General features: G+C 51.2%; 94 protein-coding genes. 52 read left to right on the top strand and 42 right to left on the bottom strand.

Features of this window, described 5'->3' with window-relative positions; translation table 11 throughout:
• The first annotated feature begins 272 nt into the window (after positions 1 to 272).
• The 3 genes from lysO to hcr all read left to right on the top strand — a co-directional run bounded on the left by lysO (position 273) and on the right by hcr (position 3,948).
• Positions 273 to 1,172 carry an L-lysine exporter LysO gene (gene lysO, locus FC814_RS08885; protein ID WP_000491129.1) on the top strand — a complete coding sequence of 300 codons (900 nt, stop codon included), beginning with the start codon at positions 273 to 275 and terminating at the stop codon, positions 1,170 to 1,172.
• A gap of 143 nt (positions 1,173 to 1,315) precedes the next feature.
• Complete coding sequence (gene hcp, locus FC814_RS08880; RefSeq protein ID WP_000458798.1) at positions 1,316 to 2,968, top strand: hydroxylamine reductase; 1,653 nt, start codon at positions 1,316 to 1,318, stop codon at positions 2,966 to 2,968.
• A gap of 11 nt (positions 2,969 to 2,979) precedes the next feature.
• The gene (gene hcr / locus FC814_RS08875) at positions 2,980 to 3,948 is read left to right on the top strand and encodes an NADH oxidoreductase (protein WP_137325833.1); all 969 of its coding nucleotides are present in this window, start codon (positions 2,980 to 2,982) and stop codon (positions 3,946 to 3,948) included.
• Between the two features lie 42 nt (positions 3,949 to 3,990).
• Here hcr and FC814_RS08870 read toward each other — a convergent pair whose 3' ends face one another.
• Entirely contained in the window at positions 3,991 to 4,425 is a 435-nt protein-coding gene (locus tag FC814_RS08870; protein WP_000258529.1) for a DoxX family protein, read from the bottom strand.
• Positions 4,426 to 4,576: 151 nt separating this feature from the next.
• Here FC814_RS08870 and poxB point away from each other — a divergent pair, with 151 nt between their 5' ends.
• The 4 genes from poxB (at position 4,577) to FC814_RS08850 (ending at position 9,888) form a co-directional block, all read left to right on the top strand.
• On the top strand, positions 4,577 to 6,295 hold the full coding sequence (poxB, locus tag FC814_RS08865; protein WP_137325832.1) for a ubiquinone-dependent pyruvate dehydrogenase: 1,719 nt from the start codon (positions 4,577 to 4,579) through the stop codon (positions 6,293 to 6,295).
• A gap of 37 nt (positions 6,296 to 6,332) precedes the next feature.
• The gene (gene ltaE / locus FC814_RS08860) at positions 6,333 to 7,334 is read left to right on the top strand and encodes a low-specificity L-threonine aldolase (protein ID WP_137325831.1); all 1,002 of its coding nucleotides are present in this window, start codon (positions 6,333 to 6,335) and stop codon (positions 7,332 to 7,334) included.
• A gap of 10 nt (positions 7,335 to 7,344) precedes the next feature.
• Complete coding sequence (locus tag FC814_RS08855) at positions 7,345 to 8,775, top strand: SDR family oxidoreductase (RefSeq protein WP_137325830.1); 1,431 nt, start codon at positions 7,345 to 7,347, stop codon at positions 8,773 to 8,775.
• A gap of 99 nt (positions 8,776 to 8,874) precedes the next feature.
• Entirely contained in the window at positions 8,875 to 9,888 is a 1,014-nt protein-coding gene (locus FC814_RS08850; RefSeq protein ID WP_024165209.1) for an NAD(P)-dependent oxidoreductase, read from the top strand.
• Here the strand turns inward: FC814_RS08850 and amiD are convergent.
• Positions 9,885 to 10,715 carry an N-acetylmuramoyl-L-alanine amidase AmiD gene (gene amiD / locus FC814_RS08845; RefSeq protein ID WP_001258030.1) on the bottom strand — a complete coding sequence of 277 codons (831 nt, stop codon included), beginning with the start codon at positions 10,713 to 10,715 and terminating at the stop codon, positions 9,885 to 9,887. The genes FC814_RS08850 and amiD overlap by 4 nt on opposite strands.
• Positions 10,712 to 11,035 carry a heavy metal-binding domain-containing protein gene (locus tag FC814_RS08840; protein WP_001160737.1) on the bottom strand — a complete coding sequence of 108 codons (324 nt, stop codon included), beginning with the start codon at positions 11,033 to 11,035 and terminating at the stop codon, positions 10,712 to 10,714. Before FC814_RS08840 ends, amiD begins: the two co-directional genes overlap by 4 nt.
• A gap of 125 nt (positions 11,036 to 11,160) precedes the next feature.
• Between FC814_RS08840 and FC814_RS08835 the strand changes: the two genes are divergently transcribed.
• The 6 genes from FC814_RS08835 to artJ all read left to right on the top strand — a co-directional run bounded on the left by FC814_RS08835 (position 11,161) and on the right by artJ (position 15,770).
• Positions 11,161 to 11,676 (top strand): lipoprotein, encoded by a 516-nt coding sequence (locus FC814_RS08835; RefSeq protein WP_137325829.1) that lies wholly within the window; start codon positions 11,161 to 11,163, stop codon positions 11,674 to 11,676.
• Positions 11,677 to 11,893: 217 nt separating this feature from the next.
• Positions 11,894 to 12,622, top strand: coding sequence for an arginine ABC transporter ATP-binding protein ArtP (gene artP / locus FC814_RS08830; RefSeq protein ID WP_000027204.1), 729 nt, complete (start codon positions 11,894 to 11,896; stop codon positions 12,620 to 12,622).
• 18 nt (positions 12,623 to 12,640) lie between these two features.
• On the top strand, positions 12,641 to 13,372 hold the full coding sequence (artI, locus tag FC814_RS08825; RefSeq protein ID WP_000756564.1) for an arginine ABC transporter substrate-binding protein ArtI: 732 nt from the start codon (positions 12,641 to 12,643) through the stop codon (positions 13,370 to 13,372).
• 6 nt (positions 13,373 to 13,378) lie between these two features.
• Positions 13,379 to 14,095 (top strand): arginine ABC transporter permease ArtQ, encoded by a 717-nt coding sequence (gene artQ / locus FC814_RS08820; protein WP_137325828.1) that lies wholly within the window; start codon positions 13,379 to 13,381, stop codon positions 14,093 to 14,095.
• The gene (gene artM / locus FC814_RS08815; RefSeq protein ID WP_000895401.1) at positions 14,095 to 14,763 is read left to right on the top strand and encodes an arginine ABC transporter permease ArtM; all 669 of its coding nucleotides are present in this window, start codon (positions 14,095 to 14,097) and stop codon (positions 14,761 to 14,763) included. The genes artQ and artM overlap by 1 nt, the downstream gene beginning before the upstream one ends.
• Before the next feature lie 275 nt (positions 14,764 to 15,038).
• Positions 15,039 to 15,770 (top strand): arginine ABC transporter substrate-binding protein ArtJ, encoded by a 732-nt coding sequence (gene artJ / locus FC814_RS08810; protein ID WP_137325827.1) that lies wholly within the window; start codon positions 15,039 to 15,041, stop codon positions 15,768 to 15,770.
• A 171-nt stretch (positions 15,771 to 15,941) separates the two neighbouring features.
• Here the strand turns inward: artJ and rlmC are convergent, their stop codons facing one another.
• The 10 genes from rlmC to FC814_RS08760 all read right to left on the bottom strand — a co-directional run bounded on the left by rlmC (position 15,942) and on the right by FC814_RS08760 (position 24,665).
• On the bottom strand, positions 15,942 to 17,069 hold the full coding sequence (gene rlmC, locus FC814_RS08805; protein ID WP_137325826.1) for a 23S rRNA (uracil(747)-C(5))-methyltransferase RlmC: 1,128 nt from the start codon (positions 17,067 to 17,069) through the stop codon (positions 15,942 to 15,944).
• A 40-nt stretch (positions 17,070 to 17,109) separates the two neighbouring features.
• Complete coding sequence (locus tag FC814_RS08800; RefSeq protein WP_000389254.1) at positions 17,110 to 17,598, bottom strand: YbjO family protein; 489 nt, start codon at positions 17,596 to 17,598, stop codon at positions 17,110 to 17,112.
• Positions 17,599 to 17,657: 59 nt separating this feature from the next.
• Positions 17,658 to 18,503, bottom strand: a complete 846-nt coding sequence (gene potI, locus FC814_RS08795) for a putrescine ABC transporter permease PotI (protein ID WP_085460562.1) — start codon at positions 18,501 to 18,503, stop codon at positions 17,658 to 17,660.
• The gene (potH, locus tag FC814_RS08790; RefSeq protein ID WP_000105409.1) at positions 18,500 to 19,444 is read right to left on the bottom strand and encodes a putrescine ABC transporter permease PotH; all 945 of its coding nucleotides are present in this window, start codon (positions 19,442 to 19,444) and stop codon (positions 18,500 to 18,502) included. Before potH ends, potI begins: the two co-directional genes overlap by 4 nt.
• Positions 19,445 to 19,453: 9 nt before the next feature.
• On the bottom strand, positions 19,454 to 20,587 hold the full coding sequence (gene potG, locus FC814_RS08785) for a putrescine ABC transporter ATP-binding subunit PotG (RefSeq protein ID WP_137325825.1): 1,134 nt from the start codon (positions 20,585 to 20,587) through the stop codon (positions 19,454 to 19,456).
• A 94-nt stretch (positions 20,588 to 20,681) separates the two neighbouring features.
• The gene (potF, locus tag FC814_RS08780; protein ID WP_085460561.1) at positions 20,682 to 21,794 is read right to left on the bottom strand and encodes a spermidine/putrescine ABC transporter substrate-binding protein PotF; all 1,113 of its coding nucleotides are present in this window, start codon (positions 21,792 to 21,794) and stop codon (positions 20,682 to 20,684) included.
• A gap of 350 nt (positions 21,795 to 22,144) precedes the next feature.
• On the bottom strand, positions 22,145 to 22,621 hold the full coding sequence (locus FC814_RS08775) for a YbjN domain-containing protein (protein ID WP_000203025.1): 477 nt from the start codon (positions 22,619 to 22,621) through the stop codon (positions 22,145 to 22,147).
• An 87-nt stretch (positions 22,622 to 22,708) separates the two neighbouring features.
• A complete protein-coding gene (gene rimK, locus FC814_RS08770; RefSeq protein WP_085460560.1) occupies positions 22,709 to 23,611 on the bottom strand; it encodes a 30S ribosomal protein S6--L-glutamate ligase in 903 nt (300 codons plus the stop codon).
• Positions 23,612 to 23,671: 60 nt separating this feature from the next.
• Positions 23,672 to 24,394 carry a nitroreductase NfsA gene (gene nfsA, locus FC814_RS08765; protein WP_021550513.1) on the bottom strand — a complete coding sequence of 241 codons (723 nt, stop codon included), beginning with the start codon at positions 24,392 to 24,394 and terminating at the stop codon, positions 23,672 to 23,674.
• Entirely contained in the window at positions 24,378 to 24,665 is a 288-nt protein-coding gene (locus FC814_RS08760) for a YbjC family protein (RefSeq protein ID WP_001201565.1), read from the bottom strand. Before FC814_RS08760 ends, nfsA begins: the two co-directional genes overlap by 17 nt.
• 159 nt (positions 24,666 to 24,824) lie before the next feature.
• On the opposite strand from FC814_RS08760, the gene grxA reads away from it, so the two are divergent.
• Positions 24,825 to 25,082 carry a glutaredoxin 1 gene (grxA, locus tag FC814_RS08755; RefSeq protein ID WP_001195223.1) on the top strand — a complete coding sequence of 86 codons (258 nt, stop codon included), beginning with the start codon at positions 24,825 to 24,827 and terminating at the stop codon, positions 25,080 to 25,082.
• A 31-nt stretch (positions 25,083 to 25,113) separates the two neighbouring features.
• On the opposite strand, the gene FC814_RS08750 is transcribed toward grxA, so the two are convergent.
• A complete protein-coding gene (locus tag FC814_RS08750) occupies positions 25,114 to 25,491 on the bottom strand; it encodes an inner membrane protein YbjM (RefSeq protein WP_000681103.1) in 378 nt (125 codons plus the stop codon).
• A gap of 268 nt (positions 25,492 to 25,759) precedes the next feature.
• On the opposite strand from FC814_RS08750, the gene FC814_RS08745 reads away from it, so the two are divergent.
• On the top strand, positions 25,760 to 27,445 hold the full coding sequence (locus tag FC814_RS08745) for an aspartate:alanine antiporter (RefSeq protein WP_001024863.1): 1,686 nt from the start codon (positions 25,760 to 25,762) through the stop codon (positions 27,443 to 27,445).
• A gap of 135 nt (positions 27,446 to 27,580) precedes the next feature.
• Here the strand turns inward: FC814_RS08745 and rcdA are convergent, their stop codons facing one another.
• Complete coding sequence (rcdA, locus tag FC814_RS08735; protein WP_001250444.1) at positions 27,581 to 28,156, bottom strand: DNA-binding transcriptional regulator RcdA; 576 nt, start codon at positions 28,154 to 28,156, stop codon at positions 27,581 to 27,583.
• 83 nt (positions 28,157 to 28,239) lie between these two features.
• Here rcdA and FC814_RS08730 point away from each other — a divergent pair, with 83 nt between their 5' ends.
• The 3 genes from FC814_RS08730 (at position 28,240) to ybjH (ending at position 30,632) form a co-directional block, all read left to right on the top strand.
• Positions 28,240 to 29,448 (top strand): MFS transporter, encoded by a 1,209-nt coding sequence (locus tag FC814_RS08730; protein ID WP_000217871.1) that lies wholly within the window; start codon positions 28,240 to 28,242, stop codon positions 29,446 to 29,448.
• Positions 29,448 to 30,263, top strand: coding sequence for a 5-amino-6-(5-phospho-D-ribitylamino)uracil phosphatase (gene ybjI / locus FC814_RS08725; RefSeq protein ID WP_137325824.1), 816 nt, complete (start codon positions 29,448 to 29,450; stop codon positions 30,261 to 30,263). Before FC814_RS08730 ends, ybjI begins: the two co-directional genes overlap by 1 nt.
• 84 nt (positions 30,264 to 30,347) lie before the next feature.
• A complete protein-coding gene (ybjH, locus tag FC814_RS08720) occupies positions 30,348 to 30,632 on the top strand; it encodes a protein YbjH (protein ID WP_077629224.1) in 285 nt (94 codons plus the stop codon).
• A gap of 40 nt (positions 30,633 to 30,672) precedes the next feature.
• Here the strand turns inward: ybjH and mdfA are convergent, their stop codons facing one another.
• Positions 30,673 to 31,905: a multidrug efflux MFS transporter MdfA gene (mdfA, locus tag FC814_RS08715; protein WP_010347523.1), complete on the bottom strand. Its 1,233-nt coding sequence runs from the start codon at positions 31,903 to 31,905 to the stop codon at positions 30,673 to 30,675.
• Positions 31,906 to 32,188: 283 nt separating this feature from the next.
• On the opposite strand from mdfA, the gene ybjG reads away from it, so the two are divergent.
• Together ybjG and deoR are read left to right on the top strand one after the other, a co-directional pair.
• Entirely contained in the window at positions 32,189 to 32,785 is a 597-nt protein-coding gene (gene ybjG, locus FC814_RS08710) for an undecaprenyl-diphosphate phosphatase (RefSeq protein ID WP_000892324.1), read from the top strand.
• A 57-nt stretch (positions 32,786 to 32,842) separates the two neighbouring features.
• On the top strand, positions 32,843 to 33,601 hold the full coding sequence (deoR, locus tag FC814_RS08705) for a DNA-binding transcriptional repressor DeoR (protein ID WP_000450137.1): 759 nt from the start codon (positions 32,843 to 32,845) through the stop codon (positions 33,599 to 33,601).
• 47 nt (positions 33,602 to 33,648) lie between these two features.
• Here deoR and dacC read toward each other — a convergent pair whose 3' ends face one another.
• On the bottom strand, positions 33,649 to 34,851 hold the full coding sequence (gene dacC / locus FC814_RS08700) for a serine-type D-Ala-D-Ala carboxypeptidase (RefSeq protein ID WP_024212562.1): 1,203 nt from the start codon (positions 34,849 to 34,851) through the stop codon (positions 33,649 to 33,651).
• A 246-nt stretch (positions 34,852 to 35,097) separates the two neighbouring features.
• Between dacC and gstB the strand changes: the two genes are divergently transcribed.
• A complete protein-coding gene (gstB, locus tag FC814_RS08695; protein WP_010347520.1) occupies positions 35,098 to 35,724 on the top strand; it encodes a glutathione S-transferase GstB in 627 nt (208 codons plus the stop codon).
• Here the strand turns inward: gstB and yliI are convergent.
• The 3 genes from yliI to FC814_RS08680 all read right to left on the bottom strand — a co-directional run bounded on the left by yliI (position 35,721) and on the right by FC814_RS08680 (position 39,489).
• Positions 35,721 to 36,836: an aldose sugar dehydrogenase YliI gene (yliI, locus tag FC814_RS08690; protein ID WP_137325823.1), complete on the bottom strand. Its 1,116-nt coding sequence runs from the start codon at positions 36,834 to 36,836 to the stop codon at positions 35,721 to 35,723. The two genes, gstB and yliI, sit on opposite strands and share 4 nt — an antisense overlap.
• Positions 36,837 to 36,946: 110 nt before the next feature.
• Positions 36,947 to 37,330, bottom strand: a complete 384-nt coding sequence (gene bssR / locus FC814_RS08685; RefSeq protein ID WP_000497144.1) for a biofilm formation regulator BssR — start codon at positions 37,328 to 37,330, stop codon at positions 36,947 to 36,949.
• A 104-nt stretch (positions 37,331 to 37,434) separates the two neighbouring features.
• Positions 37,435 to 39,489, bottom strand: a complete 2,055-nt coding sequence (locus tag FC814_RS08680; protein ID WP_137325822.1) for a beta-galactosidase — start codon at positions 39,487 to 39,489, stop codon at positions 37,435 to 37,437.
• A gap of 233 nt (positions 39,490 to 39,722) precedes the next feature.
• On the opposite strand from FC814_RS08680, the gene FC814_RS08675 reads away from it, so the two are divergent.
• The 3 genes from FC814_RS08675 (at position 39,723) to rimO (ending at position 43,748) form a co-directional block, all read left to right on the top strand.
• Positions 39,723 to 40,805 carry a LacI family DNA-binding transcriptional regulator gene (locus FC814_RS08675; RefSeq protein ID WP_137325821.1) on the top strand — a complete coding sequence of 361 codons (1,083 nt, stop codon included), beginning with the start codon at positions 39,723 to 39,725 and terminating at the stop codon, positions 40,803 to 40,805.
• 254 nt (positions 40,806 to 41,059) lie between these two features.
• On the top strand, positions 41,060 to 42,295 hold the full coding sequence (locus tag FC814_RS08670) for an oligosaccharide MFS transporter (RefSeq protein WP_000926281.1): 1,236 nt from the start codon (positions 41,060 to 41,062) through the stop codon (positions 42,293 to 42,295).
• A gap of 127 nt (positions 42,296 to 42,422) precedes the next feature.
• On the top strand, positions 42,423 to 43,748 hold the full coding sequence (rimO, locus tag FC814_RS08665) for a 30S ribosomal protein S12 methylthiotransferase RimO (RefSeq protein ID WP_032225035.1): 1,326 nt from the start codon (positions 42,423 to 42,425) through the stop codon (positions 43,746 to 43,748).
• A gap of 49 nt (positions 43,749 to 43,797) precedes the next feature.
• Here the strand turns inward: rimO and FC814_RS08660 are convergent, their stop codons facing one another.
• The 7 genes from FC814_RS08660 to iaaA all read right to left on the bottom strand — a co-directional run bounded on the left by FC814_RS08660 (position 43,798) and on the right by iaaA (position 53,893).
• A complete protein-coding gene (locus tag FC814_RS08660) occupies positions 43,798 to 45,123 on the bottom strand; it encodes a GGDEF domain-containing protein (RefSeq protein WP_137325820.1) in 1,326 nt (441 codons plus the stop codon).
• Between the two features lie 7 nt (positions 45,124 to 45,130).
• The gene (locus FC814_RS08655) at positions 45,131 to 47,479 is read right to left on the bottom strand and encodes an EAL domain-containing protein (RefSeq protein WP_137325819.1); all 2,349 of its coding nucleotides are present in this window, start codon (positions 47,477 to 47,479) and stop codon (positions 45,131 to 45,133) included.
• Between the two features lie 177 nt (positions 47,480 to 47,656).
• Entirely contained in the window at positions 47,657 to 48,568 is a 912-nt protein-coding gene (gsiD, locus tag FC814_RS08650) for a glutathione ABC transporter permease GsiD (RefSeq protein ID WP_001236036.1), read from the bottom strand.
• 2 nt (positions 48,569 to 48,570) lie between these two features.
• Entirely contained in the window at positions 48,571 to 49,491 is a 921-nt protein-coding gene (gene gsiC / locus FC814_RS08645; RefSeq protein ID WP_000936043.1) for a glutathione ABC transporter permease GsiC, read from the bottom strand.
• Positions 49,492 to 49,508: 17 nt separating this feature from the next.
• On the bottom strand, positions 49,509 to 51,047 hold the full coding sequence (gsiB, locus tag FC814_RS08640) for a glutathione ABC transporter substrate-binding protein GsiB (RefSeq protein WP_137325818.1): 1,539 nt from the start codon (positions 51,045 to 51,047) through the stop codon (positions 49,509 to 49,511).
• Between the two features lie 19 nt (positions 51,048 to 51,066).
• Positions 51,067 to 52,941 carry a glutathione ABC transporter ATP-binding protein GsiA gene (gsiA, locus tag FC814_RS08635; RefSeq protein ID WP_137325835.1) on the bottom strand — a complete coding sequence of 625 codons (1,875 nt, stop codon included), beginning with the start codon at positions 52,939 to 52,941 and terminating at the stop codon, positions 51,067 to 51,069.
• Positions 52,928 to 53,893 carry a beta-aspartyl-peptidase gene (iaaA, locus tag FC814_RS08630; RefSeq protein ID WP_137325817.1) on the bottom strand — a complete coding sequence of 322 codons (966 nt, stop codon included), beginning with the start codon at positions 53,891 to 53,893 and terminating at the stop codon, positions 52,928 to 52,930. Before iaaA ends, gsiA begins: the two co-directional genes overlap by 14 nt.
• 201 nt (positions 53,894 to 54,094) lie before the next feature.
• Here iaaA and moeA point away from each other — a divergent pair, with 201 nt between their 5' ends.
• Both moeA and moeB read left to right on the top strand, forming a co-directional pair.
• Positions 54,095 to 55,330, top strand: coding sequence for a molybdopterin molybdotransferase MoeA (moeA, locus tag FC814_RS08625; protein WP_137325816.1), 1,236 nt, complete (start codon positions 54,095 to 54,097; stop codon positions 55,328 to 55,330).
• Positions 55,330 to 56,079 carry a molybdopterin-synthase adenylyltransferase MoeB gene (gene moeB, locus FC814_RS08620; protein ID WP_137325815.1) on the top strand — a complete coding sequence of 250 codons (750 nt, stop codon included), beginning with the start codon at positions 55,330 to 55,332 and terminating at the stop codon, positions 56,077 to 56,079. The genes moeA and moeB overlap by 1 nt, the downstream gene beginning before the upstream one ends.
• Before the next feature lie 189 nt (positions 56,080 to 56,268).
• Here moeB and fsa read toward each other — a convergent pair whose 3' ends face one another.
• On the bottom strand, positions 56,269 to 56,931 hold the full coding sequence (gene fsa / locus FC814_RS08615) for a fructose-6-phosphate aldolase (protein ID WP_137325814.1): 663 nt from the start codon (positions 56,929 to 56,931) through the stop codon (positions 56,269 to 56,271).
• A 130-nt stretch (positions 56,932 to 57,061) separates the two neighbouring features.
• Between fsa and FC814_RS08610 the strand changes: the two genes are divergently transcribed.
• The 4 genes from FC814_RS08610 (at position 57,062) to FC814_RS08595 (ending at position 62,766) form a co-directional block, all read left to right on the top strand.
• A complete protein-coding gene (locus tag FC814_RS08610) occupies positions 57,062 to 57,961 on the top strand; it encodes a glycyl-radical enzyme activating protein (protein WP_000576968.1) in 900 nt (299 codons plus the stop codon).
• Positions 57,962 to 57,966: 5 nt separating this feature from the next.
• Positions 57,967 to 60,399, top strand: a complete 2,433-nt coding sequence (locus tag FC814_RS08605; protein WP_137325813.1) for a glycyl radical protein — start codon at positions 57,967 to 57,969, stop codon at positions 60,397 to 60,399.
• Between the two features lie 140 nt (positions 60,400 to 60,539).
• Positions 60,540 to 61,355, top strand: a complete 816-nt coding sequence (gene ybiV / locus FC814_RS08600; RefSeq protein WP_137325812.1) for a sugar-phosphatase YbiV — start codon at positions 60,540 to 60,542, stop codon at positions 61,353 to 61,355.
• Positions 61,356 to 61,506: 151 nt separating this feature from the next.
• The gene (locus tag FC814_RS08595; RefSeq protein WP_137325811.1) at positions 61,507 to 62,766 is read left to right on the top strand and encodes a DUF1479 domain-containing protein; all 1,260 of its coding nucleotides are present in this window, start codon (positions 61,507 to 61,509) and stop codon (positions 62,764 to 62,766) included.
• Between the two features lie 228 nt (positions 62,767 to 62,994).
• Here FC814_RS08595 and FC814_RS08590 read toward each other — a convergent pair whose 3' ends face one another.
• Positions 62,995 to 64,587, bottom strand: coding sequence for an ABC-F family ATPase (locus FC814_RS08590; RefSeq protein WP_032225022.1), 1,593 nt, complete (start codon positions 64,585 to 64,587; stop codon positions 62,995 to 62,997).
• A gap of 218 nt (positions 64,588 to 64,805) precedes the next feature.
• Between FC814_RS08590 and ldtB the strand changes: the two genes are divergently transcribed.
• Entirely contained in the window at positions 64,806 to 65,726 is a 921-nt protein-coding gene (gene ldtB, locus FC814_RS08585; RefSeq protein WP_001056379.1) for a L,D-transpeptidase, read from the top strand.
• Between the two features lie 232 nt (positions 65,727 to 65,958).
• Here the strand turns inward: ldtB and FC814_RS08580 are convergent, their stop codons facing one another.
• Positions 65,959 to 67,077 (bottom strand): anion transporter, encoded by a 1,119-nt coding sequence (locus FC814_RS08580; protein ID WP_000056471.1) that lies wholly within the window; start codon positions 67,075 to 67,077, stop codon positions 65,959 to 65,961.
• Complete coding sequence (gene mntR / locus FC814_RS08575) at positions 67,074 to 67,541, bottom strand: manganese-binding transcriptional regulator MntR (RefSeq protein ID WP_000091012.1); 468 nt, start codon at positions 67,539 to 67,541, stop codon at positions 67,074 to 67,076. Before mntR ends, FC814_RS08580 begins: the two co-directional genes overlap by 4 nt.
• Positions 67,542 to 67,726: 185 nt before the next feature.
• On the opposite strand from mntR, the gene mntS reads away from it, so the two are divergent.
• Entirely contained in the window at positions 67,727 to 67,855 is a 129-nt protein-coding gene (mntS, locus tag FC814_RS08570) for a manganase accumulation protein MntS (RefSeq protein ID WP_001001762.1), read from the top strand.
• Positions 67,856 to 68,126: 271 nt separating this feature from the next.
• Positions 68,127 to 69,710: a phosphoethanolamine transferase gene (opgE, locus tag FC814_RS08565; protein WP_001054642.1), complete on the top strand. Its 1,584-nt coding sequence runs from the start codon at positions 68,127 to 68,129 to the stop codon at positions 69,708 to 69,710.
• 49 nt (positions 69,711 to 69,759) lie between these two features.
• Here opgE and ompX read toward each other — a convergent pair whose 3' ends face one another.
• The gene (ompX, locus tag FC814_RS08560; RefSeq protein ID WP_024212356.1) at positions 69,760 to 70,275 is read right to left on the bottom strand and encodes an outer membrane protein OmpX; all 516 of its coding nucleotides are present in this window, start codon (positions 70,273 to 70,275) and stop codon (positions 69,760 to 69,762) included.
• A gap of 52 nt (positions 70,276 to 70,327) precedes the next feature.
• Entirely contained in the window at positions 70,328 to 70,393 is a 66-nt protein-coding gene (locus tag FC814_RS08555) for a hypothetical protein (protein ID WP_137325834.1), read from the bottom strand.
• Between the two features lie 234 nt (positions 70,394 to 70,627).
• Between FC814_RS08555 and rhtA the strand changes: the two genes are divergently transcribed.
• From rhtA to ybiO, 6 genes are all read left to right on the top strand, one after another.
• Positions 70,628 to 71,515, top strand: coding sequence for a threonine/homoserine exporter RhtA (gene rhtA / locus FC814_RS08550; RefSeq protein WP_024212357.1), 888 nt, complete (start codon positions 70,628 to 70,630; stop codon positions 71,513 to 71,515).
• Between the two features lie 298 nt (positions 71,516 to 71,813).
• Entirely contained in the window at positions 71,814 to 72,317 is a 504-nt protein-coding gene (dps, locus tag FC814_RS08545; protein WP_000100800.1) for a DNA starvation/stationary phase protection protein Dps, read from the top strand.
• A gap of 404 nt (positions 72,318 to 72,721) precedes the next feature.
• Positions 72,722 to 73,468 carry a glutamine ABC transporter substrate-binding protein GlnH gene (glnH, locus tag FC814_RS08540; RefSeq protein WP_137325810.1) on the top strand — a complete coding sequence of 249 codons (747 nt, stop codon included), beginning with the start codon at positions 72,722 to 72,724 and terminating at the stop codon, positions 73,466 to 73,468.
• Between the two features lie 126 nt (positions 73,469 to 73,594).
• Positions 73,595 to 74,254 carry a glutamine ABC transporter permease GlnP gene (gene glnP, locus FC814_RS08535; RefSeq protein ID WP_001159053.1) on the top strand — a complete coding sequence of 220 codons (660 nt, stop codon included), beginning with the start codon at positions 73,595 to 73,597 and terminating at the stop codon, positions 74,252 to 74,254.
• Positions 74,251 to 74,973 (top strand): glutamine ABC transporter ATP-binding protein GlnQ, encoded by a 723-nt coding sequence (gene glnQ, locus FC814_RS08530; RefSeq protein ID WP_089615986.1) that lies wholly within the window; start codon positions 74,251 to 74,253, stop codon positions 74,971 to 74,973. The genes glnP and glnQ overlap by 4 nt, the downstream gene beginning before the upstream one ends.
• 116 nt (positions 74,974 to 75,089) lie before the next feature.
• Entirely contained in the window at positions 75,090 to 77,315 is a 2,226-nt protein-coding gene (gene ybiO / locus FC814_RS08525) for a mechanosensitive channel protein (protein WP_001267280.1), read from the top strand.
• Here the strand turns inward: ybiO and rlmF are convergent.
• Positions 77,312 to 78,238 (bottom strand): 23S rRNA (adenine(1618)-N(6))-methyltransferase RlmF, encoded by a 927-nt coding sequence (rlmF, locus tag FC814_RS08520; RefSeq protein ID WP_170967944.1) that lies wholly within the window; start codon positions 78,236 to 78,238, stop codon positions 77,312 to 77,314. The two genes, ybiO and rlmF, sit on opposite strands and share 4 nt — an antisense overlap.
• A gap of 275 nt (positions 78,239 to 78,513) precedes the next feature.
• Between rlmF and mcbA the strand changes: the two genes are divergently transcribed.
• From mcbA to ybiJ, 5 genes are all read left to right on the top strand, one after another.
• Positions 78,514 to 78,774 (top strand): DUF1471 family periplasmic protein McbA, encoded by a 261-nt coding sequence (gene mcbA, locus FC814_RS08515; RefSeq protein WP_010347475.1) that lies wholly within the window; start codon positions 78,514 to 78,516, stop codon positions 78,772 to 78,774.
• A 264-nt stretch (positions 78,775 to 79,038) separates the two neighbouring features.
• Positions 79,039 to 81,321, top strand: coding sequence for a catecholate siderophore receptor Fiu (locus tag FC814_RS08510; protein ID WP_137325808.1), 2,283 nt, complete (start codon positions 79,039 to 79,041; stop codon positions 81,319 to 81,321).
• Positions 81,322 to 81,534: 213 nt separating this feature from the next.
• Entirely contained in the window at positions 81,535 to 82,212 is a 678-nt protein-coding gene (ybiX, locus tag FC814_RS08505) for a PKHD-type hydroxylase YbiX (RefSeq protein ID WP_137325807.1), read from the top strand.
• 73 nt (positions 82,213 to 82,285) lie between these two features.
• Positions 82,286 to 82,552 carry a C4-type zinc finger protein YbiI gene (ybiI, locus tag FC814_RS08500; protein ID WP_000146362.1) on the top strand — a complete coding sequence of 89 codons (267 nt, stop codon included), beginning with the start codon at positions 82,286 to 82,288 and terminating at the stop codon, positions 82,550 to 82,552.
• 264 nt (positions 82,553 to 82,816) lie between these two features.
• Positions 82,817 to 83,077 (top strand): DUF1471 family protein YbiJ, encoded by a 261-nt coding sequence (gene ybiJ / locus FC814_RS08495; protein ID WP_000849301.1) that lies wholly within the window; start codon positions 82,817 to 82,819, stop codon positions 83,075 to 83,077.
• 13 nt (positions 83,078 to 83,090) lie between these two features.
• Here the strand turns inward: ybiJ and ybiE are convergent, their stop codons facing one another.
• The 5 genes from ybiE to rhlE form a co-directional block, all read right to left on the bottom strand.
• Complete coding sequence (gene ybiE / locus FC814_RS23090; protein WP_211180490.1) at positions 83,091 to 83,150, bottom strand: protein YbiE; 60 nt, start codon at positions 83,148 to 83,150, stop codon at positions 83,091 to 83,093.
• A gap of 65 nt (positions 83,151 to 83,215) precedes the next feature.
• Positions 83,216 to 84,301 (bottom strand): malate/lactate/ureidoglycolate dehydrogenase, encoded by a 1,086-nt coding sequence (locus tag FC814_RS08490; protein ID WP_000443549.1) that lies wholly within the window; start codon positions 84,299 to 84,301, stop codon positions 83,216 to 83,218.
• 140 nt (positions 84,302 to 84,441) lie between these two features.
• On the bottom strand, positions 84,442 to 85,404 hold the full coding sequence (ybiB, locus tag FC814_RS08485) for a DNA-binding protein YbiB (protein ID WP_137325806.1): 963 nt from the start codon (positions 85,402 to 85,404) through the stop codon (positions 84,442 to 84,444).
• A gap of 27 nt (positions 85,405 to 85,431) precedes the next feature.
• Entirely contained in the window at positions 85,432 to 87,582 is a 2,151-nt protein-coding gene (gene dinG / locus FC814_RS08480) for an ATP-dependent DNA helicase DinG (protein WP_137325805.1), read from the bottom strand.
• A gap of 325 nt (positions 87,583 to 87,907) precedes the next feature.
• Positions 87,908 to 89,272 (bottom strand): ATP-dependent RNA helicase RhlE, encoded by a 1,365-nt coding sequence (gene rhlE / locus FC814_RS08475; protein ID WP_137325804.1) that lies wholly within the window; start codon positions 89,270 to 89,272, stop codon positions 87,908 to 87,910.
• A gap of 228 nt (positions 89,273 to 89,500) precedes the next feature.
• Here rhlE and cecR point away from each other — a divergent pair, with 228 nt between their 5' ends.
• From cecR to FC814_RS08450, 5 genes are read left to right on the top strand one after another with little or no spacing between them, the layout of a single operon-like run.
• Positions 89,501 to 90,172, top strand: coding sequence for a DNA-binding transcriptional regulator CecR (gene cecR, locus FC814_RS08470; protein ID WP_105290361.1), 672 nt, complete (start codon positions 89,501 to 89,503; stop codon positions 90,170 to 90,172).
• Positions 90,173 to 90,174: 2 nt separating this feature from the next.
• Positions 90,175 to 91,170 (top strand): secretion protein HlyD, encoded by a 996-nt coding sequence (hlyD, locus tag FC814_RS08465; RefSeq protein WP_024165208.1) that lies wholly within the window; start codon positions 90,175 to 90,177, stop codon positions 91,168 to 91,170.
• The gene (locus FC814_RS08460; protein ID WP_137325803.1) at positions 91,163 to 92,899 is read left to right on the top strand and encodes an ATP-binding cassette domain-containing protein; all 1,737 of its coding nucleotides are present in this window, start codon (positions 91,163 to 91,165) and stop codon (positions 92,897 to 92,899) included. The genes hlyD and FC814_RS08460 overlap by 8 nt, the downstream gene beginning before the upstream one ends.
• A complete protein-coding gene (locus FC814_RS08455) occupies positions 92,892 to 94,025 on the top strand; it encodes an ABC transporter permease (protein ID WP_137325802.1) in 1,134 nt (377 codons plus the stop codon). The genes FC814_RS08460 and FC814_RS08455 overlap by 8 nt, the downstream gene beginning before the upstream one ends.
• Positions 94,026 to 94,035: 10 nt before the next feature.
• Positions 94,036 to 95,142 (top strand): ABC transporter permease, encoded by a 1,107-nt coding sequence (locus tag FC814_RS08450; RefSeq protein WP_000469029.1) that lies wholly within the window; start codon positions 94,036 to 94,038, stop codon positions 95,140 to 95,142.
• Here FC814_RS08450 and FC814_RS08445 read toward each other — a convergent pair.
• A complete protein-coding gene (locus tag FC814_RS08445; RefSeq protein ID WP_000871987.1) occupies positions 95,104 to 95,514 on the bottom strand; it encodes a YbhQ family protein in 411 nt (136 codons plus the stop codon). The genes FC814_RS08450 and FC814_RS08445 overlap by 39 nt on opposite strands.
• Before the next feature lie 132 nt (positions 95,515 to 95,646).
• On the opposite strand from FC814_RS08445, the gene FC814_RS08440 reads away from it, so the two are divergent.
• The 3 genes from FC814_RS08440 to FC814_RS08430 are packed head-to-tail and all read left to right on the top strand — an operon-like array spanning position 95,647 to position 98,602.
• Positions 95,647 to 96,408: an endonuclease/exonuclease/phosphatase family protein gene (locus FC814_RS08440; protein ID WP_001113359.1), complete on the top strand. Its 762-nt coding sequence runs from the start codon at positions 95,647 to 95,649 to the stop codon at positions 96,406 to 96,408.
• Positions 96,405 to 97,646, top strand: a complete 1,242-nt coding sequence (gene clsB / locus FC814_RS08435; RefSeq protein WP_137325801.1) for a cardiolipin synthase ClsB — start codon at positions 96,405 to 96,407, stop codon at positions 97,644 to 97,646. The genes FC814_RS08440 and clsB overlap by 4 nt, the downstream gene beginning before the upstream one ends.
• Complete coding sequence (locus tag FC814_RS08430; RefSeq protein WP_137325800.1) at positions 97,646 to 98,602, top strand: YbhN family protein; 957 nt, start codon at positions 97,646 to 97,648, stop codon at positions 98,600 to 98,602. The genes clsB and FC814_RS08430 overlap by 1 nt, the downstream gene beginning before the upstream one ends.
• A 219-nt stretch (positions 98,603 to 98,821) precedes the next feature.
• Here the strand turns inward: FC814_RS08430 and FC814_RS08425 are convergent, their stop codons facing one another.
• Positions 98,822 to 99,823, bottom strand: a complete 1,002-nt coding sequence (locus FC814_RS08425) for a phosphoethanolamine transferase (RefSeq protein WP_301546361.1) — start codon at positions 99,821 to 99,823, stop codon at positions 98,822 to 98,824.
• Positions 99,824 to 99,852: 29 nt separating this feature from the next.
• Positions 99,853 to 99,912: IS1 family transposase (locus tag FC814_RS23460; RefSeq protein ID WP_071528444.1), on the bottom strand; the 60-nt coding region annotated here is incomplete at its 5' end.

Raw genomic sequence — 99,912 nt, 5'->3', positions numbered from 1 at the left:
GCGATTTTGTTCGCCAGAGCCCGGGGGTGCAGGGGGCGGCGGCGACTGGCCGCCCCCTGCGCGCTCCTTGCACCAGTGGCTTTATATGGCATTGCACATGAAAGGAGTGCAACAATGTTAAGCTCTCAAATAGAATGACGAGATCTTTAAGCTCAACGCAGTCCCCTTCTTGTGCATAACATTTCCTTTTAATTGCAACTTTACTCGTCCTTCCGCTTTCAGTAGTGTGTCATCGCGCATTTCGACTTCTTCTTTGCAAGGACTGAGTTTTCATGTTTTCTGGGCTGTTAATCATTCTGGTTCCCCTGATTGTGGGTTACCTCATTCCGCTTCGCCAAAAAGCTGCATTAAAAGTTATTAATCAGCTATTAAGCTGGATGGTTTACCTTATTCTCTTTTTTATGGGTATCAGTCTGGCGTTTCTCGATAACCTCGCCAGTAACCTGTTGGCGATTCTGCATTATTCTGCCGTCAGTATTACCGTTATTTTACTGTGTAATATTGCCGCCCTTATGTGGCTGGAGCGCGGTCTGCCGTGGCGCAACCACCATCAGCAAGAAAAACTTCCGTCACGTATTGCGATGGCGCTGGAGTCGCTAAAACTGTGCGGCGTAGTCGTAATTGGTTTTGCCATTGGCCTTAGCGGATTAGGTTTCTTACAACACGCCACTGAAGCCAGCGAATACACCTTAATTCTGTTACTTTTTCTCGTCGGTATTCAGCTACGCAATAATGGCATGACCTTAAAGCAGATTGTCCTTAATCGCCGGGGAATGATTGTCGCTGTAGTGGTGGTTGCCAGTTCTTTAATTGGTGGCTTAATTAACGCCTTTATTCTTGATCTCCCCATCAATACCGCGCTGGCAATGGCCTCCGGTTTCGGCTGGTATTCTCTTTCCGGTATTTTGTTGACCGAATCTTTTGGGCCGGTAATCGGAAGCGCGGCGTTTTTTAATGATCTGGCTCGTGAGCTAATCGCCATTATGTTAATCCCCGGTCTTATCCGTCGCAGTCGCTCAACGGCACTGGGTTTGTGCGGTGCCACATCAATGGATTTCACCCTGCCCGTGCTTCAGCGGACAGGCGGGCTGGAGATGGTTCCAGCGGCGATTGTTCACGGTTTTATTCTTAGTCTGTTAGTGCCAATTCTGATCGCCCTTTTCTCTGCGTAATACCTCTCTGGCGGTAGATCCCTGCCGCCAAAATTGCGCTAAATCAATCTCCCTTAAAGTTGCATGAAAAACCCCTTTTATCCCGTCTTGAAGAGTCTTAACCTTAAACATGCATATTAAATATAACTTTAAAAGGTGTGATCATGTTTTGTGTGCAATGTGAACAAACTATCCGTACTCCGGCAGGAAACGGCTGCTCATACGCGCAGGGGATGTGTGGTAAAACGGCGGAAACCTCTGACCTTCAGGATTTACTCATCGCGGCGCTGCAAGGGCTTTCGGCCTGGGCGGTAAAAGCGCGTGAATACGGCATCATCAACCACGATGTAGACAGCTTTGCGCCACGCGCATTTTTCTCAACCCTGACCAACGTTAACTTCGATTCTCCGCGTATTGTCGGCTACGCTCGTGAAGCGATTGCCCTGCGCGAGGCGCTGAAAGCACAATGCCTGGCTGTAGATGCCAACGCCCACGTCGATAATCCGATGGCGGACTTACAACTGGCGAGCGACGATCTCGGCGAACTGCAACGTCAGGCAGCAGAATTTACTCCGAACAAAGATAAAGCGGCGATTGGCGAAAACATTCTCGGCCTGCGTCTGCTCTGCCTGTATGGCCTGAAAGGTGCGGCGGCCTATATGGAACACGCACACGTTCTCGGTCAATACGACAACGATATTTACGCCCAGTACCATAAAATCATGGCATGGCTGGGAACCTGGCCTTCCGATATGAACGCACTTCTCGAATGTTCAATGGAAATCGGTCAGATGAACTTCAAAGTGATGAGCATTCTGGATGCAGGCGAAACCGGTAAATATGGTCACCCGACGCCAACTCAGGTCAACGTGAAAGCGACGGCGGGTAAATGCATCCTGATTTCCGGTCACGATCTCAAAGATCTCTACAACCTGCTGGAACAGACCGAAGGCACGGGCGTTAACGTCTACACCCACGGCGAAATGCTGCCAGCGCATGGCTATCCGGAACTGCGTAAATTCAAACATCTGGTCGGTAACTACGGCAGCGGCTGGCAGAATCAACAAGTTGAGTTCGCTCGCTTCCCTGGTCCCATCGTGATGACCTCTAACTGCATCATCGACCCAACCGTGGGCGCTTATGACGATCGTATCTGGACCCGCAGTATTGTTGGCTGGCCGGGCGTGCGTCATCTGGATGGCGAAGATTTCTCTGCGGTTATCGCCCAGGCGCAACAAATGGCGGGCTTCCCGTACAGCGAAATTCCGCACCTGATCACTGTGGGCTTTGGTCGCCAGACGCTGCTTGGCGCGGCGGATACGCTGATTGATCTGGTCAGCCGCGAAAAACTGCGTCATATCTTCCTGCTTGGCGGCTGTGACGGCGCACGCGGCGAACGTCACTACTTCACCGATTTCGCCACCAGCGTGCCGGATGACTGCCTGATCCTGACCCTCGCCTGTGGTAAATATCGCTTTAACAAACTTGAGTTTGGCGATATCGAAGGTCTGCCGCGTCTGGTGGATGCCGGTCAGTGTAACGATGCATACTCGGCGATTATTCTGGCGGTAACGCTGGCAGAAAAACTGGGATGCGGTGTCAACGATCTGCCGTTGTCGCTGGTGCTCTCCTGGTTTGAACAGAAAGCGATTGTCATTCTGCTGACACTGCTTTCTCTGGGCGTGAAAAATATCGTCACCGGCCCGACTGCACCTGGCTTCCTGACCCCAGACCTGCTGGCGGTGCTGAATGAGAAATTCGGCCTGCGTTCTATCACCACTGTTGAAGAAGACATGAAGCAACTGTTGAGCGCGTAAGGAGTTTGTCGATGACGATGCCAACGAATCAATGCCCGTGGCGGATGCAGGTTCATCACATTAAGCAAGAAACGCCGGATGTGTGGACGATTTCCCTGATTTGCCACGATTACTATCCGTATCGCGCCGGGCAATATGCGCTGGTCAGCGTGCGAAACTCAGCCGAAACGCTGCGTGCTTATACCATCTCCTCCACACCTGGTGTGAGTGAATACATCACCCTGACCGTGCGGCGGATTGATGACGGTGTCGGTTCCCAGTGGCTGACCCGCGAAGTGAAACGCGGTGACTATCTCTGGCTTTCGGACGCGATGGGGGAATTTACCTGCGACGATAAATCTGAAGATAAATTCCTGTTACTGGCGGCCGGCTGCGGCGTCACGCCGATTATGTCGATGCGTCGCTGGCTGGCAAAAAATCGTCCGCTGGCAGATGTACAGGTGATCTACAACGTGCGTACGCCGCAGGACGTCATTTTCGCCGATGAGTGGCGTAATTATCCGGTGACGCTGGTGGCAGAAAATAACGTCAGTGAGGGCTTTATCGCTGGGCGTCTCACTCGCGAACTGTTGGCAAGCGTTCCTGACCTGGCTTCGCGTACTGTGATGACCTGTGGCCCGGCGCCGTATATGGATTGGGTGGAACAGGAAGTGAAGACGCTTGGCGTGACACGTTTCTTTAAAGAGAAATTCTTTACGCCAGTGGCGGAAGCGGCGACCAGCGGTCTGAAATTCACCAAACTGCAACCGGCGCAAGAATTTTACGCACCGGTTGGCACCACGCTGCTGGAGGCGCTGGAAAGCAACAAAGTTCCGGTTGTCGCCGCCTGCCGTGCGGGTGTTTGCGGCTGCTGTAAGACAAAAGTGGTTTCCGGTGAATATACGGTGAGCAGCACCATGACGCTGACCGACGCCGAAATCGCTGAAGGTTACGTACTGGCGTGTTCATGTCATCCGCAGGGGGATATGGTGCTCGCCTAAAGTTTAATGCCCGGCAAACTTAGCCGGGCATTTTTTAAGGAATTATCGCCAGGCAGAATTACCCGCCACGGCATAACGTCCGGCACCAAGAAAAGCGACGGCGAGAGCTGCAATAAAGAAATAAACCAGGCTTTCAATCGCCCAGGCTCCGGTTTTATCAAGCATCCCTGTTTTTCCCATTCCCACCATCAACCACGCCACGACCATTGTCAGGGCGATAACCAATGCGGCAGGTCGCGTCAAAATACCGAATATAATCAATATCGGCGCAACCACTTCCCCAATCAGTACGCCGTAGGCAATAAAGCCAGGAAAACCTTTTGCAACCAGCATTCCACTAATACCGTCAATTCCGGCAAATAACTTATGTATCCCGTGGAAAAGCATCAATCCTCCCACCGCCAGGCGTAACAATAATTTGCCAAAATCCTCATGCGTCAGCATCCGGTTCACTGCATTTAACATTGGTGTAACCATCTGAATTAACTCCTTTTATCGTAAAAATGCCATTCGCATCAGCCTTGGCGATTCCCGGATTAAAAGCAACAGAAATATCAGTATTCAGCCAGCGCAACAGGCAGCATCTACTAAACTTGTTACCGTTATCACATTCAGGAGACGGAGAACCATGAAACAAACGGTTGCAGCTTATATCGCCAAAACACTCGAATCGGCAGGCGTGAAACGCATCTGGGGAGTCACGGGTGACTCTCTGAACGGTCTTAGCGACAGTCTTAATCGCATGGGCACTATCGAGTGGATGCCTACTCGCCATGAAGAAGTCGCGGCCTTTGCCGCTGGCGCTGAAGCCCAGCTTTCGGGAGAACTGGCGGTCTGTGCCGGATCGTGCGGCCCCGGCAACCTTCACTTAATCAACGGCCTGTTCGATTGTCATCGTAATCACGTTCCGGTACTGGCGATTGCCGCCCACATCCCTTCCAGCGAAATTGGCAGCGGCTATTTCCAGGAGACCCACCCGCAAGAGTTATTCCGCGAATGTAGTCACTATTGCGAGCTGGTTTCCAGCCCGGAGCAGATCCCACAAGTGCTGGCGATTGCCATGCGCAAAGCGGTGCTTAACCGTGGCGTTTCCGTTGTCGTTTTACCGGGCGACGTGGCGTTAAAACCTGCGCCAGAAGGGGCGACCTCGCACTGGTATCATGCGCCACAGCCGGTAGTCACACCGGAAGAAGAAGAGTTACGCAAACTGGCGCAACTGCTGCGTTACTCCAGCAATATCGCCCTGATGTGCGGCAGCGGCTGTGCGGGGGCGCATAAAGAGTTAGTCGAGTTTGCCGGAAAAATTAAAGCGCCAATCGTCCATGCCCTGCGCGGTAAAGAACATGTCGAATACGACAATCCGTATGATGTCGGAATGACGGGATTAATCGGCTTCTCATCAGGTTTTCATACCATGATGAACGCCGACACGTTAGTGCTGCTCGGCACCCAGTTCCCCTACCGCGCGTTCTACCCGACCGATGCCAAAATTATTCAGATTGATATCAACCCAGCGAGCATTGGCGCACACAGCAAGGTGGATATGGCACTGGTCGGCGATATCAAATCGACTCTGCGTGCATTGCTGCCGCTGGTGGAAGAAAAAACCGATCGCAAGTTCCTCGATAAGGCGCTGGAAGATTACCGCGATGCCCGAAAAGGGCTGGACGATTTAGCTAAACCGAGCGAGAAAGCCATTCACCCGCAATATCTGGCCCAGCAAATCAGTCATTTTGCCGCCGATGACGCCATCTTTACCTGTGACGTAGGTACGCCAACAGTATGGGCAGCGCGTTATCTGAAAATGAACGGCAAGCGTCGCCTGTTAGGTTCGTTTAACCACGGTTCAATGGCTAATGCCATGCCACAGGCGCTGGGTGCTCAGGCGACGGAGCCGGAACGTCAGGTGGTCGCCATGTGCGGCGATGGCGGTTTTAGCATGTTGATGGGCGATTTCCTGTCAGTAGTGCAGATGAAACTGCCGGTGAAAATTATCGTCTTTAACAACAGCGTGCTGGGCTTTGTGGCGATGGAGATGAAAGCCGGAGGCTACCTGACTGACGGCACCGAACTGCACGACACCAACTTTGCCCGCATTGCCGAAGCGTGCGGTATTACGGGTATCCGCGTAGAAAAAGCCTCTGAAATCGATGAAGCTCTGCAACGCGCCTTCTCCATCGACGGCCCGGTGCTGGTGGATGTGGTGGTTGCCAAAGAAGAATTAGCCATTCCGCCGCAAATCAAACTTGAACAGGCCAAAGGATTTAGCCTGTATATGCTGCGGGCGATCATCAGCGGACGCGGTGATGAAGTGATCGAACTGGCGAAAACAAACTGGCTAAGGTAAAAAGGGTGGCATTTCCCGTCATAAATAAGGACATGCCATGATTGATTTACGCAGTGATACCGTAACCCGACCGAGCCGCGCCATGCTCGAAGCGATGATGGCCGCCCCGGTAGGGGACGACGTTTACGGAGACGACCCTACCGTTAATGCTTTGCAGGACTACGCCGCAGAGCTTTCCGGTAAAGAAGCCGCCATCTTTCTGCCGACCGGCACCCAGGCTAACCTGGTCGCTCTGCTCAGTCACTGCGAACGTGGCGAAGAGTATATTGTCGGTCAGGCCGCGCATAATTATCTGTTTGAAGCTGGTGGCGCTGCGGTGCTGGGCAGTATTCAGCCGCAACCTATCGACGCAGACGCCAACGGCACGCTGCCACTGGATAAAGTGGCGATGAAAATCAAACCTGACGATATCCACTTCGCCCGCACCAAATTACTCAGTCTGGAAAACACCCACAACGGCAAAGTGCTGCCGCGTGAATACCTGAAAGAAGCATGGGAATTTACCCGCGAGCGCAATCTGGCGCTGCACGTTGACGGCGCGCGCATCTTTAATGCCGTAGTAGCTTACGGCTGCGAACTAAAAGAGATCACGCAATATTGTGACTCGTTCACCATTTGTCTGTCGAAAGGTCTTGGTACGCCAGTCGGTTCGTTACTGGTCGGCAATCGTGATTATATTAAACGCGCCATCCGCTGGCGGAAAATGACCGGCGGCGGGATGCGCCAGTCCGGCATTCTGGCTGCCGCCGGGATGTATGCGCTGAAAAACAACGTTGCACGGTTGCAGGAAGACCACGACAACGCCGCCTGGATGGCGGAGCAGTTGCGTGAAGCAGGCGCGGATGTGATGCGTCAGGACACTAATATGCTGTTTGTCCGCGTCGGGGAAGAAAAAGCTGCCGCGTTAGGTGAATACATGAAAGCGCGAAACGTACTGATCAACGCCTCGCCGATTGTCCGCCTGGTGACGCATCTTGACGTCTCACGCGAACAACTGGCGGAAGTCGCCTCCCACTGGCGCGCTTTCCTGACGCGTTAAGGAGAGAGACGTGCCGCAACGCATTTTAGTTCTCGGTGCCAGTGGCTACATTGGTCAGCATCTGGTGCGCACACTCAGCCAGCAGGGGCATCAGATCCTGGCGGCGGCACGTCACGTCGACAGACTTTCGAAGCTGCAACTGGCTAATGTCAGTTGCCATAAAGTCGATCTTAGCTGGCCGGATAACCTACCGGCACTATTGCAGGATATCGATACCGTCTATTTTCTGGTGCACAGCATGGGCGAAGGCGGCGATTTTATCGCGCAGGAGCGCCAGGTGGCTCTCAACGTCCGCGATGCGCTGCGCAAAGTGCCGGTTAAGCAATTAATCTTCCTCAGTTCACTGCAAGCCCCGCCACATGAGCAGTCAGACCATCTGCGCGCCCGTCAGGCTACGGCGGACATTCTTCGTGAAGCGGGTGTCCCGGTGACCGAATTGCGTGCCGGAATTATCGTTGGCGCAGGTTCAGCGGCGTTCGAAGTCATGCGCGATATGGTATACAACCTGCCGGTGCTAACCCCGCCGCGCTGGGTTCGTTCACGCACCACGCCCATCGCGCTGGAAAACCTGCTGCACTATCTGGTGGCGCTGTTAAACCATCCGGCCAGCGAACACCGCATCTTCGAAGCTGCCGGACCAGAGGTGCTCAGTTATCAACAACAATTTGAACATTTTATGACCGTAAGCGGTAAGCGCCGCTGGTTGATCCCCATCCCCTTTCCCACCCGCTGGATTTCGGTATGGTTTCTCAATGTGATTACTTCCGTACCGCCCACCACCGCCAAAGCGTTGATTCAGGGGCTGAAACACGATCTGTTAGCAGATGACACCGCGTTACGTGCGCTCATTCCACAACCGCTGATCGCTTTCGATGATGCGGTACGTAGCACGTTGAAAGAGGAAGAAAAACTGGTCAACTCCAGCGACTGGGGATACGACGCTCAGGCCTTTGCCCGCTGGCGACCAGAATACGGTTATTTCGCCAAACAGGCGGGGTTTACCGTTAAAACTTCCGCCAGCCTTCAGGCTTTATGGCAGGTGGTGAATCAAATCGGCGGTAAAGAGCGTTATTTCTTTGGCAATATTTTGTGGCAGACCCGGGCGCTAATGGATCGCGCGATAGGTCACAAACTGGCGAAAGGTCGCCCCGCACGGGAATATCTGCAAACAGGCGATGCGGTGGATAGCTGGAAAGTGATTATCGTCGAACCGGAAAAACAACTTACCCTGTTATTTGGCATGAAAGCGCCGGGGCTGGGAAGACTGTGTTTTACACTGGAAGATAAAGGCGACTATCGCACTATTGATGTACGCGCCTTCTGGCATCCTCACGGTATGCCAGGGTTGTTTTACTGGCTACTGATGATCCCAGCGCATCTGTTTATTTTTCGCGGCATGGCAAAACGAATCGCCAGACTTGCAGAACAAAGCACAGATTAATCGAAAAAAACCTGCGTTATTCTTTCACGTTTCCCATTGCATCAAGGAGGAAATCACGGAAGAATGCGCTCGTCGTTTTATCAACAACAGTGGAATGATATGAAGGTACTGGTTACCGGCGCCACCAGCGGTTTAGGTCGAAACGCGGTTGAGTTTTTATGCCGGAAAGGCATCAGTGTGAGAGCAACCGGTCGCAACGAAGCGATGGGCAAATTGCTGGAAAAAATAGGTGCAGAGTTTGTCCATGCGGATCTGACTGAGCTGGTCTCATCGCAGGCGAAGGTGATGCTCGCGGGCATTGATACACTGTGGCACTGTTCCAGCTTTACCTCGCCGTGGGGAACGCAGCAGGCTTTCGATCTGGCAAACGTTCGTGCCACTCGCCGCCTGGGCGAATGGGCTGTCGCCTGGGGTGTACGTAACTTTATTCATATCTCTTCACCCTCCCTGTACTTCGATTATCACCACCATCGCGATATCAAAGAAGATTTTCGCCCTCACCGCTTCGCCAACGAATTTGCCCGCAGCAAAGCCGCCAGCGAAGAGGTGATCAATATGCTTTCGCAGACCAACCCACAGACGCGCTTTACTATTCTGCGCCCACAAAGTCTGTTCGGCCCGCACGATAAAGTTTTTATTCCCCGTCTGGCGCATATGATGCACCACTACGGCAGCATCCTGTTACCCCACGGCGGCAGCGCGCTGGTCGATATGACCTACTATGAAAATGCCGTGCACGCTATGTGGCTGGCGAGTCAGGAAGCGTGCGATAAGTTGCCTTCCGGGCGTGTGTACAACATCACCAACGGCGAACATCGCACACTGCGCAGCATCGTGCAGAAGCTGATCGACGAATTGAATATTGACTGTCGTATTCGTTCCGTCCCCTACCCGATGCTGGATATGATTGCCCGCAGTATGGAGCGTTTAGGACGCAAGTCAGCAAAAGAGCCGCCGCTGACCCATTACGGCGTCTCCAAGTTGAATTTTGACTTTACGCTGGATATTACGCGTGCGCAGGAAGAGTTAGGTTATCAGCCGATCATCACGCTAAATGAAGGTATTGAGCAAACTGCCGCCTGGCTGCGCGACCACGGAAAACTGCCGCGCTAATCCTGACCGTATTTCTCCAGCAACGCTTCGACAATCGCCTGAGTTTCTGCATCCGCTTCGCCGTTATATAACGTCGGGCGGAAATGCATCTGAAACGCCATAATCACTCGCTGCTGTTCGCGCGGCGTCATTTCAGGTTTTACGTCATAGCCGTAGCGTGCCAAAAGCTCAAGCAACGATGCGGTTTCTACCGGCGTGTGGGGCGCGCGCCCGGCCAGATAAAAGCTAACGCGCGATGCATCCGGCCAGGCACCAATCCCCTGCTGCGCCAGTTGCTGCCACGGGAACAGTGGACCAGGATCGTCTTTGCGCTGTGGGGCAATATCCGCATGTGCCACTACGTTTTCTGGTTTAATGTGATAGCGGGCGATAATATCTTTCGCCAGTGGAATGAGCGCCTGAATTTGCGCTGGTTCAAACGGCGTAAAATATTTCACCCCCGCTGATTTCTGCCAGCCCCGATTTTCCAGCTCAATGCCAATAGAGGTATCGTTAATCCGCGTCGCCCCGCGCCAGGCGCTAATCCCCGCGTGCCAGGCCAGTTCTTGTTCCGGCACCAGTTGCCAGATACGCGGTTTGCCGTTGAAACGCGGCGGCACGGCTGGCACCAGGTAGTGCGAGCTGACTTTTTTATCGGTCAGCGTCGCCAGCGACGTGTCGAAATCATCCGCCGTGTAGTGGATCACCAGCACTTTAATGCGCGGATACGCCGCCTGCGCCTGGCGTCGGGTATCGAGTTGGTATCCCTCTTTCTCGACAATGCCTTTTTCGCCTGCGCACCCTGCCAGTAACAGGATCGCCGCAACCAGCCAGAAAACGCTTCTCATCGACGTGTTTTCACCGCCGTTCCGCTGACGCTGACCATCAGCATACTGCCGTTTTGCCCGACAGTTTCGTAGTCGATATCAATGCCAACCACTGCGTCCGCTCCCAGCGCCCGTGCCTGGGAGCCTAATTCTTCAAACGCAATCTCCCGGGCTTTGCGCAGTTCCTTTTCGTAAGCCCCTGAACGACCGCCGACGATATCGCGGATACCGGCAAAGAAATCACGAAAAATATTGGCGCCTAAAATCGCTTCGCCCGTCACCACACCGCAATATTCAACGATGGTCTGACCTTCAAGTGTTGGGGTTGTGGAAAATTGCATGATCGATCTCCTTGTTTGCTAAGCCTTCGATCTCAAAAGCATTATCGGACTGATACGCTATTATTGAAAGGATATCATTATTATCGTAGAACGCTTTCAAGGTGTTCGCTTATAAGGAAATCATTATGCGCTACAGCAAATTGACCATGCTTATCCCTTGCGCACTGTTACTCAGTGCTTGCACCACCGTCACGCCAGCCTATAAAGACAACGGCTCCCGCACAGGTTCTTGCGTCCAGGGCGGCCCTGACAGCGTGGCTCAGCAATTCTATGACTACCGTATTCAGCATCGCAGTAACGACATTACCGCTCTGCGTCCGTACTTGAGTGACAAACTGGCGACACTGCTCAGTGATGCCAGCCGCGATAACAACCAACGCGAATTGTTAAGCAGCGATCCCTTCTCCAGTCGTACCACCTTGCCAGACAGCGCACGCGTCGCCAGTGCTTCTACCATCCCGAATCGCGATGCACGTAATATTCCGCTGCGCGTGGATCTGAAACAAGGCGACCAGAGCTGGCAGGATGAGGTGCTGATGATTCAGGAAGGCCAGTGTTGGGTCATCGACGATGTGCGCTATTTAGGTGGCAGCGTTCACGCCAAAGCGGGGACATTACGCCAGTCCATTGAGAATCGTTAATCCCTTGATTAGATTATAACCCCCATAAATTGTCCGGCATTCTGAGAGGAATGCCGACATTTATGCTCGCCGAACAACGCCCCCGTTATTTTGTGCTATGTTTATTGAATAATGCGCTTTGCTTTTAACTTTTAAAGCAGAAATATTGCATAATTATTCTGTCAAAGGTACTATCTTCGACCTCAATAGCTATCAGACTGCCAGTATACGAGTGTCAATGAGTATTCAATTAAACGGCATTAATTGCTTCTACGGCGCACATCAGGCGCTGTTCGATATCACGCTGGATTGCCCGCAGGGCGAAACGCTGGTGTTACTTGGCCCCAGCGGCGCGGGGAAAAGCTCGCTGCTGCGTGTACTCAATCTGCTTGAGATGCCGCGCTCCGGTACGCTCAACATTGCAGGCAACCATTTCGATTTCACCAAAACACCGTCAGACAAAGCGATTCGCGACCTGCGTCGCAACGTCGGCATGGTGTTTCAGCAATACAATCTGTGGCCGCATCTCACCGTACAGCAAAACCTGATCGAAGCGCCATGCCGCGTACTCGGCTTGAGTAAAGATCAGGCGCTGGCTCGTGCAGAAAAACTGCTGGAGCGTCTGCGTCTCAAACCTTATAGCGATCGTTACCCGCTGCACCTTTCTGGTGGTCAGCAACAACGTGTTGCTATTGCCCGTGCGCTGATGATGGAGCCGCAGGTACTGCTGTTTGATGAACCGACTGCCGCGCTGGATCCGGAAATTACGGCACAAATCGTCAGCATCATTCGTGAGCTGGCGGAGACCAATATTACCCAGGTGATCGTCACCCACGAAGTTGAAGTGGCGCGTAAAACCGCCAGCCGTGTGGTGTATATGGAAAACGGTCACATCGTTGAACAAGGCGACGCGCGCTGCTTTACCGAGCCGCAAACCGAAGCATTTAAAAACTATCTCTCTCACTAAAGATTCGGGATAACGACAATGAAAAAAGTTCTGATTGCCGCGTTAATTGCAGGTTTTAGTCTTTCCGCCACAGCTGCCGAAACCATTCGTTTTGCTACCGAAGCCTCCTATCCTCCGTTTGAATCTATAGACGCGAATAACCAGATCGTCGGTTTTGACGTCGACCTCGCACAGGCGCTGTGTAAAGAGATTGATGCAACCTGTACTTTCTCCAACCAGGCATTTGACAGCCTGATCCCGAGTCTGAAATTCCGCCGTGTGGACGCCGTTATGGCGGGTATGGATATCACTCCAGAGCGTGAAAAACAGGTGCTGTTCACCACTCCGTACTATGACAACTCCGCCCTGTTTGTGGGTCAGCAAGGTAAATACACCAGCGTTGATCAGCTGAAAGGCAAGAAAGTCGGTGTGCAGAACGGGACGACACACCAGAAATTCATTATGGATAAGCATCCGGAAATCACCACAGTTCCGTATGACAGCTACCAGAACGCAAAACTGGATCTGCAAAACGGGCGTATCGACGGTGTATTCGGTGACACCGCAGTAGTAACCGAATGGCTGAAAGATAACCCGAAACTGGCGGCAGTGGGCGACAAAGTGACCGATAAAGATTACTTCGGTACTGGCCTCGGCATCGCAGTACGTCAGGGCAACACTGAACTGCAGCAGAAATTTAATACTGCGCTGGAAAAAGTGAAGAAAGATGGCACTTACGAAACCATCTACAACAAATGGTTCCAGAAGTAATTCCTGATGAATGAATTTTTTCCTTTAGTAAGCGCCGCCGGGATGACCGTCGGCCTTGCCGTTTGTGCATTGATTGTCGGACTGGCGCTGGCGATGTTCTTTGCAGTATGGGAGTCAGCAAAATGGCGCCCTGTTGCGTGGGCAGGTTCGGCGCTGGTGACGATTCTGCGCGGCCTGCCAGAAATTCTGGTGGTGCTGTTTATCTATTTTGGCTCCTCGCAGTTACTGCTGACGCTTGCGGATGGCTTCACCATCAATCTTGGGATTGTAGAGATCCCGGTGCAGATGCAGATTGAAAACTTCGATGTCAGTCCGTTCCTTTGCGGTGTTATCGCTCTGTCACTGCTGTATGCCGCTTATGCTTCGCAAACTCTGCGTGGCGCACTGAAAGCGGTGCCGGTGGGTCAGTGGGAATCGGGTCAGGCGCTGGGGCTGTCGAAATCGGCTATCTTTTTCCGTCTGGTGATGCCGCAGATGTGGCGTCATGCGCTGCCTGGTCTCGGCAACCAGTGGCTGGTACTGCTGAAAGATACCGCGCTGGTCAGTTTGATTAGTGTGAATGATTTAATGCTGCAAACCAAAAGCATCGCCACCCGTACCCAGGAACCGTTCACCTGGTACATTGTGGCGGCGGCGATTTACCTGGTGATTACCCTGTTGAGCCAGTACATTCTCAAACGCATTGACCTGCGCGCGACACGTTTTGAGCGGAGACCTGGCTGATGCTTGAGTATTTACCCGAACTGATGAAAGGGCTGCATACCAGCCTGACCCTGACGGTTGCCTCGCTGATTGTGGCGCTGATTCTGGCGTTGATTTTTACCATCATCCTGACGCTAAAAACGCCGGTGCTGGTGTGGCTGGTGCGTGGTTATATCACGCTGTTTACCGGTACACCGCTGCTGGTGCAAATCTTCCTGATTTACTACGGACCAGGTCAGTTCCCGACGTTGCAGGAGTATCCGGCGCTGTGGCATTTGCTGTCGGAACCGTGGCTGTGTGCGCTAATTGCATTGTCGCTGAACAGTGCGGCGTATACCACGCAGCTGTTTTACGGGGCGATTCGCGCGATCCCGGAAGGTCAATGGCAGTCCTGTAGCGCGCTGGGAATGAGCAAAAAAGATACGCTGGCGATCCTTCTGCCGTATGCCTTTAAACGCTCGCTCTCGTCTTATTCCAACGAAGTGGTGCTGGTGTTCAAAAGTACCTCTCTGGCATACACCATTACGCTGATGGAAGTGATGGGCTACAGCCAGTTGTTGTACGGACGCACCTACGATGTAATGGTGTTCGGTGCGGCAGGGATTATTTACCTGGTCGTTAACGGCCTGCTGACGCTGATGATGCGCCTGATTGAGCGTAAAGCACTGGCATTCGAACGGCGGAATTAATGTGACTGCGTACACATTCGCCGGGGGGTTTTGTAGGTCTGCGAAGACGCGCCAGCGTCGCATCAGACACCTGCACGGTGCCTGTGCCGGATGCGGCGTACATAGTGCATAAATCCTTATAATGAAGACGGACAACCCACTAAGTTGTCCGTCTTTTTTTATCTCTCGCAAACTATTTAATCATATTTATTGCATACAAATTCATTTGATGGCATTGTAAATCCATGCCGCAGACACGGCTAATAATCATAAGATTGACAGACGGGAGTTCCATCATGAAAAAGCTAGTTCTTGCCGCATTACTTGCATCCTGTGCATTCGGCGCTTCTGCCGTAGAGAAAATCAATTTCGGCGTCTCTGCCACTTATCCGCCATTCGAATCGATGGATGCAAATAACCAGATCGTCGGCTTTGATATCGATCTGGCAAAGGCGTTATGCAAACAAATGCAGGCAGAATGTACTTTTACTAATCACGCTTTCGACAGCCTGATCCCGTCACTGAAATTCAGAAAATATGACGCAGTGATTTCCGGGATGGACATCACACCGGAACGTAGCAAACAGGTCGCCTTTACCACCCCCTATTACGAAAACTCAGCCGTTGTGATTGCCAAAAAAGATACCTATAAGACTTTTGCCGACCTGAAAGGTAAACGTATTGGTATGGAAAACGGCACTACCCACCAAAAATATATTCAGGATCAGCATCCGGAAGTGAAAACCGTCTCTTATGACAGTTATCAGAATGCATTTATCGACCTGAAAAATGGTCGTATTGATGGGGTATTTGGTGATACAGCGGTAGTTAATGAGTGGCTGAAAACCAATCCGCAACTGGGCGTTGCGACTGAGAAAGTAACCGATCCGCAGTACTTCGGCACCGGTCTGGGCATCGCTGTACGTCCGGATAACAAAGCTCTGCTGGAGAAACTGAATAACGCACTGGCAGCCGTTAAAGCAGACGGTACATATCAGAAAATCAGCGATCAGTGGTTTCCGCAGTAATTGAGACTGAGACGAAAGTAAGATGCCTGATGCGCTACGCTTATCAGGCCAACATCGACTCTGCAATGTATTGATTTAGCACGATTTGTAGGCCGGATAAGGCGTTCACGCCGCATCCGGCATGAACAAAGCGCACCAGGTCTGCGATCTGAAGCCGCAGATGCGGCTTTTTTATTGCTTCACCAGCAGCGTCAGCACTTCATAATGTGCGGTGTGGGGGAACATATCGAAAAGCTGTACCCGCTCAATGCGATATCCTGGCAGTTCGCGGATATCTTTCGCCATCGTTTGGGCGTTACAGCTTGAGTAGATAATAAAATGCGGTGCCATCGTCGAAAGATAATCACACAGCGGTTTACCAATGCCGCGACGCGGTGGATTAACCAGCACCAGCTCCGGCACTTCGCCCTGAGCGGTGGCAAACTGAGTGGAGTCCAGCGCCTGAAATTGCAGACGCGTTAGACCCAGTTCAGCAGCAGATTGTTTCGCACAGGCTATCGCTTCTGGCGCAATTTCAATCCCCGTTAGCTGCATTTCTGGCGTTGCGCAATGCAAACCAAAACCACCAACGCCGCAGAACAGATCCCACATATGATTTACCGGCAATTGCCGCACCCAGTCACGCGCGGTGGCGTACAGCTGGCTGGCGACCGCCGGATTAGTCTGGAAGAAACTTTGCGGGCGGATCCACAGCGGCACGTCATTAAAACGCTCTGCCAGCGCCTGCTGTTCGGTCAGGTAGATCTCCGTCTCCCCTTCCATTATCGCCATATGCACTGGCTGAATATTGACGGTAATGACTTTTAGCTGCGGCAGTTGCGCCTGTAACCACGGCAGCGCCTTACGCAGTTGCGCCAGCTTGGTTTCAGAGCGCAGTACAAAGCGCAGCATCATACCGCCATCCATCTGGCTTTCAGTCAGCAGAATATATTTCAGTTCGCCACGCTTGCGCGCCACGTTGTAGGGCGTCAGCCCCGCACGGGCGATAAACGGTTTTAGCGCCGCAAAAACAGGCGCAAATGAGGCAGGGTAAAGCGGACAGTCGCAAAGATCTTCTGGCGTACCGTCGCGGTGTAGCATTCCGAGCAGTGGTTTTTCAACGCTACCACTCACCACCATTTTGGCTTTATTGCGAAACCCTTGTTCCGGGCCAGACACCGGCGCGCACCATTCCGTGACCGGAAAATCGGCCAACAGATTTTTAAGATCGGTGGTTTTAGCGGAGAGTTGCTCTGGAATCGGCTGCGTTATCCACTGACAGGAGCGGCAGCGACCCGCGTCGTAAAGTGCGCACTGCATACATTGACCTTCACATCATCAGGGGCGAGGATTATACACATTATTGCAACTGGAAGAACCGCCGACTGGTGGCGGGAACAAACAGCAGCAATAAGATGAGCATGTCCGGCAGCTTTTGTAACATCAGGCTATGGAAGATTTCGCGTTTCGATTCACCAGGAATGCTGAACAGCTCAGGGTAACCATAACCGAGCGAAGCTGCCCACAGATAACTGGCGGCCGTGATTTGCGTCAGCAGATACAGCCAGCGCGCCAGGCGACGCCCTTTCACCAGCGAAAACGCACACCAGATTTCAATAAAAACCAGCGCAAGGCTGCTTAGAAAGACCAGCGTTAAACTCCAGGTTTGTACGCTGCGATGTATGAACTCGCCGATACCGCGCACGCCCAGCGTATTGAAAATCATCAGCACGTCGAGGCCACGGATCATAATAATGGCGAGCGCCGCCACCTGCACCAGTGCAGGCACATTCAGGCGAGCATGTGATGAAGATGTTTTCTTAAAAAATCCCAACGTTTCGTCTTCCATGAAAACAATGCCGCGACATGCGCGGCATTATGTAGCCAGGTTGGCAAATTTTAGTGTCTTCAGCCACGTCTTGCACGCTGGATATCGCGTATCCGCTGCTTTTCTGCGCGCGCCATTAAATACCAGGCGATAAATCCGACAATTCCTACCGCGCCGAGAATCAATGTTGCCAGGGCGTTGATTTCCGGATTCACCCCCATCCGCACGCTGGAGAAGACCAGCATCGGTAAGGTGGTGGCTCCCGGCCCGGAAACAAAGCTGGCGATCACCAGATCATCAAGCGACAGAGTAAAAGCCAGTAACCAGCCAGAAATGATCGCCGGCATGATCATCGGTAGTGTAATGACGAAAAACACCTTCAGCGGCGTCGCGCCGAGATCCATCGCCGCTTCTTCAATGGAGCGATCCAGTTCCCGCAGACGCGAAGAAATAACAACTGCCACATAAGCCGTACAGAAAGTGACGTGCGCCAGCCAGATAGTTAACATACCGCGATCGGCAGGCCAGCCGATGGCATGAGCAAGAGCAACGAACAATAACAACAGCGACAGGCCAGTGATCACATCCGGCATGACTAGCGGCGCGGTGATCATAAAGGCAAAGCCATTTGATCCACGAAACCGCCCAAAGCGTACCAGCACAACCGCCGCGATAGTCCCAAGAATTGCCGCCGCCGTCGCCGCACAGGCGGCAATCGTCAGACTTAAGCCGACCGCACTCATCATCGCATCATCACGCAATAACTCGCCGTACCAGCGCGTTGACCAACCGGCCCACACCGTCACCAGCTTCGAACTGTTAAATGAATAGATGACCAGCATCAGCATCGGCGCATAGAGAAAGGTGAAGCCCAGCAACAAAATCACCATTCGCCAGGGCGAACGAACGACCGGTAAATTATTCATCCGTGTTCCCCTACGCTTTTTTGCTGATATTTGTGGAACCACATAATTGGCACAATCAGCAGCAATAACATAACGATTGCCACCGCTGAGGCCACCGGCCAGTCACGGTTATTGAAAAACTCCTGCCACAGAACGCGCCCGATCATGATGCTGTCCGGGCCGCCGAGCAGTTCCGGGATAACAAACTCACCCACCGCCGGAATGAAAACCAGCATCGATCCGGCGATAATCCCACCTTTGGTAAGCGGCACAATCACCGTAAAGAAAGTCTTCAGCGGACGCGCGCCGAGATCAAGCGCAGCTTCCACCAGCGAATAATCAATGCGAGTTAACGCGGTGTAGATAGGCAACACCATAAACGGCACATAGGCGTAAACAATGCCGATATAAACGGCCAGATTGGTATGCAGAATGGTCAGCGGCTGATCGATAACCCCCAGCCACAGCAGGAAGTTATTCAGCACGCCATTATTTTTTAGTATCCCCATCCAGGCGTAAACGCGGATCAAAAATGAGGTCCACGAAGGCAGGATCACCAGCAGCAATAGGATATTGCGGGTCGACGGTTTACTGTGCGCCACTGCCCACGCCAGCGGATAGCCGAGCAATAAGCAACAAACGGTCGAAATCGCCGCCACCTGTAACGACTGGAGATAAGCATCGAAATAGAGCGGATCGTCAGTCAGTTGCAGGAAATTGCCGAGATTGAGGGTGACAGACAGTTGCCCGTCAGCCCACGCCATCAGTTCGGTATAAGGCGGAATGGCGCGCGCCATCTCAGCCAGGCTTATTTTAAAGACGATAAGAAATGGCAGCAGAAACAACAAAATCAACCAGATATACGGCAGCGCAATCACCAGTTTGCGCCCGTGCTTCATTTGCCACTGTGTAAGCCACTGCTTTAATCCGCCCGGCTGGGCAGCAGGTTCAAGTGTACTCATCTTTGCTCCTTAAACCGTCAGCACCACACAACTGTCTGATTCCCAGCACAAACGAACTTCATCGCCCCAGGTCGGTAACCCTTTGCGAAAACGATGGGCGTTTTGTAACTGGGCGCTGATCATCTGCCCGCTTTTCAGGCGAACATGATAAACAGACAAATCACCGAGATAGGCAATATGTGTCACCTCTCCCACTGCAAAATTGCAGCCATCAGCAGGCGGTTCGTCACAGAGCATGATTTTTTCCGGGCGCAGCGCCACATGTACTGGCACGTTATCGACCACCGAGGCATCCGCGTCGACTTTCAGCGGATGCACCAGCCTTGGCGAATAAAGCAACAGGCCATCTTCCTGGCGTTCCTTTAGCAGCCCTTCGAAAACATTGACCGACCCAATGAACTCGGCGCTATATCGTGTCGTCGGGTGCTCATAAATTTCCTCCGGCTCGCCAATCTGAACAAATTTACCGCGATTCATAATCGCGATGCGCCCCGCCATGGTCATCGCCTCTTCCTGATCGTGCGTTACCATCACACAGGTCACGCCGACACGCTCCAGAATATCCACCACTTCAAGCTGCATCCGGTCGCGCAGTTTTTTATCCAGCGCGCCCATCGGTTCATCGAGCAGTAATAGTTTCGGGCGTTTGGCGAGGCTTCGGGCCAGCGCCACTCGCTGACGTTGGCCACCGGAAAGCTGATGCGGTTTGCGTTTGGCAAACTCCTGCATATGCACCAGCCCCAGCATTTCATTGACCCGACTGGCAATTTCCGCTTTTGGTAACTTGTCTTGTTTCAGACCAAAGGCAATGTTTTGCTCCACGGTCATATGGGGGAATAGCGCGTAGGACTGGAACATCATGTTGATGGGGCGCAGATAAGGCGGAACCTGTGACAAATCGACGCCATCAAGCATAATCTGCCCGGCAGAAGGTTGTTCGAAACCTGCCAACATACGCAGCAGTGTGGACTTGCCACAGCCGGATGCGCCCAGCAGTGCAAAGATTTCGCCTTTATAAATGGTCAGACTGACATCATCGACCGCGTGTTGACCATCGTAAGATTTGGTCAAATTGCGGATTTCTAATAGTGGTGTCAGCGACTTACGACTTTTCGCCTGCGGGCGAGGGATAGCGTCATTCACGGCTGCTCTCCGGCATTTAATGTGTGCAAGCGCACCAGGATGGTGCGAATTGCCGGCGGGAGTGGTGCGCCCGTCCGGCATCTACGGCAGCGGATTATTTTCCGCTCTTCACTTTGGTCCACGCGCGGGTGCGCACACGATCGATTTTCGGATCCTGCACTTGCAGGGTGAACATTTTGGCGCGAACGTCCGCTGGAGGATAAATCCCTGGATTATCACGCACTTCCGCACTCACCAGCGGCGTAGCTGCTTTATTGGCGTTGGCATAGAACACATGGTCGGAGATATGCGCTACTACATCCGGGCGCAACAAATAATTCAGGAACTGATACGCTTCGTCTTTATTTTTGGCATCGGCAGGCATGGCAAAGACGTCAAAGAATGCCATCGCCCCTTCTTTCGGAATCGAGAAAGAGACATTCACGCCATTCTTCGCCTCCTTCGCGCGGTTGGAGGCCTGCCAGACATCGCCCGCCCAGCCAATCGCCACGCAGATGTCGCCATTAGCCAGGTCGTTAATATATTGAGATGAATGGAAATAACGAATATTCGGGCGTAGTTTCAATAGCAGGTCAGTCGCTGGTCCGGTGTAATCATCCGCTTTGGTGCTGTTCGGATCTTTACCAAGATAATTCAACACAGTGGCAAAAACTTCTTCCGGCGCATCGAGGAAAGAGACACCACAGCTTTTCAGTTTTTCCAGATTTTCAGGTTTGAGGATCAAGTCCCAGCTATCGACCGGCGCATTTTCGCCCAGCACCGCTTTGACTTTATCGACGTTATACCCAATCCCGGTAGTCGCCCACATATACGGCATAGCAAATTTATTATCCGGGTCGTGTTTTGCCACCAGCTTAAGTAATTCTGGATCGAGATTCTTCCACTCCGGCAATTTGCTTTTATCCAGCGGCTGGAACACACCCGCAGTCAACTGGCGTTCAAGAAAGCTGGCTGACGGCACGACCAGGTCAAAACCGGTACTCCCCGCCATTAATTTGCCTTCCAGCACTTCGTTGGAATCAAAAACATCGTAGACGACTTTAATACCGGTCTCTTTTTCAAAATTTGCCACCGTATCCGGGGCGATATAATCAGACCAGTTATAAATGTGGAGTGTTTTTTGTTCAGTCGCGAGCGTGCCGACAGAGACGGCCATCAGAGCACCCGCAATCAGACCCGATAGCCATTTTTTATTTAAGGCGGTCATATCTCTTTCCTTCTGAAAGTTCGTTAACAAACGAACAAAAGTTGTCACACTGAAAGATATGCAATAAACGTGCATATTTTTTATCGGCGCGGTGCAAGAAAAGAGAACTCTCTCCCGGCCAGCATTGCTCGCTATATAAAAGCCTCGCAAGAATAACTTTAGCCAGGGTTTGAAACTATAGCTGTAATTAAAAAACGGTATTTAACAAATTTTTATGCGCATTTGCTCTATGTGATAAAGCAAATCTGGCACAATAGAAGTGAAATAATCTTTAATGAAAGGTTAAAATCAGCAGGAAATATTACGACGCGCAGTCACTGCGGCAGCGACTGCGTGCTCGAAGAAAGTTATCAGTGAAGGAAATAGTTTTCGGTAACGTTGTTTTGCCCTTCATCGTCAGTCGGCAACAGCAGCTGATGGGCATTAGCTTCGAGGATGACCATTGAAATCTGCTCTTCGCTCTGGCGTACAAACCATGCAAACTGTTCATAGGTTACGCCCTGCATAACAGATAAAGACTGGCAAACCACCAGCTTTGGCAGATTATCATCCTGCATATCGAGAAATGCTTTCACGGTCAGTGAGCTGGCATTGATAGCTGATAAATCCGCCGCCAGCGGCAATACGGCTGAAGGCCTGACTTCCGCCATGGCAGAAAACAGGATTGTGTTATCAATCAGGTCGATTTTGGCATCAAAGACACCGTCGAAATTCTGCATATGGGGCAGATGCAAAGCCTGACAGTTATCACATTCAAAAAAACTCATCCCCAGGTCATCGAGCCATTGACGCAACGTATCCAGACCAGGAACGACCAGCGATGTCATAATTTTGTACAACCTCTTCCGATAAAAAGACTGGCACAGCTTACGCAAAAAGCGCAGGCAAAACCATGATCAGTAATGTGATTGCGACTAACCACCCGTTTTCAGGCAATATTCTGCCGTGGCGTGGCGTTCGATCCAGCGGATCATTTTACCCGCAATGTCGATACCGGTGGTTTTTTCTATTCCTTCCAGCCCCGGCGACGCATTCACCTCCATCACCAACGGTCCGCGATTGGCACGCAGAATATCCACACCGGCAACATCCAGCGCCATCGTTCGCGCGGCTTTGATGGCGATCTCACGCTCTTTCGGCGTGATACTGGCGATGCTTGCCGCGCCGCCACGATGCAAATTGGAGCGAAAATCGCCCTCTTTCGCCCGCCGTTCAATCGCCGCGACAACTTCATCACCGACGACCAGACAGCGGATATCGCACCCTTGCGCCTCTTTGATATATTCCTGCACCAGAATATGGGCGTTCAGGCCGCGAAAAGCATCAATCACGCTTTCTGCCGCCTGGCGCGTTTCCGCCAGCACCACACCAATTCCCTGCGTGCCTTCGACCAGCTTAACTACCAGCGGCGCACCACCGACCATATCGATTAAGTCGCTGGTATCATCCGGCGAATGCGCAATCCCCGTGACAGGCAGGTCAATGCCCTGACGCGCCAGCAGTTGCATGGAACGCAATTTGTCACGCGCCCGGGCAATCGCGACCGATTCATTCAGCGGATAACTGCCCAGCATTTCGAACTGGCGTAGCGCCGCCGTCCCATAAAAGGTTATAGCAGTGCCAATACGTGGGATCACTGCATCAAAATGGGGTAACTTACGGCCTTTGTAGTGAATGGAAGACGCCGCAGGATTTATGTCCATGTAGCAAGAAAGCGGATCGAGAATTTCAACCAGGTGACCACGCTGTATGGCGGCTTCACGCAACCGCTTACACGAATAGAGCGTTCCATCCCGGGACAATATGGCAATTTTCACCCTGCACCTCTCTGTCAGACCTGGTCAAAAGCCCGCGTATAATACATCGCCGTAACGGTTTTAGCGCGTCGCCCAACCTTGTTTATGCAAATAATCGAGAATAAAAGGACGGCTTTCTTTGATAATCGTCCGGCGAATATGATCGCTCCAGGTATCCCGGCGATTATTGCTGCCACGGGTAAGATAATATTCCGCCAGTTGCTCGTCATACTGCGCCAGTGCGTCTTTATCCAGCGGTTGATAGCTGTTTTCATGCACCAAAATGGAGGCCGGTAAACGCGGCTTGAGATCCGGGTTATCCGCAGGCCAGCCGAGACACAGGCCAAACAGCGGCAGAACATGCTTTGGTAATTTCAGCAGCTCCGTCACCGCTTCAATGTTATTGCGCAAGCCGCCAATATATACACCGCCCAACCCCAACGATTCCGCTGCGGTTAAGGCATTTTGCGCCATCATCGCCGTATCAACAACACCGAGCAACAACTGTTCTGCCAGGCCGAGTTGAGCATCCGGGCAGATCTGCAAATGACGGTTAAAGTCGGCGCAAAACACCCAAAACTCCGCCGCTTGCGCAACGTGTTTTTGCCCACCGGTCAGCGGCACCAGGGCTTCACGCAATGCGGGGTCGGTAATGCGAATAATGCTACTACACTGCAAAAAGCTGGAACTGGAGGTCGCACGGGCGCTGTTGATAATCGCCTCACGCTGTTCAGCGGAGATAGGTTCATCAGTGAAATGGCGAATGGAGCGGTGACCACAAATAAGTTCAATGGTTGGCGTCATTATCTTTTTCTCTTTCTGAACGTGAAGATTCCAGTGGATGATTCATCAGTTGCGGGGCCAGCCGTTTTGCCACCTGAAGAATAACCACCACCGCAGCGGGAAGCATGAGCAAAACACCGAGAAAAATCATCAGAATTTGCGCTTCTGGCGTAGAAAACGGCGCTGGAAGCGAAAAGTTGTCACTTATCGACAGCAGCGCCGCCGCCAGTAACATCATTCCAATAAATTCCAGTATCAACACGCTTTTAGGCAATTTACCGATCGCGCGCATAAACTTCCCTCTGCAAAGTGAGCTGCCAGTTTAAAACCTTTCGCCGCGTTGTGCTTAACAGTTATAGCTTTAAGCAATCAATGCAACAGGTTAAACCTACTTTCAGCGAATAAGATTTGGCATGATCATGCACACATGACAGATAAATGGAGAAAGCCAATGCAAACCGTTATTTTCGGTCGTCCGGGTTGCCCTTACTGCGTGCGTGCCAAAGATTTGGCAGAAAAGTTAAGTAATGAACACGATGATTTTCACTATCAGTATGTGGATATTCGTGCTGAAGGGATCACTAAAGAGGATCTGCAACAGAAAGCTGGCAAGCCGGTAGAAACCGTACCGCAGATTTTTGTCGATCAGCAACACATCGGTGGCTATACCGATTTTGCTGCCTGGGTGAAAGAGAATCTTGACGCCTGATTACCGGATAAGCCCTCTCTGTTTGAGGGCTTTATTGATTTTTTCTGTGTTGTGGCCTGAACAAGCTACTAATAAACAAAAAACATAACGCGCCCAGCGCACACCAGAAGACGGCACTCAACAACCACGCCAGCTCCTGCCAGAATGAGCGTGATGGTGAAAAAAACAGACGCATAATTAACATAGAACAGGGTGCTGCCAGCATTGCGCCAAACAGTGGTTTAAGGACTTCTCTACGCCGCGAAAAAAAGCTGGCTACAGCCCCAGGAAGAATGAAAAACAGTAAGCCGATTTCAGGGTGCCCGGCAGCCCGAAAAGCTCCCTTCATATGTGTCGCCAGAAAAAGGCACACCACAATAAAGAGGACAAAACAGCAAATTGCCCCCGCCCAATGTTGTTTATGTTTCACATGTTCCTCCTGACACTGCCTCTATCGAACACATTTTTCGCCGGTGTGGCGCTCAGTAAGATAAAGCCGCTTCGCATTCCATGCTAATATAGGCCAACACAATTCTTATAGCCGTTGGTATCTAATGTGATTACACTAGTAAAATATATTGTTACTTTACTATTGATTAAGTGCGCTGAATGAATCTGCGCTCTGAATTCAGGTAAAAACATTATCTTAAATTACCATTTCTTTCAACAGCTTACTCGTAAACAAGAAGTTAGTCTCCGTGAATATAAACGTCGCCGAATTGTTAAATGGGAATTACATTCTGTTATTATTCGTGGTCCTCGCGCTTGGACTATGTCTCGGAAAATTACGACTTGGTTCAATCCAACTGGGTAATTCCATTGGCGTTTTAGTCGTATCACTGTTATTAGGGCAACAACATTTCAGTATTAACACCGACGCGCTTAATCTTGGCTTTATGCTGTTTATTTTCTGCGTCGGGGTCGAAGCCGGACCCAACTTTTTTTCCATTTTTTTCCGCGATGGTAAAAATTACCTAATGTTAGCCCTGGTAATGGTCGGTAGTGCACTGCTGATCGCCTTAGGGCTGGGTAAGTTGTTTGGCTGGGACATCGGCCTGACGGCTGGTATGTTGGCTGGCTCAATGACATCAACACCGGTTTTGGTTGGTGCGGGCGATACCTTACGCCACTCTGGAATAGAAAGCAGGCAACTCTCTGCGGCACTGGATAATTTAAGCCTCGGGTATGCATTAACCTATTTGATTGGCCTGGTGAGTTTGATTGTCGGTGCGCGTTACTTGCCTAAGTTGCAGCATCAGGACTTACAGACCAGCGCCCAGCAAATCGCTCGTGAGCGAGGTCTGGACACCGACGCCAGCCGTAAAGTCTATCTGCCGGTAATTCGCGCCTACCGCGTCGGCCCGGAACTGGTCGCCTGGGCCGACGGCAAAAACTTGCGTGAACTGGGTATTTATCGACAAACAGGTTGCTACATTGAACGTATTCGTCGTAACGGGATTCTGGCAAATCCGGATGGTGACGCCGTGCTACAGATGGGCGATGAAATAGCGTTGGTAGGCTATCCCGACGCCCACGCCCGACTCGATCCCAGCTTCCGTAATGGTAAAGAAGTTTTTGATCGAGACCTTCTCGACATGCGTATCGTCACTGAAGAGGTGGTCGTCAAAAACCATAACGCTGTCGGTAAACGTCTGGCACAACTGAAGCTGACCGATCACGGTTGTTTCCTTAACCGCGTCATTCGCAGCCAGATCGAAATGCCGATCGACGATAACGTGGTGCTTAATAAAGGCGATGTATTGCAGGTGAGCGGCGATGCCCGTCGCGTGAAAACCATCGCCGATCGCATCGGCTTTATCTCGATTCACAGCCAGGTTACTGATCTACTGGCATTCTGCGCGTTCTTTGTCATCGGTCTGATGATCGGGATGATAACCTTCCAGTTCAGCACATTCAGCTTCGGCATGGGTAACGCCGCCGGATTGTTATTCGCTGGTATTATGCTGGGCTTTATGCGAGCGAACCACCCAACCTTCGGCTATATTCCCCAGGGCGCGTTAAGCATGGTGAAAGAGTTCGGTTTGATGGTATTTATGGCGGGCGTTGGTTTAAGTGCCGGCAGCGGCATCAATAACGGCCTGGGCGCGATTGGCGGTCAAATGTTGATTGCCGGGTTAATTGTCAGCCTGGTGCCTGTTGTTATTTGCTTCCTGTTTGGCGCTTACGTGCTGCGCATGAACCGCGCGCTGTTGTTCGGTGCAATGATGGGCGCGCGTACTTGTGCTCCAGCAATGGAGATCATCAGCGACACTGCGCGCAGCAACATTCCGGCATTAGGTTATGCGGGCACTTATGCAATAGCTAACGTGCTGCTGACGTTGGCAGGGACAATCATCGTAATGGTATGGCCAGGACTCGGATAAAACTGAAGTTGCCCCAAAAATGAAATTTTTTTGCACAACCGCAGAACTTTTCCTCGGGGCATCAGTCTTAATTAGTGCCACTGCTTTTCTTTGATGTCCCCATTTTGTGGAGCCCATCAACCCCGCCATTTCGGTTCAAGGTTGGTGGGTTTTTTGTTGCCTGAATTTTATCTCCTGCCCTGCCAATTGCGCCACCATCTGCAAAATATCCTCGCGCGATAGCGGCTTACGGTCAGTGACAAAATGCAGTGTCATCCCTTCAATAAATGCATCCAGCGCGCGGGCGGTTCCGGGTTCAAACCATTGTTCGAGCGTTTGCTGACTGCGCTGCATCCAGTTTTGCATCACCGTTTTTAATAGCGGTTTTCGGCTGGCCAATGCGTAGAGTTGATACATCAGTTCCATGTTATCCGGCGTTGCAACCTGCGAGCTGTAGATCATGTCAGTTATGGCCTGGCAGGCGCCTGAAGCATCACTGACATCACTAAAAAATGCCTGATATTGCTTAGACATTATCTCTGTAAAACTGCTGAACGCCTCCAGCAGCAGCTCATCAATTCCTGAAAAATAGTAGGTCATCGACCCCAACGGCACTCCGGCAAGGGTAGCGATTTTGCGGTGTGTAACGGCATGTATTCCGTAAAGTTTCACCGCCTCCAGCGTGGCCTGGATGATTTTTTCTCGCCGTTGCGGATCGTTAGCGCGACGCATGTCATTTCCTCTCTTTGCAATTGTGTACAAATGTACACAACCTTGCTAATGTTGTCTTCCCTCTTCTTTTTTTGACGTGATCTATGACCGTAAATTCTTCACGTAATGCCTTGAAACGCCGAACCTGGGCGCTGTTTATGTTCTTCTTTTTGCCAGGCCTGTTAATGGCATCCTGGGCAACCCGTACGCCTGCTATCCGCGATATTCTTTCTGTCTCGATCGCTGAAATGGGCGGTGTCCTCTTTGGCTTGTCGATCGGTTCGATGAGCGGAATTCTCTGCTCGGCGTGGTTAGTGAAACGTTTTGGGACGCGTAATGTCATCCTGGTCACGATGTCCTGCGCGTTGATCGGGATGATGATATTAAGTCTGGCGCTCTGGCTGACATCGCCCGTGCTCTTTGCCGTGGGTCTTGGCGTCTTTGGAGCCAGTTTTGGTTCTGCGGAAGTGGCGATAAACGTTGAAGGTGCCGCCGTTGAGCGAGAAATGAATAAAACGGTTTTGCCGATGATGCACGGCTTTTATAGCCTGGGCACGCTGGCAGGTGCTGGTGTCGGGATGGCGCTGACGGCCTTTGGCGTTCCGGCAACTGTGCATATTTTGTTGGCGGCACTGGTCGGCATCGCACCTATTTATATCGCCATTCAGGCAATCCCTGACGGAACAGGAAAAAATGCCGCCGATGGCACGCAGCATGGCGAAAAAGGCGTACCTTTTTATCGCGATATCCAGTTGCTATTGATTGGTGTCGTGGTGCTGGCGATGGCGTTTGCAGAAGGTTCTGCCAACGACTGGTTACCCTTATTAATGGTTGATGGTCACGGTTTTAGCCCTACTTCCGGCTCGCTGATTTATGCCGGTTTTACCCTGGGGATGACCGTTGGACGCTTCACTGGCGGTTGGTTCATAGACCGTTACAGTCGCGTTGCCGTGGTTCGGGCCAGTGCGCTAATGGGTGCGTTGGGTATTGGGCTGATTATTTTTGTCGATAGCGCCTGGGTCGCGGGGGTGTCTGTTGTCCTTTGGGGATTGGGTGCCTCGCTGGGCTTCCCGCTGACCATTTCTGCCGCCAGTGATACCGGCCCCGATGCGCCAACCCGCGTCAGCGTGGTAGCAACAACCGGTTATCTGGCTTTCCTCGTCGGGCCGCCGCTGCTGGGCTATCTCGGCGAACATTATGGATTACGTAGTGCAATGCTGGTTGTACTGGCGCTGGTTATTCTCGCGGCTATTGTCGCGAAGGCCGTCGCCAAACCCGATACCAAAACGCAAACGGCGATGGAGAATAGTTGATGAGCATTAAATTAATTGCGGTAGACATGGATGGTACTTTCTTAAGCGATCAAAAAACCTATAACCGCGAGCGGTTTATGGCTCAATATCAGCAAATGAAAGCACAAGGGATTCGCTTTGTGGTCGCCAGTGGGAATCAATATTATCAGTTGATCTCTTTCTTCCCCGAAATTGCCGATGAAATTGCCTTTGTGGCAGAAAACGGCGGTTGGGTAGTGAGCGAAGGCAAAGATGTTTTTAATGGCAAGCTGTCGAAAAATGCATTTACCACTGTAGTGGAACATTTACTGACGCGCCCGGAAGTGGAAATTATTGCCTGCGGAAAAAATAGCGCCTATACCCTCAAAAAATATGACGATGCCATGAAAACGGTGGCGGAAATGTATTATCACCGTCTGGAATATGTCGATAACTTTGACAATATCGACGATATTTTCTTCAAATTTGGGTTAAACCTCTCTGACGAACTCATTCCGCAAGTGCAAAAAGAGTTACATGATTCGATTGGCGATATTATGGTGCCGGTTCACACCGGCAACGGTAGCATCGATCTGATTATCCCCGGCGTACATAAAGCCAATGGCCTGCGGCAACTCCAGAAGTTATGGGGAATAGACGACAGTGAAGTGGTGGTCTTTGGCGATGGCGGTAACGATATCGAAATGCTGCGCCAGGCTGGCTTTAGCTTTGCGATGGAAAATGCCGGCAACGCGGTCGTAGCTGCGGCGAAATACCGCGCTGGCTCCAATAACCGTGAAGGCGTACTGGATGTGATCGATAAAGTTCTTAAGCACGAAGCGCCATTTAATCAATAAAACGGCAGCACGCCCGGCAACACAATGCCTGAATGAAGGATGCATAATTCGCGGAAATTCCCCTTCTGGATTATTTCAGGCGAAATGATGATGAAAAATTGTGTACTGCTGGGCGCGTTTCTGTTGAGTTTTACTGGTGTGGCAATGGCGCAAAGTGTCACCGTTGATGTGCCGAGCGGATACAAAGTGGTGGTAGTCCCCGATTCAGTCAGCGTTCCACAAGCGGTCAGCGTCGCGACTGTACCGCAAACTGTCTATGTGGCGCCTACTCCAGCTCCGGCTTACCGCCCACATCCGTATGTTCGTCACCTTGCCAGTGTAGGCGAAGGGATGGTTATCGAACATCAAATCGACGACCATCACCATTAATCCATGAATGCCTGATTGTGCAAAGCAACTAGGCATTTTCTTATCCGTCGTTTGAATTTCCTGTTTGTTTATCTTTTAAAAAGATAAACATCAGCAGCAACCACAAAATTCCGTTGGCAAGGTTAAAGAGATTAAACAGGCCGTTGCCCCCGTTCAGCCAGGCATGTTTACTGATTTCGATACCGACGGTAAAGATCAGCATTTGTAACATCCCCATCGCCGCAGAAACCGTACCTTTACTCATATCGCTGGCAAACAGGGTTAATCGCACCAGCCCCGCATTCGCCAGGCCAATACCAAAAGCATAAATACTTAACCCGGCGGTCATCCATAAATACGCGTGCGATGAGATAACCGTTGCGGCAGCGGCGACTAACAGGCCAATCATAATCGGCCAACCGCCCATGATGATCAATGCACGAACGGTGCGGCGCGAGGTCAAACGCGCTAACAGCAAGTTACCCGCAATTAACGCCCCGAAAACTGGCACTTGCAGCAAACCATATTCATAGCTGCTCAACTTTTCGCCAGTGATAATGATAATTGGTGACTGGGCGATCCACGCCAGCAACGGCAGGCTGACGAACCCCAGCGCCAGAGCTCCGGCAACAAAGCGACCGTTCTTCAGCACCAGCTTGTAGTCATGCCCAAGCTCTTTCAGGGACAGTTTCTCACCAATACGCGTGGCGGTTTCCGGCATAGCGCGTTGCAGACCGAAAAAGGAGATCGCTGCCAATGCGGCAAACAAGACAAACATCCCCTCCCAGGGCAGCACATGAATCCATGCGGCGCCCACCAGCGGACCGAGTAGCGGAGCAATCAGCGCCACGTTCGCCATCAGCGCGGTGATCTTGATACAAACCGCCTCTTCGAAGGATTCCTGAATCGCGGCGTATCCGACAGCGCCAATGAAACAAAGGCTTATCCCTTGCAGGAAGCGTAATAGCGTGAATTGTTCAATGTTTTGCGCCAACAATATTGCCAGACAGGTGACGATAAACCACACCACGCCCGCCAGCATCACCGGACGGCGGCCAATACGATCCGACAGCGGTCCCAGAAGCCACTGTAAAAACATCCCGCCCGCCAGGTAAGCGGTCATCGAAGTAGGAACCCAGTCAATACCCGCCTGATACTCTTCCACTACAGCGAGCATACCGGGTTGAATCATATCATTGCCGATATAGGTCGAGAATTCGTAGAGCACCAGACAGAGAGGAAAAAGTAACGCCTGACGTCCAAGCCGGGCACCGGAAGCTAATCTATTTTGCATGCAATTTCTTCGCCAATAATAATCGCGCAAAGTTTAATAAAAGCGCGGCAAACGAGAAAGCAAATTTTGTAGGTGAAACCACGCTTAAGCACATTCTTACATTATTCCGAGTATAGCTACTCTTTCTTTAAGCTTTATTTAATTCCTTCGCGTTACTATTCCCTGTTGTAAACCAATCCGAAAGTGAAATAAGACGATGCCGCTTTACCCTGTTTAACATGCACTTTATGCTCATCGACTTGCCTGATGGCTCCCCAATAATCACCTTTTGAGTCTGAAAATTATGCTGGAAAATCTGAATTACTCATTATTCTCTCTTATTAACGCGACGCCAGACTCATCCGCATGGATGATCTCGTTAGCGATTTTTATTGCCAAAGATTTAATTACTGTAGTACCGCTGCTGGCTACGGTGCTTTGGCTATGGGGGTTTACAGCGCAACGGCAACTGGTGATAAAAATCGCTATCGCGCTGGCGGTCGGCCTGTTTGTTTCCTGGACGATGGGGCACTTATTTCCGCACGACCGTCCGTTTGTTGATCATATCGGCTACAACTTCCTGCATCATGCGGCGGATGACTCTTTCCCAAGCGATCACGGCACGGTGATATTTACCTTTGCGCTGGCATTTTTATGCTGGCATCGCCTGTGGTCAGGCGCAATCCTCATGACGCTGGCGGTGGTCATTGCCTGGTCACGTGTTTATCTCGGTGTTCACTGGCCGCTGGACATGCTCGGTGGATTGTTGGCAGGAATGATTGGTTGCCTTAGCGCCCAGATTATCTGGCAGGCTGTGGGGGCAATGCTCTACCAGAAGCTGCAATTATGGTATCGCTTCTGTTTCGCCTTACCTATACGTAAAGGCTGGGTGCGTGGCTGATTTCGGATAAAAAGTGTAATATCAGGCGGCTCGCTTCAATAACTATTCAGAGGGAATATGGAAACACGTCGCGAAGAGCGTATCGGGCAGTTACTACAAGAATTAAAACGCAGCGATAAGTTACACCTGAAGGATGCCGCCGCCCTGCTTGGGGTTTCAGAGATGACGATTCGTCGTGATTTGAATAACAACAGTGCCCCCGTCGTACTACTCGGCGGCTATATTGTTCTGGAACCGCGCAGTGCCAGCCATTACCTGTTAAGCGATCAAAAATCCCGCCTGGTGGAAGAAAAACGCCGGGCGGCAAAACTGGCCGCGACGCTGGTTGAACCCGATCAGACCCTCTTTTTTGACTGCGGCACCACCACGCCGTGGATTATTGAAGCGATAGATAATGAAATCCCTTTCACCGCCATTTGTTATTCACTAAATACCTTTCTGGCGCTGAAAGAGAAACCCCATTGTCGCGCGTTTCTTTGCGGTGGTGAATTTCACGCCAGCAACGCTATTTTCAAACCCATTGATTTTCAGCAAACACTGAATAATTTTTGCCCGGATATCGCTTTTTATTCCGCAGCTGGCGTGCATGTCAGTAAAGGCGCAACCTGTTTTAATCTTGAAGAGTTGCCGGTAAAACACTGGGCGATGTCGATGGCACAAAAGCACGTGCTGGTTGTCGACCACAGTAAGTTTGGCAAGGTACGTCCGGCGCGCATGGGCGAGCTGAAACGCTTTGATATTGTGGTGAGCGATTGTTGTCCGGAAGATGAGTATGTGAAGTATGCGCAGGCGCAGCGTATTAAGTTGATGTATTAATGACGCATAACCGGATGACGTTTCCGCGCCATCCGGTCATCAGAAGATTAAGAGAACCAGCTGCCGAACCACTGATGGAATTTCATCATCACGAAGTCCCACATCCGACCAAAGAACCCACCCTCTTCCACATTTTCCATCACGATCAGCGGACGCTGTTCAATAGATTTACCGTTAAGCTGGAAATCAATGGTGCCGACAACCTGACCTTTTTTCAGCGGCGCGGTGAGCTGCGGTTCCGTTAACGTATAACTCGCTTTCAGGTTTTTCAGTTGCCCGCGTGGGATGGTCACTGATCCCCCTTCGCCTGCGCCGAGATTCACTTCGCTCTTATCACCAAACCAGACGCGCTGAGTCACAAAGGTGGCATCAGGTTTAATTGGCGTCACGGTTTCAAAAAAGCGAAAGCCCCAGGTCAGTAATTTCTCAGACTCATTAAAACGGATGCGGTCAGTTTTTGCCCCCAGCACTACGGAGATTAAACGCATATCACCCTGGGTAGCCGAAGCAACCAGATTATATCCCGCACCTGCCGTGGTTCCGGTCTTCATGCCATCAACATTCAGATTGCTGCTCCACAGCAGACGATTACGGTTAGGCTGACGAATTTTGTTAAAGGTAAACTCTTTCTCTTTATGAATAGCGTACTCTTCCGGCACATCGTGGATTAACGCTTTACCCAGCAATGCCATATCGCGCGCGGTACTGAATTGCCCCGGCGCATCCAGACCGTGCACCGTCTGGAAGGTGGTGTTGGTCAGACCCAGTTTTTTGGCATAACCATTCATCAAACCAATAAATGACTCCTGACTCCCGGCAACGTAATCGGCCAACGCAATACAGGCGTCATTACCGGACTGGATAATCACACCTTTGTTCAAATCCGCCACCGAAACCTGATCGCCCGGTTTGAGGAACATTACCGACGAACCGCGCAGTGCCGGGTTTCCCGTCGCCCAGGCATCTTTACCGACCGTCACCATATCGGTGAGTTTGATCTTATCGGCCTTAAGCGCCTGCCCAACCACATAGCTGGTCATGATTTTAGTCAGACTCGCGGGATCCAGTTTCTCATCCGCATTGCCTTCTGCCAGCACTTTACCGCTGGCGTAATCCATTAAAATCCATGCACGCGCATCCACGCTCGGCGCTTCAACGGTTTGTTCTGCCGCGAATGCCGTTGGGGCAAAAAGGAATAAAAATGCAGAACCCGCTGCAAGACCACGAAGGAAAGAGGAGTATTGCGTCATAAATGCCACCCGAGTATCCATTCAAAAAAAATACGTTATATCGCCGTATGATAAGTTCGGTGATTAATAACGCACACACAAGTTTAAAGAAACCGTAAGTTGGTAAAGTTTTTAAAGTTTATGCAATATCCTGCCGCTTCGCTGCTTCTGGCGTCATTTTTTTACTCGCTGTTGCTTAAAAGTTAACTTTACTTCACCATCGGAGTCCTGTTCAGCCTGTGGCTGCCTGTCGGAAAAGGGGTGAGTATGATTACGTTGTGGGGTCGGAATAATTCAACCAACGTTAAAAAAGTGTTGCTGACGCTCGAAGAACTGGAACTGCCTTATGAGCAAATTTTGGCGGGTCGTGAGTTTGGGGTAAACCATGACGCCGATTTTCTGGCGATGAACCCTAACGGGCTGGTGCCGCTGTTGCGTGATGACGAAAGTGATTTAATTCTTTGGGAATCAAACGCCATTGTCCGCTATCTGGCGGCACAGTACGGGCAAGAACGTCTGTGGATCGACTCACCGGCACGTCGCGCAGAAGCCGAAAAGTGGATGGACTGGGCAAACCAGACGCTCAGCAATGCCCATCGTGGGATCCTGATGGGATTAGTCAGAACGCCACCAGAAGAACGTAATCAGGCCGCCATTGATGCCAGCTGCAAAGAGTGCGATGCCCTGTTTGCCCTACTCGATGCGGAGCTGGCAAAAGTAAAATGGTTTTCTGGCGACGAGTTTGGTGTGGGCGATATCGCTATCGCACCGTTTATTTACAATTTGTTTAACGTTGGCCTGACCTGGACACCGCGTCCGAATCTGCAACGCTGGTATCAGCAACTCACCGAACGCCCCGCTGTGCGCAAAGTGGTGATGATCCCCGTTAGCTAATTGCGTGGGCTAACTTTGAGTAATTCCCCGTTGGGCTCGTCGGTGAGAACGTATAAATAACCGTCGGGTCCAGTGCGAACGTCACGAATTCGCTGCCCCCTGTCCGTTAATATGCGGCCATCTTCCGTCACTTTGTCGCCTTTGACGCTCATCACGATGACATCTTTATCTTTCAGCGCGCCAATAAATAATTTTTGCTGCCACTGGGGGAATTTGTCACTGTTATAGAAGGCCATACCGCTCACGGCGGGCGAATCTTTCCAGTAAAAAACCGGTTGCTCGGTTCCGGCGACGATTTCCCCTTTTGCTTCCGGTATTTTAAAACCTGAGTAATTAATACCCCAGGTTGCCAGCGGCCAACCGTAGTTTTTGCCTTTTTGCGGGATATTAATTTCATCACCACCGCGCGGGCCATGTTCATTCAGCCACAGCGCATTACTCCACGGATTCATCGCCATCCCTTGCGGGTTACGAATGCCATAAGACCAGATCCCGGCTCGCGCACCGGATTCGTTTACAAAGGGATTATCATCCGGGATCTCGCCCTGTTCGGTCAGACGCACCAGTTTGCCCTGTAATTTATCCAGATCTTGCGCCGTCAGACGCTGATTGTTTTCGCCCAGAGCAACAAAAAGATAACCGTTACCGTCGAAGACCAGCCGCCCGCCAAAATGGTTGCCGGTAGAAAGTTTTGGTGTCTGGCGAAAGACAGTGCGGAAGTCGGTCACTTTTGAGAGATCATCACTTAAGCGGCCATACCCCACGGCAGTTCCGGCTTTGCCATCATCGCCAACTTCGGAATAACTTAACCAGATGCGGCGCGACTGGGCAAAATCAGGCGCTAATGCCACATCCAGCAGGCCGCCCTGCCCGCGCGCCCAGACTTCCGGCACACCGACAAGCGGCGCAGATAATCCTTTTCCTGCTTGCCAGTGACGCAACTCGCCACCGCGCAGGGTGATTAACATGCCGTGATTATCAGGTAAAAAGGCCAGCGCCCACGGATGGTCGAGTTTGTCTTGCAGTACTTCGACATTTACCGGCGCGGGAGCCGCCCAGAGAGCGGAAGAAACACAGAGAAAGGGCACAAGGAAAAGGGATTGTCGATGCATAACGCCTCCGGATTGACTCTGGCTTAAAGCGTAGTCAGTGGAGGAGATGACAAATTCATTTTTACAAAAACTTAAGCATGAAGGGGGAGACGCTTTCTCCCCCTTAGTTTTCAGGCCTGCGCAAGCATGGTGTGCTTTTCAAGGCTCTGGATACTCAGCGTTAAGCTCATCAGACAATTTTCAAGCTTATCGGCGTTGACGGTAATAACAGTCGGGCAATCATGATGCCCGCTCATCAAACATACTGCGGCTGTCGCTAATGCTTCTTCAGCATGATGAAGAGCACTCCACTCTTCCTGATCCAGATGAAGATTCAACCGCAGCGATTTATCGTGCAGTTCGCGATTCAGTTTAAAAAAGTTATCTCGTAGATGATTGCTTTCGCTGACGGACATGTATCCTTTGGCCTTCCTCAGTTGCACATATGCGGCGAGGTCAACTCTTGCATCGATCAACCGGTTAAGTAGATCGCTTCGCTGTCTGTCAACGAACATACTTCGATCCTCCTCTTTGCAGCCTTTGTGCAATTAAATAGTATGGCTACTTTTTGTACAAAATGCTGTCAGGGATCAATACTTCACATTTTATTAATAAGAATTTACATTATTTCTCTTTCCAGCACCTCGCATCCCCACGGCGCCAGTTCTAAGTCTTGTGAACAAGCTTTACCTGTTTCCGCCACTCGCCACGCTCCAGGAAGCACAATATTTTGTACATGAGCAGTGTAGTTTTGTACAAAAACCCATTCCTGATCGCCGTCTGTCCGACGCGTTGCAATAACGCCAGCAGGAAGTTCAGTAGCAAGTGCTTTTGGGAGATGAAGTGTGTTGATCAACATCGCGGCAAACGCTTGATGAAATGACGCATCATTACGCGAAGCCACATAGAAAGCTCGACCTTGTCCGACGTGATTTACCGTTAACGCAGGCGTACCCGCATAAAAATCCTCGCCATAGCGCGCCAGAACCTGTGCACCTTCGGCGTGAATAACCGCACATAATTCCCGTGCCTGCCATTGCCCCTGCAGTCCATACGCATTCGGCTCACAGATAACTTCGTTATGCTGATAATCATTAAGGCTATCAATCTCTTCAGCCCACACACCCATCAGGTCACGCAACGGGCCAGGGAACCCACCCAGGTGACATAAATCGGTTTCATTGACAATCCCGGACCAGTAAGTGGTGACAAAATTGCCACCAGCGTCAACATAGGCGCGAGCACGAGCAGCAAATCCATCGCGAACCATATAGAGCATTGGGGCAATAACTAACTGATAACCCGTAAGATCACAATCAGCATTGATAATATCGACCGCCACGCCCTGCTCCCAGAAAGGTCGGTAATGCTCCACTACCGTTTGCTCGTAGTGGATACCGCAATTGCGCGGCCCGGCAGCATCATTGACCGCCCAGCGGTTTTCCCAGTCGAAAATAATGGCAACTTTTGCCTGCGTTTTCGTCCCAACCAATTGGTTAAGATGAGCCAGCCGTTGCCCCAGTTGTATGACTTCGCGCCCGGTACGCGTCTCCAGATGACCGACATGATCAACTACCGCACCATGAAACTTCTCCACGGCGCCACGACTCTTACGCCACTGAAAATAGTGCACGCCGTCTGCGCCGTGAGCGACGGCCTGTAAGGAAGAAAGAATATTCATTCCCGGCTTTTTCAATTTGCTGGTTGGCTGCCAGCTTGTCTGGCTGGGCGTGGATTCCATCAGAATAAACGGTTTATTTTTCAAGGTACGCATCAGGTCGTGATACATCGCTGTTTTACAGGCAACGGCGCGTTCATCTTCCTGTTTATGCCACATGGGATAGTTATCCCAACTCACAAAATCAACCACTTCGGCTAATGCCCAGTAGTTGTAGTCATTGAAATACCACATAAAATTGGTCGTCGCAGGTAAATCTGGGCGTTCAGCTTTTAACGGCGCGATCTCCATTTGGTAGAACTCTTTTACCTGCGATGTGACAAAGCGCCGCCAGTCAAGATTCAAACCGTGGTTAGACATCTCACCTAATGGGGAAGGCGATTCAATTTGTGACCAGTCACTGTATGTATGGCTCCAGAAGCCAGTCCACCATGCCTGATTAAGCGCCTCAAGAGTGGTGTAACGAGTCTGCAACCAACGGCGAAACGCCTGTTGGCATCCCTTACAATGACATTCTCCGCCATACTCATTACTGATATGCCACCCCAGAACCGCCGGATGATTGGCGTATCGCTGCGCCAGCTTACGGTTAATTTGCGTCACTTTATCTTTATACACTGACGAAGAAAGGCAATGATTATGGCGACCTCCGTGAAGCATTTTCTCGCGTGAGGCGCTAACTCTCAGAACCTCTGGATAACGAGCTGCAAGCCAGGCGGGTTTTGCTCCGCTTGGTGTTGCGAGGAAGACAGAAATCCCGCCAGCATGAAGTTTATCCAGCACTTCATCCAGCCAGTCAAAGCGATACTCACCCTCTGTGGGTTCCAGCATTGACCAGCTAAAAATGCCCACCGACATGGTGTTACAACCAGCCTGTTGCATCATGGCGATATCTTTCTCCAGAATCCCAGGGACATGTAACCATTGCTCCGGATTGTAATCAGCACCATGAAGTAACCATGGGGCTCTGGGGATGATCGGTGGGTGCTTGTCCATGCTGACTCCTGAATTGTTTTAAACAGACAAAAAATGTTATTCGTTCACAACGATATCATCTAGTAATTAATTGCTTCGCCATGCAAGGAATGTCCGGCAAGAATGTGATCAAGTACGCGTTTTTTCCCTTCAAACAGGTTCGTCGGTTCAGCTACCAGCACTGAGACAGGTGAGCGTGATACGTATGACATTCACTGCGGTATACTGTGACAAATCTTTTAGCCGGGGCGAATATGAAAACCAAAGCTGCAACCCTTGCCGATGTTGCTCGTCATGCCAATGTTTCTTATCAGACAGTGTCGCGGGTGCTTAACAATTCAGCGAACGTGTCTGCCAAAACACGTCAAAAAATTGAACAAGCCATTGCCGAACTTAAATACGTTCCAAATCGCGTAGCTCAACAGTTGGTAGGGAAAGAGAGCAAAACGATCGGGCTGGTTACAACTTCGCTCGCCCTACATGCCCCCTCGCAAATTGCGGCAGCAGTGAAAAAATATGCCGGAGAACAGGGATATCAGGTGCTGATATCCATGATCGATGATATTGATATTAAAGGTATTCAGGCTGCAATTAATGACTTAAAAGCACAACGGGTAACAAAGATTATTATCAACGCACCGCTGGAAACGGCATTGGCTGAAACTCTGGTTGCTGAAAACAGCGATGTGTTGTGTCTGTTTCTCGACGTGGATCCTTATAGCCCGGTATTTAACGTCACCTTTAATCCCGCAGAAGGTGCACGCGCCAGCGTGAAATATCTTCACGATTTGGGGCATCGTCAATTTTGCCTGATCTCTGGCCCAGAAAACTCAGTACCGGCGCGGCTACGACTCAATACCTGGCGCGATACCCTCTCCTCACTCCAACTGACGCCACTGGCCATTCATTACGGTAGTTGGGACGCTCAAAGCGGCTATCTGGCGACGTTACAGATGCTACGTGAAACGCCACAGGCGACCGCTCTTCTGATCGCCAATGATCAGATGGCATTGGGGGCGTTAAGCGCCTTACATCAACAAAAACGTAAAATCCCGCAAGATATTTCTGTCATTGGCTATGACGACACTTATGAGAGTGCGTTTTTTGAGCCTTCACTGACGACTGTCGCAATCGACTTTGATTTACAAGGGAAAATTTCCGTTCAACAGATTTTACAGCCGGACGATGAACATGCGATGCTCCGCTCTTCAACCATCCTTCCCAGTCGCCTGGTCGTGCGTAACTCTGCTGGCCCTCTGCACTCACCACAGACTGATCTGATGAATATTGCTGAACACCTTCGCACACTGGCGGATGAGCTAACACGCAAGGCATAAAAGTAATACGTTCTCATAAAAAGATTTAGTGATCTATTTCGCTAAATCTTTTTTATTACCAGCAATAATTGTGATGCAAATCGCAAACATTCATTTAACACATTGCCTAATCATCACGGTCAGGGTCAGAGTAAAAATGAAATTGTTAACGTATGACATTTTCCGGAGATGCATACCAAAACAATAACCAGTAAGCACAGCGAATGCCTGTGCCAACGGTAAATGACCCAACGCCAGTGATTGAGGATATGGCTATGTTATTGCCCGGTAAACGTAATTATATTTTGCTCAGTATTTTCGATTTCCTGTACCTCTTTGCCTGGTCGGCAACGATGGCATTTTTTGTCATATGGACGACACAGCATCTGGAAATTACCGCCACACGCACAGGATTACTTTATTCCGTTAATGCTTTCATTGCGTTATTAATGCAACCGTTCTTCGGTTTCATCTCCGATAAATTTGGTCTTAAGAAACAACTCATCTGGCTCCTCGTCGCATTATTACTTCCCGTAGGCCCATTCTTTATTTATGTGTACGCCCCGCTTCTGGTTCATAACTTCTGGCTGGGCGCTGTTTTGGGTGGCGTTTACCTGGGGATCATTTTTAATTCTGGCTGTGGCGTTCTGGATTCCTGGATAGATAAAGTTTCGCGTCGTTATCATTTTGAATATGGTCGCGTAAGAATGTGGGGCTCTCTGGGATGGGCCGCCGCCGCGTGGATTGTGGGGAAATACATTGATACCAGCCCTAATCTCTCTTTCTGGCTGGCAAGCTGTGCCATTGTGGTCGCCGCAATCTGCTTTATGTTTACCAAAATTGAACTGACCGAGGCGGAAATTGAAAAAACCAATTCGCTGAAAGCTATCCATGCGCTTGAACTGGCGAAAAATAGTCAATTCTGGTTTTTATTGATGTTCACTCTGTTCGTAACGCAGATTTATGACACCTACGATCAACAATTCGCACAATATTTTTCGCTGCAATTTCCGACGCCAGAAGAAGGCAATCGCTGGTACGGGATTCTGGCTTCTGTCCAGGTCTGCGGAGAAACCCTATTTCTCTGTCTGATGCCGTGGTTTGTTAACCGCACTGGCGCAAAATGGGCATTAGTGATTGCCGGAACCATTATGTCGTTGCGCATTGCCGGTTCTGCAATCCAACTGGGACCAGTGTGGATTGCAGCCGTTAAAATGATGCACGCCATCGAAAAACCACTGATCCTGGTATCTGTGTTTAAATTTATCGCAGCTAACTTTGATCATAAACTCTCTTCGACGGTCTACCTGCTGGTGCTTTTTGTGGCATCCATCGCCACGGCAATCTATTCACCTATTGCCGGCTATCTGTATGACACCATTGGCTTTGCTGAAACCTATCTCATCCTGGGGGCGATTGCCGGTTGCTTCACGCTTATTTCGGTCTTTACGCTGCGGGACAAATCCAGCAACCAGCCTGCAAAGGCGCTAACTGAAAACCCTGTAGCCTGATAACCATTTGCGCCCCGATATTTGGGGCGTTTTCCTCGCCTGTTGACCAGATTACGATACAAATTTTATCCAGAACTCTGTAGAATCCCTGCCCTGACCTTTCCTGTAACTGAATATTTTTTAAGCTATGAGCAAAGTAACTCCCCAGCCGAAAATCGGCTTTGTTTCCCTTGGCTGTCCGAAAAACCTTGTCGATTCAGAGCGTATTCTCACCGAACTACGCACTGAAGGTTATGACGTGGTACCGAGCTACGACGACGCAGACATGGTAATCGTCAACACCTGCGGTTTTATTGACAGTGCGGTGCAAGAATCACTGGAAGCCATTGGCGAAGCGTTGAATGAAAACGGCAAGGTAATAGTGACCGGTTGTCTGGGGGCGAAAGAAGATCAGATCCGCGAAGTCCACCCGAAAGTGCTGGAAATCACCGGCCCTCATAGCTATGAGCAGGTTCTGGAGCACGTTCATCACTACGTGCCAAAACCGAAACACAACCCATTCCTGAGCCTGGTGCCTGAGCAAGGCGTTAAGCTGACGCCACGTCATTACGCTTATCTGAAGATATCCGAAGGCTGTAACCATCGCTGCACCTTCTGCATTATTCCGTCTATGCGCGGCGATCTGGTGAGCCGTCCGATTGGCGAAGTGTTAAGCGAAGCGAAACGCCTGGTAGATGCGGGCGTTAAAGAGATTCTGGTGATCTCCCAGGATACTTCCGCGTATGGCGTTGATGTTAAACACCGTACAGGCTTTTACAACGGCGAGCCGGTAAAAACCAGTATGGTCAGCCTGTGCGAACAGTTATCAAAACTGGGGATCTGGACACGTCTGCACTACGTTTACCCTTACCCGCATGTAGATGACGTTATCCCGCTGATGGCTGAAGGCAAAATCCTGCCGTATCTGGATATTCCGTTACAGCACGCCAGCCCGCGAATTCTCAAACTGATGAAGCGCCCGGGTTCTGTAGATCGCCAACTGGCACGCATCAAACAGTGGCGCGAAATCTGCCCGGAACTGACCCTGCGTTCAACCTTTATTGTCGGCTTCCCTGGCGAGACGGAAGAAGATTTCCAGATGCTGCTCGACTTCCTGAAAGAAGCACGTCTGGATCGCGTTGGCTGCTTTAAATACAGCCCGGTTGAAGGCGCAGACGCCAATGCCCTGCCTGACCAGGTTCCGGAAGAAGTGAAAGAAGAACGCTGGAATCGCTTCATGCAACTGCAGCAGCAGATTTCCGCCGAGCGCCTGCAAGAAAAAGTGGGCCGTGAAATTCTGGTCATTATCGACGAAGTGGACGAAGAAGGCGCAATCGGCCGCAGCATGGCAGACGCTCCGGAAATCGACGGCGCGGTTTATCTCAATGGTGAAACCAACGTTAAGCCGGGCGATATCCTGCGTGTGAAAGTCGAGCATGCCGACGAGTACGATTTGTGGGGTAGTCGGGTTTAATTAATTCAGGCCGGGCAAAATCATTTGCCCGGTTCGTTAATAAAAATTACTACCAGCTAATCTGTGCCCTGCCGTTTTTCTTACTTTTATACAGCCGCTCATCCGCCAGCATTTTTAACCGTTCAACGGTAGTACATTCATTTGAATGCGCCACGCCGATACTGGTGCTTAAATTAATACTCCCCACCTGGAAATTGACGATATCTTTTAAAATCGATAGCAACTCATCCAGGGTTCCGCCAGTATAAATCACCGCAAATTCGTCGCCGCCAAAGCGGTAGACTTTGCCTTTATCCACCGGAATTTGTGATTTAAGGATTTTCACGACCTTCATCAACACTTCATCGCCCAACAAATGACCGAAGGTATCGTTAATATTTTTGAATTTATCGACGTCAAACAGGCATAAATAACCGCCTTTTTCCGGTAAGGTTTTTAAATCTTCGTCAAAGGATTTTCTGCCCATTGCTTTTGTCAGATCGTCAAGAAACGCCGAGTTATACATGCTGTAGAGTTTTTTGACATCCGCCGCCGAAAAGAAAAGCCCACCGTCCAGCACGCGATCAAAATGGTTATTAATAATGGCTTCTTTCTCAACAATGCCACGATTAATCACTCTGCGTATCAGATAGAGGCAACTTGTGCCTGAAATAACTGCCACCAAGGCAGCAAAGAAAATAATCAGCGTACATACCTGCAAATAAACGTATTTTTTATAAGCAAATACGTACAATCCGGTCGGCAAATAGGAGAAATGTTCCATCGCTTCCGAAACGGTGAAGATGGCGTTTTTGGCATTATATTCATCACCGGTAACTGGCTTGCCGTTCTTAAACAGTGAGAACATCAGATTCTCGCTATCCATTGCCAGTGACTTTGACAGTAACGAAAATCGCTCCAGCCCAAGCAAAAATATCAAACTGCGATTGTGAGTAACCGGATAGAGATAATAGACGAAGGTTTTGCCGTCAAAAGAGATGAACCCCGTATTTTTAACATGCCGATACTTAACAACTTGCATAATATCTGCACAATAATTATTTTCATACTCCTTAACCTGAATACACTCATCACTGGAAATCAGATAAGGACCAACATCATACAAATAAGAAGGTGAAACCGAGTCAGCGTAAGCTGTGCGCAAGCCAGCCAGCAATTCTTCTTCAGTCGGGTTAAGCGTGTTAATGAGATCAATTGCCACACTACGCCGATATTCAGCAATATTTGCCACCGCAAAAGCAGTATCAATAACGGACTGTTTCAGGCCATACACCCGTTCTTTTACCATCTGGGTATAGATCCCGCAGGCAACTGCTGAAATCATGATAAAAATCAGCAGACTGACTGTAAGTACGAATTTATTGATTCTGGACATACCTAAACTACTCTTTTACTAACTTTCCACTTTTGTCCCAGGCAGAGAATGGCAACGGCTTCTGGTACAGATACCCCTGGGCCTGAACACACCCTAATTTGATTAATTCACGCACAACCTCTTCGCTCTCAACACCTTCTGCAATCACCGGGATCCGGTTATAGCGTGCCAGGTCGAAGATAATGCGCAAAATTTTACCCGCAGTGCCGAAAATATCGCTGGTAAATTGCGAGTCCACTTTTATGCTATCAGGATTAATTTCATAAAAACGTTTCAGGTTTGACAAACCCGTACCAAAGTCATCAATCGATATTCGTACCCCTTGTTTACGCAGTTGTTCAATATTGAGATAAAAATGTTCACTAATTCGCTCAATCACAGTTTCAGTGATCTCAATACAGAGACTTTTCGCTGTCAGTTCATGTTCTTTCATGATGGCGATAAAACGCTCATGAAAATGAGGTTCGTTTAACTGCCAGGGCGAAACATTTATATGCAGTAAGAAATGCTGTTTCAGGAGCGCACGCTGGCTAAAATGGCGGAATTCAGCCATCGCCGTTTTAATAATTTGGTAACCCAGTTCATTGATAAAAGCGATATCTTCCGCGATAGCAATAAACTTCAGTGGCGAGATGATCCCCCGCTCCGCAGAAACCCAGCGGCACAGTGCCTCAGCGCCCAGAATTTCACGGGTGTTAATATCAACAATCGGTTGATAAACCAGGAATAGCTCGCCTTTTTCCATTGCATGACGGATATTGCGCGCAATCCAGATATTCTCTTCAATTTCGCTGAGTTTTGCATCATCACAGAAAATAAACTCAGAGAACATATGGTCACGGATGCTGGAAATCGCCAGCTTCAGTTTTTCTGCGTAGCTCCAGGCATTTTCGCCCTTCAGAGGTTCACAAATGACAGATTTGTGTATACGCAGATTGCGATAGCCAAAGCTACTGTCGAAATCGTTTATCATCGCTATTTTACGAGTAAACGTCTGTATATTTTCCCGACATAATAATAAATATAAATCGGCATTAAATGTCACGATATCGCAGCATTGTGCATATTTCTCGGCAATTCGCTGACACAGCCTCCTGACGATTTTGTTGCGTTCCTCGACACCAAACACGGCTTCGACGGCTTCCAGTCCGCACAGTTTGATGATCCCGGCGGCCAGATACTGATTATTGTTTGACTCAATAATCGCCATATTTTTGATAAAACCGCTTTCCTGATCGTAGGAGATCAGCGAGAGCAATTTATTTGAACGCTCAACTTCAGCATCTTTCATTTCCGCGATCGAATTTTTGATGCTGATAATCTCTTTCGCATCGCCGTCACGAATTTTCAGTGCCTGCATTTGATCCGCAGAGTCAGGTAAAAACTCCAGCGTATTGACCAGCGTTGTCATTTCTGAAAATTGGCGACGGAACACACGGGTCGTCATTAAGTAAACCGCCAGCAATACGACAATAATGAAAGCAAACGGTAAATAAAAAAGTTTATCTGACGCGTTAAATAGTTTCCCCCTAGGATAATAAAAATAGATTTCGAATAGCGAGTTATTGGGTACGCGCGATGTTTTTGCTATATACTCTGTATCGACAGAATCAATAATATTATAATTATCTTCGCTATTATAAATAATCAATTTTTCACGGGCGAGTTGGTTCTTGGCAATGATTTCATAACCTTGTTTCAGAAACAACACTTCATCAGTTGCGCTGATTTGATCAAGGTATTCGTTCAGGTATCGCCAGTTTAAATCGACATGAATTTTATCAATAGCCAGCAAATCACGGTCTTTGCCGTTAATTCGTAGTGTAAAAGAAATACATTTTTTCCCCGGACGATCAAAGCAATTATATGCCGGATTCCAGCTACTGTCAGAGCCATCCGAAGCTACTGACCACGGGCGCTGCGACGGATTAAAATCGGCAAAGATGACGCGTCCTGCCTCATCAACAAGGGGACCATTTACCTTTTCCTGATGATAAACAAAGATTTTATCATTCGCCCGCCGCGAAAATAGATAATATTTATCATTATCCAGTACCAGCCCCACTGAGTCTAAAAATGGCATCATTTCCATTTTCAGGATGACAGCTCGTTTAATCTCCTCACTGTTTTTCAATAAATAAAGTGAGTCCTTTAACGTCAGAGCGGAACGTTCAATATCTTTAAAGAAATAGCCAACGTTTTTTTGAATAAGTTCAAAGCGGCTATCAGCACGTTTTACCGCACGCTCCGATACCAGCTGATAGTTAATGATGAAAAAAAGAACAATAAATGACAGCGCAGCCAATAAAAATAAAATTATCAGCCTGGTCTTTATCTTTTCGTATAAACTCAGCATGTTAATACATTTAACAAAATAACTGTCAGTACGCTGTGCCGCTGCATAAATAGTCCCTCACAGCGGCTTTTTAACCAAATTACTCGATTCTACAAAATTAGAAGAAAGTTACAACACTTGCTTAAGGCAATAATTTCCTCTGAGGTCATTACTCTTTCAAGCAATGTTCAACCGTGACTATCCTTTAATTTTGGGGTCCAGCGCATCACGCAAACCATCACCCAGCAAGTTGAACGCCAGCACGGTCAGGAAAATAGCCAGTGCCGGAAAAACCGCCACATGCGGCGCGATAACCATATCCGCTCTCGCTTCGTTGAGCATCGCTCCCCACTCCGGGGTCGGCGGCTGCGCTCCCAAGCCGAGAAACGACAGACTGGCGGCGGAGATAATTGAGGTGCCAATGCGCATGGTAAAGAACACGACGATGGAAGAGACTGTCCCCGGTAAGATGTGGCGCAACAAAATGGTCATATCGCTGGCACCAATACTGCGCGCTGATTCAATAAAGGTTTGCTGTTTTAACACCAGCGTGTTGCCGCGCACCAGTCGGGCAAACGCAGGAATAGAAAAGATAGCGACGGCGATAATCACGTTAGCAATGCCGCTTCCCAGCACCGCGACAACAGCAATAGCCAGCAAAATGCCAGGGAAAGCAAACAGCACATCGCAAATACGCATGATCAGCCGATCCCACCAGCCTTCGTAATATCCAGCCAGCAAACCCAGCAACGTCCCAATCGCCGCACCGATAAACACCGCAAACACGCCCGCCGCCAGCGAGATTTGTGCACCAACCAGGACACGGCTGAAAATGTCGCGCCCCAGTGAATCGACGCCAAACCAGTGCTGCAAAGAAGGTCCGTTATTCAGATTGTCATAATCGAAATAATTTTCGGCGTCATAGGGGACGATCCAGCGTGCAAAAATTGCCATCACAATCAACAAAATGACGAATAATGCGGCGGTCATCGCCATATGCTGACGGCGAAAACGTCGCCAGAACTCATGCCACGGAGTACGCACCTGATCAGGTTTTACTAGTGGCATGGCGTTTAACACCGCCTGACGACGCCAGTTAAATAATCGCATCCTTACTTGTACCTGATAGCCGGGTTAATGGCGGCGTAAAGCACATCCACCACTAAGTTGATAAGAATAAATTCCAGCGAGAAAAGCAGAATTTCCGCCTGAATCACCGGGTAATCGCGCATTTCTACGGAGTCAACGAGTAAGCGCCCAAGTCCGGGCCAGTTGAAAACCTTCTCCACCACGATGGAACCTCCGAGCAAAAAGCCAAACTGTAAGCCCATCATGGTCACTACCGGGATCATCGCGTTGCGTAGCCCGTGTTTGAGGACAACCCAGGTTTCACTCACCCCTTTCGCCCTCGCGGTACGCATATAATCTTCGCTTAAGACATCGACAAACGACGCACGGGTAAAGCGCGCCATCACGGCTGCCACTGCCGCACCGAGCGTCAGGGAGGGTAAAATGTAGTGCTGCCAACTATCTGCACCTACGGTAGGCAGCCAGCCCAGCTCAACGGAGAAAACCTGTATCAAAAGCATCCCCAGGGCAAATGCCGGGAAGGAGATCCCCGACACCGCGATGGTCATACTCAATCGATCCGGCCAACGGTTACGCCAGACGGCGGCGATAATTCCTGCCGCCATACCAAATATCACCGCCCAGACCATACTGGTTATGGTCAGCCACAGCGTTGGCATGAAGCGGCTGGCAATCTCATCGGCAACCGGACGACGCGACACCATCGACAGGCCAAAATCTCCCTGCACTGCGTTGCTGATGTAGTGCCAGAACTGGTGATACAGCGGCTGATCCAGACCCAGTTGCTGACGCACCAGTTCGATGACCTGAGCATCGGCTTCGGGGCCGGCAATCAATCGCGCCGGATCGCCGGGCAGCATATGGACAAATAAAAACACCAGCACCGAGACGATAAACAGCGTCGGAATCAACCCCAGTAAGCGTTTGATAACGTAATTAAGCATTCCACTCCCTGCGTTGCTTATTGCAAGTCCGCATCTTCAAAGCTGAAGCCGGTGTCTGGCATGATCCAAAAACCGGTCAGATTTTTACTGTGTGCCGACACCAGTTTTTCGACCACCAGCGGGATCCACGGCGACTCTTGCCAGATGATATCCTGCGCCGCCTTATATAAGCGGGTCTTTTCCGCCGGATCGTTAGTTTTCAGTGCCTGAGCCAGGAAATCATCCACCTGTTTATTACTGTAAAACGCAGTATTAAACAGCGTCGGTGGCCAGTTCTGTGACGCAAACAGCGGCGATAACGCCCAGTCAGCTTCGCCGGTCGATGCCGACCAGCCGGTGTAGAACAGTCGCACGCCGCTCTCTTTTTGCCCTTTACCTTCTACTTCTGCCGCCCGCTGTCCGGCATCCATCGCCGTCACCTGGGCTTTAATTCCTACCTGCGCTAACTGCTGCTGGGTAAATTGCAGCACTTTCTGCGCGGTGCTGTGGTTATGTGACGACCACAGCGTGGTACTGAAACCGTTGGGATATCCCGCCTCTTTAAGTAATTCGCGCGCTTTTGCCGGATCGTAAGGCCACGGTTGGTAACTTTGCGCGTAGGCGATACTCGGCGGCACCACGCCAGTGGCGGGCGTTGCATATCCCGCAAACGCGACTTTCACCAGCGCCGGACGGTTGATGGCATAATTCAGCGCCTCCCGTACCTTCGGGTTATCGAACGGCTTTTGCGTCACATTCATACTGATATAACGCTGCATAATCGACGGGCTGGCCATCAGCTCGATATTTTTGTTTTTCTCCAGCAGCGCGGCCTGCTCGTAGGGAATGGGGAAAGCAAACTGCGCTTCACCGGTTTGCAACATTGCCGCGCGAGTGTTGTTATCCGCCACCGGACGCCAGGTAATGCTGCCCAGTTTGGGTAGTCCTGACTGCCAGTAACCGGTGAATTTTTTAACCTTCACAAAATCGGTCTGATTCCAGGTGTCCAGTTCATACGGCCCGGTTCCCACCGGATGAAAACCAATCTCTTTGCCATATTTTTCCAGCGCCGCCGGAGAAATCATCGCTGTCGCCGGATGGGCAAGAATATTTATAAACGCGGAGAACGGCTGTTTAAGCGTAATCTTCACCGTTGTCGGATCGACCGCTTCAGTTTTGGCAATATTCTTATACAAGTTATAGCGTTTAAGATGATTCGCTGGGTCACTGGCCCGATCCAGATTCGCTTTTACCGCCGCCGCGTTGAAGTCGGTGCCATCCTGGAACTTAATCCCTTCACGCAATTTCACGGTGTAAGTGAGGCCGTCACCGGAGACGGTATAACTCGCCGCCAGCACATTTTTCAGCTTCATCTCTTTATCCAGACCGAACAGCCCCTGGTAAAACGATTTCGCCACGGCCTGTGACAACGTGTCATTCGCGTCATACGGGTCGAGGGTGGTGAAGTTCGATCCCACCGCCACAACCACATCTTTGGCAGCGAATGCACAAGATGCCATCAACGCTGTGACAATACCCAGCGTCACTAACCCACTACGGTGTACAGCTCTTGCCATTTGATTCTCCGCCTGAATGTTATCTACGCATGAATGCGTATTCTGATTGTGGTTGTGCGACGTAATGCCCCGGCCCGACGCATTGCAACGAGACGGCTGCAACCTCTTCGCCACGCTGATGAATATTGCTGGGAAGATCGTCCGATAGCAGTACGCGCTGTGGTCGCAGCCGGGACGGTTCAGCAACCGGAACTGCCGCCAGTAATTTACGCGTATAAGGGTGCTGTGGATTTTCAAAGACCGCGCGCCGGGGGCCTATTTCGACAATTTGTCCAAGATACATCACCGCTACACGATGGCTGATCCGCTCCACGACCGCCATATCGTGAGAGATAAACAGATATGCAATGCCGAAATCACGCTGGAGATCGAGCAACAAGTTGATAATCTGCCCGCGAATAGAAACATCCAGCGCCGACACGGCTTCATCGGCAATAATGACTTTGGGATTCAACGCCAGCGCACGGGCAATACAGATACGCTGACGCTGACCGCCGGAAAACTCATGCGGGTAGCGCCACGCATGTTCGGGTAACAGACCAACGCGTTCCAGTAGCCACGCAACGCGTGCAGCGGCTTCATTACCCTGCAATAATCCATGAACACGTAGCGGTTCGATAATCGAATCACCGATCGTCTGGCGTGGATCCAGTGAGGCGTAAGGATCCTGAAAAATAAACTGAATATCGCGGCGCAATGCCTGAAGTTTGCCGGGTGACAGAGTATCGATTCGCTGGCCGTTGAAGATAATTTCTCCGCCCTGACTTTCAACCAGGCGCAACAACGCCCGTCCGGTGGTGGATTTACCACTGCCAGACTCCCCCACCAGCGACAACGTTTCACCCGGCCAGAGATCAAAACTAACCTTTTCAACGGCGTGCACTTCCCGCGTTACGCGATTCAACAACCCACTACGCAAAGGGAAACGGGTGACCAGATTACGCACCTGTAAAACAGGTTCGCCATCAACCACCGTTTTCTGCTCGACAGGGCGTTCCTGTTGAGTCGGATGTTCAAGCGATATCAACGGGAAACGTCGGGGATAATCTTGCCCTCTCATCGCGCCAAGCTGCGGAACAGCAGCCAATAGCGCACGGGTATAAGGATGCTGTGGCGCATGAAAAATCTGTTCGACGCTGCCCGTTTCCACCGCCTCGCCCTGATACATCACCAGTACCCGATCGGCAATCTCCGCCACCACGCCCATGTCGTGAGTGATAAAGATGACGCCCATCGACATCTCTTTTTGCAACACTTTGATTAATTGCAGGATCTGCGCCTGAATGGTGACGTCCAGTGCAGTCGTCGGCTCATCGGCAATCAGCACCGCCGGGCGACATGACAGCGCCATGGCAATCATCACCCGCTGACGCATCCCACCGGAGAGTTGATGCGGATAACGCGAAAGAATGGTTTGTGCTTCCGGGATGCGAACCTGATCCAGCATCCGTTTCGCCTCCGCCATCGCTTCTTCACGACTGGCGTTCTGATGCAGACGGATAGACTCGGCAATCTGTTCGCCCACGGTAAATACCGGATTTAGCGACGTCATTGGCTCCTGGAAAATCATCGCTATATCCGCACCGCGTATATGCTGCATTTGCCGGGAGCTCTGCTGCTCACTAAGCTCAATCACCTCACGACTGCGGCGCCGCAATAACATTTTGTCGCACTGCACCAGCCCCCCCGCCTGTTCTAACAGACGCATCAACGCCAGTGCTGTAACTGACTTGCCGGAACCGGACTCTCCAACAATTGCCAGCGTCTCACCACGTCGCAGGCTAAAAGAGAGACCGCGAACCGCAGCCACTTTCTGCTGGTCCTGCATAAAGGCAATATTGAGATTATCAACAGCCAGCACATCATCGGCTTCAAGCTCATCACTGTGTGGCAACGGTGTCCCCTTTTTCACGATAGATACCGGTGGTTGGCGTATCGCCTGCGTAGCCCCAGGCGCGATACATTCCCTCGGTGTTAAAAGGTAGCGCGACGTTGCCTTCATGATCGATAGCGATTAGTCCGCCACTGCCGCCAAGCGCAGGGAGTTTTTCCATCACTACCCGCTCGCAGGCTTGTGCGAGGCTTAAGCCGCCGTAATCCATCAACGCGGCGATGTCATACGCCGCCAGCGCGCGAATGAAGACTTCGCCCGTGCCGGTACAAGAAACTGCCACGCTGGCGTTATTGGCGTAGCACCCGGCGCCAACCAGCGGGCTGTCGCCGACCCGACCAGGTAATTTATTGGTCATTCCCCCCGTGGACGTGGCAGCCGCCAGATTGCCATGGAGATCCAACGCCACGGCTCCCACAGTGCCCATTTTCTGTTTTTCATCCAACGGTGCGCCGCTATGGTCGAGGAGCATCTCCCCTTCCTCACGCGCCGCCAGTAATTGTTCATAACGCAAAGGCGTGGAGAAAATCTCCGGCGAGACGCGATCCATGCCATGAGCAAAAGCAAAATTTTCTGCGCCATCACCTATCATCATCACATGCGGGCTTTGTTCCATCACCAGACGGGCGGCAAGAACCGGATTACGCAGATGACTGACGCCCGCCACTGCACCGGCTTTCAGGGTATTGCCATCCATCACGCAGGCGTCGAGTTCATGGGTTTCATCACGCGTAAAGACAGCGCCAATTCCGGCGTTAAACAGTGGGCACTCTTCCAGCAAGCGCACGGCTTCCGTCACTGCATCCAGCGCACTTGCGCCCGCTTCGAGCATTTTCTGTCCGGTTTCAACAATGGCAGACAGTGCCTCAATGTAGCGTAATTCCTGTTGCAGACTCATCTGTGCGCGGCTAATTGCGCCTGCGCCGCCGTGAATTGCAATGACTGCTTTGCCCATAGTATTCGTCCATTAAGGGTGGCTCGCCAGTTTGCTATAAATATCAGAATTTTTATGAATTATTCATTCAATTTTTGAATATAGAAAGATGTATATGGCATGTAAAGGCAGGAGCCCGCTCTACGACCGAGGTGGCATACAGTCCGTGGCGTTTTTCTGACATAATAGGCGGATTCGATTTTGCCCCGCAGGAGTGTTTTCATGGAATTTACCACCGGTTTGATGTCGCTCGACACCGCGCTTAATGAGATGCTTTCTCGCGTTACCCCTTTGACTGCTCAGGAAACGCTGCCACTGGTTCAGTGTTTTGGTCGTATTCTGGCGAGCGATGTGGTTTCGCCGCTCGATGTCCCTGGGTTTGATAACTCGGCAATGGACGGCTACGCGGTTCGTTTAGCCGATATCGCCTCCGGGCAACCGCTGCCCGTTGCTGGCAAATCGTTTGCCGGGCAGCCGTATCATGGTGAATGGCCTGCTGGCACCTGTATTCGCATTATGACCGGTGCTCCGGTGCCGGAAGGCTGTGAAGCGGTGGTGATGCAGGAACAGACCGAACAAACGGATGCAGGAGTGCGTTTTACCGCTGAAGTGCGTAGCGGGCAAAATATTCGTCGTCGCGGTGAAGATATCTCTGCGGGTGCGGTTGTTTTTCCGGCGGGGACTCGCCTGACTACCGCAGAGCTGCCGGTGATTGCTTCGCTGGGAATTGCCGACGTTCCGGTGATTCGCAAAGTGCGTGTGGCGCTGTTTTCCACCGGTGATGAACTCCAGTTGCCAGGTCAGCCGCTGGGCGACGGTCAAATCTACGATACCAACCGTCTCGCCGTACACCTGATGTTAGAACAACTGGGTTGCGAGGTGATCAATTTAGGGATTATCCGCGACGATCCCCACGCCTTGCGCACAGCATTTATTGAAGCCGACAGTCAGGCGGATGTAGTGATCAGTTCTGGCGGTGTTTCGGTTGGTGAAGCAGATTACACCAAAACCATTCTCGAAGAGCTGGGCGAAATCGCCTTCTGGAAGCTGGCGATTAAACCGGGTAAACCGTTCGCGTTCGGTAAACTCGGCAATAGCTGGTTCTGCGGCCTGCCGGGTAATCCGGTTTCAGCAACGCTGACATTCTACCAACTGGTACAGCCGTTACTGGCAAAATTAAGCGGCAACGCCGCCAGCGGCCTGCCTACGCGCCAGCGTGTACGCACGGCTTCTCGCCTCAAGAAAACGCCTGGTCGTCTTGATTTCCAGCGTGGTGTGCTGCAACGCAATGCCGACGGCGAACTGGAAGTGATGACCACCGGACATCAGGGTTCCCATATATTTAGCTCTTTTAGCCTCGGCAACTGCTTTATCGTGCTGGAACGCGATCGCGGCAATGTTGAAGCGGGCGAATGGGTGGAAGTCGAGCCGTTTAACGCGTTGTTCGGAGGCCTGTAATGGCGGAACTCAGCGATCAGGAGATGCTGCGCTACAACCGGCAAATCATCCTGCGTGGTTTTGATTTTGACGGCCAGGAAGCGTTGAAAGATTCTCGCGTGCTGGTCGTCGGCCTCGGTGGACTCGGCTGCGCAGCCTCGCAGTATCTGGCAAGCGCCGGTGTCGGCAACCTGACGCTGCTCGACTTCGACACGGTTTCGCTCTCGAATCTGCAACGCCAGACGCTACACAGTGACGCTACGGTCGGGCAACCGAAGGTTGAATCTGCCCGTGATGCACTGGCACGGATCAATCCACATATCGCAATTACACCAGTGAATGCGTTACTTGATGATGCTGAGCTTGCTGCGTTGATTGCTAAACACGATCTGGTGCTCGACTGTACGGATAACGTTGCGGTACGTAATCAACTGAACGCAGGCTGTTTTGCCGCGAAGGTGCCGCTGGTTTCCGGCGCGGCAATTCGTATGGAAGGTCAAATCACCGTCTTTACTTATCAGGACGGCGAGCCTTGCTACCGCTGCCTTAGCCGTTTGTTTGGCGAAAACGCGTTAACCTGCGTGGAAGCAGGCGTGATGGCGCCATTGATTGGCGTAATTGGTTCGTTGCAGGCAATGGAAGCGATCAAACTGCTGACAGGCTATGGGAAACCTGCCAGCGGAAAAATCGTTATGTACGATGCGATGACCTGTCAGTTCCGCGAAATGAAACTGATGCGCAATCCGGGATGTGAGGTTTGCGGGCAGTAATTGTCGCCTCCAGGCCTGATAAGACGCGCCAGGCGTCGCATCGGGCATTGTGCTCCGGGTGTCGGATGCGGCGTAAACGCCTTATCCGACCTACGGTTCGGGCGCAGATTTCCAGGCCTGATAAGACGCGGCAGGCACCGGTGCACTCCGCCACGTTATAAGCAATTTATGAGGATGCAGAATATCCCGTTAAATCGACGTTCTGCCAAACGCGCCCTGCCAGTCCTGCTCAAACTTCGCCACAGCGGCATCCACCGCCGGATAGCTAATCATCTGTTGTGCCACATCCAGTGGCAGCGTGATGGATTCACATCCTGCCTGTAAGCAGTCCAGCGCCTGACGCGGGGTTTTGAAACTCGCGGCTAACACTTTCGCCTGTGGCGCATGCATTTTCAGTAACTGATGCAAATCGGTCACGGTTTGAATACCGCTACCACCCTGAGCATCAATACGGTTGACATAAGGCGCAACATATTCCGCGCCCGCCAGCGCCGACAACAGCCCTTGTGCTGCGCCATACACCGCCGTGCCCAGCGTCGGGATCCCTTCCGCTTTTAACATCTTAATAGCTGCCAGCCCCTCGGCGGTCACCGGGACTTTCACCACGATATCTGCAATAATAGAACGCAATTTACGTGCGTCATTCACCATCCCTTCAGCAGTGGTAGCCATTACCTGGGCAAACAGACGCCCCTGACCGCCCATCGCCTCGTGAAGTTGCGGAAGCACAACGTCCAGCGGTTTTTTACCCGCTGCGATAATGCTTGGGTTAGTGGTCACACCCGCCAGCGGAAAAATACGTGACAGCGCCTTCACCGCAACAACGTCTGAAGTATCCAGATACAGTTCCATAACCATCCTCAAAATGTACTTTTTGTCTGAAACCAGACTACCACGAGAAAACTCTCTGAACAGTTGACGCACATCAACATAACTTTCATTCGAAAGCAATTTAATATTTGAACGAAACAGAGAGGCATCTATGATCTTCAATATTCAACGCTACTCGACCCACGACGGCCCCGGCATTCGCACAGTGGTTTTTCTGAAAGGTTGCTCGCTGGGTTGTCGCTGGTGTCAGAATCCTGAAAGCCGCGCCCGCACGCAGGATCTACTGTATGACGCACGTCTGTGCCTGGAGGGCTGCGAGCTATGTGCTAAGGCCGTGCCGGAAGTGATTGAGCGCACGCTGAATGGCCTGCTTATTCATCGGGAAAAGTTAACCCCGGAGCATCTGACGGCGTTAACCAACTGCTGCCCGACACAGGCGTTAACCGTGTGTGGTGAAGTGAAAAGCGTTGAGGAGATCATGGCGACCGTTTTGCGCGATAAACCGTTTTACGATCGCAGCGGCGGCGGCTTAACGCTTTCTGGCGGTGAACCCTTTATGCAGCCGGAAATGGCGACGGCACTACTGCAAGCCAGCCACGAGGCCGGCATTCATACTGCGGTAGAAACCTGCCTGCATGTGCCGTGGAAATATATCGCCCCTTCTCTGCCCTATATCGATCTGTTTCTTGCCGATTTAAAACACGTCGCCGACGTGCCGTTTAAACAGTGGACCGACGGTAACGCCGCCAGAGTGCTGGATAACCTGAAAAAACTCGCCGCAGCGGGGAAAAAAATCATTATCCGCGTGCCGCTGATTCAGGGCTTTAATGCTGACGAAACCTCTGTAAAAGCCATTACCGATTTTGCCGCCGACGAGCTGCACGTTGGCGAAATTCATTTCCTGCCCTACCACACGCTGGGCATCAACAAATATCACTTACTTAATCTGCCCTATGACGCCCCGGAAAAACCGCTTGATGCGCCAGAACTGCTCGACTTTGCCCAGCAGTATGCCTGCCAGAAAGGGTTAACCGCGACTTTACGAGGATAACAACCATGACAACACTGAAACTGGACACGCTCAGCGACCGCATTAAAGCGCACAAAAATGCGCTGGTGCATATTGTGAAACCGCCGGTTTGTACCGAGCGCGCACAGCACTATACCGAGATGTATCAACAACATCTCGATAAGCCGATCCCGGTTCGTCGCGCGCTGGCGCTGGCGCATCACCTGGCGAATCGCACCATCTGGATCAAACACGATGAGTTGATCATCGGCAACCAGGCAAGCGAAGTTCGCGCCGCGCCAATCTTCCCGGAATATACCGTGTCGTGGATCGAAAAAGAGATTGATGATCTGGCCGATCGTCCCGGCGCGGGTTTTGCGGTGAGCGAAGAGAACAAACGCGTTCTGCATGAAGTGTGCCCGTGGTGGCGTGGTCAGACCGTACAGGATCGCTGCTACGGCATGTTTACCGATGAGCAAAAAGGCCTGCTGGCGACCGGTATTATCAAAGCAGAAGGCAATATGACCTCCGGCGATGCACACCTGGCGGTCAATTTCCCGCTGTTGCTGGAAAAAGGGCTTGATGGTCTGCGCGAGAAAGTGGCGGAGCGTCGCTCGCGTATCAACCTGACTGTGCTGGAAGATTTGCACGGCGAGCAGTTCCTGAAAGCGATTGATATCGTGCTGGTTGCAGTCAGTGAACATATTGAACGTTTCGCTGCCCTGGCGCGTGAAATGGCCGCCACCGAAACCCGCGAAAGCCGTCGCGATGAACTGCTGGCAATGGCAGAAAATTGCGATCTTATCGCCCACCAGCCGCCGCAGACGTTCTGGCAGGCGCTGCAACTGTGCTACTTCATCCAGTTGATTTTGCAGATTGAATCAAACGGTCACTCGGTGTCGTTTGGTCGTATGGATCAGTATCTCTACCCATACTATCGCCGCGACGTTGAACTGAACCAGACGCTGGATCGCGAACACGCCATTGAGATGCTGCATAGCTGCTGGTTGAAATTGCTGGAAGTGAACAAAATCCGCTCCGGCTCACACTCAAAAGCCTCTGCGGGAAGTCCGCTGTATCAGAACGTCACCATTGGCGGGCAAAATCTGGTTGATGGTCAGCCGATGGACGCAGTGAATCCGCTCTCTTACGCGATCCTGGAATCCTGCGGTCGTCTGCGCTCCACTCAGCCTAACCTCAGCGTGCGTTACCATGCGGGAATGAGTAACGATTTCCTCGACGCCTGCGTACAGGTGATCCGCTGCGGCTTCGGGATGCCGGCGTTCAACAACGACGAAATCGTGATCCCGGAATTTATTAAACTCGGTATTGAACCGCAGGACGCTTACGACTACGCAGCGATTGGTTGTATCGAAACCGCCGTCGGCGGCAAATGGGGCTATCGCTGCACCGGCATGAGCTTTATCAACTTCGCCCGCGTGATGCTGGCGGCGCTGGAAGGCGGTCGTGATGCCACCAGCGGCAACGTGTTCCTGCCGCAAGAAAAAGCGTTGTCAGCGGGTAACTTCAACAACTTCGATGAAGTAATGGACGCGTGGGATACGCAAATCCGTTACTACACCCGCAAATCGATCGAAATCGAATATGTGGTCGACACCATGCTGGAAGAGAACGTGCACGATATTCTCTGCTCGGCGCTGGTGGATGATTGCATTGAGCGAGCGAAAAGTATCAAGCAAGGCGGCGCGAAATATGACTGGGTTTCTGGCCTGCAGGTCGGCATTGCCAACCTCGGCAACAGCCTGGCGGCAGTGAAGAAACTGGTATTTGAACAGGGCGCGATTGGTCAACAACAACTGGCTGCCGCGCTGGCGGATGACTTCGATGGCCTGACTCATGAGCAGTTGCGTCAGCGTCTGATTAACGGCGCGCCGAAGTATGGCAACGACGATGATAGCGTCGATACGCTGCTGGCTCGCGCCTATCAGACCTATATTGACGAACTGAAGCAGTACCACAACCCGCGCTACGGTCGTGGTCCGGTTGGCGGCAACTATTACGCAGGTACGTCGTCTATCTCCGCTAACGTACCGTTTGGCGCGCAAACAATGGCAACGCCGGACGGACGTAAAGCACATACCCCGCTGGCGGAAGGCGCAAGCCCGGCTTCCGGTACTGACCATCTCGGCCCAACGGCGGTCATTGGCTCGGTGGGTAAACTGCCTACCGCAGCGATTCTCGGCGGTGTATTGCTCAACCAGAAACTAAACCCGGCGACGCTGGAGAACGAATCTGACAAGCAGAAACTGATGATCCTGCTACGCACCTTCTTCGAAGTGCATAAAGGCTGGCATATTCAGTACAACATTGTTTCCCACGAAACGCTGCTGGAAGCGAAAAAACATCCGGATCAGTACCGGGATCTGGTCGTGCGCGTAGCGGGTTATTCCGCCTTCTTCACCGCGCTCTCTCCAGACGCTCAGGACGATATCATCGCCCGCACCGAACACATGCTGTAATCCCCTCAGCCCGGCGGCGTCGCCGGGCTAAAACATTCACAAAATCAATTTTACTCTCACCTTCATTCGAAATTAGTTTGTGCTCCGCATCACATTGTCATTACACTGTGGCGTTTGCATTCATTGCCGGGAGCACTTTTATGACTGTAAAAGTTATCGTTTGCGATATGGACGGTACTTTTCTTAACGACGCCAAAATGTACAACCAACCACGTTTTATGGCGCAATATCAGGAACTGAAAAAGCGCGGCATTGAGTTCGTTGTCGCCAGTGGTAACCAGTATTACCAGCTTATTTCCTTCTTTCCTGAGCTAAAAGATGAAATCTCTTTTGTCGCGGAAAATGGCGCGCTGGTCTACGAACATGGCAAGCAGTTGTTCCACGGCGAACTGACCCGGCATGAATCCAGGATTGTCATTGGGGAACTGCTGAAAGATAAACAACTCAATTTTGTCGCCTGTGGTCTGCAAAGCGCATACATCAGTGAAAATGCGCCGGAAGCATTCGTCGCACTGATGGAAAAACACTACCATCGACTGAAACCTGTGAAGGATTACCAGGAGATTGATGACGTGCTTTTCAAGTTTTCGCTCAACCTGCCGGATGAACAAATCCCGCTGGTTGTCGACAAACTGCACGTTGCGCTCGATGGCATTATGAAACCTGTCACCAGTGGCGCGGGTTTTATCGACCTGATTATTCCCGGCCTGCATAAAGCAAATGGTATTTCGCGGTTGTTAAAACGCTGGGGTCTGTCGCCGCAAAATGTGGTAGCGATTGGCGACAGCGGTAACGACGCAGAGATGCTTAAAATGGCGCATTATTCCTTTGCGATGGGCAATGCTGCGGAAAACATTAAACAAATCGCCCGTTACGCTACCGATGATAATAATCATGAAGGCGCGCTGAATGTGATTCAGGCGGTGCTGGATAGCTCCGCTCCTTTCAATAAGTAATCTTCTCCCGGCCGGAGCGACCGTTCCGGCATCTCTCTTTTTTGCTCACTTTGTGCACTGACTCAAGATTTTTATCTTGCGTTAACTTATTTTTAACTTAAAGTATCAATCGTAACTATTTTCACTTTCGAACGAAAGTTGCGAGGTTGATATGACTTTTATCTATGAGACGCTGCCAACAGATGCGAAAACGGCTATCCGTGAAATGAAAGCGAAGCTGCGACAACAGATCGGCGATGTACAACAGGTCTTCGAAAAACTCTCTGCAAAAATCGAAGCGCGTGTAGCAGAAATAGACGCACTGAAAGCGCAAGGATTGCCGGTTTGGCCGGAAGTTCCTTATAGCGACATTGCAGCAGGTACAGTGAGTGAAGCCACGCGCAATGAGATAAAACGTCGCGGTTGCGCGGTAATAAAAGGCAATTTCCCCCGCGAGCAGGCGCTGGCGTGGGATCGCGCAATGCTCAACTACCTTGATGCCAATCACTTTGATGATGTGTATAAAGGTCCTGGTGACAGCTTTTTCGGCTCGCTGGAGGCGTCTCGCCCCGAAATCTATCCCATTTACTGGTCACAGGCACAGATGCAGGCGCGGCAGAGCGACAATATGGCTGCGGTGCAATCTTTCCTTAACCGTCTGTGGAAGTCTGAAAGCAACGGCAAACAATGGTTTGATCCCGATGTCAGCGTGATCTATCCAGACAGGATCCGCCGCCGCCCACCGGGCACGACGTCCAAAGGTCTGGGGGCACACACTGATTCTGGCGCACTGGAACGCTGGTTATTACCTGCTTATCAGCGCGTTTTTGCCCATGTTTTCAACGGTAATTTTGATGATTACGATCCGTGGGATGCCGCACACCGTACCGATGTAGAAGAATACACCGTCGATAACACCACCAAATGTTCGGTGTTCCGCACGTTCCAGGGCTGGACGGCACTTTCCGATATGTTACCAGGCCAGGGATTGTTACACGTGGTGCCGATCCCGGAAGCGATGGCATACGTTCTGCTGCGTCCGTTGCTGGATGACGTACCGAACGACGAGCTGTGCGGTGTTGCGCCTGGTAAAGTTCTGCCTGTTTCAGAGAAATGGCATCCCTTATTGATGAAAGCACTAACGTCAATTCCGGCAATAACAGCGGGGGATTCTGTCTGGTGGCACTGCGATGTGATCCACTGTGTCGCACCGGTAGACAATCAACAGGGCTGGGGGAATGTGATGTATATTCCTGCCGCGCCGATGTGCGAGAAAAACCGGGTTTATGCGCACAAGGTCAGGAAAGCACTGGAAAAAGGTGCATCGCCGGGAGACTTCCCACGGGAAGATTATGAAACAAACTGGCAAGGCCGATTTACACTGGAAGATCTGAACGTTCACGGTAAACGCGCGCTGGGCATGGATGTTTGAGAAGTGATGGATTAGTGGAAGTGAATTGATGTGAGGTTAAGAAAGTAGGTTCGATGTTGCTCAGATTGCTGACAAAGTGCGCTTTGTTCATGCCGGATGCGGCGTTAACGCCTTATCCTGCCTACAAAGTCCTTCATATTCAATATATTGCAGGTACTGCATAGGCCTGATAGCAATCTTGTATTTGTCATCAGTAGCCCTGACATAACCAGGGCTACTGACTATAACTTACTCGATCCCTTTACTACGCAGGTAATCTTCGTAATTACCGCTAAAGTCAATCACGCGTTCCGGCGTGATTTCCAGAATACGGGTCGCCAGGGAGCTTACAAACTCACGGTCGTGAGAAACAAAAATCAGCGTGCCCTGATACAGTTCCAGCGCCATGTTAAGCGACTCGATGGATTCCATGTCCAGGTGGTTGGTCGGTTCGTCCATGATCAGAATGTTCGGTTTCTGCATCATTAACTTACCAAACAGCATACGGCCTTTTTCACCACCGGAAAGCACTTTAGCAGGCTTTTTGATGTCGTCCTGGCTGAACAACAAACGACCGAGAATGCTGCGCACCGCCTGCTCGTCATCGCCTTCCTGTTTCCACTGGCTCATCCATTCAAACACGGTCAGGTCATTATCGAACTCATATTCGTGATCCTGCGCGTAGTAACCAATGCGCGCGTTCTCTGACCATTTTACGGTGCCACTATCCGGTTCCAGATCACCCACCAGCGTTTTCAGCAAAGTCGATTTACCGACGCCGTTGGTGCCGAGTACCGCCAGCTTTTCACCCACTTCCAGCAGCAGGTTGAGATTTTTAAATAGCGAACCGTTATCAAACCCCTTGGTCAGCCCTTCCACTTCCAGCGCGTTACGGAACAGTTTCTTATCCTGCTCGAAACGGATGAACGGGTTCTGACGGCTGGAGGCTTTCACCTCTTCCAGTTTGATTTTATCAATCTGGCGCGCGCGCGAAGTTGCCTGGCGAGATTTCGAGGCATTGGCGCTAAAGCGGCTAACGAAAGATTGCAGCTCAGCAATCTGCGCTTTCTTCTTGGCGTTATCAGCCAGCAGACGCTCACGCGCCTGGGTCGCCGCCGTCATGTACTCATCGTAGTTGCCCGGATAAACGCGCAGCTCGCCGTAATCCAGATCCGCCATGTGGGTACAAACCATGTTAAGGAAGTGACGGTCGTGCGAGATAATGATCATGGTGCTGTCACGCTCGTTCAGCACCTGTTCCAGCCAGCGAATGGTGTCGATGTCGAGGTTGTTGGTCGGTTCGTCGAGCAGGAGAATGTCTGGATCAGCAAACAGCGCCTGCGCCAGCAGCACACGCAGCTTCCAGCCAGGAGCAACTTCACTCATCGGGCCGTAGTGTTGTTCCACTGGAATTCCCACACCAAGCAACAGTTCACCGGCGCGAGCTTCCGCAGAGTAACCGTCCATTTCGCCGTATTTCACTTCCAGATCGGCAACTTTATAGCCATCTTCTTCGCTCATTTCCGGCAAAGCATAGATGCGGTCGCGCTCCTGCTTCACTTCCCACAACTCTTTATGCCCCATGATCACCGTATCCAGCACGGTGAACTCTTCAAAGGCAAATTGATCCTGACGCAGCTTACCAATGCGCTCGTTGGGATCGAGGGAAACGTTACCCAGCGTCGGCTCTAAGTCGCCGCCGAGGATCTTCATAAAGGTGGATTTACCACTACCGTTCGCGCCAATCAGGCCGTAACGGTTGCCGCCGCCAAATTTGACGGAAATGTTTTCAAACAACGGCTTACTGCCGAACTGCATGGTGACGTTACTGGAAACTAACACAGGCGTATCCTGAAAAGAGATATGACAAACCGCGCATTATGCCATAAGTCTGAAAGAAGATCCCGTCCCCCGCTTAAGGTCTACACTCTTCCCAAAGGCAAAAAATGTGATTTAGTACACATCTGATTTCACTGTTAGCTGGAATGAACATATAATGCGCTTCCAATACTCTAATATTCTCAACCTAATGGCCTGCCAGGCACGAAATCTCGCTTAACATGAATATGAAATTGAAAACGTTATTCGCAGCGGCCTTCGCTGTTGTCGGCTTTTGCAGTACCGCTTCAGCGGTAACTTATCCTCTGCCAACCGACGGGAGTCGCCTGGTTGGTCAGAATCAGGTGATCACTATCCCTGAAGGTAACACTCAGCCGCTGGAGTACTTTGCGGCCGAGTATCAGATGGGGCTTTCCAATATGATGGAAGCGAACCCGGGTGTGGATACCTTCCTGCCGAAAGGCGGCACCGTACTGAATATTCCGCAGCAACTGATCCTGCCGGACACTGTTCATGAAGGCATTGTGATTAACAGCGCAGAGATGCGTCTGTATTACTATCCGAAAGGAACTAACACCGTTATCGTACTGCCGATCGGCATTGGTCAGTTAGGCAAAGACACACCTATCAACTGGACCACCAAAGTAGAGCGTAAGAAAGCAGGCCCGACCTGGACGCCGACCGCCAAAATGCATGCAGAATACCGCGCTGCGGGCGAACCGCTTCCGGCTGTCGTTCCGGCTGGCCCGGATAACCCGATGGGGCTGTACGCACTGTATATCGGTCGCCTGTACGCTATCCACGGCACCAACGCCAACTTTGGTATCGGCCTGCGCGTAAGCCACGGTTGTGTGCGCCTGCGTAACGAAGACATCAAATTCCTGTTCGAGAAAGTGCCGGTCGGTACTCGCGTACAGTTTATTGATGAGCCGGTAAAAGCGACCACCGAGCCGGACGGCAGCCGTTATATTGAAGTCCATAACCCGCTGTCTACCACCGAAGCCCAATTTGAAGGTCAGGAAATTGTGCCAATTACGCTAACCAAGAGCGTGCAGACAGTGACTGGTCAGCCGGATGTCGATCAGGCTGTTCTGGATCAGGCTATTCAAAACCGTTCCGGGATGCCGGTTCGTCTGAATTAATCTTTAAAACTTAAAGCAAAGGCGGACTCATAATCCGCCTTAGACTGCTGATGGCAATACATAATTGCCTGATGCGCTACGCTTATCAGGCCTACGCGGAACCTGCAATATATTGAATCCGCAAGATTTTGTAGGCCGGATAAGGCGGTTACGCCGCATCCGGCATGAACAAAGCGCACATTGCCAACAATCAGAGGCGGACTCATAATCCGCCTTTTTTATTTGTCGGCTCTTACACTGCCGGGAACATAACTAACAAAACGTATCCTACCAGCGCCGCCCACAACAGCATCGGTATCGAATAAAGATGAAAACGCCACCAGATCCGGCGATCGTTCGCCATCCGTAGCGCAATCAAATTTGCCAGCGATCCGGGTAATAAGCCAAAACCACCTACGTTTACCGCCCATGCCAGTAATAAAGACGGTGGTACATAATTGAGCAGCAAAATCGTGCTCGGCACGTTACTGATCACCTGCGATAAACCAATCGCCGTTAACCATAATCCGGGTTCGGATAAATGACTCACGTTACTCAACACGCCTTGCAACGCCGGAAGCTGGGTCAGTAAATGGACGTCGATAAACATCGCCATAAACACCAGCAGCAACGTCCAGTCCACACTCAGCACCACGCGACGCGCCAGCAGCGTAAACCCCACTGCCACAATCACCAGCCCCCACAGCTCTTGTTTCAACTCCAGCGCCGTAAGGAAGACGATATACAGTCCCAGACAACTCCACACCAGCCGTGGTTTCCACTCCGGCGTTTGCGTCCCCGTATGATATTGCAGCGCCTTTCCAGGGAAACAACACCAGCACAGCAGCAGCAATGTCAGCATCATTGCGCCAGCCAACGGTGCCATCTGTGCAATAAAACCGGCAAACGAAAGACCCGAACGTCCCCAGATAAGGATATTTTGCGGATTACCAATCGGCGTCAGCAGCGATCCAGCATTCACTGCCAGTGCCTCAAAAATAATCAGCCGATTAACCGGGATCTCACACAGTCTTTTCAGCGTGATGGTCAGCGGGACAACAATAAACAGCGCGACATCGTTGGTCAGAAAGGTAGAAAGCAGCGCCGCCGCCAGCACCATAAACATCGCCAGCCGACGCTCAGTAGCAAAACGGCGCACCATTTTGCGCCCAAGCACATCAAAATAACCGCTTAATTCAACACCTTTGGTCAGCAGCATCAGGCCACTTAAGGTAATGATGGTGTGCCAGTCGATAGCGCCAGGCCAGGATTTCGGCGCAAAGGGAACAAAAAAACTTAATCCGATACCAACGAGAATTAATAACTGAAAAAAGCGATCGCCTTGCAGCGTGCGTAAAAAAGGCAGGCTCATTTGGCACCGTGTTTCTGGGTAAACAAACGAAAGGCGTCCAGCGTCTCTTCACTGACATGGTGTTCCATGCCTTCCGCGTCGCGACGGGCAATTTCCGGGCTGACGCCCAACACCAACAAGAAATTTTCGACTATCTGATGGCGCTCGCGGCTTTCCTGCGCCAGCTTCTCTCCTTCCGCCGTTAAAAACACGCCACGCCACGGGATCATTTCAATCAGCCCCAGGGTTGCCAGCCGCTTAAGCATTTTAGCCACCGTCGGTTGCGAAACCCCCAGCCGGGCAGCCATATCCACCTGACGGGCTTCCCCCACTTCTCTTATCAGGTCAGAAATCAGCTCAACATAATCGTCAATAAGTTCGCGGCGATGCGCTTCTCTTACCTGGCGAAACCCTTCAACGTGCTCTTCCACGTTCACTAACTGCGTCACTTTTTTTGCTGTTGGCGTACCTGCGCGACGACTCATTGTGCTTCCTCATTATGGTGACACATATATAGCGTTCTTATTTCGTGCGCACATTGTAAACCAGAGTTGCGAAGGCACAAAAAATTAACGTTTTAGCAATAGCTATATAATATAGCCTGTGCTATATCTGTATGTAATGCAATCATCCCTCAAGGAGTGACGGGATTAGCAAGTCAGGAGGTCTTATGAATGAGTTCAAGAGGTGTATGCGCGTGTTTAGTCATTCTCCCTTTAAAGTACGGTTAATGCTGCTCTCGATGTTGTGCGATATGGTCAACAATAAACCGCAGCAGGATAAACCCTCCAATAAATAGCGGCGTCGCGGTACGCCGCTTCACTCCTGCTTTATTGCAGGCATAAATCTTTACTGCCTGAAAACCCCCACTTTTTGTCAGATTTGCAATCTTCTTCGCAAAAGATTTGTTCGTCAGTAGTTGACCTGAACGGCGGCTCGCTCTATCTTCTTGCAGCCCTGCGTATATTGCGGCTCGCGGATGCGGACCCTTTTCCCCTCTTCACGCACTCTTGCAGGTATTGACCCTTGACGCCAGGGTAAGCACATGGCGTTTGTTACGATAGTGGCATATGAATTTAACCCTCAAAGAATCGCTTGTTACCCGTAGCCGGGTATTTAGCCCGTGGACTGCGTTCTACTTTTTACAGTCGCTATTAATTAATCTCGGCTTAGGCTATCCCTTCAGTTTTCTCTACACCGCCGCGTTTACGGCGATTTTGCTTTTGCTATGGCGGACATTGCCTCGCGTGCAAAAAGTCCTGGTCGGCGTCAGTTCATTAGTGGCAGCCTGTTATTTCCCTTTTGCTCAGGCCTACGGCGCGCCTAACTTCAATACCTTGCTGGCCCTGCACTCCACCAATATGGAAGAGTCAACTGAAATCCTGACGATTTTTCCGTGGTACAGCTACCTGGTCGGCTTATTTATTTTTGCGCTCGGCGTGATAGCTGTCCGGCGAAAAAAAGAGAGTGAAAAAACGCGCTGGAGTAAATTCGACAGCCTGTGTCTGGTATTCAGCGTGGCGACATTTTTTGTCGCTCCGGTTCAAAACCTGGCCTGGGGCGGCGTATTTAAATTGAAGGATACTGGCTATCCGGTATTTCGTTTCGCTAAGGATGTCATCGTCAACAATAACGAGGTGATTGAAGAGCAAGAGCGGATGGCAAAACTTTCCGGGATGAAAGATACCTGGACGGTTACTGCCGTTAAGCCGAAATATCAGACCTATGTGGTGGTGATCGGTGAAAGCGCACGTCGCGACGCTCTCGGTGCCTTTGGCGGTCACTGGAATAACACCCCGTTTGCCAGCAGCGTTAACGGTCTGCTCTTCGCTGATTACATTGCCGCCAGCGGCTCCACGCAAAAATCGCTCGGCTTAACGCTTAACCGCGTCGTCGATGGCAAACCACAATTTCAGGATAACTTTGTGACCCTGGCCAACCGCGCAGGTTTTCAGACCTGGTGGTTTTCCAATCAGGGACAAATTGGTGAGTACGATACCGCCATCGCCAGCATTGCCAAACGTGCAGATGAAGTACACTTCCTGAAAGAAGGTAATTTTGAAGCAGATAAGAACACCAAAGACGAAGCGTTACTGGACATGACCGCTCAGGTGCTGGCGCAAGAACACTCGCAACCGCAACTGATTGTTTTGCATCTGATGGGCTCACATCCGCAGGCCTGCGACCGGACACAAGGCAAATACGAAACCTTTGTGCAATCGAAAGAGACGTCGTGCTATCTCTACACCATGACGCAAACAGACGATTTACTGCGCAAACTCTATGACCAGTTACGCAACAGCGGTAGCAGTTTCTCGCTGGTTTACTTTTCTGACCACGGTCTGGCCTTTAAAGAACGCGGTAAAGAAGTGCAATATCTGGCTCATGACGATAAATATCAGCAAAATTTCCAGGTGCCTTTTATGGTCATTTCCAGCGACGATAAAGCGCACCGGATAATTAAAGCCCGCCGTTCAGCCAATGACTTCTTAGGTTTTTTCTCTCAATGGACAGGGATTAAAGCGAAGGAGATCAACATCAATTACCCGTTTATCTCTGAGAAGAAAGCCGGGCCGATATACATCACTAACTTCCAGTTACAAAAGGTTGATTACAACCATCTCGGAACCGATATATTCGATCCCAAATCTTAAGATAAAAAAATCCGCCCCGAGAGGCGGATTTTTTATATCACCGAAGTGATTAGAAGCGGTAACCAACACCGGCAATCCAGGTGCCTACGTCAACGTTACGAATACGGCTCTGCTCGTAAGAGAAGTCCAGAGCAACGTTTTCGATTGGGTTGAACTGCAGACCCGCACCGTAGGAGAAGCCGTAGTCGCTGGTGTCATGTTTGTAGGTCGGGTATTCAGTGGTCTGGAATTTACCATAGCCCACACCCACTACACCGTAGATGCTTGCCCAGTCGTTAATGCGGTAAGCCGGACCAGCAGTGATGCCGTAGTACTGGGTTTTGTTGTAGTCACCAGAGCTTGCAGTACGGCTTTTCTCGGTGTAAGTGAAAGAACCGATCACACCCAGCGGGCTGTTGTCTTCTTCATAGCGGTATTTCAGGTTGAAACCGCCCATTTTGTTCATTTTGCCCTGAGCGTCGCTCTGTGCATAACCACCAGTTACGGTAGAAGTCGCAGCTACAGAAGTACCTGCGGTGAAAGCCAGAACTGCGGCCAGTGCTGAAAGACATGCAATTTTTTTCATAACCACCTCAAATGTGATTCAAATAAGTCCTAAGTTTTAAATATATCAAAAATTAATGGGAAACTCTTGGCGATTTGTGATGTCTAACGAGCCATTTCGTGTAACATAACGTTTCCATTCACCGCTATCCATCTAAATTTAAATCATTTTTTCAGTGAACTGCGTAAGTATTACGCATATATTCACACTCTCTCATCCAGATTATTCTTAATCAGCAAACTGATGAATCCATCAATCCTGGCGCATTTTAGCCAAAACGGGGAAAAAATTTTTCAACAAATGCTCAACCACCCACTGGTACATCCAGTACACTCCACGCTTTACCTTGCTATACAACTTTATGGGAGAAAGGATGCCAGGGTCATTACGTAAAATGCCGGTCTGGTTACCAATAGTCATATTGCTCGTTGCCATGGCGTCTATTCAGGGTGGGGCTTCATTAGCAAAATCACTTTTTCCACTGGTTGGCGCGCCTGGAGTGACTGCGCTGCGCCTTGCACTGGGAACACTGATTCTTATCGCTTTCTTTAAACCGTGGCGGCTGCGTTTTGCCAGAGAACAACGGTTGCCGCTGTTGTTTTACGGGGTATCTCTGGGTGGGATGAACTATCTCTTTTATCTCTCTATTCAGACTGTACCTCTGGGAATTGCAGTTGCGCTGGAGTTCACCGGGCCACTGGCGGTGGCGCTGTTCTCCTCTCGTCGCCCGGTAGATTTCGTTTGGGTTTTGCTGGCAGTGCTCGGTCTGTGGTTCCTGCTGCCGCTGGGGCAAGATGTTTCCCATGTCGATTTAACCGGCTGTGCGCTGGCGCTCGGTGCCGGTGCTTGTTGGGCTATCTACATATTAAGTGGGCAACGTGCTGGTGCTGAACACGGCCCTGCGACGGTGGCGATCGGTTCGCTTATTGCGGCATTAATTTTCGTGCCAATCGGTGCGTTACAGGCTGGAGAGGCTCTCTGGCATTGGTCGGTTGTTCCATTAGGTTTAGCTGTCGCAATTCTCTCGACCGCTCTGCCCTACTCGCTGGAGATGATTGCCCTCACCCGTTTGCCGACGCGGACATTTGGTACGCTGATGAGCATGGAACCAGCACTGGCCGCCATTTCCGGGATGATTTTCCTCGGTGAGATGCTGACGCCAATACAGATTCTGGCGCTCGGCGCTATCATTGCCGCTTCAATGGGCTCCACGTTGACAGCACGCAAAGAGAGCAAAATAGAAGAAATAGATATTAATTAAATTTACAATTCTGCATGGTTATGCATAACCATGCAGAATATTTCGCTAAATTTCACCTGCCACATCCTTATATATCTGACTATACAAAAGCATATTTATTCCGAAAATTCCTGGTGAATATATAAATAAGAATTATTCTTACTATAATATATAACCAACTGTATTTTATGCAGTTTTATTTTTTACGTTTGTTACCACTATTAGTGTGATAGGAACAGCCAGAATAGCGGAACACATAGCCGGTGCTATACTTAGTCTCGTTAATTACTGGGACATAACATCAAGAGGATATGAAATTATGAGTACCGCTAAATTAGTTAAATCAAAAGCGACCAATCTGCTTTATACCCGCAACGATGTCTCTGACAGCGAGAAAAAAGCGACAGTAGAGTTGCTGAATCGTCAGGTTATCCAGTTTATTGATCTTTCGTTGATTACCAAACAGGCACACTGGAATATGCGCGGCGCCAACTTCATTGCCGTACATGAAATGCTGGATGGCTTCCGTACCGCTCTGATCGATCATCTGGATACCATGGCTGAACGCGCGGTACAACTGGGCGGCGTTGCCCTTGGCACCACTCAAGTTATCAATAGCAAAACACCGCTGAAAAGCTACCCGCTGGACATCCACAACGTTCAGGATCACCTGAAAGAGCTGGCGGATCGTTATGCAATTGTCGCCAATGATGTACGTAAAGCCATTGGTGAAGCAAAAGATGATGATACTGCAGATATCCTGACCGCCGCCTCCCGCGACCTGGATAAATTCCTGTGGTTTATCGAATCTAACATCGAATAACACCACCGCTGATGGTTCAAAACGTTAACAAACAATAAAAGCGGCTTCCTGAAAGGGGGCCGTTTTTTTTTGATGCCCTGTCTCTACGCACTTTTTTAGTGCATCCCATTCCCCTTCCAGCCTGACAAAGTAAACTTTTTGTATCAACATCATCACACAATCGTTACATAAAGATTGTTTTTTCATCAGGATTTACGCTAAATAATCATTGTGTTGACTGCACTATTTTAGCGCACCACTTTGGCGCCCCATAATGGTGCAATCTAACGGTGTTGCCTCATAAATCGTGCAATGCATTTTTATCGCCTCTCGAAAAATCAACGAGTTGCAAAACTGGCACGATTTTTTCATATAGGTAAATGTTACGCAGGGGATCGTCCCGTGGATAGAAAAAAGGAAATGCTATGAAGTCTGTATTAAAAGTTTCACTGGCAGCACTGACCCTGGCTTTTGCGGTTTCTTCCCATGCCGCAGATAAAAAATTAGTTGTCGCGACAGATACCGCTTTCGTTCCGTTTGAATTTAAACAGGGCGACAAATACGTGGGCTTTGATGTCGATCTGTGGGCGGCAATCGCCAAAGAACTGAAGCTGGATTACGAGCTGAAACCGATGGATTTCAGCGGTATCATTCCGGCGTTGCAAACCAAAAACGTCGATCTGGCGCTGGCGGGCATCACTATCACCGACGAGCGTAAAAAAGCGATCGATTTCTCTGACGGCTACTACAAAAGCGGTCTGTTAGTGATGGTGAAAGCGAACAACAACGATGTGAAAAGCGTGAAAGATCTCGACGGTAAAGTGGTTGCAGTGAAGAGCGGCACTGGCTCCGTTGATTACGCGAAGACGAACATCAAAACCAAAGATCTGCGACAGTTCCCGAACATCGATAACGCCTATATGGAACTGGGTACTAACCGCGCAAACGCCGTCCTGCACGATACACCAAACATTCTTTACTTCATCAAAACCGCTGGTAACGGCCAGTTTAAAGCGGTGGGTGACTCTCTGGAAGCACAGCAATACGGTATTGCTTTCCCGAAAGGTAGCGACGAGCTGCGTGACAAAGTTAACGGCGCGTTGAAAACTCTGCGCGAAAACGGAACTTACAACGAAATCTACAAAAAGTGGTTCGGTACTGAACCGAAATAATAACGCTACACCTGTAAAGCGCACGGACAGTTCCCTCTCCCCTCTGGGGAGAGGGGCACAGGCCTGCTCCAACACCATTAATTACCCTGAATTTGATTATTTACACCACGGTAACAGGAACAACATATGCAGTTTGACTGGAGTGCCATCTGGCCTGCCATTCCGCTTCTGATTGAAGGCGCCAAAATGACCCTGTGGATTTCGATCCTCGGTCTGGCTGGCGGCCTGGTGATCGGACTGGCGGCAGGTTTTGCACGCACCTTTGGCGGTTGGATAGCCAACCACGTCGCGCTAGTCTTTATTGAAGTGATTCGCGGCACACCTATCGTCGTCCAGGTGATGTTTATCTACTTCGCCCTGCCGATGGCGTTTAACGACTTACGCATCGACCCGTTTACTGCGGCGGTGGTCACCATCATGATCAACTCCGGCGCGTACATTGCGGAAATCACGCGTGGCGCAGTGCTGTCTATTCACAAAGGTTTTCGTGAAGCAGGACTGGCGCTCGGTCTTTCACGTTGGGAAACCATTCGCTACGTCATTTTACCGCTGGCACTGCGTCGTATGCTGCCGCCGCTGGGTAACCAGTGGATCATCAGCATTAAAGACACCTCGCTGTTTATTGTTATCGGCGTGGCGGAACTGACCCGTCAGGGGCAAGAAATTATTGCCGGTAACTTCCGCGCCCTTGAGATCTGGAGCGCCGTGGCGGTGTTCTATCTGATTATTACCCTGGTGCTGAGCTTTATTCTGCGTCGTCTGGAAAGAAGGATGAAAATCCTGTGATTGAATTTAAAAACGTCTCCAAGCATTTTGGTCCAACCCAGGTGCTGCACAATATTGATTTGAACATTACCCAGGGTGAAGTGGTGGTGATTATCGGGCCTTCTGGTTCCGGTAAATCAACCCTGCTGCGCTGCATCAACAAACTGGAAGAAATTACCTCTGGCGATCTGATTGTCGATGGTCTGAAGGTTAACGATCCGAAAGTTGACGAGCGACTGATTCGCCAGGAAGCGGGTATGGTGTTCCAGCAGTTTTACCTCTTCCCGCATCTGACGGCGCTGGAAAACGTGATGTTTGGCCCTCTACGCGTGCGTGGCGCAAACAAAGAAGAGGCGGAAAAACTGGCTCGTGAGTTACTGGCGAAGGTCGGTCTGGCAGAACGCGCGCATCACTACCCTTCCGAACTTTCTGGTGGTCAGCAGCAGCGCGTAGCGATTGCCCGTGCGCTGGCGGTGAAGCCGAAAATGATGCTGTTCGATGAACCGACTTCCGCTCTCGATCCTGAACTGCGCCATGAAGTGCTGAAGGTTATGCAGGATCTGGCTGAAGAAGGGATGACGATGGTGATCGTGACCCACGAAATCGGTTTTGCTGAGAAAGTGGCTTCACGTCTAATCTTTATTGATAAAGGCCGGATTGCGGAAGATGGCGATCCGCAGGTGTTGATCAAGAACCCACCGAGCCAGCGTTTGCAGGAATTTTTACAGCACGTCTCTTAACTTCTCAGCCTCCCTTTCCCCCGAAAGGGAGGCACACCAGATTCCTCTCATTTCAAATCGCCCCTCCCCCAGCATCTATACTTATCTTTTTGCTTTGTTTTCTCACTGGAGGAGTCATGCGGTGGATCCTGTTCATCCTCATCTGCCTGCTGGGCGCACCTGCCCACGCGGTGTCCATACCCGGCGTAACAACCACAGCAACAACAGATTCAACCTCTGAACCGGTTTCAGAACCGGATATCGAACAAAAAAAAGCGGCCTATGGCGCACTGGCGGACGTGCTGGATAATGACACCTCGCGCAAAGAGTTGATCGACCAGCTACGCACCGTTGCCGCCACGCCCCCCACAGACCCCGTACCGAAAATCGTACCGCCGACGCTGGTTGAAGAGCAAACCGTGCTGCAAAAGGTGACTGAAATCAGCCGCCATTATGGCGAAGCACTCTCCGCGCGCTTCGGGCAACTTTACCGTAATATCACTGGCTCCCCGCATAAACCCTTTAACCCGCAAACCTTCAACAACGCGCTGACCCATTTTTCAATGCTAGCGGTGCTGGTGTTTGGCTTTTACTGGCTGATTCGCCTGTGCGCGCTGCCGTTATATCGCAAAATGGGTCAGTGGGCGCGGCAAAAAAACCGTGAGCGCAGCAACTGGTTACAGCTTCCGGCGATGATTATCGGGGCGTTTATTATCGATTTGCTGTTGCTGGCACTGACGTTATTTGTCGGCCAGGTATTAAGCGACAACCTGAACGCCGGTAGTAAAACCATTGCTTTTCAACAAAGCCTGTTTCTCAATGCTTTCGCTCTGATTGAGTTTTTCAAAGCTGTTTTACGCCTGATTTTCTGCCCGAACGTGGCAGAGCTGCGCCCGTTCAATATTCAGGATGAAAGCGCCCGCTACTGGTGCCGCCGCCTTAGCTGGTTAAGCAGTCTGATTGGTTATGGACTGATTGTGGCAGTGCCAATTATCTCTAATCAGGTGAATGTGCAAATCGGGGCGCTCGCCAACGTGATAATCATGCTGTGCATGACCGTCTGGGCGCTCTATCTGATCTTTCGTAATAAAAAAGAGATCACCCAGCATCTGCTCAACTTTGCGGAGCACTCGCTGGCATTCTTCAGCCTGTTTATTCGCGCTTTTGCGCTGGTGTGGCACTGGCTGGCAAGCGCCTATTTTATTGTGCTGTTTTTCTTTTCGTTGTTCGATCCGGGCAACAGCCTGAAATTTATGATGGGTGCAACGGTGCGCAGCCTGGCGATTATTGGTATCGCAGCGTTTGTTTCCGGTATGTTTTCCCGCTGGCTGGCGAAGACCATCACCCTCTCGCCACATACTCAGCGTAACTATCCGGAGCTGCAAAAACGGCTGAACGGCTGGCTATCAGCGGCGCTGAAAACGGCGCGTATTCTGACGGTATGCGTGGCAGTGATGCTGCTACTCAGCGCCTGGGGGCTGTTCGATTTCTGGAACTGGCTGCAAAACGGCGCGGGGCAGAAAACCGTGGATATCCTGATCCGTATCGCGCTCATCCTTTTCTTCTCGGCGGTTGGCTGGACAGTGCTCGCCAGTTTGATCGAAAACCGGCTGGCTTCGGATATTCATGGCCGCCCGCTGCCCAGCGCCCGCACGCGCACCCTGCTGACGCTGTTCCGTAATGCGCTGGCGGTAATCATCAGTACCATCACCATCATGATTGTGTTGTCGGAAATCGGCGTCAATATCGCGCCACTGCTGGCAGGTGCCGGGGCATTAGGCCTGGCTATCTCGTTTGGTTCGCAAACGCTGGTAAAAGATATTATTACCGGCGTGTTCATTCAGTTTGAAAACGGCATGAACACTGGAGATTTGGTTACCATCGGGCCGTTGACCGGCACGGTGGAACGGATGTCGATTCGCTCCGTGGGCGTGCGTCAGGATACCGGGGCATATCACATTATTCCGTGGTCTTCGATAACCACCTTTGCTAACTTCGTCCGTGGCATTGGTTCGGTGGTCGCAAATTATGATGTCGATCGTCATGAAGATGCCGATAAAGCCAATCAGGCACTGAAAGATGCGGTAGCGGAATTGATGGAAAATGAAGAAATTCGTGGGCTGATTATTGGTGAACCGAACTTTGCCGGCATTGTCGGCTTAAGCAATACCGCGTTTACGTTGCGTGTTTCGTTCACCACACTGCCACTCAAACAGTGGACGGTACGCTTTGCCCTCGACAGCCAGGTGAAAAAGCATTTCGACCTGGCGGGTGTTCGCGCGCCGGTGCAAACTTATCAGGTGCTACCTGCACCGGGAACGCCCCCGGTAGCACCACTGCCATCGGGGGAGCCAACGCTTTAACGCAGGCGATTGACAAAACGACGGCGCTGTTCGTCGTTCATAAAGGTCCAGGCAATAAAGCGACTCTGCTTTTGCCCCTGGGCCATCTCTTTTTTGACCACTTTCACCGCACCAACATCCGTCAGTGCACGATACAAAGGCGGTAAGTTTTCGCCACGAGATACCAGCGAGGTAAACCACATCACCTGCTTTGCGAAGCCTTTACTCTCTTCAATCATCTTTTTGATAAAGGCCACTTCGCCGCCTTCACACCACAATTCCTGCTGTTGACCACCAAAGTTCAGCGCGTTATCTCTGTCCAGCCCCAGGTTACGCCGTTTGCGCTCACTACCTGCCCGTGCCGTAGCGGCGGAATCGTGGAATGGCGGGTTACACAAGGTCGCGTCGTATTGCTCGTTTTTGTGGATGATGCCGTTAAAAATGGCGCCGGTATCCTTTTGCCGACGCAGACGGATAGCGCGGTTAAGACCCGGATTGGCGCTGATGATCGCCTGCGCACTGCTTAACGCCTGGCTGTTAGTTTCTGTTCCGGTAAAACGCCAGCCATATTCATGCACACCAATCAGCGGATAAATACAATTCGCACCAACACCGATATCCAGAATACTGGCATTGGCTGGAATTGTTCCGCTTGCCTCAGCCAGTAAATCGGCAAGATGATGAATATAATCTGCCCGCCCAGGCACTGGTGGGCAGAGAAAACCGTCAGGGATATCCCAGCTCGCCACAGCATAAAAATGTGCCAACAGCGCCTTGTTGAGCGCCTTCACTGCCAGCGGATTGGCGAAGTCAACGCTTTGCTCACCGGCAGGGGTAAGCGTAAGGAATTGCGCCAGTTCAGGATTCACCTGACAAAGCGTGGCGAGATCGTAGCGACTGTGATGACGATTGCGCGGGTGTAACCCCGGTTTCTGGGCGGACATAGCATTCTCCTTTAAGCAGCGGCGTAAGATACCCGCATAACGCAGCAGGGTAAATATCTGGCTGCGTTTAACATGCTTCAAAACCTTAACCCGACTTCATTTTTTATCAATTCATCATAAAAATCAGTGTTCTTCATGTCATTGATTTGTCTGGTTTTGTAAAATTATTTTGTTCAAAAAATAAGCACATCTCTGTCAATTTTTTGCGTCATTTCCATCGCACAGGAGACCTACACTTATCATGCACTACTCGTTGTATTTATGAGGATGTCATTATGAAAAAGTGCCTCGCACTACTGATTGCCACCGTCCTGAGCGGAATCACCTTCACGGCTTATGCCGCGCAACCACTGAGTAACCAGGACAGCGGTCAACTACGACCCGCCGGAACCGTTTCGGCGACCGGCGCATCTAACCTAAGCGATCTGGAGGATAAACTGGCAGAAAAAGCGCGCGAACAAGGCGCGAAAGGTTATGTCATTAATTCCGCAGGCGGAAATGACCAGATGTTCGGTACTGCAACCATCTACAAATAACCCCACCAACGCAACTGCATTCACCTCTGGATGCAGTTTTCGCCCAATTTGTAATCAAAAAACATCAAATATGAACACAATGTAAATAAATGTATTTCTTTTTCGTGCAATGGGTGATAGAAAATTGCGCCAAGTGATAATGCTTATCAAAATTATTATCACTTGCACGAACACTTTTACGGGATTAACAGTGGCATCGCATCCGCAGAGATGCTTTCTCGTGACAGTGAAAATTTCAACATATAAGAAAAAGTCACCTGCAAAATGGAAAACAATCGCAATTTCCCTGCCAGACAATTTCATTCGCTCACGTTCTTTGCCGGTCTTTGTATCGGTATCACGCCTGTGGCTCAGGCACTCGCTGCCGAAGGGCAAACTAACGCGGATGACACACTGGTTGTCGAGGCATCAACGCCTTCACTTTATGCACCACAACAATCTGCCGATCCGAAATTCTCACGTCCGGTAGCGGATACTACCCGCACGATGACGGTGATTTCTGAACAAGTGATTAAAGATCAGGGCGCAACCAACCTTACCGACGCGCTCAAAAACGTTCCCGGCGTGGGTGCGTTTTTTGCTGGTGAGAACGGTAACTCCACCACTGGCGACGCTATATATATGCGCGGCGCCGATACCTCTAACAGCATTTATATTGATGGCATTCGCGATATCGGCAGCGTCTCGCGCGACACCTTCAATACCGAGCAGGTCGAAGTGATTAAAGGGCCGTCCGGCACCGACTACGGGCGCAGCGCACCGACAGGCTCGATCAATATGATCAGCAAACAGCCGCGCAATGATTCAGGTATTGACGCCTCCGCCAGTATTGGTAGCGCCTGGTTCCGTCGCGGCACTCTGGACGTTAATCAGGTCATTGGCGATACCACTGCGGTACGTCTGAATATGATGGGCGAAAAAACGCACGATGCCGGGCGCGATAAAGTCAAAAATGAGCGTTACGGCGTCGCCCCTTCCGTGGCATTTGGTCTTGGTACATCGAATCGTTTGTATCTCAACTATTTACACGTTACCCAGCACAATACGCCAGACGGCGGCATTCCGACCATTGGTTTACCTGGCTATTCCGCACCTTCTGCGGGTACGGCGGCGCTGAATCATTCCGGAAAAGTTGATACGCATAACTTTTATGGTACGGATTCCGATTACGACGATTCGACCACCGATACTGCCACCATGCGTTTTGAGCACGACATCAGCGATAACACCACGATTCGCAATACCACACGTTGGTCGCGCGTGAAGCAGGATTACCTGATGACGGCGATTATGGGAGGGGCGTCAAATATTACCCAGCCCACCAGCAATGTGGATAGCTGGACATGGTCACGCACGGCGAATACCAAAGATGTAAGCAATAAAATCCTCACCAACCAGACTAACCTGACATCGGCATTTTATACCGGTTCAATTGGTCATGACGTCAGTACCGGCGTGGAATTTACCCGCGAAACGCAGACCAACTACGGCGTTAATCCGGTGACGTTACCGGCGGTGAATATTTATCATCCTGACAGTAGCATTCATCCTGGCGGCCTGACGCGCAATGGCGCAAACGCTAATGGTCAGACGGATACCTTCGCGATTTATGCCTTCGATACGCTGCAAATCACCCGTGATTTTGAGCTAAACGGCGGAGTTCGGCTGGACAATTATCATACTGAATATGACAGTGCCACCGCCTGCGGCGGCAGCGGACGCGGTGCCATCACCTGCCCTGATGGCGTAGCGAAAGGTTCTCCGGTCACCACCGTCGACACCGCCAAGTCGGGCAATCTGGTGAACTGGAAAGCCGGGGCGCTGTATCACCTGACGGAAAACGGCAATGTCTATATTAACTATGCCGTTTCCCAGCAGCCGCCGGGCGGCAACAACTTCGCCCTTGCGCAGTCTGGCAGCGGTAACAGTGCCAACCGCACCGATTTTAAACCGCAAAAAGCCAACACCAGCGAGATTGGCACCAAATGGCAGGTTCTGGATAAACGCCTGTTGCTCACCGCCGCGCTGTTCCGTACTGATATCGAAAATGAAGTTGAGCAAAATGATGACGGGACTTATTCGCAATACGGTAAGAAACGCGTCGAAGGCTATGAGATATCCGTGGCCGGGAATATCACTCCCGCGTGGCAGGTGATTGGCGGCTATACCCAGCAAAAAGCAACCATCAAAAACGGCAAAGAAGTTGCCCAGGATGGTTCCTCATCGCTGCCGTATACCCCGGAGCACGCCTTTACCCTATGGAGCCAGTATCAGGCAACCGATGATATTTCTGTTGGTGCGGGCGCACGGTATATCGGCAGTATGCATAAAGGTTCAGACGGCGCGGTGGGAACGCCAGCATTTACCGAAAGTTATTGGATCGCCGACGCCAAACTGGGGTATCGGGTTAATCGCAATCTCGACTTCCAGCTAAACGTCTACAACTTGTTTGATACCGATTACGTCGCCTCAATCAATAAGAGCGGCTACCGTTATCATCCGGGCGAGCCAAGAACTTTCCTGCTCACCGCCAATATGCATTTCTGATTCAGATGTGGGGCGCAGGGTTCACTAAGATTGATGACGAGAACAGGAGTGCCTGATGCGCTGCGCTTATCAGGCCTACAAAATTCGTGCAATGCATTGAATTTACATGATTTAGTAGGCCGAATAAGGCGTTAACGCCGCATCCGGCATGAGTTAAGTGCACTCTGTCAACAATCGGTGTGATGCTCAGCCCCCACTTTTTGGAGAACTTATATGATGTACCACATTCCCGGCGTGTTATCGCCACAGGACGTCGCCCGCTTTCGTGCACAACTGGAACAAGCCGAATGGATTGATGGACGCGTCACCACCGGCGCACAAGGCGCGCAGGTCAAGAATAATCAACAGGTAGATACCCGCAGCGCGTTATATGCCGCATTACAAAATGAAGTGCTGAACGCGGTTAACCAACATGCTTTGTTCTTTGCCGCTGCCTTGCCGCGTACCATTTCCACGCCGCTGTTTAATCGCTATCGGAACAATGAAACCTATGGTTTTCATGTGGATGGCGCAGTACGCAGTCATCCACAAAACGGCTGGATGCGCACCGATCTTTCCGCCACGCTGTTTTTGAGCGATCCACAAAGTTACGAAGGCGGCGAACTGGTCGTCAATGACACCTTCGGGCAACATCGGGTAAAACTCCCGGCTGGCGATCTGGTGTTGTATCCCTCCAGCAACCTGCACTGTGTGACCCCCGTAACGCACGGCGTACGGGTGGCATCATTTATGTGGATACAATCAATGATCCGCGATGATAAAAAGCGCGCCATGCTGTTCGAACTGGACAACAATATTCAGTCACTCAAAAGCCGCTACGGCGAAGGAGAAGAGATCCTGTCGCTACTCAATCTTTATCATAATCTGCTGCGGGAATGGTCGGAGATCTGACGCTTGAACTGCCCAGGTTCATCCCTGGATTAGCTACACTTAACAGTACAAGCATTGATATGGGGAGGACGATATGGCATCCGGTTGGGCTAACGATGACGCCGTCAACGAACAGATCAACAGTACAATTGAAGATGCGATTGCCCGCGCCAGGGGTGAAATTCCGCGTGGCGAAAGCCTGTATGAATGTGAAGAGTGCGGTGCCCCCATCCCGCAGGCCCGTCGGGAAGCCATTCCTGGCGTGCGCTTATGCATTCATTGTCAGCAGGAGAAAGATTTACAAAAACCATCTTATACAGGATATAATCGCAGAGGTTCGAAAGACAGCCAGTTACGTTAACTACAACTGGCGGGATGTTTAGCGTGTATAATTTGTATTTTGCGTGGCATTCCGTGCCTTTAACGCAGCCGTAACTGCCACATGTTACAAAATTGGTTCATACATACGATAAATGAATGGATTATCAGCATGTTAGATATCAATCAATTTATTTGAACAAGGCGGTCAATTCTCTTCGATTTTATCTCTCGTAAAAAAACGTGATACTCATCACATCGACGAAACAACGTCACTTATACAAAAATCACCTGCGAGAGATTAATTATGAAAACTATCAATACTGTTGTTGCTGCTATGGCTCTTTCAACTCTGTCATTTGGCGTGTTCGCGGCGGAACCGGTAACGGCATCCCAGGCACAGAACATGAATAAAATCGGCGTGGTTTCTGCCGATGGCGCATCCACCCTCGATGCCCTGGAAGCAAAACTGGCTGAGAAAGCGGCAGCAGCCGGTGCTAGTGGATACAGCATTACTTCCGCCACCAACAACAATAAATTAAGCGGTACTGCGGTAATTTATAAGTAATTCGTAGGACGGATCAGGCGTTTACGCTACGTCCAGCACAAGTATTTCCCTGTCTATTTGCCGACAGACGCATGTGCTCCAACCCTCATTGATCCTATGTTACCCTTGTTTGCCCGTCCGTCACTGGACGGGCTTTTTTTAGCTGACTGATTGCTGGCAGAAAGTCTGCAACGTCTCTTCTGATATACCAATCTGCCGCGCTGCGTCGCAAATTGCCTGCCAGCTTCCGGCATCCAACGGGATCCCCATCTCCTGCCGTTCGCGACGCGTGTTCACTTCCCACTCACCCGGCAGCAAAATCGGTTTATCGTCATCATGCGGCGAGGCTTTCACCCACTCGGCAAAGGCTTCGGACTGCGTTGCACAATCTGGCGCACCGAACAGCTCCGGGTTAATGATAATGGTCGTCATGCAGTTAAAACCGGCATCGGGGCTGTGCTGCAATGTTTCCTGATAAGTAGTTTTGCCGCCAGAAAGTGCACCACCGAGAATTTCGCACATCACTGCCAGGGCATAACCTTTATGTTCAGCAAAGGCCAGCAACGCTCCTAACGGTGACTCCAGCATGACTGCCGGATCGGTCGTTGGCACGCCATTAACGTCGATCAGGCAACCAGGTGGTACGGGCACGCCTTTATGCCAGGCCACACGCGCTTTACCAAACGCAATGGTGCTGGTGGCGTAATCAAGCAACAGCGGGAAATTATCTTTTCGGGGAAAGACCACGCAGAACGGATTTGTGCCAAAGCGACTGTCACGACCACGGAACGGCGCGACAGCCTTACTCCCTACCACACTGACAAAGTGGATAGAGACAAAACCCGCCGCCGCGCACTGTTCCGCCCAATAACCAATGCGCCCGATATGATGTGAGTTACGCAGCGCCACGGCAGCAATGCCGTGGTGACGTGCTTTTTCAATCCCCAGAGCCATGGCCTCATATGCAGCGACCTGACCACATGCACGATCGCCATCAAGCGTGACCACAGCCCCCGCATCTTTGACAATTTTGGCGTGATGGTTGATCTGCAAATAGCCCTGCTGCCAGGAACGCACATAATTCGGGATCATGCCAATACCATGTGAATCATGTCCTGCCAGATTTGCTGCGATTAAATGATCTGCTACTAATTTTGCTTCCTGTTCCTCGCTACCCATCTGACGAAACACAGTCAGGACAAAGTTGTGCAGCGTCCGGGCATCAAAGCGATGACCACTTTCCATGGTTAACTCCTGTTTATGTTATATGCCTGTTGTTTTTTTATGCTGCGCGCCGCACACGGGAAGGTCAATAAAGATGCTGCACTTTCATGGTGCAGTGGAGTAAAGACCGGATGACAGTCATCATCCGGCTGAGGAAGAAATTAAAAGGATTGTTTAATGCGCGCCAGACCATCGCTAATGGTTGCCACTTCGCCCGCCGCCGCCAGACAGCAAGCCATCTGGATGTTCAGTGACTCAGGAATTGGTTCGTTGCCTGCCAGGCAACGCTCAATCCACTTCGCCGTGGTTTCCGGGTCTTTTGCTTGTGGCAGTAGCTCGTTGCCAGCAGTGTCCTGTTTTTCATACAGCACCCGCATCCCTTCGCGGTCAATAAGATTTATTTGCGGGCAGCGTTGCGGATTAGCATAGACTTCGCCTTCGGTGCCGTGCATTAACAGCGCCCGTCCGCCAATATCGCTAAAGAATTTCGCGACTCGCCCGATGTATTCCGGATGCGAGACGCTGGAAAGACGCAGTGCCTCACCTTCGGCAAACGGTGTCGCCAGTTTCGCCAGGGTATGCGCACTGTTACGCACGCCCATCCGCCAGCGCATTGCCAGTTGTTTTTCCAGCGGCGGGCAAAACGCGCCTACGGGCATAAATACCGGCTGGTGCTCGTCAAGCTTCGCCTGTGCTTGTCCGGCATGTAGCGTTGGCGCAATCCCCATCAGTTGAAAAATGGTTTCGGTCAGCACGCGAGTCGGATCTTCACTCACGCCGTGAACCACCACCGGAAAACCGAGTTTATGCAGCAGAATCGCCAGCAACGGTGTCAGGTTGGCCTGTTTACGCGCACCGTTGTAACTGGGGATGACAATCGGCATCGGCTTGCCGGCGGGGGGCGTTAGCTTGATGGTGTGATTTTGCATGGCTTCGTAAAAGCCGAGCATCTCTGCTTCCCCTTCCCCTTTGATACGCAGTGCAATCAATACACCACCCAACTCAAGGTCAGGCACTTCGCCATTGAGCATATGGACATACAGACCGCGCGCCGTATCCTGATCCAGATCGCGCGCGTGGTTTTTTCCGCGCCCGATCTCTTTGATGATTTTGCGATAGTCCATTTACGACTCCTTACCTGACTCACATCATTAACGCCGCCGACGGCGTGGGGATTTCGCTTTTTCTTTCTTTTTAACTATACCTTCAGGGACTTCCGGTTGCTCTATCGGAAATACCGGTAATGCGTCCAGTAGTCGCTTGCCATAATTTTTGGTCAACAAGCGTTTGTCGTAGATAACCACCTCGCCCCAGCAACTGTGGCTTCGAATAAGACGCCCAACCTGCTGAATCAGATTAAACGAAGCACTCGGCAGGCTTTGCACCTCAAACGGGTAGCGGTTAAGACTTTTTAGCCATTCGCCTTCGGTAATCACCACTGGACTGTCGATAGGCGGAAAGGCGATTTTATGGATATGCACCTGGCTGAGCAGATCGCCTTTCAAATCAAGCCCTTCGGCAAATGACTGTAAACCTACCAGTACACTGCGTTCACCGTTAGCGACGCGTTTGCGATGCAGTTCAACTAAGCGGTAGCGCGGCTGATCGCCCTGCACTAACAGCATCAGACGTAAATCCGTCACATAGTCGAGAAACCTCTGCATCGCCCGTCCGCTGGCAAACAGCACCAACATGCCGAGATGCTTTTTGCTCTCCACCTGCTCACGGAAAAAGGCGGCCATTTCGGCAATATGCTGCTCTTCGCTGTCGATAGAAGGCTCAACGCGCATCCGGGGAATAACAATTTTGCCCTGCTCACAGTGGTTGAACGGTGAATCCAGCGCCACGAAGCGATCGCCCGCTTTTTCTTTCAGCCCGCTCATCTCCTGCAAACGCGAAAAACTGTTCAACGAACGCAAGGTCGCGGAAGTGACAATAATGTGCGGAATGCTGCGCCACAGCAGCCTTTCCAGCTGATCGCTGACGCGGATCCCCACGCAGTGAAACCAGAGATGTAGCTGCCCGTCACGCTCTTCCCGCGTCGCCCATTTGGTCACTGGCGCACCGGAAGATTGCGCCAGCGAGGCCAGCCGCCAGAGTTTGCTTTGCGCCTCAAACATCCCCAGCGCGCGGTTCATCTGCAAAATAAGCCGATGCAGGCGCACAATGTCATGGCTGCCGGTTTTCTCGCTTAAATCGTTAAGGAACAGTTCTGCCAGACCACGCAACATCTCTGTCAGTTTCGCCAGCCGCTGGCAGATCTCCAGCACTTCATCAGGCAGTTCGCCCATCGCAAACCGGTGCTCTGCCTCCTGCCCGGCAGGCATATAGAGATTGAGAATGTTGTTTAAAGAGGCGATAAGCTCATACAATTCTTCACAATGCGCATTCAAACGTTCAGGGATCGCCAACGGCGGGATCGTCTTCGGGCGAAACTGCTCCATGCAGGTGGCGACCAGTTTCGTGAACAAGTCAAGTTGCAGCCGATACCAGGGCGCGGTGATTTCGGCGCTCATCTCCAGCGCATCCCGCGCCACGTCCGGCAGGTGATGCCCTTCATCCAGCACCAGCAGCAAGTTTTTCGGGTCTGGCAATACCGCTTCGCTTTCCATCGCCGCCATCACCAGCGCATGGTTTGCCACCACCACTTCCGCTTCCTGAATCTCCCGACGAGCCACAAAAAACGGGCATTCGCGGTAGTAGTAACAGTTGCGGTTCAGGCAACTGGCTTTGTCGGTACTCAAACGGCGCCAGAGATCGTCATCAATAGCGATATCCGTATGATCGCGCAGGCCATCCCATTTATAAGTGTCGAGATCGCCCTTCAGCTTTGCACAGCGTTTTTGCTCTTCCTGATTATTAGGCGTCAGTTCGTCGTCAAGAAAAGCGAGCAGATCCTGTTGCGTGGGTTCAGTGCTGGCGAGCGCCGTCAGATTGCGCGGGCAAACGTAGCGCCCACGCCCAAAAGCGGCAGTGAATTTAAGATCGGGAATGATCTTTTTCAGCAGCGGTAAATCTTTGCTGTAAATCTGATCCTGCAATGCCACGTTGGCGGTACTCACCACCAGCGTTTTTTGCTCTTCGCGGGCAATGGCGATGCCGGGGATCAAATAGGAGAGCGTTTTCCCAACGCCGGTGGGGGCTTCAATCGCCAGATGCCGCCCTTCTTCTCCGGCCAGCGTTTTGGCGACGTCCGCAATCATCTGCCGCTGCGGCGCACGGGGAATAAAGTCGGGGATCTGTTCCTGAAGCGCCTTATACCAGGCGGCAATTTGCGCTTTAAGCGCGGCGGTTAATGCCATGAGAAAACCTGAAATACTGTATAAACAGCCAATATTGTGGCATTTTTCGGTTTTCAGGGGTAATGGTTTTTCTGTTTCTGGAAAGCGGCTCGCAATAACGTTTTCCGGATGTGGGGATTTCCCGCATCGGGAGAAACATCATTGTCAGCAATCTTATGCCGGGCATAGCCCGGCATAAGATTGCTGACAAACTGGCTTAATAGCCAAAAACAGGTACGGTTTTCCCCCTCAGCCTTTTAGGGAGAGGGTCGGGGTGAGGGGACTGTCCAGGCACTTTTGGGACTTTGTCATCAGTCTGCTGCCGGGCATAGCCCGGCATAAAATATTACTGCGCAGCGGCAGGTTTACGCGGACGGCGGCGACGTTGTTGTTCGCCTGCTGGTTTGGCATCGCCGAGGCGGCGAGATGGTTTTTCTGCGGGTTTCGCGTTACCAGGCTTCGCTCCACCTTCAGCGCGGCGTGGCTGCTGTTGACCGCGACCACCACCTTGCCCACGACCGCCGCCACTGCGTTGCTGGCGACCATTCTGGATCGGTTCGGCTTTGATTGACGGGTCCGGCTCATAACCCGGAATCGCAATACGCGGGATCTCTTTTTTCAGCAGTTTTTCGATATCGCGCAACAGTTTGTGTTCATCAACACACACCAGCGATAACGCTTCGCCGGTGGCGGCGGCACGACCGGTACGCCCGATACGGTGGACATAATCTTCCGGTACGTTTGGCAGCTCATAGTTGACGACGTGTGGCAACTCTTCGATATCCAGGCCACGCGCGGCGATATCAGTCGCCACCAGCACGCGAATATCACCCGATTTAAAATCGGCCAATGCACGGGTACGCGCACCTTGCGATTTATTACCGTGGATCGCCGCACTGCGAATGCCATCTTTATTTAATTGTTCAGCCAGATGGTTAGCGCCATGTTTGGTACGGGTAAACACCAGCACCTGCTGCCAGTTGCCTTTACCAATCATGTGTGACAGCAATTCCCGTTTGCGTTTCTTATCGACAAAGTGAACGTGCTGGGTTACCTGCTCAGAGGCGGTATTGCGGCGTGCAACTTCGATTTCCAGCGGGTTATGCAGCAGTTTTTCTGCCAGAGCTTTAATCTCGTCAGAAAAAGTCGCGGAGAACAGCAGGTTCTGGCGCTTCGCGGGCAGTTTTGTTAACACACGGCGAATATCGTGAATAAAGCCCATATCGAGCATACGGTCAGCTTCATCAAGGACGAGGATTTCTATCTGATCCAGCTTCACCGCATTCTGGTGTTCCAGATCCAGCAAACGCCCCGGCGTTGCCACCAGCACATCAACACCGCCACGCAGCTTCATCATCTGCGGGTTAATGCTGACGCCACCAAACACCACCAGCGAACGAATGTTCAGGTATTTGCTGTAATCACGGACGTTTTCACCAATCTGCGCCGCCAGTTCACGGGTCGGGGTAAGAATGAGCGCGCGCACCGGACGACGCCCTTTGGCGTGCGGCTCGCGGGAAATCAGGTGTTGCAACAGCGGCAGCGTAAAGCCCGCTGTTTTGCCGGTGCCGGTCTGGGCACTGGCCATCAGGTCGCGACCTTCCAGCACCGCAGGGATCGCCTGCTGCTGAATAGGGGTGGGTTCACGGTAACCTTGCTCGGCAACGGCGCGCAGGATATCAGGGCTTAAACCCAAAGAATCGAAAGACATAACTACTCCGAACCGCCCCGACCGTTACCGGTGTAGTTTTCAGGGAGATACTGAAAAGGAAAATGACAAAAACCACAATGTCATGAGGGAGCGGAGTGTAGCAGTTTTTGTGACGCAGCGCATAAATTATCCCTGTGACTGACGTTGCTCAAATTCTTAGCCATACTGGACAACGCGAAAAATGAGTCATAATCTTAATCAATCATTTGATTAAGAATGGGCTGTGCTATGAATAGTCCTGCCATGACAACCAAAGGTGAACAGGCGAAAAAGCAGCTGATTGCTGCTGCACTGGCGCAGTTTGGTGAGTATGGAATGAACGCCACCACCCGCGATATCGCCGCCCTGGCCGGGCAGAATATCGCTGCTATTACCTATTACTTCGGTTCGAAAGAAGATTTATATCTCGCCTGCGCCCAGTGGATTGCCGATTTTATTGGCGAGCAGTTCCGTCCGCACGCCGAAGAAGCCGAACGCTTGTTCGCACAACCACAGCCTGATCGAGCAGCTATCCGTGAACTGATCCTTCGCGCCTGCAGGAACATGATTAAGCTGCTCACCCAGGATGACACCGTCAACCTCAGTAAGTTTATCTCTCGTGAGCAGCTCTCTCCTACGGCGGCCTACCATCTGGTGCACGAACAGGTGATTAGCCCGTTACACAGCCATCTTACGCGTCTGATCGCCGCCTGGACCGGTTGTGATGCCAACGATACCCGTATGATCCTCCATACCCATGCATTACTTGGCGAGATTCTGGCGTTTCGTCTCGGCAAAGAAACAATTCTGTTACGTACCGGCTGGACTGCGTTCGATGAAGAAAAGACCGAACTGATTAACCAGACGGTAACCTGTCATATCGACCTGATTTTGCAAGGATTATCGCAAAGGAGTTTGTAGTGATGAAAAAACCTGTCGTGATTGGACTGGTGGTTGTGGTACTTGCCGCCGTGGTTGCCGGAGGCTACTGGTGGTATCAAAGCCGCCAGGATAACGGCCTGACGCTGTATGGCAATGTGGATATTCGCACCGTGAATCTAAGCTTCCGTGTCGGTGGTCGTGTTGAGTCGCTGGCGGTGGACGAAGGTGATGCGATCAAAGCGGGCCAGGTTCTGGGCGAACTGGATCATAAGCCGTATGAGATTGCCCTGATGCAGGCGAAAGCAGGCGTTTCGGTGGCACAGGCGCAGTACGACCTGATGCTTGCCGGGTATCGCGATGAAGAAATCGCTCAGGCCGCCGCAGCGGTGAAACAAGCGCAAGCCGCGTATGACTATGCGCAGAACTTCTATAACCGTCAGCAAGGGTTGTGGAAAAGCCGCACCATTTCGGCAAATGACCTGGAAAATGCCCGCTCCTCGCGCGACCAGGCGCAGGCAACGCTGAAATCAGCTCAGGATAAATTACGTCAGTACCGTTCCGGTAACCGTGAACAGGATATCGCCCAGGCAAAAGCCAGCCTCGAACAGGCACAGGCGCAACTGGCGCAGGCGGAGCTGAATTTGCAGGATTCGACGCTGGTCGCACCGTCTGATGGCACGCTGTTAACCCGCGCAGTAGAGCCTGGCACGGTACTCAATGAAGGCGGCACGGTGTTTACCGTTTCACTAACTCGTCCGGTGTGGGTGCGTGCCTATGTTGACGAACGGAATCTTGACCAGGCCCAGCCGGGGCGCAAAGTGCTGCTCTATACCGATGGTCGCCCGGACAAGCCCTATCACGGGCAGATTGGTTTCGTTTCACCAACCGCTGAATTTACCCCGAAAACCGTCGAAACGCCGGATCTGCGTACCGACCTCGTCTATCGCCTGCGTATTGTGGTGACCGACGCCGATGATGCGTTACGCCAGGGAATGCCAGTGACGGTGCAATTCGGTGACGAGGCAGGACATGAATGATGCCGTTATCACGCTGAACGGCCTGGAAAAACGCTTTCCGGGCATGGATAAGCCCGCCGTCGCGCCGCTCGACTGCACCATTCACGCTGGTTATGTGACGGGGTTGGTAGGGCCGGACGGCGCGGGCAAAACCACGCTGATGCGGATGCTGGCCGGGTTGCTGAAACCTGACAGCGGCAGGGCCACAGTTATCGGTTTTGATCCGATCAAAAACGACGCTGCGCTGCACGCGGTGCTCGGCTATATGCCGCAGAAATTCGGTCTGTATGAAGATCTCACGGTGATGGAAAACCTCAATTTGTACGCGGATTTACGCAGCGTCACCGGTGAAGCACGTAAACAGACTTTTGCTCGCCTGCTGGAGTTTACGTCTCTTGGCCCGTTTACCGGACGTCTGGCGGGCAAGCTCTCCGGTGGGATGAAACAAAAACTCGGCCTGGCCTGTACCCTGGTGGGCGAACCGAAAGTGTTGCTGCTCGATGAACCCGGCGTCGGCGTTGACCCTATCTCACGGCGCGAACTGTGGCAGATGGTGCATGAGCTGGCGGGCGAAGGGATGTTAATCCTCTGGAGTACCTCGTATCTCGACGAAGCCGAGCAGTGCCGTGACGTGCTGCTGATGAACGAAGGCGAGTTGCTGTATCAGGGGGAACCAAAAGCCCTGACACAAACCATGGCCGGACGCAGCTTTCTGATGACCAGTCCACACGAGGGCAACCGCAAACTGTTGCAACGGGCATTGAAACTGCCACAGGTCAGCGACGGCATGATTCAGGGGAAATCGGTACGTCTGATCCTCAAAAAAGAGGCCACACCAGACGATATTCGCCATGCCGACGGGATACCGGAAATCAACATCAACGAAACTACGCCGCGTTTTGAAGATGCGTTTATTGATTTGCTGGGCGGTGCCGGAACCTCAGAATCGCCGCTGGGTGCAATATTGCATACGGTGGAAGGTACACCTGGCGAGACGGTGATCGAAGCGAAAGAACTGACCAAGAAATTTGGTGATTTTGCCGCCACCGATCACGTCAACTTTGCCGTTAAACGCGGGGAGATTTTTGGTTTGCTGGGGCCAAACGGCGCGGGCAAATCGACCACCTTTAAGATGATGTGCGGTTTGCTGGTGCCGACTTCCGGCCAGGCGCTGGTGCTGGGGATGGATCTGAAAGAGAGTTCTGGGAAAGCGCGCCAGCATCTCGGCTATATGGCGCAAAAGTTTTCGCTCTACGGCAACCTGACGGTCGAACAGAATTTACGCTTTTTCTCTGGTGTGTATGGCTTACGCGGTCGGGCGCAGAACGAAAAAATCTCCCGTATGAGCGAGGCATTTGGCCTGAAAAGTATCGCTTCCCACGCGACCGATGAACTGCCATTAGGTTTTAAACAGCGGCTGGCGCTGGCCTGCTCGCTAATGCACGAACCGGACATTCTGTTTCTTGATGAACCGACCTCCGGCGTCGATCCCCTCACCCGCCGCGAGTTCTGGCTGCATATCAACAGCATGGTAGAGAAAGGCGTCACGGTGATGGTCACCACCCACTTTATGGATGAAGCGGAATATTGCGACCGCATCGGGCTGGTATATCGCGGGAAGCTGATTGCCAGCGGTACACCGGACGATTTGAAAGCGCAGTCGGCTAACGATGAGCAACCCGATCCCACTATGGAGCAAGCCTTTATTCAATTGATCCACGACTGGGATAAGGAGCATGGCAATGAGTAATCCGATCCTTTCCTGGCGTCGCGTGCGGGCGCTGTGCGTCAAAGAGACGCGGCAGATCATTCGCGATCCAAGTAGCTGGCTGATTGCGGTGGTGATCCCGCTGTTGCTGCTGTTTATTTTTGGTTACGGCATTAACCTCGACTCCAGCAAGCTGCGCGTCGGGATTTTGCTGGAGCAGCGTAGCGAAGCGGCGCTGGATTTCACCCACACTATGACCGGCTCGCCCTATATTGACGCCACCATCAGCGATAACCGTCAGGAACTGATCGCCAAAATGCAGGCGGGGAAAATTCGTGGTCTGGTGGTGATTCCCGTGGATTTCGCCGAACAGATGGAGCGCGCCAACGCGACCGCGCCGATTCAGGTGATCACTGACGGCAGCGAACCGAATACCGCCAACTTTGTGCAGGGTTATGTCGAAGGGATCTGGCAGATCTGGCAAATGCAGCGGGCAGAGGACAACGGGCAGACCTTTGAACCGCTTATCGACGTCCAGACACGCTACTGGTTTAACCCGGCGGCGATAAGCCAGCACTTTATTATCCCCGGAGCGGTAACCATTATCATGACGGTCATCGGCGCGATCCTCACCTCGCTGGTGGTGGCGCGGGAGTGGGAGCGCGGCACTATGGAGGCTTTGCTCTCTACGGAGATTACCTGCACGGAACTGCTGCTGTGTAAGCTGATCCCCTATTATTTCCTCGGTATGCTGGCGATGCTGCTCTGTATGCTGGTGTCGGTGTTTATTCTCGGCGTGCCCTATCGCGGTTCGCTGCTGATCCTGTTTTTTATCACCAGCCTGTTTTTACTCAGTACGCTGGGGATGGGGCTGCTGATTTCTACGATTACCCGCAACCAGTTCAACGCCGCTCAGGTGGCACTGAACGCCGCTTTCCTGCCGTCGATTATGCTTTCCGGCTTTATATTTCAGATAGACAGTATGCCAGCGGTGATCCGCGCGGTGACGTACATTATTCCCGCACGTTATTTCGTCAGCACCCTGCAAAGCCTGTTCCTCGCCGGGAATATTCCGGTGGTGCTGGTAGTGAATGTGCTGTTTTTGATCGCTTCGGCGGTGATGTTTATCGGCCTGACGTGGCTGAAAACCAAACGTCGGCTGGATTAGGGAGAAGAGCATGTTTCATCGCTTATGGACATTAATCCGCAAAGAATTGCAGTCGCTGCTGCGCGAACCGCAGACGCGGGCGATTCTGATTTTACCCGTGCTGATTCAGGTGATCCTGTTTCCGTTTGCCGCCACGCTGGAAGTGACCAACGCCACCATCGCCATCTACGATGAAGATAACGGCGAGCATTCGGTGGAGCTGACCCAGCGTTTTGCCCGCGCCAGCGCCTTTACCCATGTGCTGCTGTTGAAAAGTCCGCAGGAGATCCGCCCAACTATCGATACGCAAAAGGCGCTACTGCTGGTGCGTTTCCCGGCTGACTTCTCACGCAAACTGGATACTTTCCAGACCGCACCGTTGCAGTTAATTCTCGACGGGCGTAACTCCAACAGTGCGCAAATCGCCGCCAACTACCTGCAACAGATCGTCAAAAACTATCAGCAGGAGCTGCTGGAAGGAAAACCGAAACCCAACAACAGCGAACTGGTGGTACGCAACTGGTATAACCCAAATCTCGACTACAAATGGTTTGTGGTGCCATCACTGATCGCCATGATCACCACTATCGGCGTGATGATCGTCACTTCACTTTCTGTCGCCCGCGAACGTGAACAGGGAACGCTCGATCAGCTACTGGTTTCGCCCCTCACCACCTGGCAGATATTCATCGGTAAAGCCGTACCGGCGTTAATTGTCGCCACGTTTCAGGCCACCATTGTGCTGGCGATTGGTATCTGGGCGTATCAAATCCCCTTCGCCGGATCGCTGGCGCTGTTCTACTTTACGATGGTGATTTACGGTTTGTCACTGGTGGGATTCGGTCTGCTGATTTCATCACTCTGTGCAACGCAACAGCAGGCGTTTATCGGCGTATTCGTCTTTATGATGCCCGCCATTCTGCTTTCCGGTTACGTTTCACCGGTGGAGAACATGCCGGTATGGCTGCAAAACCTGACGTGGATTAACCCTATCCGCCACTTTACGGACATTACCAAGCAGATTTATTTGAAGGATGCGAGTCTGGATATTGTGTGGAACAGTTTGTGGCCGCTACTGGTGATAACGGCCACGACAGGGTCAGCGGCGTACGCGATGTTTAGACGCAAGGTGATGTAACTTTTTATCTTTCGCCAGTAACGACACCACCGCCGGGCCGGCAAGGATCGCCAGCCCTGCAATTGCCAGCAAATAGTTGTTTTCCAGTACGCGGGACAACAGCCACAGCACAATCAGCGCTGCGCCAAAATACCAGGTGGTGGTCAGCTCTTCCAGTACGTCTGCCACCTCGCGCCAGCGTTGTTCGGGGTGGCGCTGAAACACCAGCATCATCACTACCGTTACGCAATACAGCACGCACAATCCCACGCCGACGTGAACCAGGGTTTTACTCATCCAGCCCACCACCAGCAGCGCCACTACCAGTAAATGCAACATAATCTGCCAGCAACTTAGGCCAGTTGCGACACGAACACGTTGTTGCCACTTCATGGCTTCTCTCCTGAAGAATTTATCTCTACTAACTCAGAGTACCGAACTTTACGGAAAATTCCGTAAGACCGCACCTTTTTGTGACGCCGACTACACTATTTCAATGAGATAAGAGGCAAAGACAGGAAAATTATGCCCGATCAAACACAACAATTTTCGTTCAAGGTACTCACCATCAATATTCACAAAGGCTTTACCGCGTTTAACCGACGCTTCATTTTGCCGGAACTTCGCGACGCCGTGCGCACCGTCAGCGCCGATATTGTTTGCCTGCAGGAAGTGATGGGCGCGCACGAAGTTCATCCGCTGCATGTGGAAAACTGGCCCGATACCTCGCACTACGAGTTTCTTGCCGACACCATGTGGAGCGATTTTGCCTACGGTCGCAATGCTGTGTATCCAGAAGGGCATCACGGAAACGCGGTGCTGTCACGCTATCCCATTGAACATTATGAAAATCGTGATGTTTCTGTCGATGGAGCGGAAAAACGTGGCGTACTGTATTGCCGCATTGTGCCACCGGTGACCGGGAAAGCGATTCATGTGATGTGCGTGCATCTTGGCCTGCGTGAGGCGCACCGTCAGGCGCAGCTTGCGATGCTCGCCGAATGGGTGAACCAGCTTCCGCCCGACGAACCCGTTTTAGTGGCGGGTGATTTCAACGACTGGCGGCAAAAAGCCAATCATCCCTTAAAAGTACAGGCCGGGTTGGATGAGATATTTACCCGCGCCCACGGACGCCCGGCGCGCACGTTTCCAGTGCAATTTCCTCTACTACGTCTGGACAGGATCTATGTCAAAAATGCCAGCGCCAGCGCGCCAACCGCGTTGCCGCTGCGGACATGGCGACACCTTTCTGATCATGCCCCTTTAAGTGCGGAGATTCATTTATGAAATGTAGCTGGCGCGAAGGCAATAAGATCCAGTTGCTGGAGAACGGCGAGCAATATTATCCCGCTGTATTTAAAGCGATTGGTGAGGCGCAAGAACGCATTATTCTTGAAACGTTTATCTGGTTCGAGGATGACGTCGGTAAACAATTACACGCAGCATTGCTGGACGCTGCACGACGCGGGGTTAAAGCGGAAGTCTTGCTGGATGGCTACGGTTCGCCGGATCTCAGCGATGAGTTTGTCAATGAACTGACGGCGGCTGGCGTGGTGTTTCGTTATTACGATCCCCGCCCTCGCCTGTTCGGTATGCGCACCAATGTGTTTCGCCGGATGCATCGCAAAATTGTGGTGATCGACGCACGTATCGCCTTTATTGGCGGGCTGAATTACTCCGCCGAGCATATGTCCAGCTACGGTCCAGAGGCTAAACAGGATTACGCGGTACGCCTCGAAGGGCCAATTGTCGAAGATATTCTGCAATTTGAACTGGAAAACCTGCCAGGACAGAGCGCGGCACGACGCTGGTGGCGACGTCATCACAAAGCGGAAGAGAACCGCCAGCCGGGAGAAGCGCAGGTATTGCTGGTCTGGCGCGATAACGAAGAACATCGCGATGATATCGAACGTCACTATCTGAAAATGCTCACTCAGGCGCGGCGGGAAGTGATTATCGCCAACGCCTACTTCTTCCCCGGCTATCGATTTTTACACGCCTTGCGTAAAGCGGCACGGCGCGGGGTGCGGATCAAACTGATCATTCAGGGCGAACCGGATATGCCGATTGTCAGAGTCGGTGCGCGTTTGCTGTATAACTATCTGGTTAAAGGCGGCGTTCAGGTTTTTGAGTACCGCCGCCGCCCGCTCCACGGCAAAGTGGCGTTGATGGACGATCACTGGGCGACAGTAGGGTCCAGTAATCTCGATCCGCTCAGTTTGTCACTGAATCTCGAAGCAAATGTCATCATCCACGATCGTCATTTTAACCAGACGCTGCGCGATAATCTGAACAGCATTATCGCCGCAGATTGTCAGCAGGTCGATGAGACCATGCTGCCAAAACGCACCTGGTGGAACCTGACCAAAAGCGTGCTGGCATTCCACTTTTTACGCCATTTCCCGGCACTGGTGGGCTGGCTTCCGGCGCACACGCCACGTCTGGCGCAAGTTGATCCGCCCGCGCAGCCGGCAATGGAAACTCAGGATCGGGTAGAAACTGAAAATACGGGGGTGAAACCCTGATGAGTAAATCACACCCGCGCTGGCGCTTAGTAAAGAAGATCCTCACCTGGCTGTTTTTTATCGCGGTGATTGTGTTGCTGGTGGTCTACGCCAAAAAGGTGGACTGGGAAGAGGTCTGGAAGGTCATCCGTGACTACAATCGCGTTGCGCTGCTCAGTGCGGTCGGGCTGGTGGTCGTCAGTTATCTGATTTACGGCTGCTATGACCTGCTCGCTCGCTCTTACTGCGGTCATAAACTGGCGAAACGTCAGGTGATGCTGGTGTCGTTTATCTGCTACGCCTTCAACCTGACGCTTAGTACCTGGGTTGGCGGCATTGGTATGCGCTATCGTCTTTACTCCCGCCTGGGATTACCGGGTAGCACTATTACACGGATTTTCTCGCTGAGTATTACCACCAACTGGCTGGGCTATATTTTGCTGGCCGGGATTATTTTTACCGTGGGCGTGGTGGAACTGCCGGATCACTGGTATATCGATCAAACCACGCTGAGTATTCTCGGCATTGGTTTGCTGCTGATAATTGCAGTCTATTTATGGTTTTGCGCTTTCGCTAAACACCGCCATATGACCATCAAGGGGCAAAAGCTGGTGCTACCTTCATGGAAATTCGCCCTTGCCCAGATGCTGATTTCCAGCGTTAACTGGATGGTAATGGGAGCGATTATATGGCTGTTACTCGGTCAAAGCGTGAACTATTTCTTTGTACTGGGCGTGTTGCTGGTTAGTAGTATTGCTGGCGTCCTCGTGCATATTCCGGCGGGGATTGGCGTGCTGGAAGCGGTGTTTATCGCGCTACTGGCAGGGGAACATACATCAAAAGGAACGATTATCGCCGCTCTACTCGCTTACCGTGTCCTGTACTACTTTATCCCGCTGCTGCTGGCGCTGATTTGTTATCTGGTACTGGAAAGTCAGGCGAAGAAGCTACGGGCGAAAAATGAAGCGGCGATGTGATGTTCAGTTAAGTTCTTTGGTTTGTGCAGATTGTTAGCAACGTGCTATTTGTTCATGGCGGATGCGGCGTGAACGCCTTACCCGCCCAACACAACTAATGCGTTTCTGCATTCTGATACGCTACAGCCCTTTAACAAAGTATGTTTTACGCCAGAGTAATGTTTGTTGTTTCCTTAGTAATCATCAGGGGACATCTGGCGATGTCCTCTCAGCATAAAATTACAGCGGATTCGGACTGGCTTCGCGATAAGAAACCTTTTTCTTCGGTGATGTAAAGGTGTCTCGCAGATCTTTATATTCAAATATTTTGGCACGGGTGCCATCAGTTACTGGAATAGAGGAGTGCGGACGATAACACTGAGATAATGGCGAATTGCAATGCTCTTCGTGGGTAGAGATGCCCAGCCAGTCAAGAATCATCGCATAGTTATTAAGCAATGAATAAACTTCTTGAATGTGTCCAAGTTTACGCGGTTGACTGGCGATAGCAGCCTGGCTATACCAGATAAATTGCGGTACATCGTAGGCTTCTTTACTGGGAGTATCTGCGGCGTGCATATAATACGATGGAATATTGGGATTTTTCTCCAGACCGTGGTCAGAAAAATAGAGTAATGAGGATTTACTTCCCTCCAGTCTTTTCATGATTTCGCCAATGATGTAATCGGTAAATCGTATGGAGTTGTTGTAGCAATCCTCGTATTTATCCCCAGTTTTAATTTTATCTGCCCATTCAGGGTAGCGTGTACAGGCAATTTCATGGCTACCATTACCATGTAGCAGTATTAATTTCTTACCCTTGACTTTTAATGCTTCATCCAACAACGGCAGAAGGCTATCATCGTATTCCTCGCTTACCCAATGTGTATTATTACTGGAACGACCAATGAGCGTAATATAGTTATTATGCTTCCCGGACATACCCACGGTACTTAACCAGGTAGTCTGATACCCCACTTTATTAGCTACGGCAATAACATTATTTGATAAGTCCGCAGTGGTAAAACTTTCTGTTGTCGCTTTACTGAGGATCATCGGAACAGAAGTTACTGTTGCCGCCGCTGGAGAAACTGCATTATCAAAGATAAGCGCCTGTGGTCCAATCTCATTTTGTACAGGCGTGGTATTGATACCAAAGCCATACAAACTCATATTACTGCGCCGTACAGACTCCCCTACGATAATAACATAATTTTCAATATCCGTTTCTTTAGCGATCAATCCCGGTAAATCCAGGTAATGACTCCAACTTATTGATAGTGTTTTATGTTCAGATAATGCCCGATGACTTTGTCATGCAGCTCCACCGA

Source organism: Escherichia sp. MR (assembly GCF_005280595.1).
GTDB lineage: Bacteria > Pseudomonadota > Gammaproteobacteria > Enterobacterales > Enterobacteriaceae > Escherichia > Escherichia ruysiae.
This window is presented reverse-complemented; position numbering and strand designations above follow the sequence as displayed.

Bases quoted from the DNA above. Each gene is read 5' to 3' on its own strand.
- glnP (WP_001159053.1), top strand. From the start codon at position 73,595: ATGCAGTTTGACTGGAGTGCCATCTGGCCTGCCATTCCGCTTCTGATT.
- artP (WP_000027204.1), top strand. From the start codon at position 11,894: ATGAGTATTCAATTAAACGGCATTAATTGCTTCTACGGCGCACATCAG.
- FC814_RS08680 (WP_137325822.1), bottom strand. From the start codon at position 39,489: ATGGACAAGCACCCACCGATCATCCCCAGAGCCCCATGGTTACTTCAT.
- FC814_RS08510 (WP_137325808.1), top strand. From the start codon at position 79,039: ATGGAAAACAATCGCAATTTCCCTGCCAGACAATTTCATTCGCTCACG.
- bssR (WP_000497144.1), bottom strand. From the start codon at position 37,330: ATGTTCGTTGACAGACAGCGAAGCGATCTACTTAACCGGTTGATCGAT.
- ybiO (WP_001267280.1), top strand. From the start codon at position 75,090: ATGCGGTGGATCCTGTTCATCCTCATCTGCCTGCTGGGCGCACCTGCC.
- FC814_RS08870 (WP_000258529.1), bottom strand. From the start codon at position 4,425: ATGGTTACACCAATGTTAAATGCAGTGAACCGGATGCTGACGCATGAG.
- FC814_RS08430 (WP_137325800.1), top strand. From the start codon at position 97,646: ATGAGTAAATCACACCCGCGCTGGCGCTTAGTAAAGAAGATCCTCACC.
- ybjI (WP_137325824.1), top strand. From the start codon at position 29,448: ATGAGCATTAAATTAATTGCGGTAGACATGGATGGTACTTTCTTAAGC.
- ldtB (WP_001056379.1), top strand. From the start codon at position 64,806: ATGAATATGAAATTGAAAACGTTATTCGCAGCGGCCTTCGCTGTTGTC.
- gsiD (WP_001236036.1), bottom strand. From the start codon at position 48,568: ATGCGATTATTTAACTGGCGTCGTCAGGCGGTGTTAAACGCCATGCCA.
- rhlE (WP_137325804.1), bottom strand. From the start codon at position 89,272: ATGTCTTTCGATTCTTTGGGTTTAAGCCCTGATATCCTGCGCGCCGTT.
- FC814_RS08840 (WP_001160737.1), bottom strand. From the start codon at position 11,035: ATGCAATTTTCCACAACCCCAACACTTGAAGGTCAGACCATCGTTGAA.
- FC814_RS08445 (WP_000871987.1), bottom strand. From the start codon at position 95,514: ATGAAGTGGCAACAACGTGTTCGTGTCGCAACTGGCCTAAGTTGCTGG.
- deoR (WP_000450137.1), top strand. From the start codon at position 32,843: ATGGAAACACGTCGCGAAGAGCGTATCGGGCAGTTACTACAAGAATTA.
- ybiX (WP_137325807.1), top strand. From the start codon at position 81,535: ATGATGTACCACATTCCCGGCGTGTTATCGCCACAGGACGTCGCCCGC.
- artQ (WP_137325828.1), top strand. From the start codon at position 13,379: ATGAATGAATTTTTTCCTTTAGTAAGCGCCGCCGGGATGACCGTCGGC.
- artI (WP_000756564.1), top strand. From the start codon at position 12,641: ATGAAAAAAGTTCTGATTGCCGCGTTAATTGCAGGTTTTAGTCTTTCC.
- FC814_RS08660 (WP_137325820.1), bottom strand. From the start codon at position 45,123: ATGTCCAGAATCAATAAATTCGTACTTACAGTCAGTCTGCTGATTTTT.
- iaaA (WP_137325817.1), bottom strand. From the start codon at position 53,893: ATGGGCAAAGCAGTCATTGCAATTCACGGCGGCGCAGGCGCAATTAGC.
- rimO (WP_032225035.1), top strand. From the start codon at position 42,423: ATGAGCAAAGTAACTCCCCAGCCGAAAATCGGCTTTGTTTCCCTTGGC.
- potI (WP_085460562.1), bottom strand. From the start codon at position 18,503: ATGAATAATTTACCGGTCGTTCGTTCGCCCTGGCGAATGGTGATTTTG.
- opgE (WP_001054642.1), top strand. From the start codon at position 68,127: ATGAATTTAACCCTCAAAGAATCGCTTGTTACCCGTAGCCGGGTATTT.
- rcdA (WP_001250444.1), bottom strand. From the start codon at position 28,156: ATGCGTCGCGCTAACGATCCGCAACGGCGAGAAAAAATCATCCAGGCC.
- dacC (WP_024212562.1), bottom strand. From the start codon at position 34,851: ATGACGCAATACTCCTCTTTCCTTCGTGGTCTTGCAGCGGGTTCTGCA.
- gsiB (WP_137325818.1), bottom strand. From the start codon at position 51,047: ATGGCAAGAGCTGTACACCGTAGTGGGTTAGTGACGCTGGGTATTGTC.
- FC814_RS08460 (WP_137325803.1), top strand. From the start codon at position 91,163: ATGAATGATGCCGTTATCACGCTGAACGGCCTGGAAAAACGCTTTCCG.
- potF (WP_085460561.1), bottom strand. From the start codon at position 21,794: ATGACCGCCTTAAATAAAAAATGGCTATCGGGTCTGATTGCGGGTGCT.
- rlmF (WP_170967944.1), bottom strand. From the start codon at position 78,238: ATGTCCGCCCAGAAACCGGGGTTACACCCGCGCAATCGTCATCACAGT.
- grxA (WP_001195223.1), top strand. From the start codon at position 24,825: ATGCAAACCGTTATTTTCGGTCGTCCGGGTTGCCCTTACTGCGTGCGT.
- ompX (WP_024212356.1), bottom strand. From the start codon at position 70,275: ATGAAAAAAATTGCATGTCTTTCAGCACTGGCCGCAGTTCTGGCTTTC.
- FC814_RS08455 (WP_137325802.1), top strand. From the start codon at position 92,892: ATGAGTAATCCGATCCTTTCCTGGCGTCGCGTGCGGGCGCTGTGCGTC.
- FC814_RS08595 (WP_137325811.1), top strand. From the start codon at position 61,507: ATGACTTTTATCTATGAGACGCTGCCAACAGATGCGAAAACGGCTATC.
- artM (WP_000895401.1), top strand. From the start codon at position 14,095: ATGCTTGAGTATTTACCCGAACTGATGAAAGGGCTGCATACCAGCCTG.
- FC814_RS08760 (WP_001201565.1), bottom strand. From the start codon at position 24,665: ATGCGCGCGATCGGTAAATTGCCTAAAAGCGTGTTGATACTGGAATTT.
- moeB (WP_137325815.1), top strand. From the start codon at position 55,330: ATGGCGGAACTCAGCGATCAGGAGATGCTGCGCTACAACCGGCAAATC.
- mdfA (WP_010347523.1), bottom strand. From the start codon at position 31,905: ATGCAAAATAGATTAGCTTCCGGTGCCCGGCTTGGACGTCAGGCGTTA.
- FC814_RS08800 (WP_000389254.1), bottom strand. From the start codon at position 17,598: ATGGAAGACGAAACGTTGGGATTTTTTAAGAAAACATCTTCATCACAT.
- FC814_RS08605 (WP_137325813.1), top strand. From the start codon at position 57,967: ATGACAACACTGAAACTGGACACGCTCAGCGACCGCATTAAAGCGCAC.
- ybiJ (WP_000849301.1), top strand. From the start codon at position 82,817: ATGAAAACTATCAATACTGTTGTTGCTGCTATGGCTCTTTCAACTCTG.
- mntS (WP_001001762.1), top strand. From the start codon at position 67,727: ATGAATGAGTTCAAGAGGTGTATGCGCGTGTTTAGTCATTCTCCCTTT.
- fsa (WP_137325814.1), bottom strand. From the start codon at position 56,931: ATGGAACTGTATCTGGATACTTCAGACGTTGTTGCGGTGAAGGCGCTG.
- rlmC (WP_137325826.1), bottom strand. From the start codon at position 17,069: ATGCAGTGCGCACTTTACGACGCGGGTCGCTGCCGCTCCTGTCAGTGG.
- FC814_RS08730 (WP_000217871.1), top strand. From the start codon at position 28,240: ATGACCGTAAATTCTTCACGTAATGCCTTGAAACGCCGAACCTGGGCG.
- clsB (WP_137325801.1), top strand. From the start codon at position 96,405: ATGAAATGTAGCTGGCGCGAAGGCAATAAGATCCAGTTGCTGGAGAAC.
- FC814_RS08655 (WP_137325819.1), bottom strand. From the start codon at position 47,479: ATGCTGAGTTTATACGAAAAGATAAAGACCAGGCTGATAATTTTATTT.
- mcbA (WP_010347475.1), top strand. From the start codon at position 78,514: ATGAAAAAGTGCCTCGCACTACTGATTGCCACCGTCCTGAGCGGAATC.
- FC814_RS08670 (WP_000926281.1), top strand. From the start codon at position 41,060: ATGTTATTGCCCGGTAAACGTAATTATATTTTGCTCAGTATTTTCGAT.
- nfsA (WP_021550513.1), bottom strand. From the start codon at position 24,394: ATGACGCCAACCATTGAACTTATTTGTGGTCACCGCTCCATTCGCCAT.
- amiD (WP_001258030.1), bottom strand. From the start codon at position 10,715: ATGAGAAGCGTTTTCTGGCTGGTTGCGGCGATCCTGTTACTGGCAGGG.
- FC814_RS08675 (WP_137325821.1), top strand. From the start codon at position 39,723: ATGAAAACCAAAGCTGCAACCCTTGCCGATGTTGCTCGTCATGCCAAT.
- artJ (WP_137325827.1), top strand. From the start codon at position 15,039: ATGAAAAAGCTAGTTCTTGCCGCATTACTTGCATCCTGTGCATTCGGC.
- gsiC (WP_000936043.1), bottom strand. From the start codon at position 49,491: ATGCTTAATTACGTTATCAAACGCTTACTGGGGTTGATTCCGACGCTG.
- mntR (WP_000091012.1), bottom strand. From the start codon at position 67,541: ATGAGTCGTCGCGCAGGTACGCCAACAGCAAAAAAAGTGACGCAGTTA.
- gstB (WP_010347520.1), top strand. From the start codon at position 35,098: ATGATTACGTTGTGGGGTCGGAATAATTCAACCAACGTTAAAAAAGTG.
- cecR (WP_105290361.1), top strand. From the start codon at position 89,501: ATGAATAGTCCTGCCATGACAACCAAAGGTGAACAGGCGAAAAAGCAG.
- hcr (WP_137325833.1), top strand. From the start codon at position 2,980: ATGACGATGCCAACGAATCAATGCCCGTGGCGGATGCAGGTTCATCAC.
- FC814_RS08610 (WP_000576968.1), top strand. From the start codon at position 57,062: ATGATCTTCAATATTCAACGCTACTCGACCCACGACGGCCCCGGCATT.
- hlyD (WP_024165208.1), top strand. From the start codon at position 90,175: ATGAAAAAACCTGTCGTGATTGGACTGGTGGTTGTGGTACTTGCCGCC.
- FC814_RS08850 (WP_024165209.1), top strand. From the start codon at position 8,875: ATGAAGGTACTGGTTACCGGCGCCACCAGCGGTTTAGGTCGAAACGCG.
- ybiI (WP_000146362.1), top strand. From the start codon at position 82,286: ATGGCATCCGGTTGGGCTAACGATGACGCCGTCAACGAACAGATCAAC.
- yliI (WP_137325823.1), bottom strand. From the start codon at position 36,836: ATGCATCGACAATCCCTTTTCCTTGTGCCCTTTCTCTGTGTTTCTTCC.
- FC814_RS08775 (WP_000203025.1), bottom strand. From the start codon at position 22,621: ATGACATCGCTGGTCGTTCCTGGTCTGGATACGTTGCGTCAATGGCTC.
- potH (WP_000105409.1), bottom strand. From the start codon at position 19,444: ATGAGTACACTTGAACCTGCTGCCCAGCCGGGCGGATTAAAGCAGTGG.
- dps (WP_000100800.1), top strand. From the start codon at position 71,814: ATGAGTACCGCTAAATTAGTTAAATCAAAAGCGACCAATCTGCTTTAT.
- dinG (WP_137325805.1), bottom strand. From the start codon at position 87,582: ATGGCATTAACCGCCGCGCTTAAAGCGCAAATTGCCGCCTGGTATAAG.
- FC814_RS08440 (WP_001113359.1), top strand. From the start codon at position 95,647: ATGCCCGATCAAACACAACAATTTTCGTTCAAGGTACTCACCATCAAT.
- ybiB (WP_137325806.1), bottom strand. From the start codon at position 85,404: ATGGACTATCGCAAAATCATCAAAGAGATCGGGCGCGGAAAAAACCAC.
- ybjH (WP_077629224.1), top strand. From the start codon at position 30,348: ATGATGATGAAAAATTGTGTACTGCTGGGCGCGTTTCTGTTGAGTTTT.
- FC814_RS08450 (WP_000469029.1), top strand. From the start codon at position 94,036: ATGTTTCATCGCTTATGGACATTAATCCGCAAAGAATTGCAGTCGCTG.
- ybjG (WP_000892324.1), top strand. From the start codon at position 32,189: ATGCTGGAAAATCTGAATTACTCATTATTCTCTCTTATTAACGCGACG.
- ltaE (WP_137325831.1), top strand. From the start codon at position 6,333: ATGATTGATTTACGCAGTGATACCGTAACCCGACCGAGCCGCGCCATG.
- FC814_RS08580 (WP_000056471.1), bottom strand. From the start codon at position 67,077: ATGAGCCTGCCTTTTTTACGCACGCTGCAAGGCGATCGCTTTTTTCAG.
- moeA (WP_137325816.1), top strand. From the start codon at position 54,095: ATGGAATTTACCACCGGTTTGATGTCGCTCGACACCGCGCTTAATGAG.
- ybiV (WP_137325812.1), top strand. From the start codon at position 60,540: ATGACTGTAAAAGTTATCGTTTGCGATATGGACGGTACTTTTCTTAAC.
- FC814_RS08490 (WP_000443549.1), bottom strand. From the start codon at position 84,301: ATGGAAAGTGGTCATCGCTTTGATGCCCGGACGCTGCACAACTTTGTC.
- hcp (WP_000458798.1), top strand. From the start codon at position 1,316: ATGTTTTGTGTGCAATGTGAACAAACTATCCGTACTCCGGCAGGAAAC.
- rhtA (WP_024212357.1), top strand. From the start codon at position 70,628: ATGCCAGGGTCATTACGTAAAATGCCGGTCTGGTTACCAATAGTCATA.
- glnH (WP_137325810.1), top strand. From the start codon at position 72,722: ATGAAGTCTGTATTAAAAGTTTCACTGGCAGCACTGACCCTGGCTTTT.
- FC814_RS08835 (WP_137325829.1), top strand. From the start codon at position 11,161: ATGCGCTACAGCAAATTGACCATGCTTATCCCTTGCGCACTGTTACTC.
- lysO (WP_000491129.1), top strand. From the start codon at position 273: ATGTTTTCTGGGCTGTTAATCATTCTGGTTCCCCTGATTGTGGGTTAC.
- poxB (WP_137325832.1), top strand. From the start codon at position 4,577: ATGAAACAAACGGTTGCAGCTTATATCGCCAAAACACTCGAATCGGCA.